The following is a 112,894-nucleotide window of genomic DNA, read 5'->3' on the forward strand; positions in this document are numbered from 1 at the left end:
CGTGCCGGGAGGCCCCGCGGCCTGGGCCGACACGGTGCGGGCGGCGACGGACCCGTCCTCGGCCGACCACGCGGAGGCGCTCGAGGCTCTCGGCCTCGCCGCCGGAGCCTCGTTCGATCCGGCCGCGGTCGACGTCGACGGCATCAACCGCTCGCTCGGACTCCTGCGCTCCGCCGTCTGACGCCCCGCCGGAGGGCATCACCGGAGGAGGCCCCCGCTCCCGCTCACCGCGGGCGGCGGGGGCCTCCTCCGGTGCGGGGCGTCACGGGGTGAGCAGCAGCTTGCCGATGTGTCCGGAGGAGCGCATCACGTCGTGCGCCCGCTCGGCCTCGGCGAGCGGGACCACCTCGTCCACCACCGGGCGCACCGTCCCGGCGGCGACCAGCGGCCAGACCTCCGCGCGCACCTGCGCGACGATCGCGCGCCGCTCCTCCAGGGGCCGGGCGCGGAGGGTCGTGGCGTGCACCGCCCCGCGCTTGCGCATCAGCACCCCGAGGTCGAGCGAGCCCAGCGCACCGGACTGGTTGCCGATGAACACCACGCGCCCGCCCACGGCCAGCGCCTCCAGGTCTCGGGCCAGGTAGTCGCCGCCGACCGGGTCGAGGATCACGTCGACGCCGCGCCCGCCGGTCGCCTCGCGGATCCGCTCGACGAAGTCCTCCTCGTGGTAGTCGATCAGGACGTCGGCCCCGAGCGCGCGGCACGCCTCGAGCTTGCGGGGGCTGCCGGCCGTGACGGCGACGCGGGCGCCGAGGGCGGCGGCGATCTGGATGCCCGTGGTCCCGATCCCGCTCCCGCCGCCGTGGAGGAGGACGGTGTCGCCGGATCCGAGCCCGGCCACCATCACGAGGTTCGACCAGACGGTGGACGTCGTCTCCGGGAGGGCGGCGGCCGAGACGAGGCCGACGCCGTCCGGCACCGGCAGCACCAGGCCCGCGTCGACCGCGACGTACTCCGCGTAGCCGCCGCCGGAGAGCAGCGCGCAGACCTCGTCGCCCTCCGAGAACCCGGTCGCGTCCTCGCCGAGCGCGACGACCGTGCCGGACACCTCCATCCCGAGGATCTCGGAGGCGCCGGGCGGCGGCGGGTAGACCCCGCCGCGCTGGCCGAGGTCGGCGCGGTTGACGCCGGCGGCCGCCACGCGGACGAGGACCTCGCCGGGTCCGGGGGAGGGCGTCGGCACCTCCTCCAGCACGAGTCGGGAGTCGGGGCCGGGGTTCTCGATGCGGATCGCCTGCATGAGGGGGATGCTACGCCGCGGGCCTCGGCGCTCGCGGTGCTCCCGTCCGGCGAGGGGCCGGCTCAGCGCTGCTCCGCCAGGAACGCCAGCACCGCGTCCTTGAAGCCCCGCGCGGGCACGGTGCTGGTGTGGTCGCGGCCGGGGACGCTCACGAACCGCGCCCCCGCCTCCGCCGCCAGCAGCTCTCCGCCGGGAGCGATCGGATCCGCGCCGCCGGTCACGAGCAGCGTCGGCAGGCAGGGGTGCCGCCCGTGCTCCGGGTGCGCCCCGCCGCGGACGCCGTCGGCCACCGCCACCAGCGCTGCGAGGTCGTTGCCCTGCACGCCCTCCGCCATGCCGATGAAGGCGCGGGTGAAGCCGTCGTCGATCTCGCCGCCGGAGGCGACGCGGGCCCGGGCCGCCTCCGCGTCGAAGGAGCGGAGGGGCTCGCCCACGGTCAGCCCGCCGAGGCTCAGCGATGCGAGCCGCTCCGGGTGCTCGAGCCCCAGCACCCAGCTCATCCGGGCGCCGAGGGAGTACCCGAGCACGTGGGGCGCGTCGAGGTCGTAGGAGTCGAGCACCCGCACCAGGTCGGCCACCATGGCGTCCACGCTGTAGGAGTCGGAGTGGTGCGGCTTCTCGCTCGCGCCGTGCCCGCGCTGGTCGAGCGCGACGACGCGGTACCCCGCCCGGTGCAGCGTCCGCAGCCAGCCCGACGTCTCCCAGTTGAGCACGGCGTGGGAGGCGAAGCCGTGCACGGCGAGGACGGTCGGGGCGCTCTCCTCGCCGACGGAGTAGGTGGCCAGCCGCACTCCGTCGTCGGCCACGACGTAGACGGGCGGAGGGAAGGCGATCACTCCACCACCCTGCCCGCCGCCGCGGGGTCGAGGGGGCACCGCGCCGCGGACACGCCGGGCGGAGTCCCCGTAGCGGAGAGAGGCCGGGCCCGGTGTCCCCGGACGGTCAGCGCGGCGGACGGGTGGAGCGGGCGAAGGGCACGGCGATCCAGAGGCGCACGGTGCGTCCCTGGCCGGACCGGATCCCGAGGACGACGCACAGCACGAGGTTGAGCACGGCCAGCGCGAGGATCGCCGAGATCGTCGCGAGCGGCCAGTCGGCGCCGAGCGAGTCGCGCACCGACACCAGCGCGAGGTGCAGCGGGACCAGCATCAGCTGGAGTGCGAGGTAGGTGAGCTGCCAGTTGACGGCGACCAGCCCGTTCCGGTCGCTGAGGGTGCCGATCCGCCGCCGCGACCCCCACACCATCACGGTCGCCGTGAGGGAGATCACGGGGGAGATCACCACGAAGCCGGCGAGCGCCGAGAGCCCGGCGAACCAGACGGCCCGGGCGCCCTTGCCGTCCCGGGTGCGGTGCCGCAGCTCGTCGTCGTCCATCGTCGCCGCCTCCTCGCGCCGGGACCAGTCTCGCACCCGCCCCCGCCTCGAGGCGGGGGATCGCCCCCGAGTTCCGGGGGTTCCCCGGATGGGGCGGGTCCGGGCGCGTCCGTAGCGTGGAGGCATCGCCGGAGCACACCGGCAGCGCCGTCGGCCCGCCCGGCGGCACCGCATCCCGCCGGGCGACCGGCACCCGAGAAGGAGCACACCGTGACCACCGACGACCGCACCGCCCGCCTCTCCACCCCCGCCGACGAGCAGCCGACCGTGGACCTGGGCGCGACCGCCGTCCTCACCGAGGAGCGGCCGTCCGCCGGGGAGCGCCCCGCCGCCGAGGAGCCCGCCTCCTCGCAGCAGGCCCGCGCCCCCTACGGCACCCCCGCCGTCCCGCCCGCGGCGCTCGCCCCGGCGCCCTCGACCCCGTTCTCGCTCACGAGCCTGATCCTCGGCGTCACCTCCGTCTTCTTCGGACTGACCGTGATCGCTCCGGCCGCGGGCCTCGTCTTCGGCATCCTGGGCCTGCGGAGGGAGCCGACCGGCCGCACGCTCTCGATCTGGGGCATCGTGCTCAACTCCGTCATGCTCGGCCTCGTCCTGCTCTTCGCGATCGCCGTGCTCGTCGTGGTCGTGCTCGTGCCGCTCGCGGCCCTCGCGTCGGGCAGCGACTACCGCTGATCCGCCGCTTCCCGCGTCCCGCGCCTCCTGTCCGCTCCGGCGGCGGGAGGCGCGGTCGTTCCGCGCCCGCCGAGCGGACGTTCCGCGCCCGCGTCCGCCGCCGCCCCGTGCCCCGGCGATAGGCTGGCCGCGCAGTTCGCGAGCCCCCTGCACCCTCCGGGGCCGCACGACGACAGCAACGGAGCTGGACGTGACCCTCGCACCGAGCACCCTCCCCGACCGCGACCCGGAAGGCAGAGCCCTGGACGACACCGAGACCCCCGCCACGCGCACCGAGAGCGACTCCCTCGGCTCGATGGAGATTCCCGCCGAGGCCTACTGGGGCATCCACACGGCGCGGGCCCTCGACAACTTCCCGATCTCGAAGCGCCCCATCTCGATCTACCCCGATCTCGTCCGGTCCCTCGCCACGGTCAAGCTCGCGGCCGCCCGGGCCAACACCGAGCTCGGCAGTCTCGCCCCCGCCAAGGCCGAGCTGATCGAGACCGCGTGCCGCCGCATCATCGACGGCGAGTTCCACGACCAGTTCGTGGTCGGGGTGATCCAGGGCGGCGCCGGCACCTCGACGAACATGAACGCGAACGAGGTCGTCGCCAACGTCGCACTCGAGATCGGCGGCTTCGAGCGGGGCGACTACGCCCACCTGCACCCGCTCGACGACGTCAACCGCAGCCAGTCCACCAACGACGTCTACCCGACCGCGATCAAGATCGCGATGACCTGGTCGCTGCGCCGCCTGCTCGACGAGCTGGCGCTGCTGCGCGAGTCGTTCTCCCGCAAGGCGGTCGAGTTCGGCAGCGTCCTGAAGGTCGGCCGCACGCAGCTGCAGGACGCGGTGCCGATGACGCTCGGCCAGGAGTTCCACGGCTTCGCGACGACCCTCGGCGAGGACCACGCCCGTCTCTCCGAGACCATCTGGCTGCTCGCCGAGGTCAACATCGGAGCCACCGCGATCGGCACCGGCATCACCGCCGATCCGCGCTACGGCGCAGCCGCGGTCCGCCACCTCAACGAGATCACCGACCTCGACCTCGAGATGGCGCAGGACCTCGTCGAGGCGACGAGCGACACCGGCGTCTTCATGTCGTTCTCGAGCGCGCTCAAGCGCTCCGCGATCAAGCTGTCCAAGATCTGCAACGACCTGAGGCTCCTCTCCTCGGGCCCTCAGGCCGGCTTCGGTGAGATCAACCTGCCTCCGCGCCAGGCGGGATCGAGCATCATGCCCGGCAAGGTGAACCCGGTCATCCCCGAGGTGGTCAACCAGGTCGCCTACTCGGTGGCCGGGGCCGATGTCACGGTCACGATGGCGGCCGAGGCGGGTCAGCTCCAGCTCAACGCCTTCGAGCCGGTGATCGCGCACTCGCTGCTGCAGAGCATCACCTGGATGACGCAGGCCTGCAGGACGCTCCGCGAGAACTGCATCGACGGCATCACCGCGAACGTCGACCGGCTCGAGGCCATGGTCGCCTCCTCGGTCGGGGTCGTGACGGCGCTCACGCCGAGCATCGGCTACACCGCGTCCGCCGCCCTCGCGAAGGCCGCCCTCGCGACCGGCCGCAACATCGCCGACCTGGTGGTCGAGGCGGGGTTGATGTCGCGCGAAGAGGTCATGAGGCTCATCTCGCCGGCCCGACTCTCGGGCATCGAGGCGATGACCGCGGCGCTCCCGATCATCGACCCCGCGCCGGAGGCGTGACCGCGGCCGCGAGGCGCGCCCCGGCGTAGCTGCGCCAGGGCGCCCAGCGGCGCCCGGCCTCGGCCAGCCCGCGCTCGCCGGCGGGCAGGCCGCGCGCCGCCGCGCCTCGCCGGAGCACGGGATCCCCTGTGAGCAGGACGTCGGGATCTCCGGTCGCCCGCTGTGCCACCTCGGCCGCCGTGGCCGCGTCGATCCCGGGGACCGCCAGCAGCTGCTCGGCGAGCTCCTCCCGGTCGGCGTCGAGCCGCAGGGCTCCCTCGGCGAGCAGCGTGCAGGTCCGCACCAGCACGTCGGCGGATCCGCGGAGCACGTCGGCGGCGTGCTCGGCGATCACCGCGGGGGAGGGGAAGGCGCGTGCGATCGATCCGCTCGCCACGGACTCCGGGAGCGTCGCGCCGAGCGCCGCGACCAGCCGTGCGGCCTCCCGCCGGCCGAGCAGCGCGCGCACCAGCGTCTCGGCCGGGTCGACGGAGCCGGGCACGCGGACACCGGGGCGGGCGGCGACGCTCGGAGCGAGTGCGGGATCGGCCGCGAGGGCCTCGTCCACGGCGCGGGCGTCCGCGTCCAGGTCGAGCAGCCGCCTCACCCGGGCGACCAGCGGCCCGACGTCGGCGACGGAGACGAGCGTCGCGCTGCAGCGGACGCTCTCTCCGTCCGCCGCCAGCCGGATCAGCGCCGCGCCCCCGGGCAGGACGAGCGAGCGCGCGTAGCCGCCGGGGGACGCCTCCTCGATGCCCGGGAGCGCGGTGCCGCCGAGCACGTCGAGCACCCCGGGATCGAACGGAGCCCGCACTGCCAGCCGGAGCTCCAGCGTGGTCGCGCCGTCGTGGACGCTCGCCTCGGAGCGCGTGCCGCGGGCCGAGGCGCGCAGGGCCGTCGGGGTCCGCTCGTACACCTCCGCCAGGGTCGCGTTGAACTGCCGGATGCTCGTGAAGCCGGCGGCGAAGGCGACGTCGGACACGGGCAGGTCGGTGCTCGTGAGCAGGAGCCGGGCGGTCTGGGCGCGCTGGGCGCGAGCGAGGGCCAGCGGAGGCGCGCCCAGCTCCTCGCGCAGGATGCGGCCGAGGTGGCGCGCGCCGTAGCCGAGCCGGGCGGCCAGCCCCTCGACCCCCTCGCGGTCGACCACTCCGTCGGCGATCAAACGCATGGCGCGCGCCGCCGTGTCGTCGCGCAGGTTCCACTCGGGGGAGCCGGGGACGGCGTCCGGCAGGCAGCGCTTGCAGGCGCGGAGCCCCGCCTCGTGCGCGGCGGCGGCCGTCGGGTAGAAGCGCACGTTCGCGCGCCGCGGTGTGATGGCGGGGCAGCTCGGACGGCAGTAGATGCCGGTGGAGTGCACGCCGGTCAGGAACCGCCCGTCGAACCGGGAGTCGCGGGAGGCGACGGCGCGGTAGCGCTCCTCGAAGAGCGGATCGGAGTCGGGCACGCCTCGAGCCTCGCACGCGGTGACGTCGAGCAGGAGCGGGAATCGGACACGGGCGTCCGCACCCCGGCCCTCCTCCACGCGCCCGGCGCGTGTCAACCGCCGACAGCGCACCCCGCCCGTGCCCTACTGTCGGCCCCATGAGCGCCTATCCGCCGCCCGCACCGCCCGCCACCGCCCGCCCCTCCGTCGTGCCGACCGTGCTCGGCTCGATCGGCGTGGCGCTCCTCGGGATCCTGCTGCTGCTCGTGCTCGCCTACGTGGTTCTCGGACTCGGCGTCAGCGCCGCGGGGATCTGCGCGGTCATCGCCCTCGTCCCGCTGACCGTGGTCCTGCTGGGCGTCCGCTGGGTCGACCGGTGGGAGCCGGAGCCCGCGCTGGGCCTGTGGTTCGCGTTCCTCTGGGGCGCGGCCGGGTCCGTCGCGATCGCGCTCCTGGTCGACCTCGGCGTGCAGATCGCCGTCTACGCGTCCGGGCAGCAGCCGAGCGGATCCGACTTCGTCGGCGCCGTGATCCAGGCGCCGCTGGTCGAGGAGACGGCCAAGGGGATCGGCGTCCTCCTCGTCCTGCTGATCTGGCGCCGGACCTTCGACGGACCCGTCGACGGCATCGTCTACGCGGCCGTCGTCGCCTCCGGGTTCGCCTTCGTCGAGAACATCCTCTACTTCGGCAGCGCGCTGGTGGAGGGCGGTCTCGGCTCGCTCGCCGTGACCTTCTTCCTCCGCGGGGTGCTCTCGCCCTTCGCGCACGTGCTCTTCACCGCCTGCACGGGCGCGGCCCTCGGCTTCGCCTCGAACCGGCCCGCCGTCGCGCGGCTGCCCATCGCCCTGCTCGGGCTGGCGCTCGCCGCGTTCCTGCACGCGCTCTGGAACGGCTCGTCGTTCCTGGTGTCCGACTGGTTCGGCTTCTACGGCGTGGTCCAGGTGCCGCTGTTCGCGGTCGCCGTGGTCGTGGTGGTGCTGCTGCGCCGGCAGGAGCGGCGCGTGACGCTCCAGCGGCTCGACGACTACGCCGTCGCCGGCTGGCTCTCGCCGGCCGAGGTGCGGATGATCGGCACCGCGGAGGGGCGCCGCACCGCCGCCCGCTGGGCCCGGAGCGCGGGAGGGGACCGGCCGCGGGCGATGCGGGACTTCCTCCGCTCGGCGACGAGGCTCGCGCACCACCGGCAGCACCTGCTGCTGGGCCGCGGCGGACGCACCGGAGCGGTCGACGAGCAGGGCCTGCTCGACGAGCTCGTCGCCCGCCGGGCGGTGCTCACCCGCTGAGCCGGGGCCGCCCCCGCTCAGCCCCGGCGCGCTAGGCGGAGGCGCTGCGCACGCGGCGCTCGCCGGCCGTCACGGGCACGCCGAGCCGGTTCTGCGCGGGCGGCAGCGGGCAGTTGTAGTGGGGCGAGAAGCCGCACGGCGGGATGTACGCCCGGTTGAAGTCCAGGAGCACCGGACCGGGGGTGCCCGCGTCGGCCGCGCCGCCGATCCGCTGCACGACGAGGAAGCGGCCGACGGGGTAGCTCGCGAGCTCCGGGTCGTCGCTGCGGTTGGTCGGATCGCCGAACGGGACGAGGAGCGTGCCGCCGTCGTCGAACGCCGCGACCGTGTACTCGCGGGCGCGCCCGTCGTCCACGAGCGAGAAGGTGATGTCGCCGGGCACGACGAGCTCGCGGGTGGCGCCGTTGTCGCGCAGGTGCTCGAACGGGACCGTGCGATCCTCGGCGACCGGCTCGAACCACGCCTCGAGCACCCAGGCGGCGTCGAACGGGAAGGTCTCGATGGCGTCGAAGGACCGTATGCGGTCGGAGGCCGCGTCCCAGACGCGGTAGCCGTACTCGGGCTCGCCGGTGTCGAGGTTCTCGCGGCGCATCCGCGTCAGGGTCGCCGAGGGGCCGTAGCCGGCCAGCGCCTGCTCGTCGTCGACGCTCTCGCCGGGCTCGAGCCAGCGCGTCTCGACGAGGGCGAGATCGCCCCGGGGTCCGGTGACGCGCTCGACGCGTCGGGCGAGCCACGACTCCCAGCCGGCGCGTGCCGACTCCGTGAGGTCGATCGAGGCGCGGGAGGGGGCGGTGACGCTGCTGCTCGGAGTGGCCATGGGGCGTGCAACGCGGGGCCGTCCGGTTCTCTTCCCGGTCGATGACCGGACGGAGGACGGGCTCCCGCGAGAAAGAGCTCGACGCCCTGCGGCAGCGGCAGGGCCGGCTGCTCGGACGGGGCGTCGAGCTCTTCGTGAGAGAGAGGATGCTCCTCCGCGGCGCCGAGCGCAAGAGGCATCCGGATCCCGCTGTCGGCACGGGCCGCTTCGGATCGCTCGGTAGACTGGACCGCCTGTTTTCCCGCGGCTCCCGGAGCGCATCCCGCGCCTCCCGGCCCGCGGCGGCGGACCCTCGGAAGGCGGACGATGACGGACGGCAGCACTGTGCAGGCCACCGAGCTCTCTCGGGAGCGCGACTACGTGGCGGCGCTCTACGCCCGCCTCGACGAGCTGATCGCCCAGGCCCGCGAGGCTCTGGACACCGTCCGCATCGAGAGCGTCGGCGGCAACCACCAGAGCCGCTCCGAGCGCGACGCCTACGCGCGGCTCTACGAGGACCGCATCCGCTCGCTCACCGGCGCCGACGACCGGCTCGCCTTCGGCCGGCTGACGCTCGCGGACGCCGACGCCGAGCACCGCTACATCGGCCGGATCGGCCTGCGCGACGAGGAGCAGGACACGCTGCTGCTCGACTGGCGCGCCCCGCAGTCGGCCGCGTTCTACCAGGCCACCGCCGCCCGGCCGATGGGGACGCGCGCCCGGCGCCACCTCACCACTCGGGGCCGCGAGGTCCTCCGCTTCGAGGACGAGGTCTTCGACGAGGAGCTGCTGCGCGAGGGCACCGTGCTGCAGGGCGAGGGCGCGCTCATGGCGGCCCTCGGTGCGCAGCGCACCGGCCGGATGCACGACATCGTCGCGACCATCCAGAGCGAGCAGGACCGCATCATCCGGTCCGAGCTGCGCGGCGTGCTCGTCGTGCAGGGCGGGCCGGGCACCGGCAAGACCGCGGTCGCCCTGCACCGGGCCGCCTACCTCCTCTACTCCTACCGCGACCGCATCGCCTCCTCCGGCGTGCTCGTGGTCGGCCCCTCGCGGTCCTTCCTCCGCTACATCGAGGCGGTGCTGCCCTCGCTCGGCGAGACGGGCGTCGTCCTCTCGACGCTCGGCCAGCTCTACCCGGGCCTCGACCTCGTCGAGGAGGACGTGCCCGCGGTCGCCCGCGTGAAGGGCTCGGCGCGGATGGCGGAGCTGCTCAAGCGCGCGGTCCGCTCCCGCCAGACCGTCCCGGCCGAGACCCAGGTGCTCGACGTCAACGGCGAGAAGCTCCGTCTGGAGCCGCAGGACGTGGAGCGCGCGATCACCCGCGCGCGCGACACCCGCAAGCCGCACAACGAGGCGCGCGTCTCCTTCGTCAAGACGCTGCTCTCGCAGCTCACCCGCCAGCTCGCCGATCAGCTGCGGAGCCACGGCAGCACGGTCGACGAGGCCGACGAGGCGGTGCTGCGCGAGGACGTGCGGACCGCCCACGACGTCCGCGTCGCTCTCAACACCGCGTGGATCCCGCTGACCCCCGAGAAGCTGCTGCAGGACCTCTACGCCCGTCCGAACTGGTTCGCGACCCTCACGCCGCGCTGGACCGCCGCGCAGCGCTCCCTCCTCCGCCGAGACCGCGACGCTCCGTTCACGGTCTCCGACGTACCGCTGCTCGACGAGGCCGCGGAGCTGCTCGGCGCCTACGACGACCACGCCGACGCCTCGAAGAAGGCCGAGAAGGAGCAGCGCAAGCGCGACGTCGAGAACGCGGAGGCCGCCATCCGCAACATGGGCGTCGACGGCCTCGTCAACGCCAAGGACCTCGCGGCCGGCTTCGCCGAGCGCTCGGTGCTCGGGACCACCGCCGAGCGGGCCGCGGCCGATCGCACCTGGACCTACGGGCACGTCGTGGTCGACGAGGCGCAGGAGCTCTCGCCGATGCAGTGGCGGGTGCTGCTGCGCCGCTGCCCGATGCGCTCGTTCACGATCGTGGGCGACGTCGCGCAGGCGTCCGGCGCCTCCGCCGCCTCGAGCTGGGACGCCGCGCTCCGCGACACCTTCGGCCGCCAGGGCCGGGGAGTGGAGGCGGCGCCGTGGCGCCTGGAGGAGCTGACGGTCAACTACCGCACGCCCGCGCAGATCGTCGCCTTCGCCGAGCGGACGGCGCGCGAGAACGGGCTGGAGATCACGCCGGGGGAGGCCGTGCGCTCCACCGAGTGGCCGGTGCGGACGATCCGCGACCGCGGCGACGCGAGCCTCGCCGAGCGGGTGCTGGGGGCCGTCGTCGAGGACCGGGCGATCGAGGCGGAGGGGACGCTGGCGGTCATCGCGCCCGACGACGACCTCGCCGCGATCGCCGAGCGCCTCGAGGAGCGGTTCGGCCGGGAGGTGGGCCGCGGAGCGACCGGGCTCGACCGCGCGATCGCCGTGCTGTCGACGAACGACGCCAAGGGGCTCGAGTTCGACTCCGTGATCATCGCCCGCCCTCGCCTCATCGCGCAGACCGGCGAGCGCGGCGCCGCATCGCTCTACGTCGCGATGACCCGGCCGACGCAGCGCCTCGCGCTCGTGGAGTGAGTGCTCGCAGCCCGCTCCCAGACTCCGCTCCCGAGCGCCGTAGGATCGAGGCATGAGCAGCGAGAACCTGACCAAGCCCGAGGTCGACGCCCCTGAGGGCCCGGCCCCCGACACCCTCGTCGTCGAGGACATCGTCGTCGGCGACGGCGCCGAGGCGCAGCCCGGCTCGACCGTCGAGGTCCACTACCTCGGCGTCGAGTACGACACCGGCGAGGAGTTCGACTCCTCCTGGAGCCGCGACCAGTCGATCAACTTCCCCCTCAACAACCTCATCCGCGCCTGGCAGCAGGGCATCCCGGGGATGAAGGTCGGCGGCCGCCGCAAGCTGATCTGCCCGCCCGCGCTGGCGTACGGCCCGGCCGGCGGAGGGCACCCGCTCTCCGGCAAGACCCTGATCTTCGTGATCGACCTGCTCGGCACCAAGTAGCTCCGAGCACACGACGAAGGCGCAGCTCCTAACGGGGCTGCGCCTTCTTCACGCGGTCGACCAGCTCGCGCCAGGCTCCGTCGAGCTCGGTCTCGCCGAGGCGGACGTGGTGCGTCTGCACGCGGATCTCGTAGACGAAGCGGTCGGCCCGGCCGGGGGACTCGCCGTCGGCGGCGTCCCAGGGGAGCGAGCCGAGCAAGTCGCGCCACGCGCCCTCGTCGGGCTGCTGCTCGACGTCGACCCGCCACACCCGGCGGAGGCCGGCGAATCCGCCGCTGCGCGACACGATGACGTCCATGCGCGCGATGCTACCCGCCTCCGCCCTCGATCGGACCGGCTCAGGCGGACAGGGTCACGCCGACCGTCGTCCAGCCGGTGCGCACGGCGGCCTCGACCTCGGAGCCGGATCCGTAGCGCTCGGCGGCGGCCTGCACGGTGAGCGCGGCGAACGCCTCGAAGTCGGCCGTCGCGGTGAGGACGCCCCCGGTCAGCACGTCGTACCAGACCTGCCCAGCGCGCTCCCACGCCTTCCCGCCGAGGGTCGTCGCCGCCACGGCGAACGCGCGGTTGGGGATCCCCGAGTTGATGTGCACTCCGCCGTTGTCGTCGTCGGTCTCGACGTAGTCGGCCATCGAGCCCGGCTGCGGGTCGGAGCCGAGGACGTCGTCGTCGTAGGCGGTGCCGGGGGCGATCATCGACCGCAGGGCCGTGCCCTGCACCTCGTCGGTGAAGAGCCCCTCGCCGATCAGCCAGCTCGCCTCGTCGGCGCTCTGGCCGGCGCCGTACTGCTCCAGCAGGGCTCCGAACACGTCCGAGACCGACTCGTTGAGCGCCCCGGACTGGCCGCGGTAGACGAGGTTCGCCGTGTACTCGGTGATGCCGTGGGCGAGCTCGTGGCCGATCACGCTCTGCGAGACGGTGAAGCGGCGGAACACCTGGCCGTCCCCGTCGCCGAAGACCATCCGCGAGCCGTCCCAGAAGGCGTTGTCGTAGTCGTCGCCGAAGTGCACGGTCGCGTCGAGCGGCAGCCAGGCGTCGTCGATCGAGTCGCGGCCGTACGCACCCTGCAGGAAGGCCGACATCGCGCCGAGGCCGTCGTACGCCTCGTCGACGGCCGCGTCCCCCGTGGCCGCCTCGCCCTCGCGGCGGACGACCGTGCCGGGCAGGGTCTCCTCGGTCCGCGCGTCCGCGATGGTGCGCTGGAGCGACTGCACGCGGGTGCGCGGCGAGGACGTCGCGGTGGCGGTCGGCGCCCCGCGGTCGGGCGCGGGCTCTCCGGGCCGGACGCGCCGGAACGGCACGTCCTGCTCGAGCGAGCGGCTCGCGGCCCGCGCGGCCCGGGCGAAGGCCGGATCGTCGAGGCGGGCGATGCGGACGAGGAGGTACGGCGGCACGACGGTTCGTCTCATGCCCCGATCCTGGCACCGACGTCCGACACGGTCCCGGGCTCGCCCGGCGGGCCCGCATGCGGTAGCGCCGAGCGGTAGCGTGAGCGCGACGAGCGGTTTCCAGCGATCCGGGGCCAGGCCCCGAGGACGACGAGGGCGGACATGGGCATCATCACGCGGGGCTTCTTCGGCAAGAGGGAGGCGGACCCGGACCTCCCGCCGGGCCAGCACCTCGAGAACGGCTTCCCGGTCCTCTCGATCGGGCCCACCCCGAACATCCACGAGTGGGCCTTCTCCATCGACGGCGGCCCCGCGGGCGTCCGCCGCTGGAACCGGGAGGAGTTCGACGCGCTCCCGCACGAGGACGTCCACACCGACATCCACTGCGTGACCCGGTGGTCGAAGCTCGGCACCAGCTGGCGGGGCGTCTCGGTCGACACGCTGCTGGAGGGCCTGGAGACGGACGCCGGCTTCGTCATGGCGCAGAGCTTCGGCGGCTACACGACGAACCTCCCGCTCGCCGAGATCCGCGGCGGGAGGGCCTGGGTCGTCACCGAGTTCGAGGGGAAGCCCCTCGCGGCCGAGCACGGCGGCCCCGCCCGGCTCCTGGTGCCGCACCTCTACTTCTGGAAGAGCGCGAAGTGGGTCCGGACGCTCCGCCTGATGCCCGGCGACGAGCCCGGCTTCTGGGAGCAGAACGGCTACCACATGCACGGGGACCCCTGGAAAGAGGAGCGCTACTGGTGATGTGGACGGAGGCGGTGGCCGAGTCGGTCGCGCCGCTCACGCCCACGTCGCGCCTCCTGGTGCTCCGCGTGCCCGGGTGGCCGGGCCACCTGGCGGGGCAGCACCTCGACGTGCGCCTCACCGCGCCCGACGGCTACCAGGCGAGCCGCTCCTACTCGATCGGCGCCCCGGCCGACGGGGAGCGGGTCGAGCTCGCGGTCGAGAGGCTGGACGACGGGGAGGTCTCCCCGTACCTGGTCGACGGACTCGAAGCGGGCGACCGGCTCGAGATCCGCGGTCCGATCGGCGGCTGGTTCGTCTGGCGCCCCGAGCAGGCGGAGCCGGTGCTGCTGATCGCGGGCGGGAGCGGCGTGGTGCCGCTGATGGCGATGGCGCGCGAGCACGCCCGGTCCGGGAGCGCGGCGCGGATGCAGCTGCTCTACTCGGTCCGCTCGCCCGTCTTCGCGTACTACCGCGAGGAGCTGGCGGCGCTCGCCGAGCGGCCGGCCGCGACGGGCGGAGTCGCGGTGGACCACGTCTTCACCCGGGCGGCGCCGGCGGGAGCGGCGCGTCCGGCCGGCCGCGTCACTCCGGAGCTGCTCGCCGAGGCGGCTCTGCCGGCCTCGCTCGAGCCGACCGTCTACGTGTGCGGCCCGACCTCGTTCGTCGAGGCCGTCGCCACCGCCCTGGTCGAGCAGGGCCACGCGCCCGAGCGCGTCCGCACCGAGCGCTTCGGCGGCGCCTGACGCCTGTCCCCGCGAGGCGCCGCGCCCCGGCGGCGCCTCGGGGGGGAGGGATCACTCGAAGGAGACGGTGCGGTTCTCGCCGATGTCGGGCTGTCCGCCGGTGACGGCGGCCTTGAGGACCTTGAACAGGACCACCGGACGCGGCTCGTCGGTCGCCCACAGCTCGACGGTCTCGGCCTCGACGCGGATCAGCGCGACGGTCGGGTCGTCCTTGCCGTCGGGGAACCAGCCGGCGACGGCCGGGGACCACAGCTCGTCCACCTTCGCCGGGTCGTGCACGACAGTCGCCGAGCCGGCCACCGACAGGTAGCCCTTCTTCGACTCGAACGCGACGTTGACGCTCGGGTTCGCGCGGATGTCGTCGACCTTGGGTGACGGGTCCTGCGTGAAGAACCACAGCTCGCCGTCGAAGTCGATGTCCTGGGCCTTGAGCGGACGGCTGACGAGCTGCCCGGTGGCGTTGACGGTGGTGAGGAGCCCGATCCCGGCGCTCTTCACCATCTCGGTGATCTGCTCGCGGTCGTCGGAGTCGGCGGGAGTGATGTCGGTGTCGGTCATGGTGCCGACGCTACGCGGACCGTGCGCCGCCGCAAGGGGTGGCGACGCCTCCCCGCGCGTGTCTAGCGTCGAGGCATGGACACCGAATCGACGTACACCGCCATCCTCGACAGCGGAGCGGAGCAGGAGAGCATCCGCCTCGAGATGATCGACGGCTCCCCGCAGCGCTCCTTCACCCGCCTGGCCGACATCGACGGCGAGGAGGTCGAGGTGGTCTGGGAGCTGGAGCCCGACGACGACGGCTTCCACGTCTACCGCCCGGTGCGGGTCGAGGGCCGCGACGACGACAGCGGACTGGTCTCGGACGACCGGCTGACCGACGGCGGCGGCGCCGACGCGGCCTCCGGCGACTGATCCCCGGCGCGCCCGTCCGCCGGCCTGAGCCGAGCGGGCGGGCGCGCTGTCCCGTCCGCCTCGAGGGAGACGCCACTCCGCTCAGGCCGTCGGGTGCAGGGCGTCGTACGCGCGGAACCCCGGCCGCAGGCGCAGCACCGCGGCGAGGATCGCGATGATCGCGAGCCCGCCCGCGAGCGGCGGCAGCCAGAGCAGTGCGAGCGAGGCGAGCAGTCCCGTGTAGAGGTCGCCGACCCGCGGGCCGCCCGTCACCACGACGATGAACACGCCCTGGAGACGACCCCTCATGTTGTCCGGGACCGCGGTCTGCAGCATCGTCTGCCGGAAGATCGAGCTGACGTTGTCCGAGGCGCCCGCGCCGGCCAGGGCGACCGCCGCCAGCGCGATGAGCACCGCGTTCGGCGCCGACGCGTCGTGCTGCACGAGCGCGGCACCGAGCAGGACCGCGCCGAAGGCGACGACGAAGGCTCCGTACACCTGGATCGAGCGGCCGATCGCGAGGCCCTGCCGGCGGACCCCGGTCAGCCGGCCGGAGAAGACGCCGCTGATCAGCGCCCCGATCGCGAACGCGGCCGTGAGCGCGCCCACCGTCACCGCGCCTCCGCCGAGCAGCACGGCGGCGGCCGCCGGGAAGACCACGCGCGGCTGTCCGAAGGTCATGGCCACGATGTCGACCAGGAAGGACATCCGGATGTTCGGGGCGCCCTTCAGGAAGCCCAGGCCGAAGCGGAGGGACTCCAGCCCCGGCCGCTGCCGCTCGCCCTCGGGCACGAGCGCCGGCAGCCCCGCGATGCCGAGGAATGCGGCGAGGAACAGCACGACGTCGATCGTGTACGTGATCGCGAAGCCGGAGGAGGCGACCAGCACGCCGGCGAGGGCGGGCCCCACGGTCACCTCGACTCCGCTCGCGATGCCGCCCAGCGCGGCGGCGGCGGGGACCAGCTCGGTGCGGAGCAGCCGCGGAGCCAGCGTCATCCGGGTGGTCACGATCACCGTCGTCGCCACCGCGTTCACGGCGGTGAGCACGTAGAGGGAGAGCGGGGTCTCGGCGCCGAGCCAGGCGAGGGCCGCGATCCCCGCGGTCGAGCCCCAGGCCACGACCGCGGCGAGCAGGAGCACCAGGCGGCGGTCGAACGCGTCGGCGAGCATCCCGCCGTAGAGGCCGGCGATCACGGTCGGGACCAGCGCCACCACGCCGACCAGCGCGACCGCGAGGGTCGATCCGGTGAGCTCGTAGATGTGCAGGCCGACCGCGACGATCGTCATCTGGCCGCCGATGCCCGAGATCACGTTGCCGGCCCAGAGCCGGGCGAAGGCCGGGGACTCGCGGAGGGGGGAGACGTCGAGGACGTGGCTGCGCCGGGGGGCGCGGGGGGTCTGGCTCACTCGCTCCATTCTGCTGACTCCGCCGCCCCGGCGGGCCGCGTCGCGCCGATCCGGGGGCTCAGGGGTCATCCCCTAGGGTGAGAGGCATGAGCACGTCATCCGACGGCGCGCCCGGGCGTCAGGGTCCTCCTGCCCCGCGAGCAGCCGGAGCCGCCCCCTCGCGACGCTCGATCCGCACCGCCGCCGAGGCGGGCGCGCGTCGCGCGGCGGCCGCCACGGGCGGTCGGCGCAGCTCCACGGGCGGCGTCCGCGCCGGAGCCGCTCGGACCGGTGCCACGGCCTCGGGAGCTCGCGGGTTCCTCCGCCGCTACGGAGCCGGGATCGTCTCGGTCCTCCTGGCCGTCCTCGCCGTCCCGCTGTCGTTCTTCGTCTGGTACGCACTGATCTCGCTCGGCGCCTACCCGGGCGACCAGGCCGTCAGCGACCTGCTGGTCGGCGTGCTCTACACTGCGCTCGTGCACGCGGTCCTGCTCGCCGGGATCCTGCTCGCCGTCTCCACCCTCCGCGCCCGGCGTCGCGAGAAGCGCCCGCCCATCGCCGGCTGGATCGGCGTGGTCCTCAACGTCCTCGTGCTCGTCTACTGGCAGCTGCTGGTCTCGCCGTGGCTCGTCGTGCTCTGGAACCGGGCCACCGGCTCCTGACACCGCCCTCCCTCTGGTAGAGTCGTCCGGTTGCCGTTCGACGGCCGCGGATCAAGAGAGCCCACGCATCAGGCGCCGGGCACCGCGCAACGAGAGAGAGGGGATCCCATATATGGCACTCGAAGCAGATGTCAAGAAGGCGATCATCGAAGAGTACGCGACCCACCCCGGTGACACCGGATCCCCCGAGGTGCAGGTGGCCGTCCTGACCAAGCGGATCAAGGACCTCACCGAGCACCTCAAGGAGCACAAGCACGACCACCACTCGCGTCGTGGTCTGCTGCTGCTCGTGGGTCAGCGTCGTCGACTCCTCGGCTACCTGTCGGATGTGGACATCAACCGCTACCGCTCGCTGATCGAGCGTCTCGGTCTGCGCCGCTAGCTCCTCCTGGAGCAGGGCGCGGTCTCGATGACACCGCGAACTTCTTGCCGAACGGGCCGTCCTCCTCGCGGAGGGCGGCCCGTTCCGCGTTCCCGGGCGGACGAGGCGCGCGGCGCCGGTCAGGGCAGGGGAGCGGGGCGGTCGACTCCGCCCCACGAGTAGCCGCTCGAGGCCGAGAACCAGTCGGCCGCGGCCCGCTGGAGCGCCGTGTCCTCCTCGGGGCGGCCGGGAGCCTCCACGGCGTCGACGAGCCCGGGCAGGGCGATCCGCCAGGCCGCCGCGCTGCGCTGGGCGCGGGCCCAGTCGCGCGCGCACACCGGGTCCTCGGCCGCCGCGGCGAGAGCCCGCGGCGAGGTCACCCGCCAGCCGGTGTCCGACTCCGCGACCACGACCGCGCAGGTGAGCGCGGCGCCGCGGATGATGCTGTCGGGACCGGCGGAGGGGCCGATCGCCTGATCCTGAGCCGCGACCACCGCGGTGAGTGCGAGCTGCAGCCGGGTCGAGGGCTCGTCGGGCCGCGGTCGGATCCTCCCGTCGCCGGCCGAGACCGAGGCCGCCGATCCGGGTGCGAGGAGCAGCCCGGAGGAGGACTGCGACGCGTGCAGGCTCAGCAGCCCCGTCACTCCGTCCGTCCCGCTCGTCACGCCCCGCACCGAGGAGTCGCCGAGACTCCAGACGACGGGGGTGCGGTTGTGGATCGTGAGGCGCCGGTGGTCCTCGTCGAGGCAGGCCACGAGGTGGCCGGCCGGCACGCCCGCTCCGCCCTCGAAGGCGGACGAGGCGGCCAGCAGCTCCCGGGCGTCGTCGCACTGGGCGGGGGCGTCGGAGGCGGCGGCGGCCTGGTCGGCGACCGGCGCCCGGGGGGCGAGGGAGCCCTGCACGCCCGCGACCGCCGCCGTGGTGAGCGCCGCGGCGGCGAGGAGGAGGACCACGCCGCGCCTGCCCATCCTCCGCACCTCCTGGTCGGAGGCTAGCCCGGCGCGGGCGCTCGGGCCAGCGCTGCGAGGGGCTCGCGAAGTGTCCGGCAGGAATTCTTTCGAGGAATCTCAGACCGGGTGCATCCGAGGAGGCGCCTCGGCCGGAAGTAGTGGTGAAGGCCCTTCTCGACCACCCCCCGACCCCACGCGGGTCCCATCGTGAAAGAGGAACACCGTGACCACCTCCCGCTTCTCCCGCAGCCTGCTCGCCGGTGCCTGCATCGGAACCCTGGCCGTCGTCGGCATCGCCGCCACGCCCGCCGCCGCCGCCGACGCCGACTCGGCCGACCTCTCGGTCCTGCACGCCGTCCCCGACACCCCGGTCGACGTCTACGTCGACGGCAAGCTGACGCTCGACGACTTCACCCCCGGCTCGCTCGCCGGCCCGCTCGACCTCCCCACCGGCACCTACAAGGTCGCCATCACGGCCTCCACCGCCGCGGACGCCAGCGCCCCCGTGATCGGCCCGATCGACATCAGCCTCGAGGCGGGGAAGAGCTACACCGTCGCGGCGCACCTCACGCCGGACAACACCCCCACCGCGACCCTCTTCACCAACGACATCTCGAAGACCGCCGCGGGCGAGGGCCGGCTCACGGTCCGCCACATCGCCGCCGCTCCGGCCGTGGACATCCTCGCCGGAGGGTCGCCCGTCCTGACGAACGTGACGAACCCGAACGAGGGCGTGCTGAACCTCGCCCCGGCCACGATCTCGACCGTGGTCGCCGCGACCGGGACCACCGCGCCGGTCATCGGCCCGGCCGACGTGCAGGTCCAGGAGGGCGTGAACACGATCGTCTACGCCTGGGGCAGCCTGGAGAAGGGCAACCTCGCCCTCGCGACGCAGACCATCGACGGACTGCACTCCTCGCCGTCTGGCGTCCCCGCCGGTGAGGCCGGCCTCGCCGCGGACAACCGCCCCGACGCCGCCGCGGGCTGGTGGGGCGGAGCACTCCTCGCCGCCCTCGCCGCTGCCGGCGCCGTGCTGATCGGCCGCCGCACCGCCGCCTCGCGTCGCTGACCCGAGGATCCGACCGCCGGGACGGCCGTGCTGGAGCGCGGCCGTCCCGGCACCCCCGACCACGACCCAGGAGGACGCCATGAGCCGGAGCCCCTTCCCTCTGCGCGTCCTCGCCGTGGTCGGGCTGATCGTGGCCGGTGCCGGTCTCGCCGGATGCGCGGCGCAGGAGTCCCGGGTGGAGCCCGCTCCCGCCGCCGTCTCCTCGGCGCCCCAGCAGCCGGTGCCGGCCACGGTCCCCTCCTCGCCCGCGGCGACCCTGCCGGAAGCGGTGCCGTCCGTCCCGGTGGCGGACGCCCGGCTCGGCGCGACCCCCGCCCCCACCGCGCTCGCTCCCGAGCGGCTCGTCGTCGACGGGCTCCCCGTCGACATGGCCGTCGAGCCGGTCGGAGTCGCGGACGACGGCACGATGGAGCTCGTGCCCGACACGCAGGTCGCCGGCTGGTACCGCTTCGGCGCCGGCCTCGACGAGCCGGAGGGCACGGTCGTGATCGCCGCGCACGTCGACTCCCTCGCCTACGGCCTCGGGCCGTTCGTCGAGCTGAAGAAGGCGGTCCCGGGCCAGACCGTGACCCTGACCGGCGCGGACGGCGCGGAGCGCGCGTACACCGTCTCGACGGTGGAGACCACGGAGAAGACCACGGTCGACCTCTCGGCCGTGTTCGCCGCCGACGGACCGCCGCGGCTGGTCCTGATCACCTGCGGCGGCGACTTCGACTACGACACCCGCCACTACCTCAGCAACGTGGTGGTCACGGCCGTCCCGGCCGGCTGATCCGCCCGCCCGAGCCTCAGCGACGTACGATGAGCCTCGCAGCGCCGCACGCCCCCGGGCGGCAGCGCTCCCCGCAGCCCTGGAGGGATCCCCTGATCGAGACCATCGAGCCCGCCGACGGCGCCGAGGCCGACAGCGCTCTCGTGGCCCGGCTCGGCCGCCGCTTCGCCGCAGGGGAGGAGGCGGCGCTCGCCGAGGCCTACTCGCGCTGGTCGCCGCTGGTCTTCACGCTGGCGCTGCGCTCGCTCGGCGACCGCGGCGACGCGGAGGACGTGGTGCAGCGCGTGTTCGTCTCGGCCTGGACCTCGCGCTCGGGCTTCGACCCCGGACGGGCGGCTCTCGGAGCCTGGCTGGTCGGGATCTCCCGGAGGAGGATCGCGGACGCGCACGAGGCGCGGGCGCGCGAGCGGAGGCTCACCGAGGCCCTCGTCGCCGTCACGCCGGTCGAGGAGGGGGAGGCCCCCGTCGACCTCGAGGCGCGGATCCTGATCGCCGACGAGCTGGCCCGCCTGGATCCCGTCCCCCGGCGGGTGATCGGCCTCGCCTTCTACGAGGACCTCACCCACACCGAGATCGCCGAGCGCACCGGCCTGCCGCTCGGTACCGTCAAGAGCCACATCCGCCGCAGCCTCGACCGGCTCCGCTCCCGCCTGGAGGTGAGCAGCACATGACCCACCTCGATCCCGACGAGCTCGCCCTGCTCGCTCTCGGCGAGCACTCGAGCGACGCCGAGCAGGCCCACCTGCGCGACTGCCCCGACTGCGCCCGGCAGCTGGTCGAGCTCGGCCACGCCGCGGGCCTGGGCCGTGCGAGCCGTGCTGTCGAGCTGGAGGCGCCGCCCGCGATCGTCTGGGACCGCATCCGCGAGGAGCTCGCCCTCGGCGACCTCGGGCCCGGCGCCCTGCCGTCGTCGGCCGCTGCCGTGCCGCCTCCGCTCGCCCTTCCCCCGGGACGGCACCGTCCCGCCCGCCGCCGCCGGCCCCGCGCTCTGAGCGCCGTGCTGGCCGCTCTCGGCGCGCTCGTCATCGGGGTCGCGGGCGGAGCCTGGTGGCAGGCCTCGCGGAGCGACGACGCCGCCGCCGTCGTGGCGCGCGCTGATCTCGCCGCTCTCCCCGACTGGCAGGGAGCGAGCGGAACCGCCGAGCTGGAGGACGCCGACGGCACCCGCCGCCTGCACGTGCACCTCGATGCGCAGAGCGCGGACGACTCGTACCGGGAGGTCTGGCTCCTCGCCGCCGACGCCTCCGGGCTGGTCGGCCTCGGCGTGCTCGACGGGACCGACGGCGTCTTCGCCGTCCCCGACGACGTCGACCTCGCCGAGTACCCGCTCGTGGACGTCTCCCAGGAGCCGTTCGACGACGACCCGGAGCACTCCGGCGACTCGATCGTCCGCGGCCCCCTGCGCGAGGGCTGAGGCCTAGGCCGACCGCTCCGCCAGCACGGCCGTGAGCGCCTGCACCGCGGCGGAGGGGCGCGGCGCCGTGCAGACCGAGAGCTCCCAGACCAGCCCCGGCCAGTCGAGCGCGAGGGCCGTGACGCCCTCCAGCGGCTCGACGCCCGCGCGCGGCACGATCGCCGGCCCCAGCCCCGCCTGCACGAAGCGGGGGATCCCCGGCAGATCGGCGACCTCGGTGGCCACCCGGCGCGACGCCCCGGCCTCGCGGAAGGCGAGGTCGACGGCGACCCTGTTGCCGAAGCCGGCGGGCGTGTCCACGAAGGTGAGCCCGTCGAGGTCCTGCGGGGAGGGCGGTCCCGCCGCGGCGAGCGGATGCGCGCTCTCCACCAGCAGGACGTAGTCGCTGCGCACCAGCCGCGTCACCGCCAGGCCCCGCAGCTGCGCCGCGGGCAGTGCCAGCAGAGCGGCGTCGAGCAGGCCGCGGCGCAGGTCCTCGGCGAGACCGGTGGAGCCGGTGGTCGAGGTGCGCAGGAGCAGGTCCACCAGCGGGTGCCGGGTGCGGAAGACGCCGAGCGCGCCGGGCAGGTCGACGAGGTCGAGGGCGGAGAAGGTGCCCACCCGCACCCGCCCGCGGAGCCCCGCCGCGTCGTCGGCCGCGAGCGAGCGCATCCGGTCGAGGCTGTCGATCGCCGATCGGGCCGAGGGCAGGAGCGCCTCGCCGACCGCGGTGAGCGCCACCCGCCGGGTCGAGCGGGCGAACAGCGGCGAGCCGAGCTCCTGCTCGAGCGAGCGGATGCTCGCCGAGAGGGTCGACTGCACGACGAACAGGCGCGCGGCCGCCCGGGTGAAGCTGAGCTCCTCGGCGACGGCGACGAAGGCGGCGAGCTGGCGGTCGTCCATGCGGCCATTGTCCAACAGGGACGATCAATCCATCCGAGATCCTCCGTTGGACACGGATGATGGGGCGGAGCACTGTGGACACCGTGACCACCACCGAGCGCTCCCTCCCGTCCGTCCACCGCCGCGAGCTCCCGCACCGCCACGGCTTCTGGGTGATCGCCGTCGCCTTCCTCACGGTGATGGCGTTCTCGACCGTGCCGACACCGCTCTACGCGATCTACCAGCAGCGCGACGGGTTCCCGGCCTTCGTCGTCACCGTGGTCTTCGCCGCGTACGCGGTCGGAGTCGTGGCGAGCCTCTTCCTCGCCGGGCACGTCAGCGACTGGCTCGGCCGCCGCCGGATCCTGCTCGCGTCGATCCTCGTCGAGGTCCTGGCGGCCGCCGTGTTCCTGCTCTGGCCGGACGTGCCCGGGCTGATCCTCGCCCGCCTGCTGACCGGGCTCGGCGTCGGCGCGCTCACCGCGACGGCCACCGCTCACCTCTCGGAGCTGCGCGCCGTCGCCCGCCCGGAGGAGGGCCCCGGCACCTCCCGCGCCGTCTCCGCCCTCGTCAACATGGGCGGGCTGGCGCTCGGCCCGCTCGTCGGCGGGGTGTTCGCCGTGACGGTGCGCGAGCCCCTGGTCGTCCCGTACGCCGTGTTCCTCGTCCTCCTGGTCGTCCTCGGGATCGGCGTCGCGCTCGTCCCCGAGACGGTCGAGCGGCGCGAGGTCCTCCCGGCCTACCGTCCGCAGCGCCTGGCCGTCCCGGCCGCCTCCCGCGGCGTCTTCCTCTCGGCCGCGGTCGGCGCGTTCGCCGGGTTCGCCGTGTTCGGCCTCTTCACCTCGCTGGCGCCGACCTTCCTCGCCGGGCGCTTCGGCGAGACCTCCCACCTCGAGGCGGGCGCGGTCTCCTTCGGGGTCTTCGCCGCCGGAGCCGTCGCGCAGCTGGTCTCGATCCGGCTGTCCTCGCGGACGGCGCTCCGCCTCGCGGCCGTGACGCTGACGGCCGGGCTGCTGCTGGTCGCGACCGGCGCCGTGATCGTCTCGGTGTCCGCCTTCATCATCGGCGGGGTGCTCGCGGGAGCAGGCGTGGGCCTGCTCTTCCGCCTGGCGCTCGGAGTCGCCGGCTCGCTCGCCACCGACGAGACCCGCGGCGAGGTGCTCGCGGCCGTGTTCCTCGCCGCCTATCTCGGCCTCGCGGTGCCGGTCCTGGCGATCGGTGCCGCGCTCGCGCTCCTGCCGGCCGTTCCGGTCCTGCTCGGCTTCGTCGCCGTCGTGCTCGTCCTGGTGCTCGCGGCGATCGCCCGGATGCGGCGCACCGCCTGACGCGAGCGGGGGAGGGGCCGCGAGCTGGACAATGGAGGCATGAAGCTCTTCCCGTTCGGACGCGGCGACGCGAACCCCCTCCCCTCCGACGACCGCGGCTCGGGCAAGCTCGACGACTACGACTACGAGTTGCGCCCGAAGTCGCGGCGCGGTGACACCCTCCTCCGCCTCGCCGACTCCCGGCCGCACCAGGACGAGATCGCGCGGGTGCTCGCCCTCGGCGAGGACGAGGTCACGGCCGTAATCCCGCGCCGCACCGAGGAGGAGGAGCGCGTGGACGCTCCGATGCCGGTCCGCCTGTTCGCGGCCCAGCGCCCCTCGGGGCTCGTCGGCCAGGTGCCGCGCGGTCTCGAGAACGTGGTCGAGGCCGCCCTCGCCCGGCTCTCGGAGGCGGGGAGGTCGCCCCGCGTGCCGGCCCGCATCGTGACGGTGAGGGGCGGGCTGCGCGTCGAGCTGCTGATGCACGAGACGCGGGGCTGACGGGCGGAGGGCCCGCCGGGTCGGCGGGGTCCATGGAGGAACCGCACCGCGGCTGATAGCATGAACCGGTTCCGAATCCGAAAGCGACCGCCGGTCGACCCAGGATTCGAGCCACGGAGCAGGCCGGCAGGAAGCTGGTCCTCGGTGGTGGAGTCCCGGACGGCGGCAGCGTGCGACAGAGCACGGGCCGCCGCGGCACGAGTCGCAGGCGGCACGTCCCGCTCGCGGCACAGGTCGCGACAGCCCGGAGCTCTTCTACTGGTGGCCAGCACGAACGCCCTCCACACGACGGCACGGCGCGAAGCCCTGCCGTGGGATCGTCTCGATTCCTGACCGGACCGCTGCTCCGACGAACGCCGGCGCCCAGAAGGGGCGCCGCTGCAGACGTTAAGGAGACAGACCTCTTGGAAGGTCCTGAAATCACATTCGCCGAAGCCGTTCTCGACAACGGCTCGTACGGCACCCGCACCGTCCGCTTCGAGACCGGCCGCCTCGCGCAGCAGGCTCAGGGCGCCGTCGCCGCCTACCTCGACGAGGACACCATGCTCCTCTCGGCCACGTCGGCCTCGAAGAACCCGAAGGACAACTTCGACTTCTTCCCGCTGACCGTCGACGTCGAGGAGCGCTCCTACGCCGCCGGCAAGATCCCCGGCTCGTTCTTCCGCCGCGAGGGCCGCCCCTCCACCGAGGCGATCCTGGTCTGCCGTCTGATCGACCGGCCGCTGCGCCCCTCGTTCGTCGAGGGCCTGCGCAACGAGGTCCAGATCGTCATCACGGTCCTCAGCATCGCGCCGGACGAGTTCTACGACGCCCTCGCGATTAACGCCGCGAGCGCGTCCACGCAGATCTCCGGCCTGCCGTTCTCCGGCCCGGTCGCCGGCGTCCGCCTGGCGCTCATGTCCGACGGCTCCGGCAACGACCAGTGGGTCGCCTTCCCCAAGGCCTCCCAGCTGGAGAACGCCGTCTTCGACCTCACCGTCGCGGGCCGCGTCGTCACCAACGAGGACGGCTCCTCGGACGTCGCCATCATGATGGTCGAGGCCGAGGCCACGGAGTCCTCCTGGAACCTCATCAAGGCGGGTGCGACCAAGCCCAGCGAGGACGTCGTCGCCGAGGGCCTCGAGGCCGCCAAGCCCTTCCTCCGCGCACTCGTCGAGGCGCAGGCGAAGCTCGCCGCCGAGACCGCGAAGCCGGTCAAGGACTACCCGGTGTTCCTGCCCTACGCGCAGGAGACCTACGACAACGTCGCCGAGCTCAGCTACGACGAGCTCGTCCGCGTGTACCAGATCGCCGACAAGGTCGAGCGGCAGGACGCCGACGACGCCCTCAAGGCGCGCGTCAAAGAGCAGATCGCCGAGCGCATCGCCTCGGGTCAGCTCTCCGCCGAGGCCTACAACCAGGTCGGAGCGGCGTACAAGTCCGTCACGAAGGTGGTCGTCCGCGGCCGCATCCTCCGCGACGGCGTGCGCATCGACGGACGCGGCCTGGCCGACATCCGCCCGCTCGACGCCGAGGTGCAGGTCATCCCGCGCGTCCACGGCTCGGCCATCTTCCAGCGCGGCGAGACCCAGATCCTGGGCGTCACCACGCTGAACATGCTCAAGATGGAGCAGCAGATCGACTCGCTGTCGCCCGTCACCAAGAAGCGGTACCTGCACCACTACAACTTCCCGCCCTACTCGACCGGTGAGACCGGCCGCGTCGGATCGCCGAAGCGTCGCGAGATCGGGCACGGCTTCCTCGCCGAGCGCGCCCTCGTGCCGGTGCTGCCGAGCCGCGAGGAGTTCCCCTACGCGATCCGCCAGGTCTCCGAGGCGCTGAGCTCCAACGGCTCGACCTCGATGGGCTCGGTCTGCGCGTCGACCCTGTCGCTCCTCAACGCCGGAGTGCCGCTGCGCGCCCCGGTCGCGGGCATCGCGATGGGCCTCGTGTCCGACGTCGTCGACGGCCAGACCCGCTACGCGGCGCTGACGGACATCCTGGGCGCCGAGGACGCGCTCGGCGACATGGACTTCAAGGTCGCCGGAACCGCCGAGTTCGTCACGGCCATCCAGCTCGACACGAAGCTCGACGGCATCCCGTCGTCGGTGCTCGACGCCGCGCTCAAGCAGGCCAAGGACGCCCGCACCACGATCCTCGCGGTGCTCACGGCGGCCATCGACCAGCCCGACGAGATGGCCCCGACCGCGCCCCGCGTGATCTCGGTGCAGATCCCCGTCGACAAGATCGGCGAGCTGATCGGCCCCAAGGGCAAGACGATCAACGCGATCCAGGACGAGACCGGCGCCGACATCTCCATCGAGGAGGACGGCACCGTCTACATCGGAGCCGTCGACGGTCCGTCGGCCGAGGCCGCGCGTGCGCAGGTCAACGCCATCGCGAACCCGACCAACCCCGAGGTCGGCGAGCAGTTCCTCGGAACCGTCGTCAAGCTCGCGACCTTCGGCGCGTTCGTCTCGCTCCTCCCCGGCAAGGACGGACTGCTGCACATCAGCGAGGTCCGCAAGCTCGCCGGCGGCAAGCGCGTCGAGAACGTCGAGGACGTCCTCGGAGTCGGCCAGAAGCTGCTCGTCCAGATCACCAAGATCGACGACCGCGGCAAGCTGTCCCTCGCGCCCGTCGTGGCCGAGGAGGCCGAGGCCGAGGCTCCCGCCGAGAGCTGATCCCTCCTGCACGACCGTGACGCCCGTCCCACTCCGGTGGGGCGGGCGTCCGTCGTCGGCGGGGGCATGGGGTACGGTGGCGGGACCGCGCCGCACCGCCCCGACCGGAGGACTCCGTGACCGACCCGACGCCCCTGGCCACCGAGCCGGAGACGCCCCTCCTCTCACGCACCCTGGGTCGGACCGGCCTCTCCGTGCATCCGCTCGCCCTCGACGGCTCCGTCTTCGGCTGGGCCGCCGGGATCGACGACACCACCGAGGTGCTCGACGCGTTCGGCCGCCTCGGCGGCACCCTGATCTCGACCGCGGACCACTACGCGACCGGTCGGAGCGAGTACATGATCGGCCGCTGGCTCGAGCAGAGCGGGCTGCGCGAGCGGATGCTGGTCGCGACGAAGGTCGGCCGGCACCCGGACGCGCCGGGACTCGCCCCGGAGGACGTCCGCATCGCGATCGAGGGGAGCCTCGAGCGGCTCGGCACCCGGATCGACCTGCTCTCGTTCGACAGCGAGGACCCCGGGATCCCCATCGCCGACAGCCTGGCGGCGGTCGCGCCGTTCCTGGCGGACGGCTCGGTCGGCGCCCTGGGCGCCGCGCACTTCAGCGGAGCCGCGATCACGGCGCTGCACGAGACGGCGACCGCGTTCGCGCTGCCGTCGCTCTCGGCCGTCGTGTCGGAGTACAGCCTGATGGAGCGCCGGACCTACGAGACCGACGTCGCCCCCGAGGTGGTGCGGCTCGAGCTCGGCACCCTCGCGCGGCTGCCCCTGGCGAGCGGCTACCTCACCGGCGCCCTGCGCAGCCGCACGGACGAGCCGGAGTCGGCCCTGTTCGAGGCGGGCCTGGACTACGTCGGCCGCCACGGCTCCCGCGTGCTCGCTGCCCTCGACGAGATCGCCGGGGCCCACGGCACGGAGCCCGGCGTGGTCGCGCTCGCCTGGGTGCTCTCGCACCAGGAGGTCTCGGCGGCGATCGTCCGGGCGCGGAACGCCGCGGAGCTCGAGTCGCTGTTCGCGGCGGCCGCGCTCCCGCTGACCCGGAGCGACATCGCTCAGCTGGACCGCGTCTCCGCCTGAGGCTCTCGCCCGCTGGTCCGCCGCCGTCGAGCGCCGCGCCCCGCGCCGGGCTCGGAGCGGGGCGCGGCGAGGTTCAGCGGCGCAGGATGCGCGCCTCCCACGGGCCGAGCGTCGACCCGGTCGCACCGGCGACGTTGCCGAGGACCGTCTCGGCAGCCGCCCACTCCTCGAGCAGCGGCACCTCGAGCGGCTCACCGGACACGTTCCCGACGACGAGCAGCTCGCCCGGTCCGGTGCGCGTGAAGGCGAAGAGCGCGGGGTGCTCGGGCTCCAGCAGCGCGAAGCGGCCCAGCTGCACCGTCTCGTCGGCGTGCCGCAGCGCGATCAGCGCCCGGTAGTACTCGAAGACCGACCGATCGGCGGCCCGATCGGCGGCGACGTTCACCTCGGCGGCGTTCGGGTTGACCGCGATCCACGGCTCGCCGGTCGTGAAGCCGGCCTGGAGGCTGTCGTCCCACTGCACCGGCGTGCGGGCGTTGTCGCGGCTCTGCGCGCGCAGCCCGGCGAGCACGGTCGCCGGGTCCTCGCCGCGCTCGCCGACGGCCTCGGCCCAGTAGTTCAGGGACTCGACGTCGCGGAAGTCCTCGATGCCGGCGAACGGGACGTTCGTCATTCCGATCTCGTCGCCCTGGTAGATGTACGGCGTGCCGCGCTGGAGGTGGAGGAGCGTCGCCCAGAGGGTCGCGGACTCGTAGCGGTGCGCGCCGTCGTCCCCGAAGCGCGAGACGAGACGCGGCTGGTCGTGGTTGCCGAGGTACAGGCTGTTCCAGCCGCGCTCGGCCAGGCCGTCCTGCCAGCGCGCGAGGTTGGCCTTCAAGGCGACCAGGTCCAGCGGCACCGGGTGGAACTTGTCGACTCCGTGGTCGATGCCGACGTGCTCGAACTGGAAGACCATGTCGAGCTCACGCCGCTCGGGATCGGTCACGAGCACCGCCTCCTCGAGGGTGACCCCGGGCATCTCGCCGACGGTGAGGAAGGAGCCCTCGCGGTGCGCGAACACGGCCTCGTGCATCTCGCGGAGGTACTCGTGGAGCCGCGGACCCACCCCTCCGACGATGCCCGCGCCGCCCTGCTCGCCGTCGACGGCTCCGACGTCCTTCGAGACGAGGTTGATCACGTCCATCCGGAAGCCGTCCACTCCGCGGTCGAGCCAGCGGTTCATCATCGCGTGCACCGCGTGCCGCACCTCGGGGTTCTCCCAGTTGAGGTCCGGCTGCTGCACCGCGAAGAGGTGGAGGAAGTACTCGTCCGTCGCCGGGTCGAGCGTCCAGGCCGGGCCGGAGAAGTAGGAGCGCCAGCCGTTCGGCTCGGCGACGTCGAGGCCGGCGCCAGCGGCCGCCTCGAGCTCGCGGCCGGGCTCGGCCGAGCGGCGCCCGCGGCGCCACCAGTACCAGTCGCGCTTCGGGTCCTCCTGCGAGGAGCGGGACTCGACGAACCAGGCGTGCTCGTCGCTCGTGTGGTTGACCACGAGGTCCATCACGATGCGGATGCCGCGCTCGTGGGCCTCCGCGAGGAGCAGGTCGAACTCCTCCAGCGTCCCGAACCGCGGGTCGATGTCCTCGTAGTCCGAGATGTCGTAGCCGTTGTCGTGCTGCGGCGACGGGTAGACCGGCGAGAGCCAGATCACGTCGACCCCCAGGTCGGCGAGGTGGTCGAGCTTCGAGCGGATGCCGCCCAGGTCGCCGATGCCGTCGCCGTTCGAGTCCGCGAACGAGCGCGGGTAGATCTGGTAGACGACGGCGCTCGTCCACCAGGGCGCGGACGTCTCCCGCTCGGGGGAGTCGGAGGTCGGGGCGGCGGTCTCGGAGGGGGTCGGGGCGGCGGAGTCCATGGTCGCGAATCTAGCCCGGACGGCCGACACGGAGGGGCCCGCCGCACCGCTCGCCGGCGCGAGTCGACCCCGCCGGCGGCGCCCGTGTAACGATCTGGTGAACCGTGCGCGACCCGGCGGAGTGGCGGCTCCGGCGCTCGGATACTCTCTCCCCTGGCGGGACCCGAGCCGCCGCAGGGAGAGTGGTGGCGTGCCCAGGGACAGGACCGGCGCCGTCGTGCGGGCTCCCCGTCACAGTGCCGTCCCGCTCCCGCCCGCGGCGTCCCGCGCAGCCTCCTCGAGCGGCGTCCTCGCCGAGACCGGCCCCGTCGAGCCGACCGCCGTCGCACCCTCGCACCGTCGGCCGATGGGCGACTCCGGCCACGACCTCTTCCCCTTCGTGCTCGACGCGGCGGCCCTCGGCCGCGACGACGGTGCCGCGCTGCTCGAGCGCTACGCGGCGTGGGGCGGCAACGGCGTCGTCGTCACCGACTCGAGCGTCGCGGAGGGCGTCGGCGGCTGGCCCGCCGGACACCGCGACCGGGACCGCTTCCTCCTGATCGGCCGCTTCGCCGCTCCGGTCGGCGCCCCCGCGACGCCACGTGCGCTGGTGGACCGTGTCGAGGGGGCGCTGCGCCGCCTCCGCACCGATCGCCTCGACGTGCTGGCGGTCCGCCCCGACGGGGCCGGGCGCCTCGACGAGCTCCTCAGCGCCGTCGACGTGCTGCTGGCGCGCGGGCTGGTGCGGTCGGTGGTCGCCTCCGGGTTCTCCCCGGAGGAGCTGTTCGAGGCGCGCGTCCTGGCCGCCCACGGGCTGCCCCGCCTCGCCGGCGCGGAGGTCCGCTGGAACCTGCTCGAGCGGCCCGGCTCGGAGGGCGATCTCGGCCTCGTCGCCGCCGGCCAGGGACTCGCCCTGCTCGCGACCGTCCCCCTCGCCCACGGGTTCCTCCGCGGCGCCGAGCGCACCCGCCGCGAGCTCGGCCGCCTGCCCGACGGGGCACTCGCCGCCGCCCACCTCGGGCGCCGCGGACGCCGGGTCCTCGCCGTCCTCGACGCGATCGGTGCCGAGCTCTCGGCCGCTCCCGCCGCCGTCGCCCTGGCCTGGCTGCTCGGCCGGCCGCGGCTGACCGCGGCGACGGTCGCCCCGCGCTCACCCGCCGACGTGGACGCGCTGGTGCGCGCGGTCTCGCTCGAGCTCGACCCCGGACACCTGGCCGCGCTGGAGCGCGCGCGCCGCTGACCGCGCCCGTCCGCGACGCCCCCTGCACCTCTCCCGCCACGGCGCGACAGCCCGGCTCGAGCCGCCGTCGCGGTGGCCTAGGGTGGGCACGATGAACCACGGAGTCGCACTGCCCCTCGACCAGCCGGAGACGTCAGTCCGGGCCGCAGGCGGATCCACGGTCCGCCGCTCCGTCCTCCCGAGCGGTGTCCGCATCCTCAGCGAAACGGTGCCCGGCGCCCGCAGCGCCACGATCGGCTTCTGGGTCGCCGCGGGTTCTCGCGACGAGCGGCCCGGCCGCCCCGCGACCGCGGGCGAGCCCGCCGTGCCCTCCAACGTCGGCTCGACGCACTTCCTCGAGCACCTGCTGTTCAAGGGCACGCAGAAGCGGTCCGCCCTCGATATCGCCGTGTCCTTCGACTCCGTGGGCGGGGAGCACAACGCTCTCACCGCCAAGGAGTACACCTGCTACTACGCCAAGATCCAGGACCGCGACCTCCCGATGGCGGTCGAGGTGATCGCCGACATGGTGACCTCGAGCCTGATCGATCCGGACGAGTTCGAGACCGAGCGCGGGGTCATCCTCGAGGAGCTGGCGATGGCGGACGACGATCCGGCCGACGTGGCGGGCGAGAAGCTGTTCGAGGCCGTGTTCGGCGACCACCCGCTGGGCCGCCCGATCGGGGGCACCGCCGCGACCATCGGCGAGGCCACCCGGGACGCGGTCTGGGCGCACTACCGCGCCGCCTACCGCCCGCGAGACGTGGTGATCACCGTCGCCGGCGCCGTCGACCACGAGGCGCTCGTCGCGCTGCTCCAGCGGGTCCTCGTCGCCGACGGCTGGGACCTCGGCACGGCGGCCCCGCCCGTCGAGCGGCGCGTCGGCGGCCGTGCGTCCTACACCCGCGGCAGCGCCCTGTCGGTGGTGCACCGCCCCACCGAGCAGGCGAACCTGCTGGTCGGCTTCCCCGGTCTCGCCGCGGGCGACGAGCGGCGGATGACGATGGGCGTCCTCAACTCGATCCTCGGCGGCGGCATGTCCTCGCGGCTGTTCCAGGAGGTGCGCGAGAAGCGCGGCCTGGCCTACTCCGTCTACTCCTTCGCCCCGTCCTACTCGGACGCGGGCCTCTTCGGGCTCTACGCCGCGTGCACCCCGGCGAAGGCGGGGACGGTCGCCGAGCTCCTGCTCACCGAGTTCCACCGCCTCGCCGAGGACGGCGTCACCGACGACGAGCTCGCCCGCGCCCGCGGCCAGCTCTCGGGAGCGGCGGCGCTCGCGCTGGAGGACTCCGACACCCGGATGTCGCGCCTCGGACGCGCCGAGCTGACCTTCGGCGAGTTCGTCGACCTCGACGAGAGCCTGCGCCGACTCGCCCTCGTCGGCGCGGAGGACGTCCAGGCACTCGCGGCAGACTTGGCCCGGGGGCCGTCGTCGATCTCGGCCGTCGGCGCGGTCGACGAGTCGGCCTTCGCCGGGATCGCCGGGATCGAGAGCGCCTCCGCGATCTGATCCGATCGTCGAACGCCCGCTGACCGCGCACCGCCGCGCCGCACCAGGGAGGACCCCGTGTCCCACTACATCTACCTCGTCCGCCACGGCGAGCAGCAGGACGCCGAGCACGGCATGCCGGACGGCCCGCTCTCGGCCCGTGGTGAGCGCCAGGCGAGGCTCATCGCCGAGCGGCTCGGCGGAGTCCCCTTCACCGGAGCGTGGCACTCGCCGCTGCGCCGGGCCGAGGAGACGGCCGCGCGCTTCCAGACGCTTCTGCCGAGCCTGCCGCTCCAGCCGTCCTCGCTGCTGTTCGACTGCATCCCCTCGGGGCCGACCCCGGACATGCCCAAGGCGTTCGAGCCCTTCTTCGGCAGCGTCACCGCGGCCGAGATCGAGGCGGGGCACGCGCAGATGCAGGACGCGGTGGCCGAGTTCCTGGCGCCGTCGCGCGAGGACCGCCACGACCTCCTCATCACCCACAACTTCGTGATCGGCTGGTTCGTCCGCCACGTGTTCGACGCTCCCGACTGGCGGTGGCTGGGCCTCAACCAGGCCAACTGCGGGCTGACGATCATCCGCGTCCGCTCCCGCAAGCCGCCGGTGCTCGTCGTGCACAACGACCTCTCGCACCTGCCCGTGGAGCTGCGCACCGGCCTGCCCGAGGCCCAGCCGTACTGAGCTGCGGGCTACGCTGAGTCGGTGACTACCTCCGTCGCCGTGGTCGGCGCGTCCGGCCGACTCGGCTCGTTCACCTGCTCGCTCATCGAGGCGTCGAGCGAGTTCTCGCTCGTCGCGCGGCTCGGCTCGCGGAGCGATCCCGCCGAGATGCTCGCGGCCGACGTCGTCGTCGACATGACCGTGCCGGCCGTCAGCCAGCAGATCGTCGACTTCGCCGTGGCCAACGGGAGGAAGGTGCTCGTCGGCACCTCCGGCTGGACCGGCGACCGGATCGCGGCCCTCCGGCGCAGCGTCGCCGAGCAGCCGGAGGCCGGCGTCGTGATCATCCCCAACTTCTCGCTGGGCTCGGTGCTCGCGACCGCGCTGGCCACCGTGGCCGCGCGCTTCTTCGACGCCGCCGAGATCGTCGAGACCCACGGCGCCCGCAAGGTCGACTCGCCCTCCGGGACCGCGGTCCGCACGGCCGAGCTGCTGCTGCGCGCCCGGGCCGAGCTCGGTCCGGTGCAGGCTCCGCACACCGACCAGCGGGCCCGCGGCCAGCAGGTCGCGAGCGTCCCGGTCCACAGCCTCCGCCTGCCCGGAGTGGAGGCGCGCCAGGAGGTCGTCTTCGGCGGCACCGGCGAGACGGTCACCATCAGGCACGACACCACCTCGCAGGCGTCCTACGAGCAGGGCGTCCTGCGCGCTCTCGACGCGGTCCGGACGACCACGGGCGTGGTGGTGGGCCTCGACGCGCTGATCGACCTGCGCGCCGCCTTCGACGCCGCGCCTCTCGCCGAGCGGCCGGTCGACGAGCAGCCCGTCATCGACCGGGCTCCGTCCGGCCAGGCCGCCGCAGCGACGAGCACCCCGTGAGGACCCGCGTCGGTGTCGTCCTGATGGCGGTCCTGCTCGCCCTCTACCTGTTCGTCTGCCTGCAGTACTCCGTCGTCGCCTTCGCCGCGGCGACGGTGCCCGGCATCGTGATGGGCGTCGGCCTGCTGATCCTCGGCGCCGTCGGCGTCTGGGGGCTCGTGCGCGAGCTGCTGTTCGGGCTCCGCGCCGAGAAGCTGGCCCGTCGGCTGGAGGGCGAGAACGCGCTGCCGCAGGAGGTCCTCGACTCGCGGGCCAGCGGGCGTCCGCTCCGGGAGGAGGCGGACGCGCTGTTCCCGCAGTACGCGGAGGAGGTCGACGCGCAGCCCGGGAGCTGGCGCGCCTGGTACCGCCTCGGCCTCGCCTACGACGCCAGCGGCGACCGCAAGCGCGCCCGAGGCGCCATCCGCCGGGCCATCGCGCTGGAGCACGAGGCTCCGGCCTGACGGCTCGGCCGCGACCCGAGCGCGGCTCTCCGGGCGAGAACCGCTCGGGCGCCCGGGATCAGGCGAGCACCCACTCCAGCGCCGCGCCGACCGTGCGGTGGCGGAACTCGAAGCCGTCGTCGAGCAGCCGCTGGGGGACCAGGCGCTGGCTCGAGAGCAGGAGCTCGTGCCCGGCGTCGCGCAGCGCGAGCTCGATGATCTTCTCGGGGACGGCCAGCTTGAACGGGCGGTGCAGCTGCTCGGCGAGGGTGCGCATCACGTCGTTCGCGGTCGCCGGCACCGGTCCGGCCAGGTTCACCGGGCCCGAGAGCGAGGACGTGAGCAGGTGGCGGATCGCCGCGGCCTCGTCGTAGAGGCTGATCCAGGGCCAGGCCTGGTTGCCGCTGCCGAGGGGTCCGCTGAGGCCGAGCTTCGTCAGAGGCAGGAGCGGCTTGAGCGCGCCGCCGTCACCGAGGACGAGCCCGGTGCGAGCGGTGACCACCCGCGTGGCCTCGGGCGCGAGGTGAGCGGCCTTCTCCCAGCGGTCGACGACGTCGGCGAGGAACCCGTCGCCGCGCGAGGACTGCTCGGTGAGCTCCTCGCCCGGGCGGTCTCCGTAGTAGCCGACCGCGGAGGCGTTGATCAGCGTCGTCGGCGGGGTCGAGGACATCCGCATCGCGTCGGTGAGGGTCTGCGTGGACTGGATCCGCGAGTCGAGGATCTCCCGCTTGTAGGACGCGGTCCACGGCAGGCGGCTGATCGAGGCTCCGGAGAGGTTGATCACGGCGTCGACGCGGTCGAGCACGCTGAAGTCGAGCATGTGCGAGGTGGGCGCCCAGTGGAACTCGTCCGGGCTCGACGGCGCGTGGCGCACCAGGCGCAGGATCTCGTGCCCCTCGGCGCGCAGCTGGCGGGTCAGCTCGGAGCCGATCATCCCGCTGGCGCCCGAGATCAGGACGCGGAGCCGGGGAGCGGACGCATCCGGCCGGGCCGAGGGCAGCTCGGACGGCGTCGACACGTGCTCGCCCGGCGTGCGCGCGGCGCGCCGCGGCGAGCCGGAGTCCGTGGTCCCGTCGTGGTCGGAGTGCCGTGCGGATGAGTCGCTCATGGTGCCTCCCGGAGCCGGTCGCGGGCCGCCCGCGAAGCGGACCCAGCCTAGAGCCTCACGCCCGGGAGCCGGCCGAGCGCCCGACCAGGCCGGCCCGCGCGAGCACGAGGTAGAGCTCGCAGCCCAGGCAGAGGCCGAACACGGCGTTGAGGAAGGCGGCGAGGAAGGCGACGGCCGCGGCGACCGGAACCGATCCCGGGACGCCGGCGACGTGCAGGAGGACGCCGGCGCCGGTCACCACCAGGCCGATCAGCTGGGCGAAGCGCGGCGGGCGGGCGTCCTCCCACTCGCGCGGCGGTGCCAGGTGCGGCCGGACCACCCGGCGGAACAGCACCGCCCAGGGGCCGGAGCCGACGCCGCGCGCGGCCGACCAGGCGAAGAGGGCGGCGAGCGCGAGCAGCAGGAGGAAGCCGGGCTGGGAGAGCCGGCCGTCGAGGTCGGCCCGGGCCGCGGCCGCGAGCCCGAGGCCCACGGCCGTGAGGAGGAGTGCGGCGGTGACTCCGGCGGCGACCCTCGGGCCGCGGGGATCGACGGTGCCGGACGGGGGAGTGGCGCCGGTGGTGGAGGGGGAGCGGGTGCTCATCATGTCTCCTGGAGTCGGTCGAGCTCGATGGTCAGGGCGGCCCGGGTCGGAGCGCCGCCGACGCGGCTGCGCGGCACTCCGTCTCGATCGAGCAGGAGGAGCGTGGGCGTCTGCCGGACGCGGAAGCGCGCCGCGAGGTCGGGGCGGTGCGTCAGATCGACGTCGAGGTGCGCCAGCCCGGGCCGCTGCTGGGCGAGCTCCCCGAGCATCCGTCGCACTGCAGGGCACCGCGTGCAGACGTCGGTCGAGAACTGCACGACTGTGGCCCGGGTCCCGAGCACTGCGCCGGGGACGAGCTCGCCGGGGTCGATCGCGGGGTCCTGGCGCGAGGGGGCGCTCGCGACGCGCCCGGAGCGGGCCCGATGGACAGCCCCGAGGACGACGCCCAGCACGACGAGGCCGAGCAGTGCGGCGAGGATCGTCACGGGCTCCATCCGGGAAGCGTAGGTCGGCGCGGGCGCTCCGCGGACGACTGTTTCGGGATGTGACGACGGCCGCGGTCGGAGCGTGGTCTAGGTTCGATCCGTGACCGAACAGAGCAGCCTCAGCGCAGACCCGAGCAGTCCCGTCTTCCGCAGCGATGTCGTCGTCGAGCTGGTCCGCGCGAGCGCCCACGACTCCGACGTGCTGTTCGCGGCCCGCGTCTCGACCCAGGGCGAGAAGACGCTCGCCGAGGCGCTCGACGGCGAGGAGTCCGACGCCGAGCTGCAGCGCAAGCGCGACCGCGGCCTGATCAACTACCTCATGCGCGACCGCCACGGCTCGCCGTTCGAGCACAACTCGATGACCTTCTACGTGCAGGCGCCGATCTTCGTCTTCCGCGAGTTCATGCGGCACCGCATCGCCTCCTACAACGAGGAGTCGGGCCGCTACCGCGAGCTCCGCCCGGTCTTCTACGTGCCCGGCCCCCGCCGCAACCTCGTGCAGGTCGGCAAGCCCGGCGCCTACTCCTTCGAGCCCGGCTCCGCGGAGCAGGCCGAGCTCGTCGCCGAGGAGACGCGCCGCGTCAGCACGCAGGCCTACGAGTCGTACCGGCGGATGCTCGGCGAGGGCGTCGCCCGCGAGGTCGCCCGGATCGTCCTCCCTCTGAACATCTACTCGTCGATGTACGTCACGCTCAACGCCCGCTCGCTGATGAACTTCCTCTCCCTGCGCACCAAGCGCGAGGACTCGACGTTCCCCTCCTTCCCGCAGCGCGAGATCGAGATGGCGGCCGAGCAGATGGAGACGCACTTCCAGGAGCTGATGCCCCTCACGGCCGCCGCCTTCACAGCGAACGGCCGCGTCGCCCCGTAGCCCGCCGCCCGGCGAGGACGAGCGGGCCGTCCCCCCCCGATCCGCCTGCTGCCGTCCGCGCGGGCGGCTCCGGGAACCTCCTCCCGGCGGCGCGGCGGCGACCCGCTACCCTGGCAGCGTGTCAACTCCGGAGAATCCCTTCGGCCAGGTCCTGGTCGCCCTGGTCACCCCGTTCACCGCCGACGGCGAGGTCGACTGGCCCGGTGTCGAGAAGCACATCGACGACTGCATCGCAGCGGGCGCGGACGGCATCGTGGTCACCGGGACCACGGGCGAGACCAGCACCCTGACCGACCCGGAGAAGATCCGCCTCGTCGAGGTCGGCCGCTCGGTCGCCGGCGGCCGCGCGAAGATCATCACCGGAGGCGGCTCGAACGAGACCGCCCACGCCATGCAGCTCGCCCGTCAGAGCGAGAAGGCCGGCGCCGACGGCAACATGATCGTCACCCCGTACTACAACAAGCCCACCCAGGCGGGCGTGCTCACGCACTTCCGGATGATCGCGGACGCGACGGACCTGCCGGTCATCCTCTACGACATCCCCGGCCGCACCGGCGTGCCGATCCGCTACGAGACGATCCTGCGGGCGGCCAAGCACCCGAACATCCTGGCCGTGAAGGACGCGAAGGGAGATCTCTCCGAGGTCAGCCGCGTGCTCAACCAGACCGACCTGATGTACTTCTGCGGCGACGACGCGAACGTGCTGCCCGAGCTCGCCATCGGCGCCACGGGGCTCATCGGCGTCACCGCGAACATCGCCGCCGCGCCGTACCGCACGATCGTCGACGCCGTGAACGCGGGAGACCTCCACGCGGCCACCCGTGCGCACCAGCAGCTCGAGCCGCTCGTGCGCGCCGTGATGACGCACGTCCCCGGGACCGTCGCCGCGAAGTACATCCTGCACGGCCTCGGCCGCATCTCCTCGCCGCGCGTGCGGCTGCCCCTGGTCGGCCCGGAGGAGTCGGAGGCGGCGCTCATCGAGGACGAGCTCGGCCTGGTCCGCGACATCCCGGGCGTCGACTTCCGCAACTTCCGGCCCGACCGCAACGCCGCGGCCGGCGGCGCCCTCCCGAAGGTCGCCGGCACCACCCGCTGAGCCCGAGCGGCACGTCCCGAGAAAGCACCGCTGGAGAAGGAGGGCGCATGCCCGGTCCCGTGATCATCCCCGCCCCGCTCGCTCCGGGAACGCTCCGGATCATCCCTCTCGGCGGCCTCGGCGAGATCGGCCGCAACATGACCGTCTTCGAGATCGACGGCAGGCTCCTGGTCGTCGACTGCGGCGTGCTCTTCCCGGAGGAGGACCAGCCGGGCGTCGACCTGATCCTCCCGGACTTCACGCCCATCCGGGACCGGCTCGACGACATCGTCGGAGTGGTCCTCACCCACGGCCACGAGGACCACATCGGCGCCGTCCCCTACCTGCTCCGGCTGAAGCGCGACATCCCGCTGATCGGCTCCACCCTCACGCTCGCCCTCGTCGAGGCGAAGCTCAAGGAGCACCGGATCACGCCGTACACGCTCACGGTGAAGGAGGGCGACGTCGAGAACCTCGGGCCCTTCGAGCTCGAGTTCGTCGCCGTGAACCACTCGATCCCGGACGCGCTGGCCGTGTCGATCGTCACCGACGCGGGCTCGGTGCTGCACACCGGCGACTTCAAGATGGACCAGCTGCCGCTCGACGGCCGGATCACCGACCTGCGCGCCTTCGCCCGCCTCGGCGAGGAGGGAGTCGACCTGTTCATGGTCGACTCCACCAACGCCGACGTCCCCGGCTTCACGCCGAGCGAGCGCGACATCGGCCCGGTCATCGAGAGCGTCATGGCCAGGGCGACCCGCCGTGTCATCGTCGCGAGCTTCTCCAGCCACGTGCACCGGGTGCAGCAGGTGCTCGACGCGGCTCACGCCACGGGCCGCCGCGTGGCACTGCTCGGCCGCTCCATGGTCCGCAACATGCGCATCGCCGCGGATCTCGGCTACCTGCACGTCCCTCCGGGAGTCCTGGTCGACATGAAGAAGTCGGGCGACGTCCCCGAGGACAGGATCGTCTACATGTCCACCGGGTCGCAGGGCGAGCCGATGGCCGTCCTCAGCCGGATGGCCAACCTCGATCACCAGATCGAGCCGGGGGAGGGCGATACCGTGATCCTCGCCTCCAGCCTCATCCCCGGCAACGAGAACGCGGTGTACCGGGTCATCAACGGGCTCACCCGGCTCGGAGCGACCGTCGTGCACAAGGGCAACGCGAAGGTGCACGTGTCCGGGCACGCCGCGGCCGGCGAGCTCCTCTACTGCTACAACATCCTCAAGCCGCTGAACGTGATGCCGGTGCACGGCGAGTACCGGCACCTGGTCGCGAACGCGCAGCTCGCGCGCGAGACCGGGATCGCGGAGGAGAACACGATCATCGCCGAGGACGGCACCGTGATCGACCTGCTCGACGGCAGGGCGACCGTCGTCGGACGGCTCGACCTGGGGTTCGTCTACGTCGACGGATCGTCGGTGGGCGAGATCACGGACGCCGACCTCAAGGACCGGCGGATCCTCGGCGAGGAGGGCTTCATCTCGATCATCGTGGTGGTCGAGGCGGGCACGGGGCGGATCGTCGTCGGCCCCGAGATCCACGCGAAGGGCTTCGCGGAGGACGACAGCGTCTTCGACGAGGTCAAGCCGCGGATCGCGGCCGCGCTCGAGGAGGCAGTGCGGAACGGGGCGAGCGATCAGCACGCGCTCTCGCAGGCCGTCCGTCGCGTCGTCGGCCGCTGGGTCAACACCTCCTACCGCCGCCGGCCCATGATCGTGCCGCTCGTCATCGAGGCCTGAGCCTCCCGGCCGGCGGCCGATCGGCGCCGGCCGTCGCGGCGCGGGTCACCGGCCCTGACGGGGGCGGCGGGTACGGTGGCCTCATGGCGACCAGTACCAAGACGACCTCGCGCGGGCGCGGCAGCGCGACTCCGCGCTCCGGCGCGCCGCGATCCGGCCGGGGCTCGGGCAAGGCGGCCGCCGAGACGAAGACGGTGGCCTTCGAGTCCGCCCCGCGCACCAACCCCGCGGTGCGGCTCTGGATGGCGCTGGCCCACCTCGCGGGCGGCGCCGCGCGCGCCCTCGGTCCCGAGCGGCTGGCGAAGGAGGAGCGCCGCGACGGCGTCCCCTTCCTGCTGCTGCTGCTGGCCGTCGCGGGCGCGGTCGTCGAGTGGTTCCTCGCGACCGACCCGGTCGCCCTGGTGCTCGACGCGTGGAGCTTCGGCGGCTTCTTCGGCCGTGTCGCCTACGTGCTGCCGGTCGTCCTGCTCCTCTTCTCCCTCTGGCTCTTCCGGCACCCCCGGTCCGTCGACGACAACGGACGGATCGGCGTGGGCGTCATCACGCTGCTCGTCGCCTCCGCCGGCATCTGCCACGCGCACCTCGGCCTGCCGCAGCCCGGCCAGGGCATCGAGACCATGGCGGCAGCGGGAGGCGTCCTCGGCTGGCTGGTAGGCGCTCCGCTCGCGGCGATCGCCACCGTCCCCGGCGCGACCGTGCTGCTGTCGCTCGTGATCCTGCTGTCGCTGTTCATCATCACCAAGACCCCGCCGAACCGCATCGGCGCGCGCTCGCGGGAGCTCTACGGCTACCTCTTCGGCGCCCCCGTGCTCGACGACGAGGAGCGCGCCCGCCTCAAGGCCGAGCGGGCCGCCGCCAAGGCCGCGGCGAAGGCGGAGGCCGAGCAGGAGGAGGACGCGCAGCAGGACGGCGGAGAGCTGCCCTGGTGGCGGCGCACCGAGTCCGGGCGCGAGGACGAGCCGACCGTGCAGACCGAGCTCCCGATCGACTCCTTCACCGAGGTGCTCGAGGGCACCGCGCCCGCCCGCGGCCGCGCGAAGGGCTTCGACACCGCGCTCGAGGAGCGCGACGACGAGGCCCACCCGCCGACCCGCTCCTACGCCACCGAGGTGCTGGCCGAGGCCGAGACCGCCGAGGCCGCGCTCGCCCGCTTCGAGCAGACGGGCGCTCCCCGCGGCGCGACCGGTGTGGTCGACGACGACGCGACCGAGGTCATCCGGCTCGACCGCCTCGACGTGGCGCCCGCCGTCCCGATCCCGCCCGTCATCGAGACCGGCCCGATCGCGCCCCTCGCCGAGGAGGACCCGACCGCCGGCTTCGACTCCTCGTTCGAGGACGACGCGCCGTACCGCCTCCCCTCGGCGGCCGCCCTCTCGACGGGCACGCCCTCCAAGGCGCGCTCGGCGGCCAACGACGAGATGGTCCGCGCCATCACCGAGGTGCTGCAGCAGTTCAACGTGGATGCGACGGTCACCGGCTTCTCCCGCGGCCCGACCGTCACCCGCTACGAGATCGAGCTCGGCCCCGGCGTCAAGGTCGAGCGCGTCACCGCGCTCAGCAAGAACCTCTCCTACGCCGTCGCCAGCAACGAGGTCCGGATCCTCTCCCCGATCCCGGGCAAGAGCGCGATCGGCGTCGAGATCCCCAACACGGACCGCGAGATCGTCTCGCTGGGCGACGTCCTCCGCTCGCCGGCCTCGACGACGTCCACGCACCCGATGACCATCGGCGTCGGCAAGGACGTCGAGGGCGGCTACGTCGTGGCGAACCTCGCCAAGATGCCGCACCTCCTGGTCGCCGGCTCCACCGGCTCCGGCAAGTCCAGCTTCGTCAACTCGATGATCACGAGCCTGCTGATGCGCGCGCGCCCGCAGGACGTGCGCATGGTCCTGATCGACCCCAAGCGCGTGGAGCTCACCATCTACGGCGGAGTGCCGCACCTGATCACTCCGATCATCACGAACCCCAAGAAGGCCGCCGAGGCGCTGCAGTGGGTCGTGAAGGAGATGGACATGCGCTACGACGACCTGGCGTCGTTCGGGTTCCGCCACATCGACGACTTCAACGCGGCCGTCCGCGCCGACGAGATCAAGCTCCCCGCGGGCAGCAGCCGCGTCCTCAAGCCGTACCCGTACCTCCTCGTGGTGGTCGACGAGCTCGCCGACCTGATGATGGTCGCCCCGCGCGACGTCGAGGACTCGATCGTGCGCATCACCCAGCTCGCGCGCGCCTCGGGCATCCACCTCGTGCTGGCCACGCAGCGGCCGAGCGTCGACGTGGTGACCGGCCTCATCAAGGCGAACGTGCCCAGCCGCCTCGCCTTCGCGGTGACCAGCGTGACCGACTCGCGGGTCATCCTCGACCAGCCGGGAGCCGACAAGCTCATCGGGCAGGGCGACGGCCTCTTCCTCCCCATGGGCACCAACAAGCCGATGCGCGTCCAGGGCGCCTGGGTCCGCGAGGACGAGATCGCGAAGGTCGTCGAGCACGTCACCCGTCAGGCGCAGCCCGAGTACCGCCAGGACATCACCGTGCAGGCGCAGCGCAAGGAGATCGACTCCGACATCGGGGACGACCTCGAGCTGCTGGTCGCGGCGGCCGAGCTCGTCGTCAGCACGCAGTTCGGCTCGACCTCGATGCTGCAGCGCAAGCTCCGCGTCGGCTTCGCCAAGGCCGGCCGGCTGATGGACCTGCTCGAGTCGCGCGAGGTCGTCGGCCCCTCCGAGGGGTCGAAAGCCCGCGACGTGCTGGTCACCGCCGAGCAGCTGCCGGGCGTCCTCGCGCGGATGCGCGGCGAGGACCCGGGTGAGGGGCCGGCCGCGCCGTCCTCGGTCGCCCCGGACCCGTACGCGGATCCGCTGGCCGAGCCGACGGGGCCCGCCGCCACCGACTACCACGACGACGACGAGGGGTCCGGCGAGGACGCCTGGACGCTGACGGGACGCGAGTGACCGTCCCGGTCGCCCGCACTGCGAGGAACGGCGGAGCACGATGACCCACCCCACCGCACCGGCTCCGGCCGCGTCGGGCAACTGGAACCTGCCGAACGCGATCACGGTCGTCCGGATCCTGCTGGCGCCCGTCTTCTTCTGGCTCCTGCTGGCCGACGGGGGGCAGGACGGCGGGATCCGGATCGCCGCGGCGATCCTCTTCATCGTCGCGATCGCCACGGACGGCATCGACGGGCACATCGCCCGGAGCCGGGGCCTCGTGACCGATCTCGGCAAGCTCCTGGATCCGATCGCCGACAAGGTGCTCACCGGCGCGGCGCTCGTCGGGCTCTCGATCCTCGCGGAGCTGCCGTGGTGGGTGACGATCGTCATCCTGGTGCGCGAGATCGGCATCACCGTCTTCCGGATGGCCGTGCTCTCGGATCGGGTGATCCCCGCGTCGCGGGGCGGCAAGCTCAAGACGATCGTGCAGTCGATCGCGATCTCCCTCGCTCTGCTGCCGCTCTGGGCCGTCCTCGGCGAGTGGGTCCACTGGCTGAACGGGATCACGATGACGGCCGCGGTGGTGCTCACGGTCGCCACCGGGATCGACTACCTCGCCGACGCCGCCCGCCAGAGCCGGGCCGCCCGGTCGACGCGGTGACGGCCGCGCAGCTGATCGCCGAGCTCCGGCGGCGGGGTGTCGACCTCGCCGTCGCGGAGTCGCTCACCGGCGGCGCGCTCAGCTCCGCCCTCGTGGAGGTGCCCGGCGCCTCCGCCGTGTACCGCGGGGGAGTGGTGAGCTATGCCACCGACCTCAAGGACCGGCTCCTCGGGGTCGACGCGCGCGTTCTCGGCGAGCGGGGTCCCGTCGATCCCGGAGTCGCCGTGCAGATGGCGCGCGGAGCGTCCTCGCGGCTCGCAGCCGACGGGCGTCCGACGCTCGGCCTGGCGACGACGGGGGTCGCCGGTCCGGATCCGCAGGGGGATGCGGCCGTCGGCACCGTCTTCGTGGCGGCCGTCCTCGGCGAGGACGAGCTCGTCCGTGAGCACCGGTTCGACGGCGACCGCGCCGCGATCCGCGCCGCCTCGGTCGACGCGGCCCTCGCCCTCGGCGCGGAGCTGATCTCCCGGGGGGCATGAGGCGGATACCCAGCGAGGGCCCTTCGGGAATCGGAATGCGCCGCATTGCGGCCCGGTTACAGCTGGTGTCGCTCACACGCAAAGTCCAGTCATCCGGTATTAGAGTCGACACCATACGAACCGGGTAGTGAACAGCTATCCGGTTCTCTCGTCCCAGCCCCCCGATCACCCGCTCCGGAATCTCCGGCGCTCGTGCTCGCGGTGCAGGTGCACGACATGCGGTTGACGTGGAGAAGGAGGGTCCAGTGGTTCTAGTTCGTCAGGAGATCGGCGATGTCCTCAGGGACTTTCGCCTGCAGAAAGGTCGTACGCTCCGTCAGGTGGCGAGCAAGGCGAGTGTTGCGCTCGGCTACCTGAGCGAGGTCGAACGCGGTCAGAAGGAGGCCTCCTCGGAGATCCTCGCCTCTGTCGCCGACGCCCTCGACACCCCCATCTCGGTGATCATGCGCGAGGTCGGCGATCGTCTCGCCGTCATCGAGGGCATCGACACCATCCCCGACACCATCCCGGCCGACATGGTCGCCGGCTTCGACGCGGACCTCGTCACGCAGTAGTCGGCCCCCGTCCCCTCCACTCACCGCACCCGCTCCACGCGAAGGGCGCCCAGGCTCCGGCCGGGCGCCCTTCGGCGTTCCCGGGGGAGTGCGGCCTCCGGGCAACGGCTACCGTGGACGCATGCGCTTGAGCGAGTTCCGGCAGCTGGTGGACGACGAGTTCGGCGGCGCCTACGCCCGTGTCCTGGTCTCGGACCTCGTGCTGACCGAGCTCGGGGGCCGCACCGCCGAGCGCGCCCTCGCAGACGGAGCGGAGCCGCGCGAGGTCTGGCTCGCCCTCTGCCGCGCCAACGACGTCCCGGAGGCCCGGTGGCACGGCGTGGATCCGCGGAAGCGCCACCGCTGACGCTCCCGTCGCCGAAGCCGTGTTCGACACGCCGATGGCTCGTGCTCGAATCCGTGTTCGAACGGGTCTAGGCTCCTCCACAGAAGCAGGATCGGCTCCGTCTCCACGGAGTCGCTCTCGCTCGGCCCCGATGTCGGTGGTCGGGCGTACCGTCGGAGACACCTGAACGGACCTGCTTCACCGCCTTGTCGCAGCCGGCCGGCACTGTCACTCCGACAGCCGCCGGCATGTCGCGACAGCCTGTAGGCGACACCACCACGAACACGAGAGCGAGACGGCCATGCCCAGTTCCTCCGACCGCGAGAAGTCCCTCGAGACCGCACTCGCCCAGATCGACCGCCAGTTCGGCAAGGGCGCCGTCATGCGCCTCGGCAGCGACGACCGCGCTCCCGTCGAGGTGATCCAGACCGGTTCGATCGCGCTCGACGTCGCGCTCGGGATCGGCGGGCTCCCGCGCGGCCGCATCGTCGAGATCTACGGCCCCGAGTCCTCCGGAAAGACCACCCTCACCCTGCACGCGATCGCGAACGCGCAGCGCAACGGCGGCATCGCCGCCTTCATCGACGCGGAGCACGCGCTCGACCCCGAGTACGCCAAGAAGCTCGGCGTCGACATCGACTCCCTCCTCGTGTCGCAGCCCGACACCGGAGAGCAGGCGCTCGAGATCGCCGACATGCTCGTGCGCTCGGGCTCGATCGACCTCATCGTGATCGACTCCGTCGCGGCCCTCGTGCCGCGTGCCGAGATCGAGGGCGAGATGGGCGACTCCCACGTCGGCCTGCAGGCGCGCCTCATGTCCCAGGCGCTGCGCAAGCTGACCGGCGGACTGAACACCACGAACACCACGATGATCTTCATCAACCAGCTGCGCGAGAAGATCGGCGTCTTCTTCGGAAGCCCCGAGACCACGGCGGGCGGCAAGGCGCTCAAGTTCTACGCGTCGGTCCGCCTCGACATCCGCCGCATCGAGACGCTGAAGGACGGCACCGACGCGGTCGGCAACCGCACGCGCGTCAAGGTCGTGAAGAACAAGATGGCCCCGCCCTTCAAGCAGGCCGAGTTCGACATCCTCTACGGCGTCGGCATCTCCCGCGAGGGCAGCCTGATCGACTTCGGCGTCGAGCACGAGATCGTCCGCAAGTCGGGCGCCTGGTACACCTACGACGGCGACCAGCTCGGTCAGGGCAAGGAGAAGGCGCGCCAGTTCCTCATCGACAACCCCGATGTGGCCGCCGAGATCGAGAAGCGCATTCTGGTCAAGCTCGGCGTGATCGTCGACCCGAACGCGGCCGTCGAGGCCGCGCCGGTCGCGATCGAGACCAAGCAGCCCGTGCGCAAGGGCGCCTAGCCCGTGGCGGAGAAGGCCGCGGAGGGGGCGAAGGGCCGCCCCGTGGCCTTCCTGCCCTGGGTCGACCGGGGTGCGGCGGGCGACGACGGCTGGGCTCCGGCGGCGCCGGACGCCGACGGGGCCGGGTCGCTTCCGGATCCGTCCGGAGCCGGAACGCCGCGTACCAGTGCTCCCGGAGCGGCCGCAGACGAGTCGGAAGGCTCCGCCGTCGGGGGCGCCGCGTCTCCGGCCTCCGAGCGGATCGCCGAGCTCTCGGCTCATGTCGCCCGGCGCGCGCCGGCGTTCGTCGAGAACGCGGACGACGAGGACGACGACGACGCGATCGAGATCCCGGAGGAGATCGATCCCGAGCAGGTCGCGGATCGGATCGTACGGGGGCTCTCCCGCAAGAGCCTCTCGGTCGCCGAGGTCGAGGCGCGCCTCTACACGGAGGGCGTCGCCGAGAAGGACGCCCTCGAGATCCTCGAGCGCTTCACGCGCTTCGGCTACCTCGACGACCTCCGCATGGCGGAGCAGCTGGTCGTCTCGCTCCGTGACCGCAAGAAGCTCGGCCGCTCCTCCATCCAGCAGGAGCTGCGCGCGCGGAAGATCGACCCCGAGGCGATCGCGTCAGCGCTCGACGAGCTGGACGGCGACGACGAGTACCGCACGGCGCTCGAGCTCGCGCGCAAGCGCCTGCCGAGCCTGCGCTCTCTCTCCGACGAGGTCGCCGAGCGCCGGCTCACGGGATTCCTCGCGCGCCGCGGCTACGCCGGCGGACTCGTGCAGCGCGTCGTCCGCGAGACGATCCGCAAGCCGGGGTCGAGCGTCCGCTTCCGCTGACACGGCGGGCCGGGAGCGGTCCGACCGGAGCGTAGAATCCCACACCATGAGCACGCTCGGTACCGCCCCGTCGCCCGTCGCCGAGACCCGGCCGAGGACCTACGAGGTCCGTACGTTCGGGTGCCAGATGAACGTGCACGACTCCGAGCGGCTGAGCGGTTCGCTCGAGGCGGCGGGCTACGTGTCCGCCGATGGAGCCGAGGCCGACGTCGTTGTGATCAACACCTGCGCGGTGCGCGAGAACGCCGACAACAAGCTCTACGGCAACCTCGGCCACCTCGCGTCGGTGAAGCGCCGACACGAGGGGATGCAGATCGCGGTCGGCGGCTGTCTCGCGCAGAAGGACAAGAACGTCATCCTCGACCGTGCCCCGTGGGTCGACGTGGTCTTCGGCACGCACAACATGGGCGCCCTCCCTAGCCTGCTCGAGCGCGCCCGCCACAACGACGAGGCGCAGCTCGAGATCCTCGAATCGCTCGATGTCTTCCCCTCCACGCTCCCCACGAAGCGCGACTCGACCTACAGCGGCTGGGTCTCGATCTCGGTCGGCTGCAACAACACCTGCACCTTCTGCATCGTCCCCTCGCTCCGCGGCAAGGAGAAGGACCGGCGTCCCGGCGACGTGCTCGCCGAGATCCAGGCGCTCGTGGACGACGGCGCGATCGAGGTCACCCTTCTCGGCCAGAACGTGAACTCCTACGGCGTCGAGTTCGGCGATCGCCAGGCGTTCTCGAAGCTGCTCCGCGCGGCGGGCACAATCGACGGGCTCGAGCGGATCCGCTTCACGAGCCCCCATCCCGCGGCCTTCACCGACGACGTGATCGACGCCATGGCCGAGACGCCGGCGGTGATGCCGCAGCTGCACATGCCGCTCCAGTCCGGCTCCGACCGCGTCCTCAAGGCGATGCGCCGCTCCTACCGCTCCGAGAAGTTCCTCGGGATCCTCGACCGGGTGCGCGATCGCATCCCGCACGCGGCGATCAGCACCGACATCATCGTGGGCTTCCCCGGCGAGACGGAGGCCGACTTCCAGGAGACCCTGCGGGTGGTCGAGGCGGCCCGCTTCGCCTCCGCCTTCACCTTCCAGTACTCCATCCGGCCCGGCACCCCGGCCGCGACGCTGCCCGACCAGATCCCCAAGGCGGTCGTCCAGGAGCGCTACGAGCGGCTCGTCGCCCTGCAGGACGCGATCAGCGAGCAGGAGAACCGCACCGTCGTCGGCCGAGAGGTCGAGGTCCTCGTCGCGACCGGCGAGGGCCGCCGCGACACGGAGACGCACCGGCTGAGCGGACGCGCCGAGGACAGCCGTCTGGTGCACTTCGACGTGCCCGAGGGCTCCGAGCAGCCGCGTCCCGGAGACGTGGTCTCCGTCCGGGTCACCCGTGCCGCCCCCTTCTACCTCCTGGCGGATTCGCCCGACGGCGCGCCGCTCCGCATCCGCCGCACCCGCGCGGGCGACGCCTGGGACCGGGCGCAGACCGAGTCCTGCGGAGTTCCGGCCGCCCCGGGCGCGAGCGGGGCGCCCCGGGTCTCGCTGGGCCTGCCGTCGCTGCGCGTGCGCGACGCCGGCACGCTGACGACGCCGATCTACGACGCCCTCGATGGCGAGCGCTGAGACCGGAGCCCCCGATACCGCGCCGGAGCTGATCGCGGTCGTCGGCGCGACCGGCACGGGCAAGTCCGACCTCTCGCTCGATCTCGCCGAGGCGATCCGGCAGGACGGCGGCGCCGCTGAGATCGTGAACGCCGACGCGATGCAGCTCTACCGCGGGATGGACATCGGCACCGCGAAGCTGCCCGCCGACGAGCGGCGGGGCGTCCCGCACCATCTGCTCGACGTCCTCGACGTGACGGAGGAGGCGTCGGTCGCCCGCTACCAGAGCGAGGCGCGGCGGGTGATCGAGAGCGTGCTGGCGCGCGGGGCGACGCCGATCCTGGTCGGGGGCTCCGGCCTGTACGTCTCCAGCGTCGTCTTCGAGTTCTCGTTCGCGGGCACCGACCCGGCCGTCCGGCGCCGGCTCGAGGAGACCGCCGAGCGGGAGGGCCTGGGCGCCCTCGTCGAGCGGCTGCGCCGGATCGACGCCGGAGTGGCCGAGCGGATCGGTCCGCACAACGCCCGGCGCATCATCCGCGCGCTCGAGATCGCGGAGCTGACCGGGGGGAGCACGCACAGCGCGCTGATGTCCGACGAGCCCGTGCCGTGGCGCCCCGCGTCGATCCTCTTCCTCGAGGCTCCGCGGGAGGAGCTGGTGCAGCGCCTCGACCGGCGCGTGGAGCAGATGTGGGCGGCCGGGATGCTCGACGAGGTCGAGCGGCTCGCCCCGCTCGGCCTCGAGCGCGGCGTCACCGCAGGCCGCGCCATCGGGTACGCCCAGGCGCTCGCCCAGCGTGCCGGCGTCCTCCGCGAGGACGAGGCGATCGCGGCCACGCAGGCGCTCACGCGCCGCTACGCACGCCGGCAGAACAGCTGGTTCCGGCGCTACGCCGGCGCCCACCGGCTCCCGTACGACGCGCCGGACCTGGTGTCGCGGGCGCACGCCGCCGCCCAGGCCGCCTCGCCCGCTCCTCGCTAGGCTGTGCGCCATGACGATCGAGCTGCACTTCACCAAGGGCCAGGGCACCGGCAACGACTTCGTGCTCTTCAGCGACCCGGACGGTGAGGTCGACCTCTCGCCCGCGCAGATCGCGATGATCTGCGACCGCCACTTCGGCGTCGGCGCCGACGGCGTCATCCGTGCCGTCCGCTCCCGCGCGATCCCGGAGGGCGCCGCGGCCCTGGCCGAGGAGAGCGAGGCGGAGTGGTTCATGGACTACCGCAACGCCGACGGCTCGATCGCCGAGATGTGCGGCAACGGCATCCGCGTCTACGCCGCGTTCCTGCTCGCGGGCGGCCTCGCGACGCTCGAGCCCGGCGACACCCTGCCGATCGGCACCCGCGCCGGCGTCCGCGACGTCACCCGCAGCGGTTCCGGGTTCCAGGTCGACCTCGGCCGCTGGGAGCTGGCGGGCGGCGAGCCCCTGGTGCGGGCGAAGGAGCTCAAGGTCGCGCGCCCCGGTCTCGGGATCGACCTCGGCAATCCGCACGTGGTCGTCGCCCTCAGCAACGACGAGGAGCTCGACTCCGCCGACCTCTCCTACATCCCGCAGCTCGACCCGGAGCCCGAGGACGGCGCGAACGTCGAGTTCGTGGTTCCCGGCGAGCCGCTGGTCCACGACGGGATCGGGCGGATCCGGATGCGCGTGCACGAGCGCGGCAGCGGCGAGACCCTGAGCTGCGGCACGGGTGCCGCGGCGGCGGCACTGGCGGTGCGCTACTGGGCGGGAGCGCGCGCTCCGCAAGCCTGGCGCGTGGAGGTCCCGGGCGGCACGCTCGGCGTGACGATGTTCGCGGCGGAGGAGGGCGAGCATGTCGGGCTCTCCGGCCCGGCCGACCTCGTCTTCACCGGGACGATCCGGATCGACTGAGGACCCGGTCAGGCCCGGCGGGTCGTCCGCAGCACGCGGAAGCCCTTCGCCGAGGAGACGCGCTCCACGTCGAGCCGCCCGGCGAACGCGGCGCCCAGCCAGGTCTGGAGCGAGTCGGAGCCGAGGTTGCGCTGCACGACGAGCCAGGCGTCCGCGCCCTGCTCGAGCCGCGGCAGCCAGCGCTCGAGAAGGAGGTGCAGCTCCTCCTTGCCGATGCGGATCGGCGGGTTCGACCACACGGTGCGGAAGCGGACGTCGTCGGGAACATCCTCGGGCAGCACGGCGTTGACATTGAGGACGCCGAGTTCCTCGCAGTTGCGACGGACCAGCTCGAGCGCCCGCTGGTTGACGTCGACCGCCCACACCCGGGCGTCGGGGGAGGCGAGGGCGAGCGCGAGGGCGATCGGGCCCCAGCCGCAGCCGAGGTCCAGCAGGTCCCCGTCAGCGGGGGCGTCGGGCACCGCGTCCAGCAGGACGCGTGTGCCGAGATCGACGTGACCGGGGCTGAACACCCCTCCTGCCGTCGTGACCTCGAGGTCGCGGCCGGCCAGGCGGGCCTGGATCCTGCGGGGCCGGAGGTCGCCGTCGGGAGTACTCGAGAAGTAGTGCTCGGCGGCCATGAGAAGTGAACCTATCAAGACCTGAGGAGTTAGTGTTATCCGGATGACGGAAGACCTGAACGAGACCGACACGACCGAGGCCGTGGACGTCGTCTCGAGGGTCCTGGCGAACGCGCAGTCGCGTTCGGCGGGGTACTCGCGCTTCGTCGCGGGTGGAGCCCAGGCGCTGCAGAGCGCCGGCCACGAGGGCGAGAACAGCGACGGCGAGCAGTTCGACCGCGACGACCGGCAGGCGCTGCGACGCGTCGCCGGCCTCTCGACCGAGCTCGAGGACGTCACGGAGGTCGAGTACCGCCAGCTGCGCCTGGAGAACGTCGTGCTCATCGGCGTGTACTCGCAGAATTCGCTGGAGGACGCGGAGAACTCGCTGCACGAGCTCGCCGCGCTCGCGGAGACGGCGGGAGCGACGGTCCTCGACGGCCTGCTCCAGCGCCGCCCGCACCCCGATCCGAGCACCTACCTCGGCAAGGGCAAGGCCCAGGAGCTCGCGGGGCTCGTCGCGGCCCTCGGCGCGGACACGGTCGTCGCCGACACCGAGCTCGCACCGAGCCAGCGGCGTGCGCTGGAGGACGTGGTGAAGGTGAAGGTGATCGACCGCACCGCGGTGATCCTCGACATCTTCAGCCAGCACGCGAAGAGCCGTGAGGGCAAGGCGCAGGTCGAGCTCGCGCAGCTCGAGTACCTGCTCCCGCGACTGCGCGGCTGGGGCGAGTCCATGTCCCGCCAGGCCGGCGGCCAGGTGGGCGCGGGAGCCGGAATGGGCTCGCGCGGTCCGGGTGAGACGAAGATCGAGCTCGATCGTCGCCGCATCCACACCCGCATGGCGCGCCTGCGCAAGCAGATCACGGCGATGAAGCCCGCCCGCGAGGCCAAGCGCGCGAACCGCAAGCGCAACGCCGTCCCCTCGGTGGCGATCGCGGGGTACACGAACGCCGGCAAGTCGAGCCTGCTGAACCGGATGACGCACGCGGGCGTCCTCGTCGAGAACTCGCTCTTCGCGACCCTCGACGCCACCGTCCGCAAGGCCCAGACGAAGGACGGGCGCCTCTACACGCTCGCCGACACGGTCGGCTTCGTGCGAGCGCTTCCGCACCAGCTCGTCGAGGCCTTCCGGTCGACGCTCGAGGAGGTCGCGGACTCCGATGTGATCGTCCACGTCGTGGACGCCTCCCACCCCGATCCGGCCGGGCAGATCGCCACCGTGCGCGACGTGATCGGCGAGGTGGGCGCCCGGAGCATCCCCGAGATCATCGCCTTCAACAAGGCCGATCTGGTGGACGAGGGCACGCGGCTGGTGCTGCGCGGTCTCGCTCCCGACGCGGTCTTCGTGTCGGCGCGCAGCGGCGAGGGCATCGACGAGCTGGAGGCGCGGATCGCCGAGATCCTGCCCGAGCCGGACGTCGAGATCGACCTGCTCGTGCCGTACGACCGGGGCGACGTGATCTCGCATCTGCACCGCAGCGGCCGGATCCTGTCGACGCAGTACGTCGAGGGCGGCACCCACGTGGTCGCCCTCGTGCACGCCGACCTGGCGGGCTCGCTCACCGAGTTCGCGGTTCCGCGCGCGGCCGTCCAGGCCTGATCGCCACCACCCGAGCGCCTGTCTCCCCGTCCGGGCGGCGGGCGCTCGGCGCATCCGGGAGGGGGTGCGGCGTCCCGCATCATCGACCCGCTCCGGAGGTCGGAGGGTTCGGCGATCTCGTGTCGGCAGCTCTCCTCCGCCTTCCCGTGACCGCGACGGAGGGGCGCGCGCCCCGATCGCCCGTGCCCGTCGAATGCAGGAGGGGCCCGACCGGCTGCACGCCGGTCGGGCCCCTCCTGCACGCCCGGTGTCAGACCGAGCGGAGGACCGCCACGATCTTCCCGAGCACCTCTGCCTCGTCGCCGAGGATCGGCTCGAAGTTGGAGTTGCGGGGCAGCAGCCAGGTGTGGCCGTCGCGCTGGCGCAGCACCTTGACGGTGGCCTCGCCGTCGAGCATGGCCGCCACGATCTCGCCGTTCTCGGCGGTGCGCTGCGAGCGGACCACGACCCAGTCGCCGTCGCAGATCGCGGCGTCGATCATCGACTCGCCGACGACCTTGAGCATGAAGAGCTCGCCCTTGCCGACGAGCTGCCGGGGAAGCGGGAACACCTCGTCGATCTGCTGGTCGGCCATGATCGGCACGCCCGCCGCGATCCGGCCGACGAGGGGGACCATCGCCGCGTCGCCGACCGTCGCGGTCGACTCGAACGACCCGTCGTCCTCCGTCGAGCTGGGGACGTCGATGAGGATCTCGAGGGCGCGGGGCCGGTTCGGGTCGCGGCGCAGGTAGCCGCTGAGCTCGAGCTGGTTGAGCTGGTGGGTGACGCTCGACAGCGAGGCGAGGCCGACCGCGTCGCCGATCTCGCGCATGCTCGGCGGGTAGCCGCGGCTCGACACCGAGCGCTGGATCGCGTCGAGGATCGCGAGCTGCTTGGCGCTCAGGCTCTTCCGGCGCCGGCCTGCGGCCGCCTTCGTCTTGGCGGCCGGGGTCCCGGCCCTCTGCGCGTCGCTCACGATGCTCCCTCTTCCCGGTGCGCACGCCGCGTGCGCGCCCGCCCGGTCGCGACCCGACAAGGAATGTCGGTGGTCGCTGCTCTACTACGACCAGGCTCTCGAAACTGTATCCGCCGGAACTCACGACTCGGAACATTCGTTCGAGTGTGTCGCGCGCGAGTTCGCCCGCGGATCAGCCGGAACGGTCCCTTGACCGCTCCGTCGTTCGAAGATATGTTCGGTACAGGCGTTCGGGGCGGCCCTCCCGGCCGAGGGCCTCCCCGAATCCCTGTTGAAAGGAGCGATCCCATGACCGCACAGCTCACCTCCCGCCCGCATCAGCGCTCGTCCGCGGCTCGGCCCGTCGAGGTACTGCCGTCCGCTCCCGAGCCGATGAGCGCGTTCGGGGAAGCGCGGATCGTTCGCACCCGTCTGCGCCTCACGCGCCGCGGCCGCGCCGTGGTGGCCGCTCTGGGGGCCCTGCCGATCGTGGCGGGCGCCTTCGCCTTCGGGCTCAACGGCGGTGGAGCGGTCGCGTCGAGCGACGCCGCTGCGGTCGAGTTCCAGTACGTCACCGTTCACGCGGGCGAGTCGCTCTGGTCGCTCGCCGAGGAGCTCGCCCCGCAGGCGGACCCGCGCGACGTGGTCGACGACATCCTCTCCCTCAACCAGCTCTCGAGCGCGGGCGTCGAGCCCGGGCAGCGCCTCGCGGTCCCGGCCGAGTACGACACCGCTCGCTGAGCCGGGCTGCCCGGACGTCCGCGCCGGGTGCTTCGCTACCATTCCCTGGTGACGACTCTCGATGACCTGCCCCTCCGCGACGACCTCCGAGGCAGGCACCCGTACGGTGCACCCCAGGCGGTCGTGCCCGTCGCCCTCAACGTCAACGAGAACACCCACCCGGTCCCGGACGACGTGATCGCCGACATCGTCGGGCGGGTCACGGAGGCGCTGCGCACCGTCAACCGGTATCCCGACCGCGAGTTCCGAGAGCTGCGCGACTCCCTCGCCGGCTACCTCGGTCACGGGCTCACCGCGGACGGCGTGTGGGCTGCGAACGGATCGAACGAGGTGCTCCAGCACGTCCTTCAGGCGTTCGGCGGTCCCGGGCGCTCGCTGCTGGGGTTCGCGCCCACCTATTCGATGTACTCGATCCTCGCGTCGGGGAGCGGAACGGAGTGGATCCCCGCTCCGCGCGAGGCGGAGTTCGAGATCGGAGCCGAGTACGCCGCGGAGCAGGTGCGCCGGGCCCGGCCCGACATCGTCTTCCTCTGCGCTCCGAACAACCCGACCGGGACGCCGCTCGACCTCGCCGTGATCGAGGCGGTCTACGACGCGACCGACGGCATCGTCGTCGTCGACGAGGCGTACGCCGAGTTCGCGGGCAGGGGCGCGCCCACCGCGCTGAGCCTCCTCCCCGGGCGACCGCGCCTGCTCGTGTCCCGCACCATGAGCAAGGCCTTCGCCTTCGCCGGCGTCCGCCTGGGCTACCTCGCCGCCGACCCCGCGGTGATCGACGCGCTCCGCCTCGTCCGCCTCCCGTACCACCTGTCGGCCCTCACCCAGGCCGCCGCGACCGCCGCCCTCGCTCACGCCGACGAGATGCTCGCCATGGTCGGCGAGATCATCGTGCAGCGCGACCGGATGATCGACGGCCTGCGCGCCCTCGGCTACCGCCCGTACGCGACCGGCAGCAACTTCGTCCTCTTCGGCAATGTCGCGGATCCGGCCGCCGTGTTCGAGGGCCTGCTCGCCCGCGGCGTCCTCATCCGCGACGTCGGCATCCCGAACCACCTCCGTGTCAGCGCCGGCACCGAGGAGGAGACGACCGCGTTCCTCGAGGCGCTCGCCTCCCTCCCCGCACCGTCGGCCGACCCCGCGGTGGCGCTCTCGCGCGAGTGAGCTCCGCCCGGGGGCGGCGACGCGGCGCGAATAGACTGGGAGGCATGACCTCCCCGAGCGCCGCACCCGGGCGCACCGCCTCCCTCAGCCGTGCCACCAGCGAGTCGAGCATCGAGCTCTCCCTCGACCTCGACGGCACGGGCGTCGCCGATCTCGAGACCGGCGTGCCCTTCTTCGACCACCTGCTGACGGCGTTCGCGAAGCACTCGCTCACGGACCTGCACGTCCGGGCCCGCGGCGACATCGAGATCGACATCCACCACACCGCGGAGGACATCGGCATCGTGCTCGGCACGGCCATCCGTCAGGCGCTCGGCGACAAGGCCGGGATCTCCCGCTTCGGCGACGCGCTCGTCCCCCTCGACGAGGCGCTCGTGCAGGCCGTCGTCGATATCTCGGGGCGCCCCTACCTCGTGCACACCGGCGAGCCGGAGGGCTTCGCGCTGCACCTGATCGGCGGCCACTTCACCGGGTCGATGGTGCGTCACGTCTTCGAGGCGATCGCGTTCAACGCCGGCCTCACCGTGCACGTCACGGTGCTCGGCGGCAGGGACCCGCACCACATCGCCGAAGCGGAGTTCAAGGCGTTCGCCCGCGCCTTCCGTCAGGCCAAGGCCCTCGACCCGCTCGTCTCCGGCGTGCCGTCGACGAAGGGCGCGCTGTGAGCTCGGCCCGCCCCTCCGTCGTGGTCTACGACTACGGCTCGGGGAACGTGCACTCCGCCGTCAAGGCGCTCGAGCTCGCCGGGGCCGACGTCGAGCTGACGGGGGACCGGCAGCGGGCGCTGGAGGCGGACGGCCTCCTCGTGCCCGGCGTCGGCGCCTTCGACGCCGTGATGTCGGCGCTGACCCGCGCCCGCGGCGGCGAGATCATCGAGAAGCGCCTCGCCGGCGGGCGCCCCGTCCTGGGCATCTGCGTCGGGATGCAGGTGCTCTTCGAGCGCGGCGTCGAGCGCGGGGTCGAGAGCGAGGGCCTGGGCGAGTGGCCGGGGACGGTGGACCTCCTCCCGGCCGAGGTCGTCCCGCACATGGGCTGGAACACCGTCTCCGCTCCCGAGGGCTCGGTGCTCTTCGACGGCATCGCCGAGGAGCGCTTCTACTTCGTGCACTCCTACGGCGCCCGCGAGTGGTCGCTCGACGTGATGCCCCCGTTCCCGCGTCCCGCGGTCACCTGGGCCGATCACGGAGGCCCCTTCATCGCCGCGGTCGAGAACGGGCCGCTCTCGGCCACGCAGTTCCACCCCGAGAAGTCGGGGGCCGCCGGGCTCCGGCTGCTGGCCAATTGGCTGGGCACCCTCCGCACGAACTAGGATCGGCCGGTGGTCGGCGCCTCCAGGGGCCGGCACCGGCTCCGAGACTGAGGATGACGATGAGCGAGTTCACCAAGGCCCCGGGCCTGGTCCTCCTGCCCGCGATCGACGTGGCGGGCGGCAGGGCCGTGCGGCTCACGCAGGGCGAGGCCGGGACCGAGACCAACTACGGCGACCCGATCGACGCCGCGGGCGACTGGGCCGACCAGGGCGCGGAGTGGATCCACCTCGTCGACCTCGACGCCGCCTTCGGCCGCGGCGACAACCACGGCATCATGAAGAAGGTCATCCGGCAGGTGAAGGGCGTGAACGTCGAGCTCTCCGGCGGGATCCGCGACGACCGCAGCCTCGAGTCCGCGCTGAGCGCCGGCGCGAAGCGCATCAACCTCGGCACCGCGGCGCTCGAGAACCCCGAGTGGGCCGCGAGCGTCATCGCGCAGTACGGCGACCAGATCGCCGTCGGGCTCGACGTCCGGGGCACCACGCTCGCCGCGCGCGGCTGGACCAAGGAGGGCGGCGACCTCTGGCAGGTCCTCGACCGCCTGGAGGAGGCCGGCTGCACCCGCTACGTCGTCACCGACGTCACCAAGGACGGCACCCTCAAGGGCCCGAACCTCGAGCTCCTCGAGCAGGTCATGGCCCGCACCCACCGCCCCGTGATCGCCTCGGGCGGCATCTCGAACCTCGACGACATCGCCGCTCTGCGCGACCTCGTGCCCCAGGGGCTCGAGGGCGCGATCGTCGGCAAGGCGCTGTACGCGGGCGCGTTCACGCTCGCGGAGGCCCTGGATGTCGCATCCGAGTGAGCCCCGCCCGCTCCCGGCGCATCTGACCGACTCGGCCGGCACCCCCTGGGCGGGCCGGCACTTCGAGCCGAGCGCAGCGCCGGAGGACGACGGGAGCGCCCCGGAGGCGCTTGTCGCCGCGCTCGAGTCCTTCGCCCGCGGCACTCGCGGCCCGGAGGCCGTGGTCGACGCGATCCGCACGTCCCGCCTGCTCATCCCGCTGGTCGCCCGCCTCGGCGAGGAGGCGGAGGGGGTCGGGGGACTCCGGGCGGACAAGACGCAGGAGCTCGCGATCGTCACGGTCGCCGGACCCGACGGCCGCACGGTGCTCCCCGTCTTCAGCGGCGTCGAGAGCATGCGCCGATGGGACCCGGCCGCCCGTCCCGTCCCGGTCGACGGGCGCCGTGCGGCCCTGGCGGCCGTCGCGGAGGGCACCGAGGTGATGGTCCTCGACCCCGCGTCCGAGCGGGAGTTCGCGGTCCGGCGCCCGGCCCTCTGGGCGATCGCGGAGGGCGGCGCCTGGCGGCCGGCCCCTGCCGATGCGGAGGTGCTCCTGGCTCTGCGCGCGGCTGCGGAGGGGGAGCGGGCGGTCGCCTCGCTCGAGGTGCGCGCGGGAGACCCGGAGCAGCGCCTCGCGGGCCCCGAGCTCGTGGTGGTCCTGAGCCTGCGCCCGGGGCTCGATCAGGACGCGCTCGGCGCCCTCGCCGCGCGCCTGGGGGAGCGCTGGGCGGCCGACGAGACCGTCGCGCAGCGCGTCGACTCGATGACGCTGCAGCTCGCCGCCGCCCGCTGACTCCCGATCAGGTGACCGGGCCGGTCCACTTCTCGCCCGGGCCCTTGCCGATCGGGTCGGCGATCGGGGACGCCTCACGGAACGCGAGCTGGAGGGTGCGGAGGCCGTCGCGCAGGCTCCGGGCGTGCATGTCGCTGATGTCGGGCGCCCCGGCCGTGACCAGGCCCGCGAGCGCGTTGATGAGCTTGCGCGCCTCGTCGAGGTCGACCTGCGCTCCGGGCTCGTCGGCGAGCCCGCACTTGACGGCGGCCGCGCTCATCAGGTGCACGGCGGCGGTGGTGATGATCTCCACCGCCGGGACCTCCGCGATGTCGCGCGCGGCCTCCACGTCGGAGGCTCCGCCGTCCTCGCCGAATCGTCGCGTGTAGTCGTCGTCGTACTGGGCCATGGGTCCTTCGTTCGTCGTCCGTGGTGGAGGGGCGCGGCCGCCGGAGCAGAGGATCGAGGGGCGGCCGGATCCGGTCTGTCGGGCGGGCCGCCGGTCTGCTATGGTTGTCCGGGCTCCGAGGCATGTCCTCGGTTCGAAAGTGGAGATTCTCCCACCCGCGCTTGACCGCTTCACAAGGTTACCGGGTCAGAAGCACTCCGCCCCCGAGGGTCGTCAGACCACCGGAGGCAGGGCTGCGGCTCTCGAGGTCCGCCTCGGGAACCGCGTCACAGGGTGCGAGCGCCGTGCTGCAGGCACGACGTGGACGGGACGATCACCTCTCTCGGGTGCGCTGGAGAAGACTCCGGCAGCGCAGCTGCACTCACCGAGATCAGAGGAGAAACGCAATCAGCGATCCCCGTACCAACGACCGTATCCGCGTCCCCGAGGTCCGCCTCGTGGGTCCCGCAGGAGAACAGGTCGGCGTCGTCAAGATCGAGGTCGCCCTGCGACTCGCGCAGGACGCAGACCTGGACCTGGTCGAGGTCGCCCCCAACTCCAAGCCGCCCGTGGCCAAGATCATGGACTACGGGAAGTTCAAGTACGAGCAGGCTCAGAAGCTCAAGGAAGCCCGTCGCAACCAGGCGAACACGATCCTCAAGGAGGTCCGTTTCCGCCTGAAGATCGACAAGCACGACTACGAGACCAAGCGCAAGCGCGCCGAGGGCTTCCTGAAGGCCGGCGACAAGGTCAAGGCGATGATCCTCTTCCGCGGTCGCGAGCAGTCGCGCCCCGAGATGGGCGTCCGCCTGCTCCAGCGCTTCGCGGAGGACGTCGCCGAGTTCGGCCAGGTCGAGTCCACCCCGACCATCGACGGTCGCAACATGGTGATGGTCATCGGCCCGCTGAAGAACAAGTCCGAGGCGAAGGCCGAGGCCAATGCGGTCCGCGCCGCTCGTCGCGAGGCCAACACCCCCGAGGACACGGCCGAGGCCGAGTCCGTCTAGTACTTCGCCGCCCCGGCCTCGGGGCCGGTGGACGCCCCGCTCGCGGGGCACCGGTTTCGCCCCGCCGAGCGCGGAGTGACGTTCACAAGGAGAGAACATGCCCAAGATGAAGACCCACTCGGGTGCCAAGAAGCGCTTCAAGGTGACCGGCTCCGGCAAGGTCATGAAGCAGCAGGCCGGCATGCGTCACAACCTGGAGTCCAAGTCCAGCGTTCGCACGCGCCGCCTCAACCAGGACCAGGTCCTCGCCCCGCAGGACGCCAAGGTCGCCAAGAAGCTTCTCGGTCTGTAGCCCACCGCCGGCGCAGCCCGCTGCGCCGCGTGGTCGCTACTCAGCCGACACGGATCGATAGGAAGAAACAGCAATGGCAAGAGTGAAGAGGGCCGTCAACGCCCACAAGAAGCGTCGCGTCATCCTCGAGCGCGCCTCGGGCTACCGCGGCCAGCGGTCGCGCCTCTACCGCAAGGCGAAGGAGCAGGTCACCCACTCCCTCGTCTACTCGTACCGCGACCGCCGCGCCAAGAAGGGCGAGTTCCGTCGTCTCTGGATCCAGCGCATCAACGCCGCGTCCCGCGCGAACGGCCTGACCTACAACCGCTTCATCCAGGGCCTCGCCCTGGCCGGCGTCCAGGTCGACCGCCGCATCCTCGCGGACCTCGCGATCACCGAGCCGGCCACGTTCGCCTCGCTCGTCGCGACCGCGAAGAGCGCGCTGCCCGCCGACACCTCGGCGCCCAAGGCCGCAGCGTAGTCAGCACGGCTTCCCGGAGGGGGTCGCGACCGAGAGGTCGCGGCCCCCTCCGTCGTCCGCAGGCCCTTCCGCGCCGTGTCTGCGGGGGCGGCGATCACCGCGCCGATAGGCTCGCCGCATGCTCGACAACCCCCGCTCTCCCCGTGTCCGCTCCGTGGCGAAGCTCACCCGCCGCCCGGCCCGGCTCGAGACGGGGCTCTTCCTCCTCGAGGGCCCGCAGGCACTCTCCGAGGCGCTGCAGTACCGCCCGGAGCTGATCGTCGAGTCGTTCGCGACTCCGACCGCTCTGGAGCGCCACCCCGAGATCGTCGCCGCCGCCGCCGAGGCGGAGGTGGAGATCGAGTACGTGACCGAGGACGTCCTCGACGCGATGGCCGACACCGTCACTCCGCAGGGCTTCGTCGCGGTCTGCCGTCAGTTCCCCACGTCGCTCAAGGACGTCGTCGCCTCCGAGCCGCGCCTCGTGGCGGTGCTCGAGGAGGTCCGCGATCCGGGCAACCTCGGCACGATCATCCGGGCCGCCGACGCCGCCGGCGCCGACGCGGTCGTGCTGTCCGGCCGCTCGGTCGACCTCTACAACCCCAAGGTCGTGCGCTCCACGACGGGTTCGCTCTTCCACCTCCCGGTCGCGGTCGGCGCCGACCTCGCCGACGTGCTGGGCCGGCTCCGCGGCGTGGGCCTCCGCTCCGTCGCGGCCGACGTGAAGGGGGAGGACCTGCTCGACGTCCGCGCCCGCGGGGACCTCGCCCAGCCGACCGTCTGGGTCTTCGGCAACGAGGCGCGCGGCCTCGAGGACGAGTCGCTCGCCCTCGTCGACGGCGTGGTCGCGGTGCCCATCTACGGGGCGGCGGAGTCGCTCAACCTCGCGACTGCGGCCTCCGTCTGCCTGTACGAGAGCGCCTTCGCGCTGCGTTCCTGAGAGGAACCGGGCCGAGGGTGCCGCGAACCTGGAGAACAGGGCGCGTTGTTACCCTTCGGTTAAGAATTCCCTCATGATTTGACCGGCCCATCCCCGTGTGCTTCTCTGACGGCATGGTCACAGCCCCGCAAGACGAGCGCGCCGCCGCTCCCGCCGGTGAACCCCTCGTCGTCCTCTCCGGGGTGCAGAAGCACTACGGCGACTTCCAGGCTCTGAAGGACATCGATCTGACGGTGCACCGGGGCGAGGTCGTCGTGGTCCTCGGCCCCTCCGGATCCGGCAAGTCGACGCTCTGCCGCACGGTCAACCGGCTCGAGACGATCTCGGGCGGCACCATCACCATCGACGGGCAGAAGCTCCCGGAGGAGGGCAAGGGCCTCGCCGCGCTCCGCGCCGACGTCGGGATGGTCTTCCAGTCGTTCAACCTCTTCGCGCACAAGACGATCCTCGAGAACGTCACCCTCGGCCCGATCAAGGTCCGCGGGCTCTCCCGCAAGGACGCGGAGGCCCAGGCCACGGCGCTGCTCGACCGGGTCGGCGTCGGCCACCAGGCCGCCAAGACCCCGGCCCAGCTCTCCGGCGGGCAGCAGCAGCGCGTCGCGATCGCACGGGCGCTGGCGATGAAGCCCAAGGTGATGCTGTTCGACGAGCCGACCTCGGCGCTCGACCCCGAGATGATCAACGAGGTCCTGGACGTGATGGTCGGGCTCGCCAAGGACGGGATGACGATGATCGTCGTCACCCACGAGATGGGCTTCGCCCGGAAGGCCGCCGACCGCGTCGTGTTCATGGCCGACGGCGAGATCCTCGAGGACACCGACCCGGAGTCGTTCTTCACCGCGCCCCGCACCGACCGGGCCAAGGACTTCCTCTCCAAGCTCATCACGCACTAGAAGCGCGATCCGCAGCCACCAGGCAGGTCGGACCCGTGACCCGGGAGCCGACCCGACATCGCCCGCTCCGGCGGGCCGAACCCCAGGAAGGACGATCATGCGCACCAGGCTCATGTTCATGACCGCGGGACTCGCGGCAGCGACCCTCGCCCTCGCCGGCTGCTCCGGCGACTCCGGAACCGCCGGCGGCGGCGCCGGTGGAGGCTCCGAGGGAGGGACCTCCGCGTACGAGGTCGCCTCCGACGTCACTCTCGAGGGCAGCCCGACCTTCGACGCGATGACCGCGGACGGCAAGGTCGTCATCGGCGTCAAGGAGGATCAGCCCGGGCTGGGCTACCTCGACGCGGCGACCGGCGAGCGCTCCGGGTTCGACATCGAGATCGCGAAGTGGACCGCCGCCTCGCTCGGCTTCGCGGCCGACGCCATCGAGTTCAAGGCGATCCCGTCGGCCAACCGCGAAGCGTCGATCGTGAACGGCGACATCGACTACTACGTCGGCACCTACTCGATCACCGACAAGCGCAAGGAGCAGGTCGGCTTCGCCGGACCCTACTTCGAGACCGGCCAGCAGCTGCTCGTCGCGGCCGACAACGACACGATCACCGGACCGGACGACCTCACCGCCGACACCACCGTGTGCTCGGCCACCGGCTCCACCCCGATCCAGAACATCCGCACCAACTACCCCGAGGTGAAGACCGAGGAGTTCGACACGTACTCGCAGTGCGTGGACGCCCTCTCCGACGGCACCGTCGACGCCGTCACCACCGACGGCGCGATCCTGATCGGCTACGCCGCTCAGAAGCCCGACGAGCTCAAGGTCGTCGGAGAGCCCTTCAGCACCGAGCTGTACGGCATCGGCCTGCCCAAGGACGACGACGCCCTGCGCCACTTCGTCAACGGCATGCTGACCGACGGCGGCGAGACCTGGAGCGCCATCTACGACGAGACGCTCGGCCAGTCCGGCACGACCGTCACCCAGCCGGCGGTGAACGACTACTAGGAGGCGCCCCGGGCGGCCCGACCGCCGCCCGGGGGTCCCCTCTCCTCGACCACCACCACCGCTCCGACAGAAGGGCCAGCCGCATGGATGTCCTGTTGAACAACCTCGACGTCTACGTCCCGGCCTTCGGCAACACCCTGATCCTCTTCAGCGTCTCGCTCGTGTTCGCCCTGCTGATCGGCACGGTGGTCGGCGCGATGCGCGTCTCGCCCGTCCCGATCGCCCGCGCGGTCGGCACGGTGTACGTGAACACCATCCGGAACACCCCGCTCACGCTGGTGATGTTCTTCTTCGCCTTCGGCTACCCCAAGCTCGACCTGCCGCAGGTGGACTACACGAACCTGGCGATCTGCGCCCTCAGCCTCTACACCGCGACCTACGTCGCGGAGGTGCTGCGGTCGGGCATCAACACCGTGCCGATCGGCCAGGCCGAGGCGGCCCGCGCGATCGGCCTCGACTTCGGCCTCACGATGACGCAGGTCGTCCTGCCCCAGGCCTTCCGCTCCGTGATTCCGCCGCTCATGAGCGTCCTGATCGCGCTGCTGAAGAACACCACCGTCGCCGCCGGCTTCTCGGTCGCGGAGGCGGGCACCATCGTCCGCGTGCTCAACGAGCGCGGCGAGAACAGCCTCATCGTCGTCCTCTGGGTGGCCCTGGTCTTCGTGGTCCTGGTCACCCTGCTCTCGCTCGTCCAACGTCAGCTCGAGAAGAAGTGGAGGGTCGCCCGATGAGCTCCGTCCTCTTCGACAACCCCGGCCCCCGGGCCGTCGTGCGCAACCGCGTCATCGGCGTCGTCGTCGTCCTGCTGATCGCGGCCTTCCTCGGCTTCGTGGTCTGGCGCTTCGCGGAGTCCGGCCAGTTCGACGCCTCCAAGTGGCGCGCGTTCGGCTACCCGCTGGTCTGGCAGAGCATCGGCGGCGCCCTCGGCCGCACGCTCGCGGCCTTCGCCACGGCGGGCGTCGCCAGCCTCGTCCTCGGCCTCCTCCTGGCGATCGGCCGGCTCTCGGACCGGCGCTGGATCAACGTCCCCGTCACGCTCTTCATCGAGCTGTTCCGGGCGATCCCCGTCCTGATCCTGATGATGCTGATGTACTACGGCCTGCCGTTCGCGGGCCTCAAGCTCAGCCCCTACCTCGCCGTCGTCATCGCCCTGACCCTCTACAACGGCTCCGTCTTCTCCGAGATCTTCCGCGCCGGCATCGAAGCCCTCCCGCGAGGACAGAAGGAGGCGGGCTATGCGATCGGCCTGCGCAAGTCCGGCGTGATGCGGCTCATCCTGTTCCCCCAGGCGATCCGCTCGATGCTGCCCGTGATCATCGCCCAGCTCGTCGTCGCCCTCAAGGACACGGCGCTCGGCTCGATCATCACCTACAACGAGCTGCTGTACTACGCGCGCTACCTGGGCAACCAGTCGAGCCTCGACAGCCCGATCATCCCGGCAGCGATCGTCATCGGAGCGATCTACATCGGCATCTGCCTCCTCCTCTCGGGGCTGGCGAAGTGGATCGAGATCCGCACCAAGAGCGGCGGACGCGGCGGCCGCACCATCGGCGGCCACCCCGCAGCCCGCGCGCAGACGGACACGCAGCTGATCGCTGTGCAGGACTGAACTGTGAGGATCGCCCGAGGGCGATCCTCACCGCGGTCGGCTTCCTGACGGGGTCGGGTTCCGCAGAGCGTCCTGCGTGCGGCTACGGAGAATCGCTGACACGCGATTCTCCTGTTCGCCTCGAGGGTCCGGCGATCGCTCAGCGCATCGAGCGGTGGTGCTCCGCTCCGGCGTCGTCGACGCGGAGGCGGTGATGATCGGGGAGTCGCGATCGGTCCGGGCGTCTTCCCGTCCGGCGGCGCCCGGCTTCCTGCCGGTCGAGCAGCCTCCGACCCCGGCGTAGCGAGAACCCGCCCCTGCTGGTCGAGCAGCGCCGGTGGCGGGGCTTCGAGAGCCGTCGGCGCAGACGGGGGCCTGGCCGCGGGCGAGCGCGACGAGCACCGCGCGCGGGCGGCGGGAGGGGGCGGAGGCCCTCGCCTACACTGGGGGATCGTGTCAGACAGCAACCCGATCACCGACGAGGCCGTCTCCGCGGCGGTCGCCGACGCCCTCGCCGCCATCGGCGCGGCGGGCGACTCCACCGCTCTGAAGTCCGCCCGAGCCGCCCACCTCGGCGAGGGGTCCGCCCTCGCCCGCCTCAACGCGCAGATGCGCTCCGTCCCGCCCGAGCACAAGGCGGCGTCCGGCAAGCTCGTCGGCGGTGCCCGCAAGCAGGTGGGCGACGCCTACGCCGCCCGCGAGGCCGAGCTCGTCGAGGCGGAGGACGCGGCCGCGCTCGAGGCCGAGCGCGTGGACGTCACCGCCGGCGCCAGCTTCGTGCGCCGCGGCGCCCGCCACCCCCTCTCGCTCCTCCAGGAGTCGATCGCCGACGTGTTCGTCGGGATGGGCTGGGAGATCGCGGAGGGGCCGGAGCTCGAGAACGAGTGGTTCAACTTCGACGCCCTGAACTTCGACGAGGACCACCCGGCCCGCGCCATGCAGGACACCTTCTTCGTCGACCCCGTCGACTCGCACCTGGTGCTGCGCACGCACACCTCGCCGGTGCAGATCCGCTCGATGCTCGAGCGCCCGCTGCCGCTCTACGTGATCGCTCCCGGACGGGTGTACCGCACCGACGAGCTCGACGCGACGCACACGCCCGTGTTCACGCAGTTCGAGGGTCTCGCCGTCGACCGCGGCCTGACCATGGCGCACCTGCGGGGCACCCTCGAGCACGTCGCGCGGATCCTCTTCGGCGACGACGCGCGCATCCGCCTGCGCCCGAACTACTTCCCCTTCACCGAGCCCAGCGCCGAGCTGGACGTCTGGCACCCGACCTTCGTCGGCGGTGCCCGCTGGATCGAGTGGGGTGGCTGCGGCATGGTCAATCCGAACGTGCTGCGCGCGGCCGGGATCGACCCGGAGGAGTACTCCGGGTTCGCCTTCGGCATGGGGATCGAGCGGACCCTGATGTTCCGCAACGACGTGAAGGACATGCGCGACATGGTCGAGGGCGACGTCCGCTTCAGCGAGCAGTACGGGATGGTGATCTGATGCGCATCCCGCTGAGCTGGCTGGGGGAGTACGTCGACCTCGAGCAGGACGTCACGACGGAGTCCGTGCACGCGGCCCTGGTGTCGGTCGGCCTGGAGGAGGAGGACGTCCACCGCTTCGAGGTGACCGGGCCCGTCGTCGTCGGTGAGGTGCTCGACCTCGCTCCGGAGCCGCAGAAGAACGGCAAGACCATCAACTGGTGCCACGTCCGCGTGGCCCCGGAGGGCGGGCGTGCCGCCGACGGCGGAGAGGACGTCCGCGGCATCGTCTGCGGAGCCCACAACTTCGCGGCCGGCGACAAGGTCGTCGTGTCACTGCCGGGCGCGGTCCTGCCCGGGCCGTTCCCGATCTCCGCGCGGAAGACCTACGGGCACGTGTCCGACGGGATGATCGCCTCGAGCCGCGAGCTCGGCCTCGGGGACGACCACGACGGCATCCTCCGCCTCGCCTCGCTCGGGCTCGACCCGGAGCCGGGCACGGACGCCGTCGCGCTCCTCGGTCTCGACGACGCCGCGGTCGAGGTCAACGTGACGCCCGACCGCGGCTACGCCTTCTCGATCCGCGGCATCGCCCGCGAGTACGCCCACGCCACCGGAGCCGCCTTCCGCGACCCCGCTCGGGCGCTCCCTCCGCACGAGCGCACGGAGACGGCCCCCGTCTTCCCCGTGTCCGTGGCCGACGAGGCGCCGATCCGCGGCCGTGTCGGCGCCTCCGTGTTCGTCACGCGCGTCGTCCGGGGCGTCGACGTCTCACGACCGACGCCGCCGTGGATGCTCGCGCGACTGCGACTGGCCGGCGTCCGCTCGATCTCGCTCGTCGTGGACATCACCAACTACGTGATGTTCGAGCTGGGCCAGCCGCTGCACGGCTACGACCTGGCGACCCTGCAGGGCGGCATCGTGGTGCGCCGCGCCGCACCGGGGGAGACCCTCGAGACGCTCGACGGCCAGACCCGGCGCCTGCACGCGGAGGACCTCGTCATCGCCGACGACGGCGGGGCGATCGGCCTCGCCGGAGTGATGGGGGGCGCGCGCACCGAGATCTCGGACGCCACGTCCGACGTCCTGCTCGAGGCGGCGAACTTCGACCCGGTCTCGATCGCCCGGACGGCTCGCCGGCACAAGCTGCCGAGCGAGGCGTCGCGGCGCTTCGAGCGCGGCGTCGACCCCGAGGTGGCCTCGGTCGCCGCGGCCCGCGCGGTGCAGCTTCTCGTGGAGCTCGCCGGCGGCACGGCGGACGAGCTCGGCTCGGTCCTGGCCGACCCGCGCACGGCGGAGCCGGTCGAGCTGCCGGACGGCTACGTCGCAGGCCTCATCGGCGTGGAGTACACCCCGGAGGAGATCCGCGGCGCGCTCGTCGAGATCGGCGCCTCCGTCGAGGCCGGCGGAGCGGGCCTGCTGGTGACTCCGCCGAGCTGGCGCCCCGACCTCGTCGACCGCGCCTCGCTCGCGGAGGAGGTCGCCCGCATCACCGGGTACGACCGCATCCCGGCGATCCTGCCCGTCGCGCCTCCCGGCCGCGGGCTGACCCCGGGCCAGCGGCTGCGCCGCACCCTCGCCCAGGCGCTCGCCGCCGCGGGTCTGACCGAGGTGCTCTCGTACCCGTTCCTCTCGCGCTCGATCAACGACCGGCTCGGCTCGGTCGACGGGGAGCCGCAGGAGCAGATCACGCTCGCGAACCCGCTCGACGCGACCGCGGGCCAGCTGCGGATCTCGCTGCTGCCGGGTCTCGTGCAGGTCGCGGCCCGCAACCGCTCGCGCGGCCTGACGGATCTCGCGGTCTACGAGCTCGGCTCCGTCTTCCTCCCGGCCGCCGGCGGCCCGTTCGGCTCCGGGGCGCTCCCTGCGGGCGGGGCGCGTCCGTCCGCGGAGGTCGAGGCCGAGCTGAACGCGGGCATCCCACCGCAGCCGCGGCACCTCGCGGCGCTGCTCACGGGTGCCGCCGTCGTGCGCCAGCCCGGTGTCGCCGGGCGTGATGTCGACTGGCGCGACGCCCTCGACGTGGTCCGCGAGGTCGCCGCGGCGACCGGCACCGAGCTCGTGCTGCGCCAGGGGGCACATGCAGCGCTGCACCCGGGCCGCACCGCCGAGGTCGTGCTCGACGGCGCGGTCATCGGCTACGCGGGGGAGCTGCTCCCGGCGCTCGCCGAGGAGGTCGACCTCCCGCGCCGCGTCGCCGTGGTCGAGCTCGACCTCGAGCCGCTGCTCGCGCGGGCCGGGAGGGTCGTCGTGGCCCGTCCGGTGGGCGCGCTGCCCGCCGCGACCCAGGACCTCTCGCTCGTCGTGCCGGTCGGCATCGCGGCAGCCGACGTGCGCGCCGCCGTCGCCGAGGGGGCGGGCGAGCTGCTCGAGGCGATCCGCCTGGTCGACGACTACCGCGGCACCGGGCTCGCCGAGGGGACGAAGTCGCTGACGTTCGCGCTGCGCTTCCGCGCGCCGGACCGCACGCTCACCGCGGCCGAGGCGACGGCCGCGAAGGAGAACGGCGTGGCCGTGGCGGCGGAGCGCTTCGGCGCCCGACTCCGCGAGTGAGGCCGGGGGTCCCGTCCGGCTCGGCCGGGCGGGGCCCCGCACCCGCACCGGCTAGGCTCTCGGGCATGACTTTCTCCGTGGCGGTGGCCGGTGCGAGCGGCTACGCGGGCGGCGAGCTGCTGCGACTGCTCGCCGACCACCCCGAGTTCGAGGTGCGCACGGTGACGGCGCACGCCAACGCGGGTCAGCCCCTCATCGCCGTGCACCCGCACCTCCGCTCGCTCCGCGACCTCGTCCTCGTCGACACGACGACCGGGAACCTCGCCGGGCACGACGTCGTCTTCCTCGCCCTCCCGCACGGGAAGTCGGGCGAGATCACCGCGACCCTCCCCGAGGACGTCCTCGTCGTCGACTGCGGCGCCGACCACCGCTTGACCGACCCGCAGGACTGGGCCGACTTCTACGGGGGCGACTTCGCCGGGGCCTGGCCCTACGGGCTCCCGGAGCTGCTGATCGGCGGCGGCGGACGCAAGCAGCGCGAGGCGCTCGCCGGAGTGCGGCGCATCGCCGTCCCCGGCTGCAACGTCACGGCGATCACGCTCGGCCTGGCCCCCGGCCTGCACGCCGGAGTGATCGAGTCGTCGGACCTCGTCGCGGTCCTCGCCGTCGGACCCTCGGGTGCGGGCAAGAGCCTGCGGACCGACCTCCTCGCCAGCGAGCTCCTCGGCTCCGCGCACGCCTACGGCCTCGGCGGAGCGCACCGCCACAATCCCGAGATCCGGCAGAACCTCCTGCTCGCCGGAGCCGGACCCGTCTCGATCTCGTTCACCCCGGTCCTCGTGCCGATGTCCCGGGGCATCCTGGCGACCTCGACCGCGCGCCTCGCTCCCGGCGTCTCCGCGCAGGACGTGCGCGCCGCGTGGGAGACCGCCTACGGCGACGAGTCCTTCGTCCAGCTGCTCCCGGAGGGCTCCTTCCCCCGGACGGCCGACGTGGTGGGGGCGAACACCGCTCTGATCGGACTCGCCGTGGACGAGCGGGCCCGCCGCGTCGTGGTCGTCTCGGCCATCGACAACCTCGTCAAGGGCACCGCGGGCGCAGCCGTCCAGTCCACCAACATCGCCCTGGGACTCCCGGAGTCCCTCGGCCTGAGCGTGAACGGAGTCGCGCCGTGAGCGTCACCGCAGCAGCAGGGTTCCGGGCGGCGGGAGTCGTCGCCGGGCTGAAGTCGACCGGAGCGCGCGACGTCGCGCTCGTGCAGAACCTCGGCCCGCTGCAGAGCGCCGCCGCGGTCTTCACGAGCAACCGCTGCAAGGCGAACCCCGTCCTCTGGAGCGAGCAGGTGATGCGCGACGGCGTGGTCTCGGCGATTGTCCTCAACTCCGGCGGCGCCAACTGCTACACGGGTGCTCAGGGCTTCCAGGTCACCCACCGCACCGCGGAGCTCGTGGGCGAGAGTCTCGAGGTGTCCGCCGGCGACGTGCTGGTGTGCTCCACCGGGCTGATCGGCGACCAGCTCGACCTCGCGAAGCTCGCCACCGGCGTGACCGGCGCCTCCGCCGAGCTCGCCGGGGGACCCGTGGCGGGCGAGGCGGCCGCCCGCGCGATCATGACCACCGACACGGTCCCGAAGCAGGCGGTTATCCGCTCCGAGCAGGGCTGGAGCATCGGCGGCATGGCCAAGGGCGCCGGGATGCTCGCGCCGGGTCTGGCGACGATGCTGGTCGTGATCACGACCGACGCGGCCCTCGAGTCCGCCGCTCTCGACACCGCCCTGCGTGCCGCGACCCGCGTCACCTTCGACCGCCTCGACTCGGACGGCTGCATGTCGACGAACGACACCGTCGCACTGCTCGCGAGCGGCGCCAGCGGTGTCGAGGCCGACGCCGACGAGTTCACCGAGGCCCTGACCGCGGTCTGCCGCGACCTCACCCTGCAGCTGCAGGCCGACGCGGAGGGCGCCGCCCACGACGTCGCGATCCGCGTGCTGAACGCCGCGACCGAGGATGAGGCCGTGGTCGTCGCCCGCGCCGTCTCCCGCAGCAACCTGTTCAAGGCCGCGATCTTCGGCAAGGACCCCAACTGGGGCCGCGTCCTCGCCGCCGTGGGCACGACCGATGCGCAGTTCGACCCGTACGGCATCGACGTCGCGATGAACGGGGTGCAGGTCTGCCTCGCGGGCGAGCCGCACGAGAGCCGCGACCTCGTCGACCTCGCCCCTCGGCAGGTCGCCGTCGACATCGACCTGCACGCCGGCGACGCGACGGCCACGATCTGGACAAACGACCTCACGCACGACTACGTGCACGAGAACTCCGCGTACTCGAGCTGAGGCGGCCATGAGCGACGACACCACCCTCTCGGCCGAGAGCCGCGCCGAGCGCGACGCCGCACCCGGGAAGGCCGCGACGCTCATCGAGTCGCTGCCCTGGCTGCAGAGCTTCCACGGGCGCACGATGGTGATCAAGTTCGGCGGCAACGCGATGGTGTCGGAGGAGCTGCAGCGCTCCTTCGCCCAGGACATTGTCTACCTGCGCTACGCCGGGATCCGCCCCGTGGTCGTCCACGGCGGCGGGCCCCAGATCTCGCGGATGCTCGACCGGCTCGGGATCGAGAGCGAGTTCCGGGGCGGCTACCGGGTCACGAGCCCCGAGGCGATGGAGGTGGTGCGGATGGTGCTCACCGGCAGCATCAGCCGCGACATCGTCCGCCGGATCAACGAGCACGGCCCCCTCGCCGCCGGCATCTCCGGTGAGGACGCGGGCCTCTTCGTCGGCCGCCGCCGCGGTGTCGTGATCGACGGCGAGGAGCACGACCTCGGACTCGTCGGAGACGTGATCGCCGTGGACCCCGCCGCCGTCCTCGCTCAGCTCGAGGCCGGCCGGATCCCGGTCGTGTCCTCGATCGCCCCCGACTCGGACGACCCCACGCAGTCGCTGAACGTCAACGCCGACGCCGCCGCCGCCGCGCTGGCCGTCGCGCTCGGCGCCGAGAAGCTCGTCGTCCTCACCGACGTGGCCGGCCTCTACTCCGACTGGCCCGACCGCGAGTCGCTCGTCTCGCACATCCGCTCGGACGACCTCGCGGCTCTGCTGCCCTCGCTCGAATCGGGCATGATCCCCAAGATGACCGCCTGCCTCGACGCCGTGCGCGGGGGAGTGCCCAAGGCCGCCATCATCGACGGCCGCATCCCGCACTCGATCCTGCTCGAGGTGTTCACCTCGGAGGGCATCGGCACCGAGGTCGTCGCCTCGCTCGACCCCCGCGACCGGGAGCGAATGTCGGGCCGCTGATCCTCAGCGGCCCCGGCTCCGAGCGCCCGTCCCGTCCGGGACGCGCGCACCGTCGGCCCTCGCGGCCGGACCGCTCCGATCGAAAGGCCACCATGTCCATCCCCACGACCGCGTCCCGCACCGGCTCGGCGCGCGACCGCTACTCCGCCGCGATGATGCAAACCTTCGCGCCGCCGCTCGCCGTGCTCGAGCGCGGCGAGGGCTGCCGGGTCTGGGACGTCGACGGGCGGGAGTACCTCGACTTCCTCGGCGGCATCGCCGTCAACTCGCTCGGCCATGCGCATCCCGTGTTCGTCGAGGCCGTGACGCGCCAGGCCGGTGCGCTCGCCCACGTCTCCAACTACTTCGCGACCGCCCCGCAGATCGAGCTCGCCGAGACCCTGCGCCGCCTCACCGGGGCCGGGGAGACGGGCCGCGTCTACTTCGCCAACTCGGGCACCGAGGCCAACGAGGCGGCCTTCAAGCTGGCGCGGCTGAACGCGGCCGGCGGCCGGCACCGCGTCCTGGCGCTGCAGAACGCGTTCCACGGGCGGACGATGGGCGCGCTCGCGCTGACCGGCAAGGCGGCCATGCGGGCGCCGTTCGAGCCGATGCCGGGAGGGGTCGAGCACCTCGAGGCGAGCATCGAGGCCCTCGAGGCGGCTCTCGACGAGTCCGTCGCCGCGCTGATCGTCGAGCCCATCCAGGGGGAGGCGGGCGTCATCCCCCTGCCGGGCGGCTACCTCGAGCGCGCGCGTGAGCTCACCCGCGAGCACGGCGCGCTGCTCATCGTCGACGAGATCCAGACCGGGGTCGGGCGGACCGGACGCTGGTTCGCCTACCAGGAGGCGGGGATCCTGCCTGACGCCGTCACCCTGGCCAAGGGGCTCGGCGGAGGCTTCCCCGTCGGAGCGCTGGTGACCTTCGGCGAGGCGTCCGACCTCCTGCAGAAGGGCCACCACGGCAGCACCTTCGGCGGCAATCCGCTCGCGACCGCCGTGGCCGGAGCCGTGCTCGCCGAGATCGAGCGCGCCGACCTTCTCGGCAACGCGCGGGAGCGCGGGGCGCAGATCGTCGACGCGCTGACCGCTCTCGACTCGCCCCTGATCGGAGGGGTCCGCGGCGCGGGCCTCCTCCTGGGCATCGCCCTGACCCGGCCGGTCGCCGCCGAGCTCGCCGCCGCCTGCCTCGACGCCGGCCTGATCGTGAACGCGGCGAACGACTCGAGCATCCGGCTCGCGCCTCCGCTCGTGGTGACCGCCGCCGACGTCGCCGAGTTCGCCGAGCGCTTCGGCCGCGCACTGCAGACCCTCTGACCCCGTACCTCCACCGAAAGCGACCAGCACCGTGACCCGCCACTTCCTCCGCGACGACGACATCACTCCCGCCGAGCAGGCCGAGATCCTCGACCTCGCCCTCGAGCTCAAGCGCGACCGCTTCTCCCGGAAGCCCCTCGCCGGGCCGCAGACCGTCGCCGTGATCTTCGACAAGTCCTCCACGCGCACCCGTGTCTCCTTCGCGGTCGGCATCGCCGATCTCGGCGGCAGCCCCCTGATCATCTCGACCGCGAGCAGCCAGCTCGGCGGCAAGGAGACCGCCTCCGACACGGCGAGGGTCCTGGAGCGCCAGGTCGCCGCCATCGTGTGGCGCACCTACGCGCAGTCGGGCCTGGAGGAGATGGCGCGCAGCACGCGCGTGCCGGTCGTCAACGCGCTCTCGGACGAGTTCCACCCGTGCCAGCTCCTCGCCGACCTGCTGACCATCCGCGAGCACCGCGGTCACCTCGCGGGACTCACGCTCACGTTCTTCGGCGACGGAGCGAGCAACATGGCGCACTCGTACCTCCTGGCGGGGGCCACGGCCGGCATGCACGTCCGCATCGTCTCCCCGGAGTCGTACTCGCCGGACGCGGCGGTCCTGGCCGATGCGCAGCGCATCGCCGCGGCCACCGGCGGATCGGCGATCACCACGACCGACCCCGACGAGGGCGCGGCCGGCTCCGACATCGTGATCACGGACACGTGGGTGTCGATGGGCAAGGAGGACGAGAAGGCGGCGCGCGTCGCGACCTTCGGCGCCTACCGGGTCGACGCCGCCACGATGGCCGCTGCCGCTCCCGACGCGCTGTTCCTGCACTGCCTGCCCGCGGACCGCGGCTACGAGGTGACCGCCGACGTGATCGACGGCCCGCAGAGCGTGATCTGGGACGAGGCAGAGAACCGCCTGCACGCGCAGAAGGCCCTGCTCGTGTGGCTCCTGGAGCGCGCCGGCACCGCCGACGCCGCTCAGTAGACTCGACAGCCGAACCCGAGGAGAACCATGACGGAACGACCCTCCGCCCGCGCGGGCGAGGCCGGAGCCCTGTGGGGCGGCCGCTTCGCCGGCGGCCCCTCGCCCGAGCTCGCCGCGCTCTCGAGGTCGACCCACTTCGACTGGCAGCTCGCCCCCTACGACCTCGCCGGCTCCCGCGCCCACGCCCGGGCGCTCGCCGGAGCGGGCTACCTCGACGACGCCGAGCTCACCGCGATGCTCGCGGCGCTCGACCGGCTCGAGGCTGCCGTCGCCGACGGGAGCTTCGCCGCCGACGAGTCGGACGAGGACGTGCACGGCGCCCTCGAGCGCGGCCTGATGCTCGAAGCCGGTCCCGAGCTCGGCGGCAAGCTCCGCGCGGGGCGCTCGCGCAACGACCAGATCGCCACCTTCGTCCGGATGTACCTCCGCGACCACGCGGCGCTCGTCTCGGAGCTGGTGGTGCAGCTCATCGACGCCCTCGCCGCGCAGGCGTCGGCGCACCCGACGGCGATCATGCCCGGGCGCACCCACCTCCAGCACGCTCAGCCCGTGCTCCTCGCGCACCATCTGCTCGCCCACGGCTGGGCGCTGCTGCGCGATCTGGAGCGCCTGCGGGACTGGGCCGTCCGGGCGGACGTCTCGCCCTACGGCTCGGGCGCCCTCGCCGGCTCGACCCTCGGCCTCGACGCCGAGGCGGTCGCCCGCGATCTCGGCTTCGCGTCGAGCGTGCCGAACTCGATCGACGGGACGGCCAGCCGCGACCTCGTCGCCGAGTTCGCCTTCGTCACCGCCATGATCGGGATCGACGTCTCGCGCATCGCGGAGGAGGTCATCCTCTGGAACACGCGGGAGTTCGCCTTCGTCACGCTCGACGACGGCTACTCGACCGGGTCCTCGATCATGCCGCAGAAGAAGAACCCCGACATCGCCGAGCTCGCCCGGGGGAAGTCCGGCCGCTTGATCGGCAACCTCACCGGGCTGCTCGCGACCCTCAAGGCGCTGCCGCTCGCCTACAACCGCGACCTGCAGGAGGACAAGGAGCCGGTCTTCGACTCGGTGACGACCCTCGAGGTGCTGCTGCCCGCGTTCAGCGGCATGATCGCGACCCTCACCTTCCACACCGACCGGATGGCGGAGCTCGCGCCCCAGGGCTTCTCCCTCGCGACCGACGTGGCCGAGTGGCTCGTGAAGAAGCACGTGCCCTTCCGGGACGCCCACGAGATCACCGGTGAGCTGGTCAAGCTGGCGGAGTCGGAGGGGAGGGGGCTCGAGGATCTCGACGACGCCGCGCTCGCCTCGGTGTCGCCGCTGCTCACTCCAGACGTGCGGTCCGTCCTCAGCATCGAGGGATCGGTGGCGAGCCGGGACGGTGTCGGCGGCACGGCTCCCGACCGCGTCGCGGAGCAGCTCGCCCGGCTGACCGAGCGCGTCCGGGTCGTGCGCGGATCCCTCCGAGGGGAACGCCCGTGACTCTTCGAGGAGCGCCGGGCGACGACGGACGTCCGCCGCTGCGCCCCTGGCAGCAGCGGACTCTGGTGCTCGTCGCCGCAGTCGTCATCGTCGCGGTGATCGTGATCACCCTCGTGTCGGGCCAGAGCTTCTTCTGAGCGCCGACCTCCCCGACCTCGCGCGCTCGGCCCTCGAGGTGGCACCGGAGCTGCTCGGCCGCGTCCTCCTGCACCGCACGCCGGAGGGCGTGGTCGGCGTCCGGCTGACCGAGGTCGAGGCGTACCTCGGAACCGGTGAGGATCCGGGCTCGCATGCGCACCGCGGACCGACACCCCGGACGGCTCCCATGTTCGGTCCGCCCGGGTCCGTGTACGCGTACTTCACCTACGGGATGCACACCTGCGTGAACATCGTCTGCTCCCCGGCGGGCACGGCGTCGGCGGTGCTGCTGCGCGCCGGCGAGATCGTATCGGGGGAGGATCTCGCGATGATCCGGCGCGGACCCGTTCGCAGCCGGGATCTGGCCCGCGGACCCGCACGGCTGGCGAAGGCCCTCGGAGTCCGTCTCACCGAGTCGGGCGACCCGCTCGAGGCGGCGTTCGAGCTGCTGCCGGGGGAGAGGCCGTCCTCCGTGGCGGCGGGCCCGCGCACCGGCGTCTCGGGCCCGGGCGGCGGGGACGACTTCCCGTGGCGCTTCAGCATTCCGGGCGACCCCACCGTCTCGCCCTACCGGAGAGCAGTGCCCCGGCGGCGGCCCGGAGCTCAGCCCGCGAGGTAGAGCCGTGCGAGAACGCCGAGAGCCGCCGCCCAGGCGAGGCTCGCCAGCGTGCCGATGATGAACCGCTCGCGCGCCTCCGGGGAGGCGAGCTCGCTGAAGCGGCCGACGCCCTTGATCGCCACCACGACCGCGATCCCCTCGGGGAGACCGCTCATCAGTGCGCCGGCCGTCGCGATCCGCTCGAGGACCCCGATCGTCGTCCCCCCGCGCAGCACCTCGATCGGCTGGCCGATCGCCGAGGGCGCGCTTCCGGCGGCGGGGCGGGAGGTTCCGGCGACCATGATGCCGCCGTGGCTGCCGCTGCGGGAGTCGGCCGTCGCGAGCCGGAGGGTGAGCAGCACGACCGGCCCGCCGCCCGCGACCGCCAGCGCGAAGGCCAGCACCGCCACCAGGACGGAGTGGATCGGGGGCGCGGACGGTCCGGCGACCGCCGTGAGCAGGAAGGCGGCGGCCGCCGCCACGAGGGGGATCCAGGCGAGCTGCGGACGGCGCAGGCGCACGGCGAGCACCGCACCGGCGAGTCCGGCGAGCAGCACGAGCACCACGCCCGTCCACGAGGCGGACTGCAGCGCGGAGGCGAGGAGCAGGGCGGGGGATCCGGGGGGTGCCGTCATCGGGGTGTCCTCTCGTCGGTGGGGTCGAGCGTACGGTCGACCACTGTCAGCAGGCGCGCGAGCGCGTCACGGGCGGGAGCGTCGACTCGAGCACTCGCCGCGCGGACCCGGAGGCTGACCGCCTGCGGGCTGACGGCGAGGCGCTCGGCCGCATCCTTCTGGGAGAGGCCGCTCTCGAGCAGGTCGACGATCTGCCAGCCGGCCTCGGAGCGCGCGTCGCGCAGCAGGAGGAGCGGATCGATCAGCGCCTGGACGTCCGCCGGTGCCGGCGCCGCCGTTCCCGGTGCGTCCGGATCGAGGGAGAAGCGCGTCGGCCGGCCCTTCGCCGCCTCGACCGCCCGGCGCGCCGCGAAGTACGCCTCCCCGGTCGCCGCTCTCGTGGTCGCGGGGAGTGGCCGGTCGACGGGGCCGATCCCGAGGCCGATGCTCCAGTGGCCGGTCCGGTGCAGCTCGAGCACGAGCGCGACGACGGCATCGGCCCGGTCGAGCACGCACTGGAACTCGTCGCCCGCCGTCCGCTCCGGGGGCAGGACGAACGTCGCCCGACCGTCGTCGATCAGGCTCGCGATCGTCTGGTCCACGCGGTCGTGGTCGTGCCTGCTGTCGCGCTGATCCGCGGTGATGACGAACATCGGACCTCCTCGATCAAGTATCGGCACTTGATCGCCCGGGATCAAGCCTGTGCGCTTGTCTCCCGGAGACCGGCTCCTTCCCGCCGCGGTAGCCTGGTCGGGTGATCGACCAGCACCTCCCCGGGTCCGCGACGAGCCCGCAGCTCGACCCCGCCTTCGACTCCGTGTGGGACGAGCTGGTCTGGCGAGGCTCAGTGCACGTGTCGACCGATGCGGGAGCGTTGCGCGAGCTGCTGTCGGGGGAGCCGATCACCTACTACTGCGGGTTCGACCCGACCGCGCCCAGCCTCCACCTCGGGAACCTGGTGCAGCTGATCGTCATGCGCCGGCTCCAGCTGGCCGGGCATCGGCCGCTCGGGCTCGTCGGCGGCTCGACCGGGCTGATCGGGGATCCGCGTCCGACGGCCGAGCGGACGCTGAACTCGCGCGAGACGGTGACGGCGTGGGTCGAGCGCCTCCAGGCGCAGGTGTCCCGGTTCGTTCCCGCGGGCGGCGACAACGGGCTGCGCCTGGTCAACAACCTCGACTGGACCGCTCCGCTGTCGGCGATCGACTTCCTGCGGGAGATCGGGAAGCACTTCCGCGTGGGGACGATGCTCAAGAAGGACGCGGTCAGCGCCCGCCTCAACTCCGATGCGGGGATCAGCTACACCGAGTTCAGCTACCAGATCCTGCAGGGTCTCGACTACCTGGAGCTCTACCGGCAGTACGGGTGCGTCCTGCAGACCGGCGGCAGCGACCAGTGGGGCAACCTGACGAGCGGGACCGATCTGATCCACCGCACGGAGGGCGTGTCGGTCCACGCGATCGGCACACCGCTGGTGATGAACTCCGACGGCACCAAGTTCGGCAAGAGCGAGGGCAACGCCGTCTGGCTCGACTCCGAGCTCACCAGCCCGTACGCGTTCTACCAGTTCTGGGTCAACACGGACGACCGTGACGTCGCCGACCGCCTGCGGATCTTCACCTTCCTGCCGCGCACGGAGATCGAGCGCCTGGAGAAGGCCGTCGCCGACGAGCCGTTCCGCCGGGAGGCGCAGCGCGCGCTCGCCTGGGAGGTCACGTCGCTGGTGCACGGAGCGGAGGCGACGCGCTCGGTGATCGACGCCTCGGCCGCGCTCTTCGGCAAGGGCTCGCTCGAGGGGATCGACCCGGTCATCCTCCGTGGCGCGCTCGAGGCGGTGCCCTCGATGGAGGCGACTCCGGAGACGCCGGCGCTGCAGGCGTTCGTCGAGACCGGACTCGTCGCCAGCACGGGGGAGGCGCGGCGAGCTCTCGCCCAGGGCGGGCTCTCGGTGAACAACACCGCCCTCCCGTCCGAGACCGTCACGCTCGGCGAGCTACCGCTGATCGACGGGATCGCCGTTCTCCGCCGAGGCAAGAAGAGCTTCGCCGGAGCCTTCGTCCGCTGATCGCGCGCCCGCTCTCCTCGGGCGGACCCGGGCGGTGACGGCGCCGGCGGCGGCAGGCCGATCGGTACTCGGTGTTCGGTGTCGGGTACCCGGTACCCGGTGTCCGGTACCCGGTGTCCGGTACCCGGTGTCCGGTGTCCGGTACCCGGTGTCCGGTACCCGGTGTCCGGTGTCCGGTACCCGGTGTCCGGTACCCGGTGTCCGGTACCCGGTGTCCCGCGACGCACGGACCCCGGATCGCGACACGCCCGGGACGCAGGCGATTTGCCGCTCGGCCGAGGCCCGACGTAATGTAACTCCTCGTCACCCCAAAGGAGCGGCAAGCGGGAGTCAGGCGCAGAGCGTCGAGACCAGCTGGCCCACCTCAAGCGGGGACCATCCCCTCGCTCCCAGGCCTGTTAGAGATTCGTCTCTTGAAGGCTGCGGGATCGCGAGCGTAAGATGCAAAGCCTCCACGGGACACGGTCCCGGCTTCGTTGCAAGGCCTCACGGCCGAGCCCGGTGCAGCGGTGCGATCCTCGATCGTGCAGCGAACACCACGAAGAAGCCGGACTTGACACGGCCTGCGGATGTGCTAAGTTAGTCGAGTTGCCACGGAGGCGATCGGGACTTCGGTCCTGACAAGCCTAACCGGTCTCGGCAAGCAAGACAAATCGAGTGGCTCACGCCCTCGTACAGCAAACTTCGATAACTTCCGTTGTGAAGCACCGTTCTGGTGTGGAGGCGGGATGTGTCCGATTCTTGAGAACTCAACAGCGTGCACTATGTTCAATGCCAATTTTATACCCCGGCCTTGATCTTCGGATCGGGTTGGGATTCCTTTGGAAATTGATGTCAGCTTCCGGCTTTCGGGTCGGAGAGATGTCTTATTTGCTAGAGGTCAAACTTGACTCTCCTTCTCTTCGGGGTTGGGGGTCGTAATTTTTTTACGGAGAGTTTGATCCTGGCTCAGGACGAACGCTGGCGGCGTGCTTAACACATGCAAGTCGAACGATGAAGCCCAGCTTGCTGGGTGGATTAGTGGCGAACGGGTGAGTAACACGTGAGTAACCTGCCCTTGACTCTGGGATAAGCGCTGGAAACGGCGTCTAATACCGGATACGACCTGCCCTGGCATCGGGTGCGGGTGGAAAGTTTTTCGGTCAAGGATGGACTCGCGGCCTATCAGCTAGTTGGTGAGGTAATGGCTCACCAAGGCGACGACGGGTAGCCGGCCTGAGAGGGTGACCGGCCACACTGGGACTGAGACACGGCCCAGACTCCTACGGGAGGCAGCAGTGGGGAATATTGCACAATGGGCGAAAGCCTGATGCAGCAACGCCGCGTGGGGGATGACGGCCTTCGGGTTGTAAACCTCTTTTAGTAGGGAAGAAGGGCTTCGGCTTGACGGTACCTGCAGAAAAAGCACCGGCTAACTACGTGCCAGCAGCCGCGGTAATACGTAGGGTGCAAGCGTTGTCCGGAATTATTGGGCGTAAAGAGCTCGTAGGCGGTTTGTCGCGTCTGCTGTGAAAACCCGAGGCTCAACCTCGGGCCTGCAGTGGGTACGGGCAGACTAGAGTGCGGTAGGGGAGAATGGAATTCCTGGTGTAGCGGTGGAATGCGCAGATATCAGGAGGAACACCGATGGCGAAGGCAGTTCTCTGGGCCGTTACTGACGCTGAGGAGCGAAAGCGTGGGGAGCGAACAGGATTAGATACCCTGGTAGTCCACGCCGTAAACGTTGGGAACTAGATGTGGGGACCTTTCCACGGTCTCCGTGTCGCAGCTAACGCATTAAGTTCCCCGCCTGGGGAGTACGGCCGCAAGGCTAAAACTCAAAGGAATTGACGGGGGCCCGCACAAGCGGCGGAGCATGCGGATTAATTCGATGCAACGCGAAGAACCTTACCAAGGCTTGACATATACCGGAAACTTCCAGAAATGGTTGCCCCGCAAGGTCGGTATACAGGTGGTGCATGGTTGTCGTCAGCTCGTGTCGTGAGATGTTGGGTTAAGTCCCGCAACGAGCGCAACCCTCGTTCTATGTTGCCAGCACGTCATGGTGGGAACTCATAGGAGACTGCCGGGGTCAACTCGGAGGAAGGTGGGGATGACGTCAAATCATCATGCCCCTTATGTCTTGGGCTTCACGCATGCTACAATGGCCGGTACAAAGGGCTGCGATACCGTAAGGTGGAGCGAATCCCAAAAAGCCGGTCTCAGTTCGGATTGAGGTCTGCAACTCGACCTCATGAAGTCGGAGTCGCTAGTAATCGCAGATCAGCAACGCTGCGGTGAATACGTTCCCGGGCCTTGTACACACCGCCCGTCAAGTCATGAAAGTCGGTAACACCCGAAGCCAGTGGCCTAACCGCAAGGAGGGAGCTGTCGAAGGTGGGATCGGTGATTAGGACTAAGTCGTAACAAGGTAGCCGTACCGGAAGGTGCGGCTGGATCACCTCCTTTCTAAGGAGCATCTGGACACCGCAGGGTGTTCCAGGCGCCAGATCAAAGCGAATGTCTTTGCTGGTAGCTCATGGGTGGAACATTGAACTAGGTGCTCGGTGAGATCGTCTCGCGTCAGTACAGCCTTCGGGTTGGGAACGCGTCGGGGCGGTGGAGTCGGGTACATGCACGCTGTTGGGTCCTGAGGGACCGGGCCGGCTGCCTTCGGGTAGCGGGGTCGACTCTCCGGATCCTTTTCTCACGCCTGGGTGTGTGGGAGAGGGATACCGCCCGTATTTTGAGAACTACACAGTGGACGCGAGCATCTTAGATTCACGGCTTCGGTCGTGGATCGACAAGATTCGCATGGCGCGGCTTTCGGGCTGCGGTCATGCAAATCATTGGATCTGCAACTTTTCGAGTTGTAGTTTCTTAACTCATGTGATTAGCAAGTTCATAAGAGCAAACGGTGAATGCCTTGGCATCTGGAGCCGAAGAAGGACGTCGTAATCTGCGATAAGCCTCGGGGAGCTGATAAACGAGCTGTGATCCGAGGATTTCCGAATGGGGAAACCCCGCCAGGCCCCTTGTGGTGACCTGGTGACTCCCGCCTGAATATATAGGGCGGGTAGAGGGAACGTGGGGAAGTGAAACATCTCAGTACCCACAGGAAGAGAAAACAACAGTGATTCCGTCAGTAGTGGCGAGCGAACGCGGAAGAGGCTAAACCGAGTCATGTGTGATACCCGGCAGGGGTTGCATGGCCGGGGTTGTGGGACTTTTCATTCCGGTCTGCCGGCCGGTGAACGTTACAGCGCATCATAGACGAACAGGTTTGAACGCCTGGCCAGAGCGGGTGCGAGCCCCGTAGTCGAAATGGTGTTATGGCGTGAAGAGTATCCCAAGTAGCACGGGGCCCGAGAAATCCCGTGTGAATCTGTCAGGACCACCTGATAAGCCTAAATACTCCCAGATGACCGATAGCGGACAAGTACCGTGAGGGAAAGGTGAAAAGTACCCCGGGAGGGGAGTGAAATAGTACCTGAAACCGTTTGCTTACAAACCGTCGGAGCCTCCTTGTAGGGGTGACGGCGTGCCTTTTGAAGAATGAGCCTGCGAGTTAGTGCTCTGTGGCGAGGTTAACCCGTGTGGGGCAGCCGTAGCGAAAGCGAGTCCGAATAGGGCGATTCAGTCGCAGGGTCTAGACCCGAAGCGAAGTGATCTATCCATGGCCAGGTTGAAGCGACGGTAAGACGTCGTGGAGGACCGAACCCACTTCAGTTGAAAATGGAGGGGATGAGCTGTGGATAGGGGTGAAAGGCCAATCAAACTTCGTGATAGCTGGTTCTCTCCGAAATGCATTTAGGTGCAGCGTTGCGTGTTTCTTGCCGGAGGTAGAGCTACTGGATGGCCGATGGGGCCCAAAAGCTTACTGACGTCAGCCAAACTCCGAATGCCGGTAAGTGAGAGCGCAGCAGTGAGACTGTGGGGGATAAGCTTCATAGTCGAGAGGGAAACAACCCAGACCACCAACTAAGGTCCCTAAGCGCGTGCTAAGTGGGAAAGGATGTGGAGTTGCACAGACAACCAGGAGGTTGGCTTAGAAGCAGCCACCCTTGAAAGAGTGCGTAATAGCTCACTGGTCAAGTGATTCCGCGCCGACAATGTAACGGGGCTCAAGCACGCCACCGAAGTTGTGGCATTGACATTAGTGGTAGGCCTTCGTGGTCCAGCCGTGTTGATGGGTAGGAGAGCGTCGTGTGGCGAGTGAAGCGGCGGTGTGAACCAGCCGTGGATGCCACACGAGTGAGAATGCAGGCATGAGTAGCGAAAGACGGGTGAGAAACCCGTCCTCCGGAAGACCAAGGGTTCCAGGGTCAAGCTAATCTTCCCTGGGTAAGTCGGGACCTAAGGCGAGGCCGACAGGCGTAGTCGATGGACAACGGGTTGATATTCCCGTACCGGCGAAGAACCGCCCAAGACAATCCAGTAGTGCTAAGTATCTGAATCCCTTTGATGGATCCCTTCGGGGTGAAGCGTTGGGCCTAGCGTACGACCCCGTGCTGGTGCGTTTAGCGTATTAACAGGTGTGACGCAGGAAGGTAGCCGAGCCGGGCGATGGTTGTCCCGGTCTAAGGATGTAGGGCGAACGATAGGCAAATCCGTCGTTCATATAGCCTGAGATCTGATGGGTAGACGCAAGTCGAAATCGGTGATCCTATGCTGCCAAGAAAAGCATCGACGCGAGGTTCTAGCTGCCCGTACCCCAAACCGACTCAGGTGGTCAGGTAGAGAATACTAAGGAGATCGAGAGAATCGTGGTTAAGGAACTCGGCAAAATGCCCCCGTAACTTCGGGAGAAGGGGGGCCTGAGGCGTGAACGGACTTGCTCCGGGAGCGTTCGATGGCCGCAGAGACCAGTGGGAAGCGACTGTTTACTAAAAACACAGGTCCGTGCTAAGTCGCAAGACGATGTATACGGACTGACGCCTGCCCGGTGCTGGAAGGTTAAGAGGAACGGTTAGCCGCAAGGCGAAGCTGAGAATTTAAGCCCCAGTAAACGGCGGTGGTAACTATAACCATCCTAAGGTAGCGAAATTCCTTGTCGGGTAAGTTCCGACCTGCACGAATGGCGTAACGACTTCCCAGCTGTCTCAACCGCGAACTCGGCGAAATTGCATTACGAGTAAAGATGCTCGTTACGCGCAGCAGGACGGAAAGACCCCGTGACCTTTACTATAGTTTGGTATTGGTGTTCGGTGTGGCTTGTGTAGGATAGGTGGGAGACTGTGAAGCGGGCACGCTAGTGTTCGTGGAGTCATTGTTGAAATACCACTCTGGTCACTCTGGATATCTAACTTCGGACCCTAATCGGGTTCAGGGACAGTGCCTGATGGGTAGTTTAACTGGGGCGGTTGCCTCCCAAAGAGTAACGGAGGCGCCCAAAGGTTCCCTCAACCTGGTTGGCAATCAGGTGGCGAGTGTAAGTGCACAAGGGAGCTTGACTGTGAGACTGACAAGTCGAGCAGGGACGAAAGTCGGGACTAGTGATCCGGCAGTGGCTTGTGGAAGCGCTGTCGCTCAACGGATAAAAGGTACCTCGGGGATAACAGGCTGATCTTGCCCAAGAGTCCATATCGACGGCATGGTTTGGCACCTCGATGTCGGCTCGTCGCATCCTGGGGCTGGAGTAGGTCCCAAGGGTTGGGCTGTTCGCCCATTAAAGCGGTACGCGAGCTGGGTTTAGAACGTCGTGAGACAGTTCGGTCCCTATCCGCTGCGCGCGCAGGAAATTTGAGAAGATCTATCCCTAGTACGAGAGGACCGGGATGGACGAACCTCTGGTGTGTCAGTTGTTCCGCCAGGAGCACCGCTGATTAGCTACGTTCGGAACGGATAACCGCTGAAAGCATCTAAGCGGGAAGCCGGCTTCGAGATGAGATTTCCATCCCTTCGGGGGAGAGGCTCCCAGCCAGACGACTGGGTTGATAGGCCGGATGTGGAAGACAGGACTAAAGACTGTCGGAGCTGACCGGTACTAATAAGCCGATAACTTGATAATCACTACACTCATACCGTTGTAAAGGCTGGTAGGAGTGGTCAGAGATTGCTTGCGTCCACTTTGTGGTTCCCAGAAGACGGGCACCCCGCATCCTCCTTCGGGAGGAGCGGAACAATTGAATACACGCACGGCGTGTAACTCAGATTTGACCATGTGCCCTCGGGTGCGTGTGTCGCCAGGGTTACGGCGGCCATAGCGAGAGGGAAACGCCCGGTCACATTCCGAACCCGGAAGCTAAGACTCTCAGCGCCGATGGTACTGCAGGGGGGACCCTGTGGGAGAGTAGGACACCGCCGGACACCATTCACGATGGCCACCCAGAAATGGGTGGCCATCGCTGTTTAACCGGTCGGTCTCTGTTCGAGGACGAACAGGGCCGGCCGGAGCGACGATGACCGTCGTCGCCCGACTCCGGAACGAGGAGCTGCGATGACTCAGCACGACCCGATGCCCTCTCCGGAATCGAGGCCGCTCCAGAACGGCTTCGACGTCGTGGAGGAACACGTCCTGTCAGACGAGCTCCTCCGGATCGAGCAGACTCCGCTCAACGAGAGGGCAGCCGGATACGTCCAGCTGCAGGAGCAGCTGCGCATCCGACTCGAGAACGCGGACCGCGACCGATGACCGACGACTCGCGACTCGACTCGGCTCTCGCCGAACGGGGTATCGCCCGATCCCGCACCCATGCCGCTCGGATGATCGCCGGCGGTCTGGTGACGGTGGACGGCGTCCCTGCACTGAAGCCCTCGATCCGCGTGCGCGACGATCAGGACGTCGCGGTCGCCGGCCTCGACCACTACGTCAGCCGGGCCGCCCACAAGCTGCTCGCCGCCCTCGACACCTTCGCGACGGTGCGAGTCGCCGGCCGGAACGCTCTCGACGTCGGGGCGTCGACGGGCGGGTTCTCGCAGGTCCTGCTCGAGCGCGGCGCCGCCTCGGTGATCGCCCTCGACGTCGGGCACGCGCAGCTCGCTCCCCGGATCCGGTCCGACGATCGCGTCCACGTGGTGGAGGGGTTCAATGCGCGGGATCTCACCGCCGCCCGGCTCGCCGAAGCCGCCAGGACCGAGATCGTCCCGGACCTGGTCGTGTCCGACGTGTCCTTCATATCCCTGCGGATGGTTCTGCCTCCGGTCGCCGCCTCTGTGGATCCGCTCGCCGACTTCGTGGTGCTGGTGAAGCCGCAGTTCGAGGTCGGCCGCTTGGGAGTGCGGGAGGGGATCGTCCGGGATCCCGAGCTGCGTCGCGAGGCCCTCTCGGACGTCCTGTGGTCGGCGTGGGACCTGGGGCTCGGCGTCGTCGGCCTGGCCGAGTCGCCACTCCCGGGGGGCGCTGGGAATCGTGAGTATCTGGCGCACCTCCACCGCGACCGCGGAACGATTCCGACAGAATGGAGGGACGCGGTCACCGCGCTCACCACCGGATGACGCGATCGTGTCCGCCGCTGTCGACCGACCAGAAGGACACACCCTCGATGCAGTCCCCTCGTGACGAGCGCAACATCCTCGTCGTCGCCCACACCGGACGGACGGACTCCCTCGATGCGGCGGTCCTCGTCGTCGAGCGCCTCCGGAACTCCGGCGCCCACCCCGTCCTCTGCGCCGACGACAAGGGAGACATCGTCGCGGTCGCTCCGGATCTGAGCGACGTCGCCGTGCTCGGGTCCGACGTGCCGCTCGAGTCCATCGAGCTCGTGTTCGTGCTCGGCGGGGACGGGACCATCCTCCGCGCAGCGGAGATCGTCCGGTCCGGGACGGCCCCTCTGCTCGGCGTGAACCTCGGCCACGTCGGGTTCCTCGCGGAGAGCGAGCGGGACGATCTCGACGACGCCGTCGCCCGTGCGCTCGACGGCGACTACGCGGTCGAGGAGCGGATGACCCTGCAGGTGCGCGTCAAGATCGACGAGGCCGTCGTCTACGAGACCTGGGCGCTCAACGAGGCCACGGTCGAGAAGGGCAGCCGCGAGCGGATGCTCGAGGTCATGGTGGGCGTCGACGGACGTCCGCTGTCGAGCTTCGGCTGCGACGGCATCGTCGTGTCCACTCCGACCGGTTCCACCGCTTACGCCTTCTCCGGGGGCGGCCCCGTCGTGTGGCCGACCGTCGAGGCGATGCTCCTCGTTCCGCTCAGTGCCCATGCCCTCTTCGCGCGGCCCCTCGTCGTGGGCCCGTCGTCGAGCCTCGCCGTCGAGGTCAAGGAGAGGACCGACGGCGTCGGCGTCCTCTGGGCCGACGGCCGGCGCGCCTACGAGCTGCCGCCGGGAGCGCGCGTCGTCTACCGGCGCTCGCCCGTGCCGGTGCGCTTCGCGCGCCTGCACGACGCCCCCTTCACCGATCGACTCGTGCACAAGTTCGGTCTCCCCATCCGCGGATGGCGGGGGTCGGCGGAGACGGAGTAAGGCCCGATGCTCGAAGAGCTGCAGATCCGCGACCTCGGAGTGATCGCCGAGGCGACGCTCCCGCTCGGACCGGGCTTCACCGCGGTCACCGGCGAGACCGGCGCCGGCAAGACGATGGTGGTCACGGCGCTCGGCCTCGTGCTGGGCGCGCGCTCTGACGCGTCCGCGGTGCGCTCGGGAGCGAAGCAGGCCTGGGTGTCGGGGCGCTGGCTGGTCCCAGAGCAGGGCCCGGTCGCCGAGCGGGTCCACGACGCCGGCGGCGATCTCGACGGCCCGGAGCTGCTCCTCGCTCGCTCGGTCTCGGCGGAGGGACGCGGGCGAGCCGTCGTCGGCGGCCGGAGCGCACCGGTCAGCGTGCTGAGCGAGCTCGCCGATCAGCTGGTCGTCGTGCACGGGCAGTCGGACCAGATCCGCCTCCGCTCCGCCGCGGCGCAGCGCGAGGCGCTCGACCGGTTCGGCGGACCCGGTCTCGCCGACGCCCTCCGCGACTACGCGAGCGCCTTCGAGCGCTGGCGGGCCAACCGGGAGGAGCTCGACTCGCTCACCGAGGCCCGGGAGACGCGCGCCCGCGAAGCCGAACGGCTCAGCTCGGCCCTCGCCGAGATCGAGGTGGTCGCCCCCCAGCGCGGGGAGGACGTCGAGCTCGCGGCGCAATCCGCCCGGCTCGGGAGCATCGAGCAGCTCCGGCTCGCCGCCGGCGAGGCCCGCGAGGCGATCTCGTCCGAGGAGCTGGACGGGCGGGACGCGCTCGGGCTCCTCGAGACGGCGCGGCGCGTGCTGGAGCGGGCGGCCGAGCACGACGCCGCCCTGCAGCCGACGGTCCAGACGCTCGGCGAGGCGGCGGTGCTCCTCGTCGACGCCGCCGGCGGGCTCTCCTCCTACCTGGCGGAGCTCGACCTCGACGGCGCGCACGACCTGGAGCTGATCGAGAACCGGCGGGCGGAGCTGTCCCTGCTCGCCCGCACCTACGGACCGACCCTGGACGACGTGCTCGACCTGGTGGACTCCTCCGGACTCCGCCTGCTCGAGCTCGACGGCGACGACGAGAGGATCGCGGCTCTCGAGGCCGACACCGCGGCCGACGCGGACCTCGTCGACCGCCTCGCGACCCGGCTGACCGAGCTGCGGACCGCGGCGGCCGCCGAGCTGGGGGAGCGGGTCAGCGACGAGCTCACCGCGCTGGCCATGGCGGATGCGCGCCTGCACGTGAAGGTGACGGCCGCGGGGGAGCCGAGCGTCCACGGGCGCGACTCCGTCGAGATGCTTCTCCAGCCGCACACCGGGGCCGCACCCCGGCCCCTCGCGCGCGGAGCCTCGGGTGGCGAGCTCTCGCGGGTGATGCTCGCGATCGAGGTCGTGGTCGCCGCCAACGACCCCGTTCCGACGTTCGTCTTCGACGAGGTCGACGCAGGGGTCGGCGGAGCAGCGGCGATCGAGATCGGCCGACGGCTCGCGCGGCTCGCCGAGACGTCGCAGGTCATCGTGGTGACCCACCTCGCGCAGGTCGCCGCATTCGCCACGAACCACCTCCGCGTCGAGAAGGGCTCGGACGGCGCGGTGACCTCCAGCGCCGTGACGCAGCTCGACTCCGAGGAGCGGGTGTCCGAGATGGCGCGCCTGCTCTCGGGGCTCACCGACTCCGCCAACGCTCTCGCTCATGCGCGGGAGCTCCTCGAATCGAGTCGGCGGGGCTGATCGCGAGCGGCCCGGGACGACATCGATCCGTCCCGGGCGGTCCGCCGCCGCCGTTCTGCTGTTACGGTGGAACCCCGTGGTGGACTTTACGAACGCGGGCCTTTCCTCTTCTTCTCCCTCGGATCCCGAGGGCTCCTCCGGGTCCTCGACCCGGAGCGCTTCGACGGCCGGGCAGGACGCCCCCTCGAAGATCACGAAGCACATCTTCGTCACCGGCGGTGTCGTCTCCTCGCTCGGCAAGGGACTCACTGCCGCGAGCCTGGGCAACCTGCTGACCGCGCGCGGGCTGCGCGTCGTCATGCAGAAGCTCGACCCGTACCTCAACGTGGACCCGGGGACGATGAACCCGTTCCAGCACGGCGAGGTCTTCGTGACCGACGACGGCGCCGAGACCGATCTCGACATCGGCCACTACGAGCGCTTCCTCGATATCAACCTGAACCAGGCCGCGAACGTCACGACCGGCCAGATCTACTCGCGGGTCATCGCGCGGGAGCGCGCCGGCGAGTACCTCGGCGACACGGTCCAGGTCATCCCGCACATCACGGACGAGATCAAGCGGCGCATGCGCCTCCAGTCGGAGGACGACCCGCAGCCGGACGTCATCATCACCGAGATCGGCGGCACCGTCGGCGACATCGAGAGCCAGCCGTTCATCGAGTCGGCCCGCCAGGTCCGCCACGAGCTCGGCCGCCGCAACGTCTTCTTCGTGCACGTCTCGCTGGTGCCCTTCATGGGCGCCTCCGGCGAGCAGAAGACCAAGCCCACCCAGCACTCCGTCGCGGCGCTGCGCTCGATCGGCATCCAGCCGGACGCGCTGGTACTGCGGAGCGACCGGCCCGTGTCGGAGTCGAACAAGCGCAAGATCGCGCTGATGTGCGACGTCGACGAGCAGGCCGTGGTCAACGCGAAGGACGTCGCGTCGATCTACGAGATCCCGCAGCTGCTCAACGAGCAGGGCCTCGACGCCTACATCATCGACCAGCTGGGCCTCCCGGCCGGCGAGGTCGTCTGGGACGGCTGGTCGCGGCTGCTCGAGGCCGTGCACGAGCCCAAGCACGAGGTCACCATCGGCCTGGTCGGGAAGTACATCGACCTGCCCGACGCCTACCTCTCCGTGACGGAGGCTCTGCGAGCCGGCGGCTTCGCGCAGCAGACGAAGGTCGCCATCCGCTGGATCGCCTCCGACGGGCTCGAGGACCCCGAGGCTGCGGCCAAGGCGCTCTCCGAGCTCGACGGCATCTGCGTGCCCGGCGGCTTCGGCATCCGCGGTATCGAGGGCAAGCTCGGCGCGCTGCGCTTCGCGCGGGAGAACGGGATACCGACCCTCGGGCTCTGCCTCGGCCTGCAGTGCATGGTCATCGAGTACGCCCGCAACGAGGCCGGCCTCGAGGGGGCCTCGTCGTCGGAGTTCGACCCGGAGACGGAGTTCGCCGTCATCGCGACGATGGCCGAGCAGGTCGAGATCCTCGCGTCCGGGGACATGGGCGGCACGATGCGCCTCGGCCTCTACACGGCCGAGCTCGCCGAGGGCTCGATCGTCGCCGAGGTGTACGGCGCACCTGAGGCGGCCGAGCGCCACCGGCACCGCTACGAGGTCAACAACCGCTACCGCGACCGGATCGCCGAGGCGGGGCTCTGGTTCTCCGGCCTCTCGCCCGACGGCCACCTCGTGGAGTACGTCGAGCTGCCCCGTGAGAAGCACCCCTACTACGTGGGCACGCAGGCGCACCCGGAGCTCCGCTCGCGCCCGAACGCCGCGCACCCGCTCTTCCGCGGCCTCGTGACCGCCGCCCTCGAGCGCCAGGAGGCCTCGCGCCTCTTCCCGGCATCGGAGGCGGGCGCCGATGAGTGAGCCGCTGTCGGACGAGCTCGTCGAGCCGGAGGTCCTGACCAGTGAGCGCGTCTTCGACGGGATGGTCTGGGGCGTCCGCGCGGAGACGTTCCGCTACGGCGGCGGCGAGCTGCGCCGGGAGTTCCTCGATCACACGGGAGCCGTCGCGGTGCTGGCCCTCGACGACGAGGACCGCGTCGCCCTGATCAAGCAGTACCGGCACCCGGTCCGCACCCGCGAGTGGGAGATCCCGGCCGGCCTGCTCGACGTGGAGGGCGAGGATCCGCTGGTCGCCGCTCAGCGGGAGCTGGGCGAGGAGACGGACCTGCAGGCCGAGCGCTGGGACCTGCTCTCGGAGTTCGCCACCTCGCCGGGCGGCAGCGACGAGGTCATCCGGATCTACCTGGCCCGCGGGCTCTCGTCCACCGGCTCCACCTTCGACCGCGAGGCGGAGGAGGCGGACATGGAGCTGCGGTGGGTGCCGCTGGACGAGGCGGTCGAGGCGGTCCTCGTCCGCCGGGTGCAGAACCCCTCGCTGACGATCGCGGTGCTCGCGGCGCACGCGTTCCGCTCGCGCGGCTGGGACGGGCTGGGCGACGCGTCCTCGCCGTGGACGCGCCACCCGCGGGTCCGCCACCCCCGGGGGTGAGCCCCCGCGCCTGCGCCGAGGCGTACCTCCGGCAGGCGAGCGTGGAGCGCGGGCTCTCGGCGCACACGCTCGCGGCCTACCGGCGCGACCTGGAGCTCTACCTCGGCTGGCTCGAGGAGCGCGGGAGCGTGGATCTGGCGCAGCTCGGACGGGTCGACGTGGGGGAGTTCTCCTCCTGGCTGGCCGCACGCCCGGAGCGGCCGCTCGCGGCGAGCTCGCGCGCACGGATCCTCTCGAGCGTCCGAGGGCTGCACCGCTTCGCCCTCGAGGAGGGGGTCGTCGCGGACGACGTTGCCCGGGACGTGGTGCCGCCGAAGGTCCCGATGACCCTGCCGAAGGCGGTCACGGTCGAGCAGATGGCGGCACTGCTCGACGCGGCGCGCGGCGAGGAGCTCGCGGACCTGCGGGACCGGGCCCTGCTGGAGCTGCTCTATGCGACGGGCGCGCGCATCTCGGAGGCGGTGGACCTGAACGTCGACGACGTGGTCGCCGCGGAGGTGGTGCGGCTGACGGGCAAGGGGTCCAAGCAGCGGATGGTGCCGCTCGGCCGCTTCGCCCGCGAGGCGGTCGACGAGTACCTCGTCCGTGCGCGGCCCGAGCTCTCGCGGAGGGGGCGCGCGACGCCGGCGCTCTTCCTGGGGGTCCGCGGGAGCCGCCTGTCGCGGCAGAGCGCCTGGCTGGTCATCCGCGCCGTCGCCGAGAAGGCCGGGCTGGACCGGGAGATCTCGCCGCACACCTTCCGGCACTCGTTCGCGACCCACCTGCTCGCGGGCGGTGCCGACGTCCGCGTGGTGCAGGAGCTCCTCGGGCACGCCTCGGTGGCGACGACGCAGATCTACACGCTGGTGACGGCGGACACGCTCCGGGACGTCTACACGTCCGCGCACCCGCGAGCGCGGCGCTAGAGCCGCGGCCCCGCGCGGCGGGGCGCGGCGGCCGGGGAGCGGGGCGCCGGTACACTCGTCGGAGGCCGCGCGGGAGCGCACGCCGCCACGGAAGCGAGGACGACGCAGGTGACACGCAAGACGGACGACAAGGCCGAGCTCACCGGTCTCGAAGCCCCGACGCTCGGCCCGACCGGCCGCCCCCTGCGCGACTTCCCGCTGCCGGTGGAGCTCACCGGTCACGGCCCCGCCCGGATCATCTCGCTCTGCAACCAGAAGGGCGGCGTCGGCAAGACGACGACGACCATCAACCTGGGCGCGACCCTCGCCGAGTACGGCCGCCGCGTGCTGGCCATCGACTTCGACCCGCAGGGCGCCCTCTCGGCCGGCCTCGGGGTCACCACCTACGACGCCATCACGATCTACGACCTGCTCCTCGGCACCGTGAAGGACCCGGCCGAGGCGATCCGGAGGACCCGCGTGCCGGGCCTGGACGTCATCCCGGCCAACATCGACCTCTCCGCCGCCGAGGTCCACCTCGTCAACGAGGTCGCGCGCGAGCAGATCCTCGCCCGGGTGCTCCGCAAGGTGAGCGCGGACTACGACGTCATCCTGATCGACTGCCAGCCCTCGCTGGGCCTGCTCACGGTCAACGCGCTCACCGCGAGCCACGGCGTGCTCATCCCGCTCGAGTGCGAGTTCTTCGCGCTGCGCGGCGTCGCCCTGCTGATCGAGACGATCGACAAGGTCCGCGACCGGCTCAACCCGGTGATCGAGCTCGACGGCATCCTGCCCACGATGTACGACTCCCGCACCCTGCACTCGCGGGAGGTGCTCGACCGGGTGGTCGACGCCTTCGGCGACAGCGTGCTCGAGACGGTGATCGGCCGCACGGTGAAGTTCCCGGACGCCAGCGTGTCCGGCGTCCCGATCACCCAGTTCGCGCCCGAGCACAACGCCGCGAAGGCGTACCGCAAGCTCGCCAGGGAGCTGATCTCGCGTGGCGCGGTCGCCTGAGGTGCTCCTCGAGGAGCGCACCGCTCCCACCGGGTTCCACCTCGCGCTGACCAACTTCGAGGGTCCGTTCGACCTCCTGCTGAGCCTCATCGCGAAGCAGCAGGTCGACATCACCGAGATCGCCCTGAGCGCCGTGACGGACGAGTTCCTCTCGTACCTGCACGGGATCGACTCGCTCGAGGGGCTGGACCGCGCGTCGGAGTTCCTCGTCGTCGCCGCGACGCTCCTCGACCTGAAGATCGCCGGACTCCTGCCCCAGGGCGAGCTCGTGGACGCGGAGGACGCGGCGCTGCTGGAGGCGCGAGACCTGCTGTTCGCCCGGCTCCTGCAGTACCGGGCCTTCAAGCAGGTGTCGTCGTGGTTCGCCGAGCGGATCGCGATCGAGACCGCCCGCCACGTGCGCGACGTGCCTCTGGAGGAGGAGTACCGGTCCGCGAAGCCGGAGCTCGTCTGGACCCTGTCGCCCGCCGACTTCGCCGCCCTCGCGACCGTCGCCCTCGCTCCGCGCGAGCTGCCGACGGTGGGCCTGGACCACCTGCACGCCCCGCAGATCAGCATCCGGGAGCAGGCCGCGCACGTCGTGGCGATGCTGCGCGCCCGCGGGAGGGCCACCTTCGGCGAGCTGATCGCGGACGCCGACGAGAAGGGCGTGATCGTCGCGCGCTTCCTGGCCGTGCTCGAGCTCTACCGGCACGCCGCGATCTCGTTCGACCAGCCGGAGCCGCTCGGCGAGCTCACGCTGCGCTGGGTCGCGGAGCACTGGAGCGACGCGAGCCTTGCCGCGCTCGGAGCCGACTATGACTCCTGACGCCGGTCCCGGGACCGTCGCCTTCGAGATCGACCGGGCGATCGAGGCGATCCTGATGGTCGCGGACGAGCCGCAGCCGCTCGCCTCCCTCGCGACCGCGCTGTCGAGGCCGATCGCCGTGGTCCGCCAGTCGATCGAGCGCCTGGTCGCCGACTACGACGGCGCCGACGGGGCGATCCGCCGGGGCTTCGAGCTGCGCGAGGTCGGTGCGGGCTGGCGGATCTACGTGCGCCGAGAGTACGACCCGGTGGTCAAGGACTTCGTCCTGACGCAGAACCCGACGCGGCTCTCGCAGGCGGCGCTCGAGACGCTCGCCGTGATCGCCTACAAGCAGCCGGTCTCACGCGGTCAGGTCGCGCAGATCCGCGCGGTCAACGTCGACTCCGTCGCGCGCACCCTCCTCGGCCGCGGCCTCATCGCGGAGGTCGGCCACGACCCCGAGACGGGCGCGGTCCTCTACGGCACCACCGAGCAGCTGCTCGTGCACCTCGGCCTCACCTCGCTCGACGAGCTGCCGAAGATCTCCCCCCTACTGAGCGACGGAAGAGACGGATTCGATGAGCGCGCCTGACAGCGGCCCCGACGGCGAACGACTGCAGAAGGTCCTCGCGGCAGCGGGGGTCGCCTCCCGACGAGTGGTCGAGGAGATGATCGTGGCACGGCGGATCCGCGTCAACGGCGAGGTGGCGGACGAGCTCGGCCGCCGCATCGATCCGGCGACCGACCGGATCGAGGTCGACGGGGTCGCGGTGCAGCTGGACACCTCGCGCCGCTATGTGATGCTCAACAAGCCGATCGGCGTCGTCAGCTCGCTGGCGGACGAGAACGGACGCACCGACCTCAGCCTCTACACGAAGAACTTCGAGGAGCGGCTGTTCAACGTCGGGCGCCTCGACGCCGAGACCTCGGGACTGCTGGTGCTGACCAACGACGGCGAGCTCGCCCACGTCCTCGCGCACCCGTCGTTCGGAGTGACGAAGACCTACATCGCGAAGGTGCACGGGCAGGTCCTCCCGCAGACGATCGCGACGCTGACCTCCGGGATCGAGCTCGACGACGGACCGGTGGCCGCCGACAAGGCGCGTCTCCTCGGCCGGCCGGAGGGCCGCTCGAACGCCTCGCTCGTCGAAATCACCCTGCACTCCGGTCGCAACCGGGTCGTCCGTCGGATGATGGCGGCGGTCGGCCACCCGGTGATCGAGCTCGTCCGGCGCCAGTTCGGGCCGCTGCACCTGGGCACCCTGCGCTCGGGCGATCTTCGGGACCTGACCCGGGAGGAGCTGGGCGCGCTGCTCACGATCGCGCGGCAGGGCGGCGAGGCGGTGGCGGCCGCTCCCGCGGTCCCCTCGAAGAAGGCGAGCGCGGGTGCGCGGCGGCCCCGGCCTGACAGCGGCGAGCGCGTCGCCCCGGCGGAGCGCGGCTCGGCCGGGCGATCCTCGGATCGCGGCGGATCGTCCGGACGGTCGTCCGACCGCGGCGGCTCGGCGGGACGGTCGTACGATCGCGGCGGCTCCTCCGCCGGCGGCGGGCGGAGCGACGGTCCTCCGCGCCGGTCCGGCGCCGACAAGCAGCGCCGCGCCGATCGCTAGGCTGTCGGGGTGAACGAGCTCCTGCACCCCGCGCCGCCCGCGATGCGGACGACCGGGACGGTGCGGGTGGTCGGCTCCGGACTGCTCGGCGCCTCCATCGGCCTCGGCCTCGCCTCCCGCGGGATCGACGTCGTCCTCGACGACGCATCGCCCGCGAGCCTCTCCCTCGCCATCGACTACGGGGCCGGCCGCGCCGCCTCCGCCGACGACCGGCCCTCCGTCGTCGTCGTCTGCGTCCCCCCTGACGTCACCGCGAGCGTCGTCGAGCGCGAGCTCGCGGCGCACCCCGGAGCCGTCGTCACCGACGTGGCGAGCGTCAAGACCCAGCCGCTGCGCGAGCTGCGCTCCCGCGGCGTCGACCTCGCCCGCTACATCGGCTCGCACCCGATGGCCGGCCGCGAGCGCGGCGGACCGGTCGCCGCGCGGGGAGACCTCTTCGTCGGCAGACCCTGGGTGATCTGCCGCGACGGCGAGACCGCGCCCGACGCGCTCGCAAGGGTGGAGGGCCTCGCTCTCGACCTCGGCGGCACCATCGTCGAGATGGACCCGGAGGAGCACGACCTGTCGGTCGGCCTCGTCTCGCACGCCCCGCAGGTGATCTCGTCACTGCTCGGCCAGCGCCTCCTCGACGCCCCGAACGCGGCGCTCCGCCTCGCCGGGCAGGGCGTCCGCGACGTCTCGCGCCTGGCGGCCTCGGCCCCCGAGCTCTGGATGCAGATCCTGGCCGCGAACCGCGAGCACGTCGTCGCGGTGCTCGACGCCTTCCGCGACGACGTCGCCGCGGTGGCCGACGCGCTTCGCGACCTCGAGGCGCCCGGCTCGCGCCGCGTGCTCGCCGAGCACCTGGCCGCGGGCAACGCCGGAGTGGCGCGCCTGCCCGGCAAGCACGGCCAGGACCAGCGCTTCTCGACCCTGATCGTCCTCGTCGACGACTCTCCCGGAACCCTCGCGCGGCTCCTGGTGGAGATCGGCGAGGCGGGCGTCAATCTCGAGGACGTGCGCCTCGAGCACGCGCAGGGGCGCCGAGTGGGTCTCGCCGAGATCTCGGTGGTGCCCGAAGCGGTCGCGCCGCTGACCGAAGAACTGACCGTACGCGGCTGGAGGATCGCCGGATGAGCACCGAGCAGAACAGGCAGGAGGGCGGCCTGAACAGGATGACGCCCGCCCGCCGGGCACAGCAGAGCATTCCGGAGGACGGGGGCGCGGCTCCCGAGCGCGAGGCGCGCTCCGAGGCCGCCGAGCAGGGCGACTTCGGCGAGGCCGTCGTGGTCGCCATCGACGGTCCGGCCGGCAGCGGCAAGTCCAGCGTGTCGCGCGCGGCCGCCCGCCGTCTCGACTTCGAGTTCCTCGACACGGGGGCCGCCTACCGCGCGCTCGCCTGGCACGGACTCGACCGCGGCCTCGACTTCGAGGACCAGGATGCGATCGTCGACGCGCTCGACGGCTTCGACTACTCCATCGGCACCGACCCCGAGTCGTACTCGGTGTGGGTCGGCCCGACCGAGGTGACCGCCGCCATCCGGGAGCCCCGGGTGACCGCGCGCGTCTCGGCCGTGGCGAAGGTCCCCGAGGTCCGCCGGCGGATCACGCTGCTGTTCCGGAGGATCATCGGCGAGACGCGCCGGGAGGGCATCATCGTCGAGGGCCGCGACATCACGACGGTCGTCGCACCGACCGCTCCGGTCCGGATCCTGCTGACGGCGAGCGAAGAGGCTAGAATGGCCAGGCGTTCGCGCGAGGTCACCACGGAATCCGCCGAGGCGACGGGTCAGGCGCTGCGGTCGAGGGACCGCGCCGACTCGCAGGTGGTCGACTTCATGAACGCCGCAGAAGGAGTCACTCTTCTCGACTCCACTCATCTCGACTTCGAGCAGACCGTCGACGCGGTCGTCGCCGAGGTCCGAACTTCGAGAGCAAGGGCCGGTCATGGCACAGGACACGCACGTCGGTGACGACGAGCTGAACTTCGGAGACGACGACCTCGTCGAGCGCCTCGGCGACCTCGACGAGCAGCTCGCCTCCTCACGCGCGCAGGCGCTCCGCAGCGGACTCGAGGACTACGACCTCGACGAGGAGGACCTCGACCTCCTCGAGTTCGCCGGGGAGGACTCGGACGAGGTCCGCTACCTCCCCGCCCTCCCGGTCGTGGCGATCGTGGGCCGCCCCAACGTCGGCAAGTCCGCGCTGGTGAACCGCATCCTCGGCCGCCGCGAGGCCGTCGTCGAGGACACCCCGGGCGTCACGCGCGACCGCGTGTCCTACAAGGCGGAGTGGATCGACCGGGCGTTCACCATCGTCGACACCGGCGGCTGGGAGCCCGACGCCCGCGGCATCGACGCCTCCGTCGCCATGCAGGCCGAGATCGCCATCGACCTCGCCGACGCCGTCATCTTCGTCGTCGACGCGAACGTCGGCGCGACCGCGACCGACGAGCACGTCGTGAAGCTGCTGCGCAAGACGAAGAAGCCGGTCTTCCTCGCCGCCAACAAGGTGGACGACGCCCGCCAGGAGCCGAACGCCGCCTCGCTGTGGTCGCTCGGCCTGGGCGAGCCCCGCCCCGTCTCGGCCGTCCACGGCCGCGGCGTCGCCGACCTGCTCGACGCGGTGCTCGAGAAGCTGCCTCTGGAGTCGGCCGTCGCCAAGCGCGAGGTCGGCGGACCGCGCCGCGTCGCGATCCTCGGCCGCCCGAACGTCGGCAAGTCCAGCCTGCTCAACAAGGCCGCGGGGGAGGAGCGGGTCGTCGTCAACGAGCTCGCCGGCACCACGCGCGACCCGGTCGACGAGCAGGTCGAGATCGCCGGCAAGGTCTGGCGCTTCGTCGACACCGCGGGCATCCGCCGCCGCGTGCACCTCCAGCAGGGCGCCGACTTCTACGCGTCGCTGCGCACCTCGACCGCGCTCGAGAAGGCCGAGGTCGCCGTCGTCGTCCTCGACGTCTCGCAGCCGATCTCGGAGCAGGACGTCCGGATCATCGACCTGGTGCTGGAGTCGGGCCGGGCGCTCGTGCTCGCCTTCAACAAGTGGGACCTCCTCGACGACGAGCGCCGCCGCTACCTCGAGCGCGAGATCGAGACCGACCTCGCCCACGTGGCGTGGGCGCCCCGCGTCAACATCTCGGCCCGCACCGGCCGCCACCTCGAGAAGCTCGTGCCGGCGCTCGAGCTCGCCCTCGAGTCGTGGGACACCCGCATCCCGACGGGCAAGTTCAACGCCTTCCTCGCCGAGCTCACCGCGGCGCACCCGCACCCCCTCCGCGGAGGGAAGCAGCCCCGCGTGCTCTTCGGCACGCAGGCCTCGTCGCGTCCGCCGACATTCGTTCTCTTCACGACCGGGTTCCTCGACCCGGGCTACCGCCGCTACATCGCGCGGCGCCTCCGCGAGATCTACGGCTTCCAGGGGTCGCCGGTGAACGTCAACATGCGCGTCCGCGAGAAGCGCGCGCGCTGAGCGCAGTCGCGTGCGCATCCGCGAGAAGCGCGCGCGCTGAGCGCAGCCGCACCGTGTCCGGCCCGTGGGAGCTCCTCCCGCGGGCCGTCCGCGTCTCCGGGAGGATAGGTCGTCGAGTCGAGGGGGCGGTTGCCGCTCCGATCGTCTCGATCGAGCAGGTCGGCCTCGTCGCGAGTGGGAGTGACGGGCGGCGCGGCGCTGCCGAAGGCCCAGCAGCCTCCCTCGAACCGGGCGGTCGTCTCTCCGAGCGGGCGTCGGCAGGGCCGGGAGGCCGGTCAGTCGCCGGTGGCGAAGGGCCACCACGTCGGCAGGAGCCGTCGGTAGGCGGCGAGGTAGCTGCCGGGATCGCGGGGCGCGGGCAGGCGGAGCCACTGCTCCATCAGGCCGACGGAGCCCGCCGCGAGGAACGAGGCCGTCGCGTCCTCGAGGAACCCGAGCGGTGCGTCCGCGGGCGGGACGTCGAGGATCCCGGTGTCGAGCGTCGCGGAGACGGCGGTGCGGAAGTGCCCCGCGAGCATCGCGCGGAGGCCCGAGTCGCCGCCGGGAGCGTCGAAGGCGCGGAGGTAGAGGTCGCGGTGGCCGTCAAGGTGGCCGAGGACGCGGGAGGTGCCCTCGCGGATGCTCGCATCGGTCGCGGCGCCGCTCCGGAGCTGCTGGAGGTAGCCCTCGCGGATCGCGTCGAGCTCGTCCTGCAGGGCGGCGCAGAGCAGTTCTGCGGCGGAGGAGGCGTGGGCGTAGAAGGTGGAGCGGTTCACGCCGGCGAGATCCGTGATCTCGGAGACGGTGAGGGTGGCGACGTCGCGGCCGGTCGCGAGTTCGATGATGGCCCGGTGCAGGGCTACCTGTGATCGCTTCTGCCGCGCATCCACTGCTGACGCCTCCCGAGCTGCCGACGGTGCGTCGACGGGTGCCGGCGCGTTCCGCGGTCGATTCTACGGGCCCCGCTCGTTTTCACTTCCGGCGTCGGCATCCGCTAAGGTAGTCGAGTTGCCCGGGCCTCGGCCCGGTCTGCCACGGGCTGTGGCGCAGCTTGGTAGCGCACTTGACTGGGGGTCAAGGGGTCGCAGGTTCAAATCCTGTCAGCCCGACGGAAAGCCCAGGTGAGAGCAAGTTCTCCACCTGGGCTTCGTCGTCTCCGTTGACCTTTTCGGGGGCTATACGGAAGCATCCGACCGCGGATGTCGGTGTCAGCCGACATGCTCCCCATCGAGGCCGGTGCGACGAGCCGATACCTGGCCGGGACCTGGAGCCCGCCGTAGCCGCGATCGCCAGCCTTCATCGAGGCCGCGGTGGCGTCGTTCGGGCGGACGGTTCGGGGCTCTGACGTTTTCGTGTGCGACGAGGTACGCGTCGGCGCAAGCGGCAGTGTCGGTGAGGTGCCTGGTATCGGGGTGGAGACAGCCGTGGGTGGTCTCGATCGATGTGCGGCCGAGGATGTCCTGGAGGACGTGGAGGGCGATGCCGGCGTCGGCGAGCCAGGCTGCTCCGGTGTGCCGGAGGCCGTGAAGGGTGAGGCTCGTCCGGTCACGATCGGCGACGAGCTGATCCGCTGTCGTCGCGTCCCGCACGGAGGCGGTGGTGAGCACGCCACCGCGGAGTCCGGTCAGTGATCGGTCCTCTGGCTCACGGCCCGCGGTGAGGCGCTCAAGCGCAGGGGTGAGCGCTTGCAGGATCGGAACGTCCCGGATGTCTCGCCCCTGGGTCTGCTTGGTGACGAGGCCGCCTGCGCCAGCAGAGGTCTGGCGGAGGATCGTGACGAACCGTTGATCGCAGTGATGTCGCCGACGTGAAGCCCTGAGATCTCGGAGCCGCGGGCGGCGAGGAGCGCGCCGAGCATCACGAAGTCGGAGTAGCTCTGATGCACCTCCCCAGACCGGTCCGCCAGCGCCGAGATCTTGAGCGCGTGCACGCGCGGTGACCGGTGAACCCTGCCTTGAGCAGTAGGGCCACGTCGACGACTGGGAGCGTCTCCCCTGTCAAGGTGCTGGCGAGGAGCGGGGTCTCGGCAGCTGGGAGGAAGCGGGTCGCACGGGAGCCGCTCGGGCGGTCGCCTTCATCCACGGACTCAGAGACGACCTTGATGCCGGGGTGCACCAGATCAGCAGGCTTCCGAGGCGTGGCGGTCGGTGTACTCAGCCTCACCGCACTCGGCCCGGCCGCGGAGGAGTTCACTCTCGCGGACGCCCCCGCCGACGTCCTCGCGGCGACCGCCTCGGCATCGAACGAGCGGACCTCTGGGGGTGGACTGCTCGGACGTCTTCGGCTAGCGGTGGACCAGTTCCGGATCATGCGTGTGCAGATCTTCATGGGTGCCCTGAGGCCTTGCAGTGACGAAAACCGCTATGGCCATACCAGCGTAAAGCAGGGTACTGACCAGCAACGTTCCGGTCGTGGTGAGCCAGAGCCGGAGCGCCAGATGGTCGTCACCGTACGCCGCCACCGCGGAGACCGCCGTCAGCAGAGGGATCGCCCCGAGAAGGAGAGACACGAATGCGCGCCCCAGCGTCGCGTCTGAGAGCGCACGCGCTCCCACGCCGCCGAAGGAAGAACTGAGCAGGTAGAGAACCAGGGGAAGGAGGAAAGCCAACCCCCAAAGAGGACTGCCCAAGACGATGGATACGCCGATGACCAGAGCGGGTGCGCACACCAAGAGGTCGAGCAGAGCGTTGAGGCAGACTCCGACGAGTCCAGCTCTGATGAGAGACACGTCCGCCAGAAGAAGGTGTTGGTGATCGAGTTCTGTTGCGGCGAGTTGAGAAGGACTCGATATCGTGAGGACGAGGAGCGCGATGAGAAGCCCGGTGCCTGCGGGAACGAAGTCGCGAAGCAGAATCGGCACAAGGACGATGACGTTCATCATGAGGATCGTTCCGATGTACTGTGTCCGGCGGCGGCGTGCCTGGGCGAGGTGGCTGCAGAGGAGAGTGTGCAGGGGGTCATCAGGCCAGCGGGTCCAGGAGCTGAGCCCGGCTTTGTAACCGCGTCCCTGGAGGGAGGATGTCTGTCCGCCAGAGAGAACCTTCTGCAACTGGTTCGCCAGGATGCTCTCGTGAACTGCAGGCTCTACGAAGGCGTTCGCTCGTCCGAAGCAGATCGTCAGCACCGCGGCGGCAAGCACGAGAACGGCGCCGCTGACGCCGAGGCCGCTGTGTTCCGGCTCAATGACTGCCCGGAATGGTGACGCCCCTGTTTCGGTCACGACGTCGACAAGCCATACGTCTTCGCCGACTCCGACGAAGCGTGCCACGAAGGAACCGACCCAGACCAGCGATGCTGCAACGAGTGTCGAGACGCCCGCCAGCCGTGCCCCCTTGAACCGGGACTGACCCAGCAGGTGAGATCCCAATGAGGCAGCACGTAGCGCAAGGAGAACACTGAGTACCGCGAACCCGGAGATGGGGCCGAGTGCTGGCGGTTCGCCTCGGAGCGCCAAGGCGACTGCTGCTGATACCGTCGCGCCGATGAAGGCGCTCAGCGAGGCGCCGACGCCGTGTACGAGAAGCACGACCCGAGGCCCGTGCCGGCTCTGCAATGCCCAGGAGACGTCGCCCGGCTGAAGCCGGAGGGGCGACCCTCGTTGAGCTGTCAAGGAGACGATGATCAAGCACAACCCGAAGACGAATCCTGCGACGTAGGGCTGGGCTGTGGATGGGTCGTCGGCGAGGTGATCGCCCTGCGTCACAAGGACCCAGATGTATCCGCCGGCTGCGACGACCGCAGCGACGAGTGCCAGGGGGTTGAAGAGAAGAATACGGAGCTCTCGTAGGCGCATGAGCACTTGCGAGAGCGTGAGCGCCGCGGCTGACGAGAGGACTTCGACTCTCGGGCTATGCGGGTTCATCGCGGATAGCTCCAACGATAGCGAGGTATGAGTCTTCTAGCGAGTCCCGTGAGGCGGAGGCATCGCTGAGCTCGGCGACATGGGCGATTTCTCCGCCATAGAGAATCAGAACTCGATCCGCGATCCGCGCGAGGTCCCCCAGCCCGTGCATGGAGATCAGGATGCCATGGCCGTCTTCGGACAAGTGCCGAATCTCCTCCCTCAGCTCCCTCGCCGAGACCGGGTCCAGTCCGTTGAACGGCTCATCGAGGAGAAGTACACGAGATCCCTTGCGGAGGGCGAGCACAAGGGCAAGCTTGCGACGCATGCCCTGGGAAAGCTCGTGCGGCAGCGCATCGTGCTTATCCCGCAGTCCGTAGCGTTCGAGCAGATCCAACGCGACCTCGGCACTACTGCGCGTACCGTTGAGGCGTTCGATGAGTCGGACGTGTTCAACGACGCTGAGGCCGGGGTAGAGATCCGGATCTTCGGGCATGAGGCTGAGGGCTCGGCGCGCCCCAGGGGAACCGATGGGGTGCCCAAGGACGGATGCGGTGCCTCTCGTCGGCGAGTAGAGGCCGGCGAGAGTGCGCATGAGCGTCGTCTTTCCAGCCCCGTTCGGCCCGATGAGGCCGACGACTTCTCCTTCGCCGATCTCGAAGGTCATGCTGTTCAAGATCTGCAGACGATCGACGTCCTTGCCCAGCCCGCGAACCTCCATCACGGGGGCACTGTTGTTCGTCTCAGCCATCACCATGACCCAGCCATTCATGGAGTGTCTGGCCGGCTGATTCGACCATCTCGCCAACGGGGGCGAGTTCGCCACTGTCAGCGAAGCTCCGGAGCACAGTCCGCACGTCGGGGGAACCGCCGGCTGCTGCGCGCTCGATCTCGCGCTGGAGCCGTGGTTCGACGTCCGGGCGGCGGGCGGGCAGAAGACGCTGCCGCAAGGAGGGCGGCTCAGGCTGCACCTGCCATCCTCGCCGCGCTCCGTACTCGATGACTGCACTACTGGCCGGAGTTCTTGCTGGTTCTGTTGCTGCGAGCGCGAAGGCTACGTGCTCCGGTGAGACAGCAACCCCGTGGCGCTGAGCAACGTGACCTGCGAACGCCATGACCCGGCGAAATTCCTTGATTCCGTTCATGATCAACCTCCTTTGCTTTCCGTGTGGGGCCTCGCGCGGCCGCCGAGAAGTCCGGCGACGGCTCGTACGAGTGCTTCTAGGGGCCCACGTACGCCGCAATGGTGCAGGACAGCACAGAGGCCACTCAATATCGCGAAAAGGACGCCAGCGATTCCCATGGCGGCACTCATCGAAAGCTGTCCGTATGCCCCGAAACCATACGCGACGAGCGTGCAGAGGATGCTTGACCCGAGATAGATGGTCAGGGTGTATCGTCCCACGATTGCGAGGAACTGTGCACTCCGAAAACCGTTGAGGCGGGACTCGTTTCGTAACACCGCCACGTAGAGCGCAATCGCGAGCAGAGGTGGTGCAGAAACTTGACAGCATGCAGCAACGGCGCTGGCTATGCCAGCCGCCTGAGGGCGAGCCACCTGGACGAAGACCTGAAACGCGTACCCCAGCGTGGCGGCCACGAGGATCAGTCGGAGTGCGACGCCGACGGTGTCCACACCTGCGGACACGAGTTCTCCTTACGCTAGAGTTCCGTGACATGGCGTCACGGAACCCCAGCGTAAGTCGCAGCTCGTCGAGTCGCAAGAGGTTCGCTCAAGAGCGTCGGAAAGGCTCGTGGTCAGTGGTGTGGCCGATCGAAGGGCTGATTGGTGCATCGCTGCATGGCGGGGGCTGGTGCGCGGGCGCGTGTCATGTCGCGCGGGAAGATCCGCGTTCACGTCAAGGTGATGCAGGACGTGGGGAGGTCAGAGCTCGGGTGCTCGGCTTCGATGCGCTCGCCGGAGTCTCACTCCCGGGGGCAACGGCCGTTGCGCAGTGGCCGCACTCCTGCGTGCAGTCGTTCGCGCTCCTTGCTCCTCGTGTGCCAGAGGCGGAATCGATGCGGAGGACGCGGCGCGGGTGTCTCCGACACGATGCGGCGGCGCGGTTGCGGCGCACAGGTGCGAGGTTCAGGCCACAAGGGGGCATTCGCGTGGTCACCGCGTTCCGCGATACGTGTCGACAGCGGATTGGCGACCTTCTCATCTCCGAACCGTGACGATCAGGAGTTCCGCGGCTGGCTTGCCGTACGTTTCGGCGGCTCGTTCGAGGATCGCCTTACTTGATGCCGAGGTAGCGGCACGCTGCTTGCACGGTTTCTTCCACCAGTTCTTCAGTGAGGTCGGAAGAGCTCGGAATGAGTGACCGGCTCATGAGCGGACCGACGAGAAGGTCTGCAACTGTTTCGGGCTTCCACCCCACGGCTGCGATCTCCCCGCGGTCGACTGCGGCGTTCAGTACGCGCGCGACATTCTCGCGGCGAGGCTTCACGAATTCTTCACTCAGGTGCTTCCGAACATCGGGATAGGCCCGCGCGGCTTCCAGGATCCCCAGAAGGGCGTGCTTCATGAACGGCGAAGAGAACATCTCGTAATCGGCCCGTTGCAGGAGGTGCAGGTCGCTTTCAAGTGCCCCAGTGTCTACACGGGCCCCGGTGCCGTACTTTTCGGCCATCATCTCTACGACCAGGTGCGGCAGGGAAGAGTATCTTCGGTAGAAGGCCGGCCGTGTGGTTCCCGCTCGGCTCGCGATAGCCTCCACGGTGAGGGCCGTGTATCCCTTCTCGGTGACTATGCGCTCGGCAGATTCTCGAAGGGCTGCCGTGATGTCAGTCGCGCGGGGACGACCGCCTTGGTTCTTCACGGGTACGAAGCTACCCTTTTCACCCAGGCGATATGGCGTATTCGGAGCAGTAGAGGGTATGTCTGTTCGAGAGGGCCTCAGCTTCGACCTTCTAGCAAATGCACTGATACACGAGGAATCGTCGCGGTGATGATCGACGGCGGCATTCGTGAGGCGATCGTTGTCTCCGTCGCGTTGAGAGACTGGGTTCGCCCACGACTGGAGGAACGCTTGCTTGCGAGACCCCGGCACCCGACACGTCACCGCGACCGGGATTCGGTCAGCGCCAGTTCGCGGACCAGCGGGAACATCATGGGGGGAGTGTGGCCTGCGGCAGATCGGCGGACGCTGACCGCGATCACATCACCCGGCAGATCATCGACGCCGCAGAAAGTGTCTCGCGGCGGCTGACTCCGCCGGAGCTGGCATCGAGTTCGTCGAGCTTCCGCCGCGCGGACGGATCCAGCCTGTTCCGCCCGAAAGCCTCCATTGCTCAGTCCTCCGAACAGCTGCTCGCCGCCGAAGACAGACTCCTCATCGTGTCGAACGACAGGAGTGGACCGATGGTGCCGCTGACCTGGGTCGAGCAGGCGGCGCGGAAGAAGAACCGAGACGGGCACATGCTGTCACCGGATCAGGAGCGGGCGATCGCGAAGATCGGCGTCGCTGCACGCACGTCGATGTCCTCGTCGGCCCGGCAGGGACGGGGAAGACGACCACGATGTCCGCGTTGCGGGGAGCGTGAGAGAAACACCACGGCACGGGCTCCGTGATCGGTCTCGCCCCATCCGCGGCAGCAGCCGATGTCGTGGCCGGCGATAGAGGGATCTCGACGGAGAACACGGCGGAGAAGCTCCACGAACACCGCAACGGCACCTGGAACCTCACACCAGGCCGACTCCTCGTCGTCGACGAAGCCTCTCCTGCTGGAACCCTCGCTCCCGACACCATCACCCCCCACGCTCAGCAGGCTGGTGCGAAGGTGACCGCCTCACCCCAGAAGGCCACGAGGACATCCTCGAGCAGGCATATCAGGCGTGGCGCGCCGACCCAGCCGAAGGGAGAGCATCGGTCCTGATCGGAGTTCCCAGAAGAAGTCGAGCGGGATCGTGCCCTCGCGGATGTAGTCCTGTCATTCGTCCCGTTCCCTAGCAGGTGAGGGGCGGCGATGAGCGTCCGCGGGGCTGGCGGTCTCAGGCGTCCGCCGGCCGGTGCGCAAGGGAAGTCGGCGCGGAAACCACACCTGATCGACGAGAACTCCGCCTGAAACGCCGCGTGCGGCGGCGACGTCGACCAAGCGCCGGGACCTGGCCGGGTCCTGACGCATGCACACCATGCAACACATAACGTGAGAACGGGTCCTCTGATGACAGAGCGACCCGGATAATCAAGGAATCGGGCTGAACCGTCTGCCCAAGGGTCAAGGGGTCGCAGGTCCACATCCTGTCAGCCCGACGGAATGCCCTGATGAGATCACCGGTCGTCGTCAGGGCTTCCGTCGTTTCCGGGGGCGATGAGCACCGTGGCGGCACCTTTCCTGGTCGTGGGCCGTGTCGGCGGCGTCCGGACTGAGAAGCCGGAGCGGCATGCACGGCGTCTCCCCGACCGCCCGCAAGGGCGGCGGCAGGACGACTCCCTAGCGTCGGTGGACGTGACCGACTCCGCTCCGCTCGCCCGCTGGTGGCGCGAACCCTGGTGGGCGCGACTCACCCTCCTGGCGATCCTGTGCGGATCGACGGTCCTCACCGGATGGAATCTCGCCCGGGGCGGAGACGCCGTCTTCTACGAGGCGGCGGCGCGGTCGATGTCGGAGTCGTGGCACGCGCTGGCGTTCGGAGCCTTCGATCCCGCCGCCTCGGTGACGCTGGACAAGCTGGCGGGGTTCGCGGTGCCGCAGGCGCTGAGCATCCGGCTGTTCGGCATGTCGACGTCGTCGATCGCGCTGCCGCAGCTGATCGAAGGGCTGATCACGGTCGCGGCGTGCTCGGTCGTCGGGCTCCGGTGGGGCGGCCGCGGGCTCGGGCTGGTCGCGGCGGCAGCGGCGGCGAGCACGCCGATCTTCGTGTCGATGTTCGGGCACCCGATGGAGGACGGGCTGCTCACGGCGGCACTCGCCGTGGCGCTGGTGTGGTGGCAGCGCGCGGTGCTGACCGGGCGGTGGTGGCCGCTCCTGATGACCGGGCTGTCCATCGGGATCGGCTTCCAGGCGAAGATGATGCAGGCCTGGTTCGTCCTGCCGGCGCTCGTGGTGGCGACTCTCGTCGGGGTGCGCGGGTGGCGCCGAGCCCTCGCCTGGGCGGGCGGGCTCCTGGCCGTCGCGGTGGGCGCCTCCGTGGCGTGGACGGTCGCGATCCAGGCGGTGCCCGCGGGCGACCGGCCGTACATCGACGGGTCGACGGGGAATGACGTGTTCGCGATGGTGTTCGGATTCAACGGGCTCGATCGGCTGATCTCGGGCGCGGTGCCCGGCGCCGTCGTCGCGTCCGCCCACGTCGCGGCGATGGGCGGAGCGGCGGGATCGTCGCCGGTGAAGCTTCTGCTCGCGCAGTACGCGACCCAGGTGGGCTGGCTGTACCCCGCGGCGCTCGCGGGGCTGATCCTGGGGGCGGTGCGCTGGTGGCCGCGGCGGGGGAGCACCCGCGGTCCGTTCGCCCTCCTGGTCCTGACCGCGGTGTGGCTGGCGACGTCGGCGGCGGTGCTCTCGGTGGCGACGGTGCCGCACACCGCCTACGTCGCGGCGATCGGAGTGCAGCTGGCGCTCCTCGCGGCGCTGGGCTGGGCGGAAGTGGTGCGGCTGCTCGCGTCGACCCGGGTCGTCGCGCGGCTGGTGCTGCCGCTCCTCCTCGTCGCGCAGACGGCGTGGAGCGCGGTGCTCGCCGTGGGCGGGCAGCTGCCCGCGGTGCTGGGCCTGCCGTTCGCGGCGCTCGCCGGAGCAGGGCTCGTCGTGGTCGCGGTGGTGGCGCGGCGACGGAGGGGCGGTGCGGTGGAGCGAGCGGTCGGGAGCCGGAGGGAAGCGGCCCGCCGTCGTCCCGTCGCGCTCGCGGCAGCGGTCGTGATCCTGGCCGGGCCGGTCGCGTTCAGCCTGCAGGTGCTCGACGCGTCCCTCGACGGGTCGGGCGGCGACGCGCTCGTCGGCCTGCGCTTCCCGCAGCGGGCCGAGACCTCGGCTCCGTTCGCGGTCTCGTCGCCGGACGCGGTCGGCGGGCACGACTCGATGACCGCCGACGAGACCGGCCTGGTCGCCGCCGCTCGTGCCGCCGGCGGCGGGGTGGACGGCGCGCCCCTGTTCCTCACCGACTCCTGGGCGATCTCGGCGCCGATCATCGCGACGACCGGCGCGAGCGTGCTCACCGACGGCGGCTACTCCGGCCAGGCGCGGGTCTTCACCGAGCAGGACGTCACCCGGATGATCGCGGCAGGACGCACGCCTCTGCTGGTGCTGAAGAACTCCGCTCCGCCGACCGAGTCGGTGCGGAAGGCCGCAGTGGCGGACGAATGCACCGAGCTGCAGGAGTGGGGGCCGGCGGGGACGGAGTCGGGGGAGCACGCCTCCGCGGTCACCGGGTTCTCCCTGTGGAGGTGCGGACCGGTGCCGCAGAGCTCGGCGGGCGGGGTGGCGGCTGTCGGCCGGTGACGGCGTCGGGCGATCCTCGCGTCGACGAGATCGCGACCCCGGCGGAACGGCGAGGAGCGGCTGCCGCCTGCCGCTCGGAGGATCGAGCCGGGCCGAGGAGGTCGGGTCCGCGAGCGGGAGGGCCCCTGGCGCCCCGTCCGCGCGATGGCGGCCCGCCGCCTATCCTTGAGGGCGATGTCGAACTCCCGCGCCGAGGCCGCCTACCTGCGCTCCCTCGGCGCCTTCCGGACGCCGACCCTGGATCTCCTCCACGGCCGGTACGCCCCGTTCGTCCTCGCCGCCCTGTCGCTCGTGTTCACCGTCGACCGGCAGGTGGTGGCCGTCGCTGACGCGCACGCCGAGGTGGGGGAGCTGCTCGAGGAGCTGCGCGCGGCTGGGTACGACGAGGGCGAGCGCGCACTGCCGAGCGGCACGGCGCGCGAGGTGTGCCGCTACTGGGTCCGCGTCGGCTGGCTCGTGCCGCAGATCGAGGGCGAGGCCGAGGTCTACCGGCTGAGCGCCCACGCCGTGAGCGCCCTCGAGATCACCGGGCGCACCGGCGGCGGACGCACGCGCGTCTCGAACTCGCGGGTGCGCACCCTGCTGGAGGCTGTCGAGCGGCTGGCCGCGGACGTCGAGCCCGACCCGGAGGCCCGGCTCTCGCGGCTCCGCGAGGAGCGAGCGCGCCTGGACGCCGAGATCGCGGCCCTCGAGGAGGGCGCCGACCTCGAGCCGGCGGACGACGAGCAGCTGCTCGAGGAGGCCGAGAACGTGGTGCACCTCGCCCGCGAGCTGCCGGCCGACTTCGCGCGGGTGGCGGAGTCGATCAAGGCGATGCAGCGCGACGTGGTCGCGGATCTGCGCCGCGACGTCCGCCCGACCGGCGAGGTGCTGCGGGAGTACCTCGAGCGCGGGCAGCACGTGATGCAGGCCACCAGCGAGGGCCGCGCGTTCGCCGGTGCCCTCCGCCTCCTGGGCGACCCCGAGCGGATCGATGCGCTCGCCGATCAGCTGCACACCGTGCTCGTGCAGCCGTTCTCCCGCCTGATGGACCCGGCCCAGCGCGCGGAGCTGGCCGCGATCGGCCGCCGGGTGGAGCTGGGCGTGCAGGAGGTCCTGACGGCGCAGCGTCGCGCCTCCCACGTCATCACGGGCCAGGTCCGCACCCATGACCCCGCTCGCGACCGCCAGGTGGACGAGCTGCTGCGCGACGTGATGGCGGGGCTCCAGGAGTGGACGGGCGGGATCTCGCCGGACGCGCCGGTCGCGCCGCTGCGGCACCTGCCCGTCGCCGGGATCGGCCACCTGCGCCAGACCCTGGGAGACGTGCGTCCGGCCGGCGGGCCGGCGCCCCTGGCCGGAGACGACGGCGACGCCGAGTTCGTCGGCGACGACAGCCGGGCCTGGGGCGGTCCCCGCTACGCGGAGCTGGAGGCCTACGTGGCGGAGCTCGGCGACGAGTTCGATCTGGCGGACGCGTTCAGCGCGGCTCCGGAGGACACTCGACGGCCCGTCGACCTGCTCGGGCTGCTCGAGATCGCGCACCGGACGGGCCTCGTCGACCGCGAGGGCTACTCCGTCGTGAGCACGCGCCGACCCGATGGGACCGTGCGCCGCTTCGCCTTCGGATCCGTGACCGCCCGCACCGAGGAGGAGACCGACGATGAGTGACACCCTGGCGACCGACGGGCCCGCCGCCGATCCGTTCATCGCGCCCGTGTCGATGGAGGAGGACCCCGACGAGCTCTTCCCCGGCGACCGCGGCGTCCTCGACACCGAGGTGCGCCGGGTGCTCGTGCACGTGCTGCAGCGCCGCTTCCTCCTCGCCGACCGCCACCGCGAGCAGTGGGCCGTGCTCCAGGAGCACCGGCAGCTGATCGAGTCGCGGCTGAACGACCTGTTCGTGCGGCTCATCGTCGACCACGAGCGCGGGGTCGCCTACAAGCAGCAGGTGCGCTCCGACGAGGTCGAGATGCCGGTGCTGCTGCGCGACCTCCCCTACACCCGCGCCGAGACGCTGGTGCTGGTGCACCTGCGCACGGTGCATCAGCGGGAGTCGGCGGCCGGCGAGCCGTCGGCGCGGGTGGACGTCGAGGAGGTCGAGCAGACGGTGCTCAGCTACTTCGCCGACGCCGAGCGCGACACCGCCCGCCGGCAGCGCATGGTCCGCAAGGCGCTGGAGCGGCTCGGCCGCGACGGCATCGTCGACGAGGAGTCCGCGGGGCGGTACCGGATCAGCCCGATCGTGGAGATCGTGCTGAGCGCGCCGAAGCTGCGGGAGCTGAGCGACTGGCTGCGCGGGCGGGCAGGCGAGGACGCGTCCTCGGTGGTCGCCGGAGCGGCGCTCGTTGAGGAGC

Annotated in this window: 107 protein-coding genes, 1 tRNA gene, 3 rRNA genes and 1 pseudogene (2 of these 112 running past the window's edge); 86 read left to right on the forward strand and 26 right to left on the reverse strand. The window is 71.5% G+C overall.

Annotation, left to right across the window (positions count from 1 at the left end; translation table 11 throughout):
* A protein-coding gene (locus tag GSU40_RS06015) for a plasmid pRiA4b ORF-3 family protein (protein WP_160034075.1) crosses the window boundary here: on the forward strand, window positions 1-181 show its final stretch. It extends 1,658 nt beyond the left edge of the window; the window shows 181 of its 1,839 coding nt (coding positions 1,659-1,839); the start codon falls outside the window, past its left edge; the stop codon is at window positions 179-181.
* An 81-nt stretch (window positions 182-262) separates the two neighbouring features.
* Here GSU40_RS06015 and GSU40_RS06020 read toward each other — a convergent pair whose 3' ends face one another.
* From GSU40_RS06020 to GSU40_RS06030, 3 genes are all read right to left on the reverse strand, one after another.
* A complete protein-coding gene (locus GSU40_RS06020) occupies window positions 263-1,240 on the reverse strand; it encodes an NAD(P)H-quinone oxidoreductase (RefSeq protein ID WP_160034077.1) in 978 nt (325 codons plus the stop codon).
* 62 nt (window positions 1,241-1,302) lie between these two features.
* Window positions 1,303-2,076 carry an alpha/beta hydrolase gene (locus tag GSU40_RS06025; RefSeq protein WP_160034079.1) on the reverse strand — a complete coding sequence of 258 codons (774 nt, stop codon included), beginning with the start codon at window positions 2,074-2,076 and terminating at the stop codon, window positions 1,303-1,305.
* A 106-nt stretch (window positions 2,077-2,182) separates the two neighbouring features.
* The gene (locus GSU40_RS06030) at window positions 2,183-2,650 is read right to left on the reverse strand and encodes a DUF4870 domain-containing protein (protein WP_160034081.1); all 468 of its coding nucleotides are present in this window, start codon (window positions 2,648-2,650) and stop codon (window positions 2,183-2,185) included.
* 174 nt (window positions 2,651-2,824) lie between these two features.
* On the opposite strand from GSU40_RS06030, the gene GSU40_RS06035 reads away from it, so the two are divergent.
* Complete coding sequence (locus GSU40_RS06035) at window positions 2,825-3,289, forward strand: DUF4190 domain-containing protein (protein ID WP_104250160.1); 465 nt, start codon at window positions 2,825-2,827, stop codon at window positions 3,287-3,289.
* A 241-nt stretch (window positions 3,290-3,530) separates the two neighbouring features.
* Entirely contained in the window at window positions 3,531-4,985 is a 1,455-nt protein-coding gene (locus tag GSU40_RS06040) for an aspartate ammonia-lyase (RefSeq protein ID WP_258060401.1), read from the forward strand.
* On the opposite strand, the gene GSU40_RS06045 is transcribed toward GSU40_RS06040, so the two are convergent.
* A complete protein-coding gene (locus tag GSU40_RS06045; RefSeq protein WP_167299023.1) occupies window positions 4,960-6,408 on the reverse strand; it encodes an Ada metal-binding domain-containing protein in 1,449 nt (482 codons plus the stop codon). The two genes, GSU40_RS06040 and GSU40_RS06045, sit on opposite strands and share 26 nt — an antisense overlap.
* A gap of 137 nt (window positions 6,409-6,545) precedes the next feature.
* On the opposite strand from GSU40_RS06045, the gene GSU40_RS06050 reads away from it, so the two are divergent.
* Window positions 6,546-7,670, forward strand: coding sequence for a PrsW family intramembrane metalloprotease (locus tag GSU40_RS06050; RefSeq protein ID WP_160034085.1), 1,125 nt, complete (start codon window positions 6,546-6,548; stop codon window positions 7,668-7,670).
* Window positions 7,671-7,701: 31 nt separating this feature from the next.
* Here GSU40_RS06050 and GSU40_RS06055 read toward each other — a convergent pair whose 3' ends face one another.
* Window positions 7,702-8,487, reverse strand: coding sequence for a DUF1684 domain-containing protein (locus tag GSU40_RS06055; RefSeq protein WP_160034087.1), 786 nt, complete (start codon window positions 8,485-8,487; stop codon window positions 7,702-7,704).
* Window positions 8,488-8,793: 306 nt separating this feature from the next.
* On the opposite strand from GSU40_RS06055, the gene GSU40_RS06060 reads away from it, so the two are divergent.
* Complete coding sequence (locus GSU40_RS06060) at window positions 8,794-11,037, forward strand: UvrD-helicase domain-containing protein (RefSeq protein ID WP_160034089.1); 2,244 nt, start codon at window positions 8,794-8,796, stop codon at window positions 11,035-11,037.
* Between the two features lie 52 nt (window positions 11,038-11,089).
* Window positions 11,090-11,464: an FKBP-type peptidyl-prolyl cis-trans isomerase gene (locus tag GSU40_RS06065; protein WP_104226280.1), complete on the forward strand. Its 375-nt coding sequence runs from the start codon at window positions 11,090-11,092 to the stop codon at window positions 11,462-11,464.
* A gap of 28 nt (window positions 11,465-11,492) precedes the next feature.
* On the opposite strand, the gene GSU40_RS06070 is transcribed toward GSU40_RS06065, so the two are convergent.
* Together GSU40_RS06070 and GSU40_RS06075 are read right to left on the reverse strand one after the other, a co-directional pair.
* Entirely contained in the window at window positions 11,493-11,762 is a 270-nt protein-coding gene (locus tag GSU40_RS06070; protein ID WP_104283800.1) for a protealysin inhibitor emfourin, read from the reverse strand.
* Window positions 11,763-11,802: 40 nt separating this feature from the next.
* The gene (locus GSU40_RS06075) at window positions 11,803-12,873 is read right to left on the reverse strand and encodes a M4 family metallopeptidase (protein WP_104224821.1); all 1,071 of its coding nucleotides are present in this window, start codon (window positions 12,871-12,873) and stop codon (window positions 11,803-11,805) included.
* A 141-nt stretch (window positions 12,874-13,014) separates the two neighbouring features.
* On the opposite strand from GSU40_RS06075, the gene GSU40_RS06080 reads away from it, so the two are divergent.
* The gene (locus GSU40_RS06080) at window positions 13,015-13,599 is read left to right on the forward strand and encodes a molybdopterin-dependent oxidoreductase (RefSeq protein WP_104224820.1); all 585 of its coding nucleotides are present in this window, start codon (window positions 13,015-13,017) and stop codon (window positions 13,597-13,599) included.
* Window positions 13,599-14,324: a ferredoxin reductase gene (locus GSU40_RS06085; RefSeq protein WP_160036165.1), complete on the forward strand. Its 726-nt coding sequence runs from the start codon at window positions 13,599-13,601 to the stop codon at window positions 14,322-14,324. Before GSU40_RS06080 ends, GSU40_RS06085 begins: the two co-directional genes overlap by 1 nt.
* A gap of 51 nt (window positions 14,325-14,375) precedes the next feature.
* Here the strand turns inward: GSU40_RS06085 and GSU40_RS06090 are convergent, their stop codons facing one another.
* Window positions 14,376-14,882, reverse strand: a complete 507-nt coding sequence (locus GSU40_RS06090; RefSeq protein ID WP_104224818.1) for a pyridoxamine 5'-phosphate oxidase family protein — start codon at window positions 14,880-14,882, stop codon at window positions 14,376-14,378.
* Window positions 14,883-14,957: 75 nt separating this feature from the next.
* Between GSU40_RS06090 and GSU40_RS06095 the strand changes: the two genes are divergently transcribed.
* Window positions 14,958-15,236, forward strand: coding sequence for a hypothetical protein (locus GSU40_RS06095; protein WP_104224817.1), 279 nt, complete (start codon window positions 14,958-14,960; stop codon window positions 15,234-15,236).
* Window positions 15,237-15,317: 81 nt separating this feature from the next.
* Here GSU40_RS06095 and GSU40_RS06100 read toward each other — a convergent pair whose 3' ends face one another.
* Window positions 15,318-16,622, reverse strand: coding sequence for an MFS transporter (locus GSU40_RS06100; protein WP_244229615.1), 1,305 nt, complete (start codon window positions 16,620-16,622; stop codon window positions 15,318-15,320).
* Between the two features lie 86 nt (window positions 16,623-16,708).
* Between GSU40_RS06100 and GSU40_RS06105 the strand changes: the two genes are divergently transcribed.
* Together GSU40_RS06105 and rpsO are read left to right on the forward strand one after the other, a co-directional pair.
* Window positions 16,709-17,263, forward strand: coding sequence for a hypothetical protein (locus GSU40_RS06105; RefSeq protein ID WP_104224815.1), 555 nt, complete (start codon window positions 16,709-16,711; stop codon window positions 17,261-17,263).
* A 112-nt stretch (window positions 17,264-17,375) separates the two neighbouring features.
* A complete protein-coding gene (rpsO, locus tag GSU40_RS06110) occupies window positions 17,376-17,645 on the forward strand; it encodes a 30S ribosomal protein S15 (RefSeq protein ID WP_068252328.1) in 270 nt (89 codons plus the stop codon).
* 119 nt (window positions 17,646-17,764) lie between these two features.
* On the opposite strand, the gene GSU40_RS06115 is transcribed toward rpsO, so the two are convergent.
* Window positions 17,765-18,592, reverse strand: a complete 828-nt coding sequence (locus GSU40_RS06115; RefSeq protein WP_104283796.1) for a hypothetical protein — start codon at window positions 18,590-18,592, stop codon at window positions 17,765-17,767.
* Between the two features lie 205 nt (window positions 18,593-18,797).
* Here GSU40_RS06115 and GSU40_RS06120 point away from each other — a divergent pair, with 205 nt between their 5' ends.
* From GSU40_RS06120 to GSU40_RS06135, 4 genes are all read left to right on the forward strand, one after another.
* Window positions 18,798-19,643 carry a DUF4397 domain-containing protein gene (locus GSU40_RS06120; RefSeq protein ID WP_104239038.1) on the forward strand — a complete coding sequence of 282 codons (846 nt, stop codon included), beginning with the start codon at window positions 18,798-18,800 and terminating at the stop codon, window positions 19,641-19,643.
* A 79-nt stretch (window positions 19,644-19,722) separates the two neighbouring features.
* Window positions 19,723-20,415, forward strand: coding sequence for a class F sortase (locus GSU40_RS06125; RefSeq protein WP_104260617.1), 693 nt, complete (start codon window positions 19,723-19,725; stop codon window positions 20,413-20,415).
* 29 nt (window positions 20,416-20,444) lie between these two features.
* A complete protein-coding gene (locus GSU40_RS06130) occupies window positions 20,445-21,086 on the forward strand; it encodes a sigma-70 family RNA polymerase sigma factor (protein WP_104226288.1) in 642 nt (213 codons plus the stop codon).
* Complete coding sequence (locus tag GSU40_RS06135) at window positions 21,083-21,829, forward strand: anti-sigma factor (RefSeq protein WP_160034093.1); 747 nt, start codon at window positions 21,083-21,085, stop codon at window positions 21,827-21,829. Before GSU40_RS06130 ends, GSU40_RS06135 begins: the two co-directional genes overlap by 4 nt.
* 3 nt (window positions 21,830-21,832) lie before the next feature.
* Here the strand turns inward: GSU40_RS06135 and GSU40_RS06140 are convergent, their stop codons facing one another.
* A complete protein-coding gene (locus GSU40_RS06140) occupies window positions 21,833-22,711 on the reverse strand; it encodes a LysR family transcriptional regulator (RefSeq protein ID WP_104226290.1) in 879 nt (292 codons plus the stop codon).
* 83 nt (window positions 22,712-22,794) lie between these two features.
* Between GSU40_RS06140 and GSU40_RS06145 the strand changes: the two genes are divergently transcribed.
* From GSU40_RS06145 to GSU40_RS06160, 4 genes are all read left to right on the forward strand, one after another.
* Window positions 22,795-24,015 (forward strand): MFS transporter, encoded by a 1,221-nt coding sequence (locus GSU40_RS06145; protein WP_244229616.1) that lies wholly within the window; start codon window positions 22,795-22,797, stop codon window positions 24,013-24,015.
* A 39-nt stretch (window positions 24,016-24,054) separates the two neighbouring features.
* A complete protein-coding gene (locus GSU40_RS06150; RefSeq protein ID WP_160034097.1) occupies window positions 24,055-24,495 on the forward strand; it encodes a hypothetical protein in 441 nt (146 codons plus the stop codon).
* Between the two features lie 404 nt (window positions 24,496-24,899).
* Entirely contained in the window at window positions 24,900-27,158 is a 2,259-nt protein-coding gene (locus GSU40_RS06155) for a polyribonucleotide nucleotidyltransferase (RefSeq protein ID WP_104226293.1), read from the forward strand.
* Window positions 27,159-27,274: 116 nt separating this feature from the next.
* A complete protein-coding gene (locus tag GSU40_RS06160; protein ID WP_160034099.1) occupies window positions 27,275-28,234 on the forward strand; it encodes an aldo/keto reductase in 960 nt (319 codons plus the stop codon).
* Between the two features lie 73 nt (window positions 28,235-28,307).
* Here the strand turns inward: GSU40_RS06160 and GSU40_RS06165 are convergent, their stop codons facing one another.
* Window positions 28,308-30,065, reverse strand: coding sequence for an alpha-glucosidase (locus GSU40_RS06165; protein ID WP_160034101.1), 1,758 nt, complete (start codon window positions 30,063-30,065; stop codon window positions 28,308-28,310).
* Window positions 30,066-30,255: 190 nt separating this feature from the next.
* Here GSU40_RS06165 and GSU40_RS06170 point away from each other — a divergent pair, with 190 nt between their 5' ends.
* The 5 genes from GSU40_RS06170 (at window position 30,256) to GSU40_RS06190 (ending at window position 34,731) form a co-directional block, all read left to right on the forward strand.
* Window positions 30,256-31,284 carry an aldo/keto reductase gene (locus GSU40_RS06170; RefSeq protein WP_160034103.1) on the forward strand — a complete coding sequence of 343 codons (1,029 nt, stop codon included), beginning with the start codon at window positions 30,256-30,258 and terminating at the stop codon, window positions 31,282-31,284.
* 91 nt (window positions 31,285-31,375) lie between these two features.
* Complete coding sequence (locus GSU40_RS06175) at window positions 31,376-32,773, forward strand: pitrilysin family protein (RefSeq protein WP_160034105.1); 1,398 nt, start codon at window positions 31,376-31,378, stop codon at window positions 32,771-32,773.
* Between the two features lie 57 nt (window positions 32,774-32,830).
* A complete protein-coding gene (locus GSU40_RS06180) occupies window positions 32,831-33,433 on the forward strand; it encodes a histidine phosphatase family protein (RefSeq protein ID WP_104224462.1) in 603 nt (200 codons plus the stop codon).
* 21 nt (window positions 33,434-33,454) lie between these two features.
* Window positions 33,455-34,288, forward strand: a complete 834-nt coding sequence (dapB, locus tag GSU40_RS06185) for a 4-hydroxy-tetrahydrodipicolinate reductase (RefSeq protein WP_104233262.1) — start codon at window positions 33,455-33,457, stop codon at window positions 34,286-34,288.
* Entirely contained in the window at window positions 34,285-34,731 is a 447-nt protein-coding gene (locus GSU40_RS06190; RefSeq protein WP_104233263.1) for a tetratricopeptide repeat protein, read from the forward strand. The genes dapB and GSU40_RS06190 overlap by 4 nt, the downstream gene beginning before the upstream one ends.
* 58 nt (window positions 34,732-34,789) lie before the next feature.
* Here GSU40_RS06190 and GSU40_RS06195 read toward each other — a convergent pair whose 3' ends face one another.
* From GSU40_RS06195 to GSU40_RS06205, 3 genes are read right to left on the reverse strand one after another with little or no spacing between them, the layout of a single operon-like run.
* Window positions 34,790-35,818 carry a TIGR01777 family oxidoreductase gene (locus GSU40_RS06195; protein WP_104238626.1) on the reverse strand — a complete coding sequence of 343 codons (1,029 nt, stop codon included), beginning with the start codon at window positions 35,816-35,818 and terminating at the stop codon, window positions 34,790-34,792.
* 55 nt (window positions 35,819-35,873) lie between these two features.
* On the reverse strand, window positions 35,874-36,401 hold the full coding sequence (locus GSU40_RS06200) for a DUF4395 domain-containing protein (RefSeq protein WP_104233265.1): 528 nt from the start codon (window positions 36,399-36,401) through the stop codon (window positions 35,874-35,876).
* Window positions 36,401-36,835, reverse strand: a complete 435-nt coding sequence (locus GSU40_RS06205) for a thioredoxin family protein (protein ID WP_104233266.1) — start codon at window positions 36,833-36,835, stop codon at window positions 36,401-36,403. Before GSU40_RS06205 ends, GSU40_RS06200 begins: the two co-directional genes overlap by 1 nt.
* A 91-nt stretch (window positions 36,836-36,926) precedes the next feature.
* On the opposite strand from GSU40_RS06205, the gene thyX reads away from it, so the two are divergent.
* The 13 genes from thyX (at window position 36,927) to dapF (ending at window position 51,125) form a co-directional block, all read left to right on the forward strand.
* On the forward strand, window positions 36,927-37,697 hold the full coding sequence (gene thyX, locus GSU40_RS06210) for an FAD-dependent thymidylate synthase (protein ID WP_160034107.1): 771 nt from the start codon (window positions 36,927-36,929) through the stop codon (window positions 37,695-37,697).
* A 118-nt stretch (window positions 37,698-37,815) separates the two neighbouring features.
* Window positions 37,816-38,793 carry a 4-hydroxy-tetrahydrodipicolinate synthase gene (dapA, locus tag GSU40_RS06215; RefSeq protein WP_104224469.1) on the forward strand — a complete coding sequence of 326 codons (978 nt, stop codon included), beginning with the start codon at window positions 37,816-37,818 and terminating at the stop codon, window positions 38,791-38,793.
* A gap of 47 nt (window positions 38,794-38,840) precedes the next feature.
* On the forward strand, window positions 38,841-40,517 hold the full coding sequence (locus tag GSU40_RS06220; RefSeq protein WP_104224470.1) for a ribonuclease J: 1,677 nt from the start codon (window positions 38,841-38,843) through the stop codon (window positions 40,515-40,517).
* Between the two features lie 83 nt (window positions 40,518-40,600).
* Complete coding sequence (locus GSU40_RS06225; RefSeq protein WP_104313490.1) at window positions 40,601-43,468, forward strand: DNA translocase FtsK; 2,868 nt, start codon at window positions 40,601-40,603, stop codon at window positions 43,466-43,468.
* A 40-nt stretch (window positions 43,469-43,508) separates the two neighbouring features.
* Window positions 43,509-44,111 (forward strand): CDP-diacylglycerol--glycerol-3-phosphate 3-phosphatidyltransferase, encoded by a 603-nt coding sequence (gene pgsA, locus GSU40_RS06230; RefSeq protein ID WP_104309766.1) that lies wholly within the window; start codon window positions 43,509-43,511, stop codon window positions 44,109-44,111.
* Entirely contained in the window at window positions 44,108-44,590 is a 483-nt protein-coding gene (locus tag GSU40_RS06235; protein WP_104224473.1) for a CinA family protein, read from the forward strand. Before pgsA ends, GSU40_RS06235 begins: the two co-directional genes overlap by 4 nt.
* Window positions 44,591-44,835: 245 nt before the next feature.
* Window positions 44,836-45,144 (forward strand): helix-turn-helix transcriptional regulator, encoded by a 309-nt coding sequence (locus GSU40_RS06240; protein WP_068207524.1) that lies wholly within the window; start codon window positions 44,836-44,838, stop codon window positions 45,142-45,144.
* Between the two features lie 121 nt (window positions 45,145-45,265).
* The gene (locus tag GSU40_RS06245; protein ID WP_104224474.1) at window positions 45,266-45,490 is read left to right on the forward strand and encodes a DUF3046 domain-containing protein; all 225 of its coding nucleotides are present in this window, start codon (window positions 45,266-45,268) and stop codon (window positions 45,488-45,490) included.
* A 280-nt stretch (window positions 45,491-45,770) separates the two neighbouring features.
* Window positions 45,771-46,838 (forward strand): recombinase RecA, encoded by a 1,068-nt coding sequence (recA, locus tag GSU40_RS06250; protein WP_104224475.1) that lies wholly within the window; start codon window positions 45,771-45,773, stop codon window positions 46,836-46,838.
* Window positions 46,839-46,880: 42 nt separating this feature from the next.
* Window positions 46,881-47,660 carry a regulatory protein RecX gene (locus tag GSU40_RS06255; RefSeq protein ID WP_160034109.1) on the forward strand — a complete coding sequence of 260 codons (780 nt, stop codon included), beginning with the start codon at window positions 46,881-46,883 and terminating at the stop codon, window positions 47,658-47,660.
* 46 nt (window positions 47,661-47,706) lie between these two features.
* Entirely contained in the window at window positions 47,707-49,275 is a 1,569-nt protein-coding gene (miaB, locus tag GSU40_RS06260; protein WP_104238631.1) for a tRNA (N6-isopentenyl adenosine(37)-C2)-methylthiotransferase MiaB, read from the forward strand.
* Entirely contained in the window at window positions 49,262-50,233 is a 972-nt protein-coding gene (miaA, locus tag GSU40_RS06265) for a tRNA (adenosine(37)-N6)-dimethylallyltransferase MiaA (protein WP_160034111.1), read from the forward strand. The genes miaB and miaA overlap by 14 nt, the downstream gene beginning before the upstream one ends.
* Before the next feature lie 10 nt (window positions 50,234-50,243).
* Entirely contained in the window at window positions 50,244-51,125 is an 882-nt protein-coding gene (gene dapF, locus GSU40_RS06270; protein ID WP_160034113.1) for a diaminopimelate epimerase, read from the forward strand.
* Between the two features lie 8 nt (window positions 51,126-51,133).
* On the opposite strand, the gene GSU40_RS06275 is transcribed toward dapF, so the two are convergent.
* Window positions 51,134-51,745, reverse strand: coding sequence for a methyltransferase (locus GSU40_RS06275; protein ID WP_160034115.1), 612 nt, complete (start codon window positions 51,743-51,745; stop codon window positions 51,134-51,136).
* 43 nt (window positions 51,746-51,788) lie between these two features.
* Here GSU40_RS06275 and hflX point away from each other — a divergent pair, with 43 nt between their 5' ends.
* On the forward strand, window positions 51,789-53,327 hold the full coding sequence (gene hflX / locus GSU40_RS06280) for a GTPase HflX (protein WP_104224481.1): 1,539 nt from the start codon (window positions 51,789-51,791) through the stop codon (window positions 53,325-53,327).
* Window positions 53,328-53,577: 250 nt separating this feature from the next.
* Here the strand turns inward: hflX and lexA are convergent, their stop codons facing one another.
* A complete protein-coding gene (gene lexA, locus GSU40_RS06285) occupies window positions 53,578-54,282 on the reverse strand; it encodes a transcriptional repressor LexA (protein ID WP_104224482.1) in 705 nt (234 codons plus the stop codon).
* A gap of 288 nt (window positions 54,283-54,570) precedes the next feature.
* Here lexA and GSU40_RS06290 point away from each other — a divergent pair, with 288 nt between their 5' ends.
* From GSU40_RS06290 to GSU40_RS06315, 6 genes are read left to right on the forward strand one after another with little or no spacing between them, the layout of a single operon-like run.
* The gene (locus GSU40_RS06290) at window positions 54,571-55,002 is read left to right on the forward strand and encodes a LysM peptidoglycan-binding domain-containing protein (protein ID WP_348271960.1); all 432 of its coding nucleotides are present in this window, start codon (window positions 54,571-54,573) and stop codon (window positions 55,000-55,002) included.
* Window positions 55,003-55,047: 45 nt separating this feature from the next.
* Entirely contained in the window at window positions 55,048-56,163 is a 1,116-nt protein-coding gene (locus GSU40_RS06295; RefSeq protein ID WP_104268769.1) for a histidinol-phosphate transaminase, read from the forward strand.
* A 44-nt stretch (window positions 56,164-56,207) separates the two neighbouring features.
* On the forward strand, window positions 56,208-56,828 hold the full coding sequence (hisB, locus tag GSU40_RS06300) for an imidazoleglycerol-phosphate dehydratase HisB (protein WP_104233277.1): 621 nt from the start codon (window positions 56,208-56,210) through the stop codon (window positions 56,826-56,828).
* Window positions 56,825-57,472, forward strand: coding sequence for an imidazole glycerol phosphate synthase subunit HisH (gene hisH, locus GSU40_RS06305; protein ID WP_104224485.1), 648 nt, complete (start codon window positions 56,825-56,827; stop codon window positions 57,470-57,472). Before hisB ends, hisH begins: the two co-directional genes overlap by 4 nt.
* A 59-nt stretch (window positions 57,473-57,531) precedes the next feature.
* A complete protein-coding gene (priA, locus tag GSU40_RS06310; protein WP_104224506.1) occupies window positions 57,532-58,278 on the forward strand; it encodes a bifunctional 1-(5-phosphoribosyl)-5-((5-phosphoribosylamino)methylideneamino)imidazole-4-carboxamide isomerase/phosphoribosylanthranilate isomerase PriA in 747 nt (248 codons plus the stop codon).
* Window positions 58,262-59,050, forward strand: coding sequence for an SseB family protein (locus GSU40_RS06315; protein WP_160034117.1), 789 nt, complete (start codon window positions 58,262-58,264; stop codon window positions 59,048-59,050). Before priA ends, GSU40_RS06315 begins: the two co-directional genes overlap by 17 nt.
* 7 nt (window positions 59,051-59,057) lie before the next feature.
* Here GSU40_RS06315 and GSU40_RS06320 read toward each other — a convergent pair whose 3' ends face one another.
* Window positions 59,058-59,438: a DUF1844 domain-containing protein gene (locus GSU40_RS06320; RefSeq protein WP_104313470.1), complete on the reverse strand. Its 381-nt coding sequence runs from the start codon at window positions 59,436-59,438 to the stop codon at window positions 59,058-59,060.
* A 386-nt stretch (window positions 59,439-59,824) separates the two neighbouring features.
* Between GSU40_RS06320 and infC the strand changes: the two genes are divergently transcribed.
* From infC to GSU40_RS06410, 18 genes are all read left to right on the forward strand, one after another.
* Window positions 59,825-60,424, forward strand: a complete 600-nt coding sequence (infC, locus tag GSU40_RS06325) for a translation initiation factor IF-3 (protein WP_084415833.1) — start codon at window positions 59,825-59,827, stop codon at window positions 60,422-60,424.
* 97 nt (window positions 60,425-60,521) lie between these two features.
* Window positions 60,522-60,716: a 50S ribosomal protein L35 gene (gene rpmI, locus GSU40_RS06330; protein WP_055793295.1), complete on the forward strand. Its 195-nt coding sequence runs from the start codon at window positions 60,522-60,524 to the stop codon at window positions 60,714-60,716.
* 73 nt (window positions 60,717-60,789) lie between these two features.
* Window positions 60,790-61,176, forward strand: coding sequence for a 50S ribosomal protein L20 (gene rplT, locus GSU40_RS06335; protein WP_104224487.1), 387 nt, complete (start codon window positions 60,790-60,792; stop codon window positions 61,174-61,176).
* Between the two features lie 118 nt (window positions 61,177-61,294).
* On the forward strand, window positions 61,295-62,095 hold the full coding sequence (locus GSU40_RS06340) for an RNA methyltransferase (RefSeq protein ID WP_104224488.1): 801 nt from the start codon (window positions 61,295-61,297) through the stop codon (window positions 62,093-62,095).
* A 113-nt stretch (window positions 62,096-62,208) separates the two neighbouring features.
* The gene (locus tag GSU40_RS06345; RefSeq protein WP_104224489.1) at window positions 62,209-62,988 is read left to right on the forward strand and encodes an amino acid ABC transporter ATP-binding protein; all 780 of its coding nucleotides are present in this window, start codon (window positions 62,209-62,211) and stop codon (window positions 62,986-62,988) included.
* Window positions 62,989-63,085: 97 nt separating this feature from the next.
* A complete protein-coding gene (locus GSU40_RS06350; RefSeq protein ID WP_159913628.1) occupies window positions 63,086-63,991 on the forward strand; it encodes a glutamate ABC transporter substrate-binding protein in 906 nt (301 codons plus the stop codon).
* 83 nt (window positions 63,992-64,074) lie between these two features.
* Window positions 64,075-64,722: an amino acid ABC transporter permease gene (locus GSU40_RS06355; protein ID WP_104224491.1), complete on the forward strand. Its 648-nt coding sequence runs from the start codon at window positions 64,075-64,077 to the stop codon at window positions 64,720-64,722.
* The gene (locus tag GSU40_RS06360; protein ID WP_104224492.1) at window positions 64,719-65,600 is read left to right on the forward strand and encodes an amino acid ABC transporter permease; all 882 of its coding nucleotides are present in this window, start codon (window positions 64,719-64,721) and stop codon (window positions 65,598-65,600) included. The genes GSU40_RS06355 and GSU40_RS06360 overlap by 4 nt, the downstream gene beginning before the upstream one ends.
* Before the next feature lie 432 nt (window positions 65,601-66,032).
* On the forward strand, window positions 66,033-67,073 hold the full coding sequence (pheS, locus tag GSU40_RS06365; protein ID WP_104250188.1) for a phenylalanine--tRNA ligase subunit alpha: 1,041 nt from the start codon (window positions 66,033-66,035) through the stop codon (window positions 67,071-67,073).
* The gene (gene pheT / locus GSU40_RS06370) at window positions 67,073-69,604 is read left to right on the forward strand and encodes a phenylalanine--tRNA ligase subunit beta (RefSeq protein WP_160034119.1); all 2,532 of its coding nucleotides are present in this window, start codon (window positions 67,073-67,075) and stop codon (window positions 69,602-69,604) included. Before pheS ends, pheT begins: the two co-directional genes overlap by 1 nt.
* Window positions 69,605-69,669: 65 nt before the next feature.
* Window positions 69,670-70,719 carry an N-acetyl-gamma-glutamyl-phosphate reductase gene (argC, locus tag GSU40_RS06375; protein ID WP_160034121.1) on the forward strand — a complete coding sequence of 350 codons (1,050 nt, stop codon included), beginning with the start codon at window positions 69,670-69,672 and terminating at the stop codon, window positions 70,717-70,719.
* Window positions 70,716-71,876, forward strand: a complete 1,161-nt coding sequence (gene argJ, locus GSU40_RS06380) for a bifunctional glutamate N-acetyltransferase/amino-acid acetyltransferase ArgJ (RefSeq protein WP_104238643.1) — start codon at window positions 70,716-70,718, stop codon at window positions 71,874-71,876. The genes argC and argJ overlap by 4 nt, the downstream gene beginning before the upstream one ends.
* A gap of 7 nt (window positions 71,877-71,883) precedes the next feature.
* A complete protein-coding gene (argB, locus tag GSU40_RS06385) occupies window positions 71,884-72,837 on the forward strand; it encodes an acetylglutamate kinase (RefSeq protein WP_160034123.1) in 954 nt (317 codons plus the stop codon).
* Window positions 72,838-72,929: 92 nt separating this feature from the next.
* On the forward strand, window positions 72,930-74,132 hold the full coding sequence (locus GSU40_RS06390; RefSeq protein WP_104238644.1) for an acetylornithine transaminase: 1,203 nt from the start codon (window positions 72,930-72,932) through the stop codon (window positions 74,130-74,132).
* Between the two features lie 31 nt (window positions 74,133-74,163).
* Window positions 74,164-75,108 carry an ornithine carbamoyltransferase gene (gene argF, locus GSU40_RS06395; RefSeq protein ID WP_104309758.1) on the forward strand — a complete coding sequence of 315 codons (945 nt, stop codon included), beginning with the start codon at window positions 74,164-74,166 and terminating at the stop codon, window positions 75,106-75,108.
* A gap of 27 nt (window positions 75,109-75,135) precedes the next feature.
* On the forward strand, window positions 75,136-76,578 hold the full coding sequence (gene argH / locus GSU40_RS06400) for an argininosuccinate lyase (RefSeq protein ID WP_160034125.1): 1,443 nt from the start codon (window positions 75,136-75,138) through the stop codon (window positions 76,576-76,578).
* Window positions 76,575-76,715, forward strand: coding sequence for a hypothetical protein (locus tag GSU40_RS06405; RefSeq protein WP_160034127.1), 141 nt, complete (start codon window positions 76,575-76,577; stop codon window positions 76,713-76,715). The genes argH and GSU40_RS06405 overlap by 4 nt, the downstream gene beginning before the upstream one ends.
* Window positions 76,712-77,335 carry a DNA-3-methyladenine glycosylase gene (locus GSU40_RS06410; protein WP_160036167.1) on the forward strand — a complete coding sequence of 208 codons (624 nt, stop codon included), beginning with the start codon at window positions 76,712-76,714 and terminating at the stop codon, window positions 77,333-77,335. The genes GSU40_RS06405 and GSU40_RS06410 overlap by 4 nt, the downstream gene beginning before the upstream one ends.
* On the opposite strand, the gene GSU40_RS06415 is transcribed toward GSU40_RS06410, so the two are convergent.
* Together GSU40_RS06415 and GSU40_RS06420 are read right to left on the reverse strand one after the other, a co-directional pair.
* Complete coding sequence (locus GSU40_RS06415) at window positions 77,320-77,949, reverse strand: hypothetical protein (protein WP_160034129.1); 630 nt, start codon at window positions 77,947-77,949, stop codon at window positions 77,320-77,322. The genes GSU40_RS06410 and GSU40_RS06415 overlap by 16 nt on opposite strands.
* Complete coding sequence (locus GSU40_RS06420) at window positions 77,946-78,581, reverse strand: DNA-binding protein (protein WP_160034131.1); 636 nt, start codon at window positions 78,579-78,581, stop codon at window positions 77,946-77,948. The genes GSU40_RS06415 and GSU40_RS06420 overlap by 4 nt, the downstream gene beginning before the upstream one ends.
* Window positions 78,582-78,682: 101 nt before the next feature.
* On the opposite strand from GSU40_RS06420, the gene tyrS reads away from it, so the two are divergent.
* From tyrS to der, 18 genes and pseudogenes are all read left to right on the forward strand, one after another.
* Window positions 78,683-79,993: a tyrosine--tRNA ligase gene (tyrS, locus tag GSU40_RS06425; protein WP_160034133.1), complete on the forward strand. Its 1,311-nt coding sequence runs from the start codon at window positions 78,683-78,685 to the stop codon at window positions 79,991-79,993.
* Window positions 79,994-80,918: 925 nt separating this feature from the next.
* Window positions 80,919-82,441 (forward strand): 16S ribosomal RNA (locus GSU40_RS06430).
* A gap of 425 nt (window positions 82,442-82,866) precedes the next feature.
* A 23S ribosomal RNA gene (locus GSU40_RS06435) occupies window positions 82,867-85,982 on the forward strand.
* A gap of 182 nt (window positions 85,983-86,164) precedes the next feature.
* A 5S ribosomal RNA gene (gene rrf / locus GSU40_RS06440) occupies window positions 86,165-86,281 on the forward strand.
* Together the 16S, 23S and 5S rRNA genes form the textbook arrangement of a ribosomal RNA operon.
* A gap of 130 nt (window positions 86,282-86,411) precedes the next feature.
* Window positions 86,412-86,606, forward strand: coding sequence for a hypothetical protein (locus GSU40_RS06445; protein WP_160034136.1), 195 nt, complete (start codon window positions 86,412-86,414; stop codon window positions 86,604-86,606).
* Window positions 86,603-87,409, forward strand: a complete 807-nt coding sequence (locus GSU40_RS06450) for a TlyA family RNA methyltransferase (protein ID WP_160034138.1) — start codon at window positions 86,603-86,605, stop codon at window positions 87,407-87,409. Before GSU40_RS06445 ends, GSU40_RS06450 begins: the two co-directional genes overlap by 4 nt.
* A gap of 47 nt (window positions 87,410-87,456) precedes the next feature.
* Window positions 87,457-88,380, forward strand: coding sequence for an NAD kinase (locus tag GSU40_RS06455; protein WP_104222498.1), 924 nt, complete (start codon window positions 87,457-87,459; stop codon window positions 88,378-88,380).
* 6 nt (window positions 88,381-88,386) lie between these two features.
* Window positions 88,387-90,075, forward strand: coding sequence for a DNA repair protein RecN (recN, locus tag GSU40_RS06460; protein WP_160034140.1), 1,689 nt, complete (start codon window positions 88,387-88,389; stop codon window positions 90,073-90,075).
* Window positions 90,076-90,265: 190 nt separating this feature from the next.
* Entirely contained in the window at window positions 90,266-91,930 is a 1,665-nt protein-coding gene (locus GSU40_RS06465; protein WP_160036169.1) for a CTP synthase, read from the forward strand.
* Window positions 91,923-92,558: an NUDIX hydrolase gene (locus GSU40_RS06470; RefSeq protein ID WP_160034142.1), complete on the forward strand. Its 636-nt coding sequence runs from the start codon at window positions 91,923-91,925 to the stop codon at window positions 92,556-92,558. The genes GSU40_RS06465 and GSU40_RS06470 overlap by 8 nt, the downstream gene beginning before the upstream one ends.
* A complete protein-coding gene (xerD, locus tag GSU40_RS06475) occupies window positions 92,555-93,463 on the forward strand; it encodes a site-specific tyrosine recombinase XerD (protein WP_160034144.1) in 909 nt (302 codons plus the stop codon). The genes GSU40_RS06470 and xerD overlap by 4 nt, the downstream gene beginning before the upstream one ends.
* Before the next feature lie 108 nt (window positions 93,464-93,571).
* The gene (locus GSU40_RS06480; protein ID WP_104222502.1) at window positions 93,572-94,459 is read left to right on the forward strand and encodes a ParA family protein; all 888 of its coding nucleotides are present in this window, start codon (window positions 93,572-93,574) and stop codon (window positions 94,457-94,459) included.
* Entirely contained in the window at window positions 94,443-95,267 is an 825-nt protein-coding gene (locus tag GSU40_RS06485; RefSeq protein ID WP_160034145.1) for a ScpA family protein, read from the forward strand. Before GSU40_RS06480 ends, GSU40_RS06485 begins: the two co-directional genes overlap by 17 nt.
* Entirely contained in the window at window positions 95,257-95,838 is a 582-nt protein-coding gene (gene scpB, locus GSU40_RS06490; RefSeq protein ID WP_104238575.1) for an SMC-Scp complex subunit ScpB, read from the forward strand. The genes GSU40_RS06485 and scpB overlap by 11 nt, the downstream gene beginning before the upstream one ends.
* Window positions 95,825-96,577, forward strand: a pseudogene (locus GSU40_RS06495) (pseudouridine synthase); the annotation flags it as partial. The gene scpB and the pseudogene GSU40_RS06495, both read left to right, overlap by 14 nt.
* A gap of 321 nt (window positions 96,578-96,898) precedes the next feature.
* Window positions 96,899-97,972 (forward strand): prephenate dehydrogenase, encoded by a 1,074-nt coding sequence (locus tag GSU40_RS06500; protein ID WP_159941122.1) that lies wholly within the window; start codon window positions 96,899-96,901, stop codon window positions 97,970-97,972.
* Entirely contained in the window at window positions 97,969-98,808 is an 840-nt protein-coding gene (gene cmk / locus GSU40_RS06505; RefSeq protein ID WP_244229618.1) for a (d)CMP kinase, read from the forward strand. Before GSU40_RS06500 ends, cmk begins: the two co-directional genes overlap by 4 nt.
* Window positions 98,783-100,303 (forward strand): ribosome biogenesis GTPase Der, encoded by a 1,521-nt coding sequence (gene der / locus GSU40_RS06510; protein ID WP_104222506.1) that lies wholly within the window; start codon window positions 98,783-98,785, stop codon window positions 100,301-100,303. The genes cmk and der overlap by 26 nt, the downstream gene beginning before the upstream one ends.
* Before the next feature lie 275 nt (window positions 100,304-100,578).
* Here der and GSU40_RS06515 read toward each other — a convergent pair whose 3' ends face one another.
* Window positions 100,579-101,172 carry a TetR/AcrR family transcriptional regulator gene (locus GSU40_RS06515; RefSeq protein ID WP_160034150.1) on the reverse strand — a complete coding sequence of 198 codons (594 nt, stop codon included), beginning with the start codon at window positions 101,170-101,172 and terminating at the stop codon, window positions 100,579-100,581.
* A gap of 145 nt (window positions 101,173-101,317) precedes the next feature.
* Here GSU40_RS06515 and GSU40_RS06520 point away from each other — a divergent pair.
* Window positions 101,318-101,391: transfer RNA gene (locus GSU40_RS06520), tRNA-Pro, on the forward strand.
* Between the two features lie 99 nt (window positions 101,392-101,490).
* Here GSU40_RS06520 and GSU40_RS06525 read toward each other — a convergent pair.
* The 5 genes from GSU40_RS06525 to GSU40_RS06550 all read right to left on the reverse strand — a co-directional run bounded on the left by GSU40_RS06525 (window position 101,491) and on the right by GSU40_RS06550 (window position 106,945).
* Complete coding sequence (locus tag GSU40_RS06525) at window positions 101,491-102,054, reverse strand: tyrosine-type recombinase/integrase (protein ID WP_244229651.1); 564 nt, start codon at window positions 102,052-102,054, stop codon at window positions 101,491-101,493.
* Window positions 102,055-102,566: 512 nt separating this feature from the next.
* Window positions 102,567-104,144 (reverse strand): hypothetical protein, encoded by a 1,578-nt coding sequence (locus GSU40_RS06530; RefSeq protein WP_160034152.1) that lies wholly within the window; start codon window positions 104,142-104,144, stop codon window positions 102,567-102,569.
* Complete coding sequence (locus tag GSU40_RS06535; protein ID WP_244229652.1) at window positions 104,131-104,844, reverse strand: ABC transporter ATP-binding protein; 714 nt, start codon at window positions 104,842-104,844, stop codon at window positions 104,131-104,133. Before GSU40_RS06535 ends, GSU40_RS06530 begins: the two co-directional genes overlap by 14 nt.
* A gap of 22 nt (window positions 104,845-104,866) precedes the next feature.
* Complete coding sequence (locus GSU40_RS06540) at window positions 104,867-105,268, reverse strand: hypothetical protein (protein WP_160034156.1); 402 nt, start codon at window positions 105,266-105,268, stop codon at window positions 104,867-104,869.
* 1,092 nt (window positions 105,269-106,360) lie between these two features.
* Window positions 106,361-106,945, reverse strand: coding sequence for a TetR/AcrR family transcriptional regulator (locus GSU40_RS06550; RefSeq protein ID WP_160034160.1), 585 nt, complete (start codon window positions 106,943-106,945; stop codon window positions 106,361-106,363).
* Window positions 106,946-107,247: 302 nt separating this feature from the next.
* Here GSU40_RS06550 and GSU40_RS17060 point away from each other — a divergent pair, with 302 nt between their 5' ends.
* The 5 genes from GSU40_RS17060 to GSU40_RS06570 form a co-directional block, all read left to right on the forward strand.
* A complete protein-coding gene (locus GSU40_RS17060) occupies window positions 107,248-107,697 on the forward strand; it encodes a hypothetical protein (protein WP_244229619.1) in 450 nt (149 codons plus the stop codon).
* 35 nt (window positions 107,698-107,732) lie between these two features.
* Window positions 107,733-108,002 carry an AAA family ATPase gene (locus tag GSU40_RS17065; protein WP_244229653.1) on the forward strand — a complete coding sequence of 90 codons (270 nt, stop codon included), beginning with the start codon at window positions 107,733-107,735 and terminating at the stop codon, window positions 108,000-108,002.
* A 573-nt stretch (window positions 108,003-108,575) separates the two neighbouring features.
* Entirely contained in the window at window positions 108,576-110,558 is a 1,983-nt protein-coding gene (locus tag GSU40_RS06560) for a glycosyltransferase family 39 protein (protein ID WP_160034162.1), read from the forward strand.
* A 174-nt stretch (window positions 110,559-110,732) separates the two neighbouring features.
* Complete coding sequence (locus GSU40_RS06565; protein ID WP_160034164.1) at window positions 110,733-112,208, forward strand: DUF3375 domain-containing protein; 1,476 nt, start codon at window positions 110,733-110,735, stop codon at window positions 112,206-112,208.
* Window positions 112,201-112,894: the 5' portion of a DUF4194 domain-containing protein gene (locus GSU40_RS06570; RefSeq protein WP_160034166.1), read on the forward strand. It continues 182 nt past the right edge of the window; the window shows 694 of its 876 coding nt (coding positions 1-694); it begins with the start codon at window positions 112,201-112,203; its stop codon lies off the right edge, out of view. The genes GSU40_RS06565 and GSU40_RS06570 overlap by 8 nt, the downstream gene beginning before the upstream one ends.

This window comes from Rathayibacter sp. VKM Ac-2805, from assembly GCF_009834265.1.
Taxonomy (GTDB): domain Bacteria; phylum Actinomycetota; class Actinomycetes; order Actinomycetales; family Microbacteriaceae; genus Rathayibacter.

Coding starts and splice junctions, on each gene's coding strand:
- GSU40_RS06020 (WP_160034077.1), bottom strand. CDS start 1,240: ATGCAGGCGATCCGCATCGAGAACCCCGGCCCCGACTCCCGACTCGTG.
- GSU40_RS06050 (WP_160034085.1), top strand. CDS start 6,546: ATGAGCGCCTATCCGCCGCCCGCACCGCCCGCCACCGCCCGCCCCTCC.
- GSU40_RS06055 (WP_160034087.1), bottom strand. CDS start 8,487: ATGGCCACTCCGAGCAGCAGCGTCACCGCCCCCTCCCGCGCCTCGATC.
- GSU40_RS06060 (WP_160034089.1), top strand. CDS start 8,794: ATGACGGACGGCAGCACTGTGCAGGCCACCGAGCTCTCTCGGGAGCGC.
- GSU40_RS06065 (WP_104226280.1), top strand. CDS start 11,090: ATGAGCAGCGAGAACCTGACCAAGCCCGAGGTCGACGCCCCTGAGGGC.
- GSU40_RS06070 (WP_104283800.1), bottom strand. CDS start 11,762: ATGGACGTCATCGTGTCGCGCAGCGGCGGATTCGCCGGCCTCCGCCGG.
- GSU40_RS06075 (WP_104224821.1), bottom strand. CDS start 12,873: ATGAGACGAACCGTCGTGCCGCCGTACCTCCTCGTCCGCATCGCCCGC.
- GSU40_RS06080 (WP_104224820.1), top strand. CDS start 13,015: ATGGGCATCATCACGCGGGGCTTCTTCGGCAAGAGGGAGGCGGACCCG.
- GSU40_RS06085 (WP_160036165.1), top strand. CDS start 13,599: ATGTGGACGGAGGCGGTGGCCGAGTCGGTCGCGCCGCTCACGCCCACG.
- GSU40_RS06090 (WP_104224818.1), bottom strand. CDS start 14,882: ATGACCGACACCGACATCACTCCCGCCGACTCCGACGACCGCGAGCAG.
- GSU40_RS06095 (WP_104224817.1), top strand. CDS start 14,958: ATGGACACCGAATCGACGTACACCGCCATCCTCGACAGCGGAGCGGAG.
- GSU40_RS06105 (WP_104224815.1), top strand. CDS start 16,709: ATGAGCACGTCATCCGACGGCGCGCCCGGGCGTCAGGGTCCTCCTGCC.
- rpsO (WP_068252328.1), top strand. CDS start 17,376: ATGGCACTCGAAGCAGATGTCAAGAAGGCGATCATCGAAGAGTACGCG.
- GSU40_RS06115 (WP_104283796.1), bottom strand. CDS start 18,592: ATGGGCAGGCGCGGCGTGGTCCTCCTCCTCGCCGCCGCGGCGCTCACC.
- GSU40_RS06125 (WP_104260617.1), top strand. CDS start 19,723: ATGAGCCGGAGCCCCTTCCCTCTGCGCGTCCTCGCCGTGGTCGGGCTG.
- GSU40_RS06130 (WP_104226288.1), top strand. CDS start 20,445: ATGAGCCTCGCAGCGCCGCACGCCCCCGGGCGGCAGCGCTCCCCGCAG.
- GSU40_RS06135 (WP_160034093.1), top strand. CDS start 21,083: ATGACCCACCTCGATCCCGACGAGCTCGCCCTGCTCGCTCTCGGCGAG.
- GSU40_RS06140 (WP_104226290.1), bottom strand. CDS start 22,711: ATGGACGACCGCCAGCTCGCCGCCTTCGTCGCCGTCGCCGAGGAGCTC.
- GSU40_RS06150 (WP_160034097.1), top strand. CDS start 24,055: ATGAAGCTCTTCCCGTTCGGACGCGGCGACGCGAACCCCCTCCCCTCC.
- GSU40_RS06165 (WP_160034101.1), bottom strand. CDS start 30,065: ATGGACTCCGCCGCCCCGACCCCCTCCGAGACCGCCGCCCCGACCTCC.
- GSU40_RS06175 (WP_160034105.1), top strand. CDS start 31,376: ATGAACCACGGAGTCGCACTGCCCCTCGACCAGCCGGAGACGTCAGTC.
- GSU40_RS06195 (WP_104238626.1), bottom strand. CDS start 35,818: ATGAGCGACTCATCCGCACGGCACTCCGACCACGACGGGACCACGGAC.
- GSU40_RS06200 (WP_104233265.1), bottom strand. CDS start 36,401: ATGAGCACCCGCTCCCCCTCCACCACCGGCGCCACTCCCCCGTCCGGC.
- GSU40_RS06205 (WP_104233266.1), bottom strand. CDS start 36,835: ATGGAGCCCGTGACGATCCTCGCCGCACTGCTCGGCCTCGTCGTGCTG.
- GSU40_RS06220 (WP_104224470.1), top strand. CDS start 38,841: ATGCCCGGTCCCGTGATCATCCCCGCCCCGCTCGCTCCGGGAACGCTC.
- GSU40_RS06225 (WP_104313490.1), top strand. CDS start 40,601: ATGGCGACCAGTACCAAGACGACCTCGCGCGGGCGCGGCAGCGCGACT.
- pgsA (WP_104309766.1), top strand. CDS start 43,509: ATGACCCACCCCACCGCACCGGCTCCGGCCGCGTCGGGCAACTGGAAC.
- GSU40_RS06245 (WP_104224474.1), top strand. CDS start 45,266: ATGCGCTTGAGCGAGTTCCGGCAGCTGGTGGACGACGAGTTCGGCGGC.
- recA (WP_104224475.1), top strand. CDS start 45,771: ATGCCCAGTTCCTCCGACCGCGAGAAGTCCCTCGAGACCGCACTCGCC.
- miaB (WP_104238631.1), top strand. CDS start 47,707: ATGAGCACGCTCGGTACCGCCCCGTCGCCCGTCGCCGAGACCCGGCCG.
- miaA (WP_160034111.1), top strand. CDS start 49,262: ATGGCGAGCGCTGAGACCGGAGCCCCCGATACCGCGCCGGAGCTGATC.
- dapF (WP_160034113.1), top strand. CDS start 50,244: ATGACGATCGAGCTGCACTTCACCAAGGGCCAGGGCACCGGCAACGAC.
- GSU40_RS06275 (WP_160034115.1), bottom strand. CDS start 51,745: ATGGCCGCCGAGCACTACTTCTCGAGTACTCCCGACGGCGACCTCCGG.
- hflX (WP_104224481.1), top strand. CDS start 51,789: ATGACGGAAGACCTGAACGAGACCGACACGACCGAGGCCGTGGACGTC.
- GSU40_RS06290 (WP_348271960.1), top strand. CDS start 54,571: ATGACCGCACAGCTCACCTCCCGCCCGCATCAGCGCTCGTCCGCGGCT.
- hisB (WP_104233277.1), top strand. CDS start 56,208: ATGACCTCCCCGAGCGCCGCACCCGGGCGCACCGCCTCCCTCAGCCGT.
- priA (WP_104224506.1), top strand. CDS start 57,532: ATGAGCGAGTTCACCAAGGCCCCGGGCCTGGTCCTCCTGCCCGCGATC.
- GSU40_RS06315 (WP_160034117.1), top strand. CDS start 58,262: ATGTCGCATCCGAGTGAGCCCCGCCCGCTCCCGGCGCATCTGACCGAC.
- GSU40_RS06320 (WP_104313470.1), bottom strand. CDS start 59,438: ATGGCCCAGTACGACGACGACTACACGCGACGATTCGGCGAGGACGGC.
- rpmI (WP_055793295.1), top strand. CDS start 60,522: ATGCCCAAGATGAAGACCCACTCGGGTGCCAAGAAGCGCTTCAAGGTG.
- rplT (WP_104224487.1), top strand. CDS start 60,790: ATGGCAAGAGTGAAGAGGGCCGTCAACGCCCACAAGAAGCGTCGCGTC.
- GSU40_RS06340 (WP_104224488.1), top strand. CDS start 61,295: ATGCTCGACAACCCCCGCTCTCCCCGTGTCCGCTCCGTGGCGAAGCTC.
- GSU40_RS06345 (WP_104224489.1), top strand. CDS start 62,209: ATGGTCACAGCCCCGCAAGACGAGCGCGCCGCCGCTCCCGCCGGTGAA.
- GSU40_RS06350 (WP_159913628.1), top strand. CDS start 63,086: ATGCGCACCAGGCTCATGTTCATGACCGCGGGACTCGCGGCAGCGACC.
- GSU40_RS06355 (WP_104224491.1), top strand. CDS start 64,075: ATGGATGTCCTGTTGAACAACCTCGACGTCTACGTCCCGGCCTTCGGC.
- GSU40_RS06360 (WP_104224492.1), top strand. CDS start 64,719: ATGAGCTCCGTCCTCTTCGACAACCCCGGCCCCCGGGCCGTCGTGCGC.
- pheT (WP_160034119.1), top strand. CDS start 67,073: ATGCGCATCCCGCTGAGCTGGCTGGGGGAGTACGTCGACCTCGAGCAG.
- argC (WP_160034121.1), top strand. CDS start 69,670: ATGACTTTCTCCGTGGCGGTGGCCGGTGCGAGCGGCTACGCGGGCGGC.
- argB (WP_160034123.1), top strand. CDS start 71,884: ATGAGCGACGACACCACCCTCTCGGCCGAGAGCCGCGCCGAGCGCGAC.
- GSU40_RS06390 (WP_104238644.1), top strand. CDS start 72,930: ATGTCCATCCCCACGACCGCGTCCCGCACCGGCTCGGCGCGCGACCGC.
- argH (WP_160034125.1), top strand. CDS start 75,136: ATGACGGAACGACCCTCCGCCCGCGCGGGCGAGGCCGGAGCCCTGTGG.
- GSU40_RS06415 (WP_160034129.1), bottom strand. CDS start 77,949: ATGACGGCACCCCCCGGATCCCCCGCCCTGCTCCTCGCCTCCGCGCTG.
- GSU40_RS06420 (WP_160034131.1), bottom strand. CDS start 78,581: ATGTTCGTCATCACCGCGGATCAGCGCGACAGCAGGCACGACCACGAC.
- GSU40_RS06445 (WP_160034136.1), top strand. CDS start 86,412: ATGACTCAGCACGACCCGATGCCCTCTCCGGAATCGAGGCCGCTCCAG.
- GSU40_RS06450 (WP_160034138.1), top strand. CDS start 86,603: ATGACCGACGACTCGCGACTCGACTCGGCTCTCGCCGAACGGGGTATC.
- GSU40_RS06455 (WP_104222498.1), top strand. CDS start 87,457: ATGCAGTCCCCTCGTGACGAGCGCAACATCCTCGTCGTCGCCCACACC.
- recN (WP_160034140.1), top strand. CDS start 88,387: ATGCTCGAAGAGCTGCAGATCCGCGACCTCGGAGTGATCGCCGAGGCG.
- GSU40_RS06470 (WP_160034142.1), top strand. CDS start 91,923: ATGAGTGAGCCGCTGTCGGACGAGCTCGTCGAGCCGGAGGTCCTGACC.
- scpB (WP_104238575.1), top strand. CDS start 95,257: ATGACTCCTGACGCCGGTCCCGGGACCGTCGCCTTCGAGATCGACCGG.
- GSU40_RS06500 (WP_159941122.1), top strand. CDS start 96,899: ATGCGGACGACCGGGACGGTGCGGGTGGTCGGCTCCGGACTGCTCGGC.
- cmk (WP_244229618.1), top strand. CDS start 97,969: ATGAGCACCGAGCAGAACAGGCAGGAGGGCGGCCTGAACAGGATGACG.
- der (WP_104222506.1), top strand. CDS start 98,783: ATGGCACAGGACACGCACGTCGGTGACGACGAGCTGAACTTCGGAGAC.
- GSU40_RS06530 (WP_160034152.1), bottom strand. CDS start 104,144: ATGAACCCGCATAGCCCGAGAGTCGAAGTCCTCTCGTCAGCCGCGGCG.
- GSU40_RS06535 (WP_244229652.1), bottom strand. CDS start 104,844: ATGGAGGTTCGCGGGCTGGGCAAGGACGTCGATCGTCTGCAGATCTTG.
- GSU40_RS06540 (WP_160034156.1), bottom strand. CDS start 105,268: ATGAACGGAATCAAGGAATTTCGCCGGGTCATGGCGTTCGCAGGTCAC.
- GSU40_RS06565 (WP_160034164.1), top strand. CDS start 110,733: ATGTCGAACTCCCGCGCCGAGGCCGCCTACCTGCGCTCCCTCGGCGCC.